The sequence below is a fragment of the Rossellomorea sp. DUT-2 genome (genome assembly GCF_052665285.1).
The window spans coordinates 918,936-1,004,573 of record NZ_JBQPEO010000002.1; the positions used below are offsets into that span (position 1 = coordinate 918,936).

The window sequence follows — 85,638 nt, forward strand, 5'->3', positions numbered from 1 at the left end:
ATGATATTTAGGCTAATGAACAATCCAGGGACATATCTTGCTTGGGAAAACTGGTCCAATCCTCGATCAAAATAGTGTTTCGCTTCGACTGCATCCCTTTTGTAGAGAGAGGCAATTCCTTTAATAACCATAAAACTTGCTTCCTCTCTTAAAAAAGGATATTGTTCAAGCTCTTTCTCAATTTCATTTAGTCTTACTGTTATCCGCTCATCATCTTTTTTTATAAACATCAAGTAAAGCTCTAAAAAGTTAAGTAGGGGTATAAACCCATCCACTTTCTTTTCATGCACCACTTTTTTCGATTTTGCTAAAAGAATTTCCGCTTCCTCCAGCTGCCCGGTGAATACAAGAAGGGGTAACCGATTTAACCATTCCAATTCAGTACGATGATCTACTGGAATGTTCGGATTGGCCATGGCTTTGGCGAAATACTCCAGACACTTCTTCTTGTCCCCTGCTATGTAGGAATATATGTGGAGTAAATAATAGCATCGATCCCAAAATGGAATATCATTCGATTCAGCTATCCATTTGAAATTCCCCTTCATGAATTGAAGATAAAGACGGTTCTGTATATCCAGTTCAAAGCCCAATACTGACTGATTTTCCTCCAGAAGCTTCAGGGCATCACCTTGACCATATAAGTGATATTTCCTAAAGAGCATTGCCATACTGGAAGATACCGCATCGTCCTTCAGTAAGACATTCTCCCTGACTATTTCCCTGATCTTCAGCTTATAACCCACTCCCCTTATAGTCTCAATATTCATAATGGAAGAAAGGGATTTCAATTTTTTCCTGACTCGATAGATATGATCATCGACCGTCCTGTCAGTTGGTTCTTCCCTTGTCCAAACTGCATCCAGCAACTCATCCCGAGTGAAAATACGGGATGGGCTCCGAAATAAACATTCAAATAACAGAAATTCCTTTCTCAAAAAATGAATTTCTTCTGAATGATATTTTAGTATATATTCATTGTGTAATAGCTTAATATTATCCATAGGTTCACCTACATCGTATATCCTTTTTCATGAAAACGCTCCATTAGTTTTTCATTTAAAACTAAATGCTTTTCTTCTGAATACAAGTAAGTACTATCTATCCAATGTTTTGGAGAATAATTCCACACTGGTTTTGTCACATACTCTTCCCTTTCCCATTCGTACCTGGGGAAAATGTGGTCGTGTAAGAAGGCATCTATGTTTCCGTAAATCGAATAATTGATTCGTTTCGGTTTACACACTTTCGTTATGACATCTCCATATGCTCATATCGAGTAAATAATCACTTCTCTGTTTCGCCTCCAGGTCGTTCAAGGAATTCACTTCAACGTACGGTAGCAAGACACAATACCCAGGTAAAAATTGTGTATCCCCCATTACGGAAAAACCGCTTTTCATCTTGGCCAGTACCATAGGATTCCGGCCAGCATGAGCAGACCCGATCCGATCTTTTTTCCATTGGTCATTGTTCATTGACATACAAGGAACCTCCAAAATTCACATTTATTTACCTCTTAATCACGAAAACAATACAATAAAAATTTAATAAAATCGAAACAGCGCTCCTATAAATACAGCACCTACAGCAGCCATCAATAGGTACCTGAATTTGAATAACCACTGGTGTTTATATTCATTAGGATACTTCCACTTCTGAATATCTTTTTTCAAAGTGTAAAAGAAAAGGAGGATCAGCGGTAAAACAATAAGTATGATAATCCCAAGAAAGAAAACCTGATTGTAATACATCATGGATGATTCCTTCAGAAAAACTTTCAAAACTTCACCCAGTGCAACAAAAAGCAAAATCAACAGCATGACATTGGATGTAAAAACGGCAGAGAGTTTTCCCTTTCTTAATGTCCCTTATTATTAAACAAGCACTGCCGATGCGTAAAAATATGTACTTCCAGACATGGGATCCCTTCTCTTTTCCTTAACTAACAAAAAACTGAGACATCCAGGCAATATAGTATGAGCCCGGGATAAAGATCAGTTGCGCGATCACTGTCCCGAACAATCTTGAAATGATCATCATGATGGAAAGACCTTTTAATTCTGTATAATTACCCTTCCCATTTGCCACATCATCAGCCAACACGGAAATCTTAGGATCAATGAACAGGGTAAGTAAAATAGTTGCGATACCATTGATTAATCCCGAAGCCATGGTCGCACTGTGTCCTCTATCAGGTACGATGATAGCTGCATATAGCGCAGATAGAACACCAATCGTGTAAACCGCTGTAATCATCATATTGATGAAAAACAACCTCTTTGGAATTGCCCTGAAATTGATACCCGTCAAATATCTTCTACCCGGTTTGGAGATATGATTGATCCCTCTTTTATAAAGGTCATTTTTAAACCCAAGCTTGATCAATCGGGGAACAGAACCTCCCTGCTCTGAAAGATGGATAATCCCCCTGGAGAACAAAGCAACGAATGTAGGCAATAATACAATTCCCAGGATTGTCCCTAAAGTCGAGGCACCAATCAACACCCTGAATTGCCCTTCTATCACTTCTAATTCTCTGCCCTCAGGTGCAGCATCGATGAGACCGCCTGTAAAAGGCTGCTGCATCATATTCGACATCCTTGAAACAATGACCATCATATTAAACAAAGATAAACCCGAAGCGATTAGCTTCACCCTTGCCCCGGATAACCGGACAGCATAAGCAAGGGTTTCAATGCTATGTATAATCAGAATAAATAGTGCAATCGATATAACAGGTAAAGAAACAAACTCCACGACGACAGCTCCCTTTTTTATCCAAAACATATTATAGCATTAAAAAAAGGAACATTCCGTATTTTTGAAATGTTCCTTGAATTCTGCTCTCCTTTATTTTCTATACGCCTCATACCAATGATAAGGTTGCACTTCTTTTAAAGTCTTAAATAGTAGATCACCTTCAGGATGAAAAATTCCAACCTTCACGCTCGCTCCCCAATAGAAAAGCCTCTCCTGACATATACCACAAGGTGTTAGAACTTTGTACTCGGCGTTTTCATCATCACGCATAACGCAAATGGAATGAGTCACTTCAGTATCCAGTTTATGCGCTTCCAGTATGGCTCCCGTTTCGATACATAACTCTGTGGAAGCATTGATGATTTCCGGGGAAACACTAGTAAGGATCTCTCCGCTTTTTGTATTCAACGCAGCAGCACCGCCCCAACCTGTCGGGTATCTTTTTTGGATTAAGGCTACTGCTTCTTCGAAAAGTTTTATTTCAATATTCATCTAATGGCCCCCTCTAAAAAGTAAATTTTAAACTTCCTATGTATTCTATACTACGTTGGTCATTTTCATTTTACCAGGCGAATGAAGGGCTGAAATCTTCCTATTCTAACTAGACATCTATTGAAATCAAATGAAATGTTCGTATTTTCCGCTTGAATAAGGGCTGTTTCGGAGTAAAACCTTCGATCAGTACTCTCTCCAACGGTTTATGATCCGGTTTGGACTCTTTATGATCCTCTTTTCGAAAATATAATCCGGTTTTGGGAACTTATGATCATGATTTTCGATATATGATCCTGATTATCATTTTATGAGCAGTTTGTCGAAAAATCCTCATTCAAGGGCTTTCTGCAAAATAGAAAAGCTCCTAGCATTTGATCAACTACCTGAGTTCTTAGGAGCAGTCGGAGAAACCATGTACCAATAAGCGCTTTCCTAGTCAAAAGAAAAGAAACTGGTTACACTAAAAATAATGATCTTATAGAAGTGGAGAGGATATGATGAAAGCACTCATATTTGAGAAATTTGGAGGACCGGATGTCTTGCATTACCGTGATATTGAAGATGCCGCCATAGGAGCGGATGAAATTTTATTAGATATGAAAGCAATCGGCCTGAATTTCGCGGACGTATATAGAAGAAAAGGAAACTATCATTTAGCAGGAAATCCTCCTTACATATGTGGGTATGAAGGAGCCGGTATCGTCAAGCGTGTCGGAAGCAACGTCTCAGGAATAGAAGTCGGGGACCGCATCGCTTTTGCCGATGTCCCTTATGCGAACGCTGAACTTGTGGCAGTACCTAAAGAAAAAGCCATTCCACTGCCTGACGATATATCGTACGAAACAGCTGCCTCCCTTTTATTACAAGGGCTCACTGCTCATTACTTAACGAAAGACAGCTATAGTATTAAAAATGGGGATACTGCTTTAATCCATGCGGCAGCAGGAGGAGTCGGACAGCTTTTAGTACAAATCATCAAGATTTTAGGTGGAAGCGTCATCGGTTTAACGTCCTCGGAAGAAAAGAGACAAGCGGCGTTGTCCACTGGAGCCGACCATATGTTTTTATACAGTGATGACTGGAAAAAGCAAGTTGATAATGTTACTGAAGGTAAAGGCGCGGACGTTGTATATGAATCCGTAGGTTCCACATTAATGGACAGCTTTGAGGTCACCCGCATAGGAGGGACGGTCGTATTCTTTGGTATGGCAGGAGGCGATCCTGTTTCCGTTGATCCCCGAATGCTGATGGACACCTCTAAAACTCTGACAGGAGGAGACCTATGGAATGTATTGACGTCTCACGAAGAACGGGTAACCCGCTCTCACGAATTATTCGGATGGATTCAGGAAGGAAAATTGAAGGTTTCTGAACCCACAGTCTTTTCTTTAAGCGAAGGAGCAAAGGCGCACGCATATTTGGAGAGTCGAAAGAGTACCGGCAAAATTTTATTGATTCCTTAAATCAGGAGCAGCAGATGCTGCTCTTTTTTCATGCAAACTTTCTCCCCCCACGCTCACTACAGTTTCAAATATAGAAACTCCCCTTCATAATTTGAAGCAAACTTCCCACACTATTACTATATAAACTGTGCAAAGGAGACAAGCATATGAGCCAATACGAAGTTTCAACCTTAAAGAAGGGATTACAAATTCTCGATGTTCTGATGACGAAAGGGGAAATGACCCTTACGGACGTCATGGATCATTTTCAATGGAATAAAACAACGACATTCCGTCTACTGTACACATTGGAGAAGATGGATTTCATCCAAAAGGGTGTTCATGGTTTTACACTTACCGGAAAGTCGTCCACACCTAAACAGCCACATGATCCGTTGGTCGACTGGGTATCAGTGCCGGCACTGTATGAACTGAGCAAGAAGCTCGGGGAAACGATGTACATCGGGATCTTGGATGGAACGGATGTGGTGACGACGCAGATTGTCGACGGCACTCACGCCATGCGGACCCACTCTACCATCGGGGACCGGGATCCTGCACATGGAAGTGCCCTTGGGAAAGCCATTCTTGCCTTTATGGAGCCTGATACCCAGGAGTCATTCTTGAGGTATCTTCAATATGCCAAAACGACGATTCATACCTTTGACGACCGGCAGCTATTCCTTTATCACCTGAAAGCCATTAAGGAACAAGGGTATGCCGTCGATGATGAGGAAACCGAAATCGGCGTACGGTGCATTGCGGTGCCGATATATGTGAACGGACGTGTCATGGCAAGCGTCGCGATCTCGGGACCTGTCTCCCGGCTATCCAAGAAATTGGACAAAACCATCAGCAAGGATTTGAAGGAATGCAGTAGGCGGATCTCTGAACAGTTAGAACGTAAATAAGGAGGTTATCATCTTGAAATCATTTACATCTAAAAGCCTGATTGCCCTTATTGCATTGGCGATCAGCGCATTTGCCATTGGTACGACTGAATTCGTCATTGTCGGTTTGCTCCAGACAGTGGCGTCGGACCTTTCCATTTCTGTCACGAAAGCCGGTACCCTTGTGTCTGGTTACGCAGCTGCCATCGCCATCGGGACACCGATCGTGACGGCGATGACCAGCAGACTGCCGAAGAAAGGACTGCTCCTTAGTCTATTGATCATCTTCATTGCAGGAAACACACTATCTGCTATTGCAGACACGTATAGCCTGTTGCTCTTATCACGCATCATCACGGCTGTCGCACACGGAGTCTTCTTTGCCATTGCAGCCACCGTGGCAGCGGATTTTGTTCCGAAAGACAAGCAGGCTCAGGCGATTTCGATCATGTTCACCGGATTGACGGTTGCAACGATCCTTGGAGTACCATTCGGCACATTAATCGGACAACATTTCGGCTGGAGGGCAACCTTTTTAGCCGTAGCCGTCCTTGGCGTGATTGCCCTTATCACGAATTGGGTGTCCATCGATAAGCCTGAAAGAAAAGAAGACAAGCTGACCATAAGAGATATCGGCAGACTGATCGGAAATCCGAGAATCATCCTGGCTCTTCTTATGACGTCATTAGGGTTTGGAGGAACGTTCGCCTTATTCACCTATTTAACACCGATATTGGAAAAGGTGAGCAGCATTTCCCCTGACCACATCTTTTGGATGCTCCTCCTTTACGGGGCAGCCACGGCAGTAGGAAATATCATCGGTGGTAAAATCACCAATCAGCATCCTGTCAAGGCGCTAAGGTGGGTGTTTCTATTTCAACTCACTGCCTTGCTATTGCAGATGATCCTCCTTCCAAACACCATGTTGAGCCATCTTTCTATCATTCTGCTTGGCCTATTTGCCTTCATGATGTCGCCAGGAGTTCAATCCTATATCGTCTCACTTGCTGAAAAGCTTGTCCCGAGTGCAAAAGATCTCGCCTCGGCACTGAATATTTCAGGATTCAATATCGGGATTGCAGCAGGCTCTGCGCTTGGTGGGTTCGCCATCAACTATCTGGACTACCTGGACACTGCATGGATCGGCGGTCTTATGGTACTCGCTGCCCTGATTCTGGCAGTCATCAATTACCGCTTGGATCAAAAACAAAAACTTTTTTAAAGGAGAATGCATGATGAACACAGAACAATTACTACAATTAGAGGATTCCTTAACGTTTACGAGCTTTTCAAACGAAGACGCCCTGCAGCTCGGCATGGAGCTTGTCAGCCTCGCTAAAGAAAACGGGGTCAACATCGCCGTTCACGTGGAACGAAACCGCGTCCCTTTATTTACTCATTTAATGGACGGGACTTCAGAAGAAAATGTTTACTGGCTGCATCGAAAGAAAAGAGTAGTAGATCACTATAATCATAGTACGCAATTCATTGCTGCACGGTTCGGAGAAAGCGGTCTTCAGCACGACGAGCACTCATTGCTGTCCCCCGCAGAATATCAGGCCATCGGCGGTTCCCTTCCCATCCGACTGAAAGGTGCCGGCGTCATCGGAAGCGTGACGGTAGCCGGTCTCACACCTGAATTGGATCACGAATATGTAGTGAAGGGTGTAGAACGTTTTTTGGATAAATAAGCAGATATGATCCAAGAGGCCCCAATCCTCATAAGGCTGGGGCCTCTCTCTTCTTTCTATAAATCCTGGGACAACCGGATCATATCACGACACTGGATGCCATTTTCAAATATTTCTTCCGGGTAATGCCTGATGAAAAAGTCCAAATCCACACCAACGATCCTGAATCCACACTTTTGATAAAGGGCCAATTGGCCAACGCCTGAATTCCCGGTCCCGACTTCAATGGTCTTGTAACCTTTCTCCCTAGCCACCTTTACGGCAGCCATCACCAGCTGTTTACCTATCCCTTTCCCATGCAGCTCTTCTGCAACCGCCACATTCACTAGCTCGACAGTTACGGGTCTTGTGGGAAGTAACACGTATACGCCTACGATTTTCTTTTCGAGCTCCGCTACAAAGCATTCTCCCCTATATATGTATTCTTTTACAATCTCTTCGGATGGATCTGCCAAGAGCAGCAATTCCATTGGAAGTTCTTCATCTTTCTTTCGTTTTCTGATGATCATTTCCTGCCTCCACTGAATGACTTAATCAAAACAGTTTTTGTTAAAATTTTCAATCTAAGCATAACTTATTCTGATCACACATTAAGAGAAAAAATATTCATCTAGGCATATCACCTTTACTAACCTGAAATCAATAGTATACTGAACATATTCTTCATCTTGAAGATAGTGATTTAAAGTAGGACCGTTTATTGTAAATCGAAAAATTCCTTATTTGTAGCAGCTTACCAGTGACACTGGTAAGCTTTTTTTTGCATGTAAATTATATCCGTCATTCTTCCATCAGGAAGATCAGAGCTTACATTTTCTGTTCAATCAGTCGTGCACATTCCTCCGGAGGTGTTGTAGTCGTATCAACTGTCACATCATAAATCATTCCTTCGTGCACAACAGTGGCCTGTGATACAGCCATCCCTTCAATCCGGTCCCCTCGCGATTTCTCACGAGCAGCAGCTACGATCGGGTCACATAAGACGCCAATCCAAAGTACCTGCAATCCTTCCAAAGTAGTTTCCCATCGTTTACGAGCTTTCACTCCACTAAGGAAAACATCGTCGATGATGATCCCGGCTCCTTTCCGTGCCATCTCTCCCATTCCGTGCATCCATGCCGATTCCAATTCTCGAAACTCTGTACCTGGACTGACCGATCCGTCTTCACAGAGCTTAATTCCGCTGTCTTTCTTTAGCATGGCATCAGGCATAGACTCGATTAGGTCATCAATGCTGAATCTCAGCCATGACTCTGTGAATGAATTCTGCAGACATTTCGCCAGCGTCGTTTTACCGGAGCTTGATCCGCCGTTTAGGATGATGATGTTTGTCATGGGTTTTACCTCACTTTCTTATAATAGGAATAGATTCACAAGTTAACCGTAAAAAAGCTTGGCCATAGCTATAGAATTATTTAGACTCAAACAATCCAGTTGACTTTGTAATATTTATAACTCCATTGTTAGCTTTTTTTTCAGATGCCAGGAATGATAGAAACTGTGATAACGTATCACCGTTCAAGGTCTTATTCAGGTCTGTATTAGAGGAAAGCAGATAATCCACTATTGCTTTTTCGTCTGTAATGTTCAACCCGCCTGGAAAATCTATATAAACGATTTCACTGAAAAAGCCCTGAAGTTGCTCATCCCCATTTTCCACTCCGAACTTCAAGGCATGTTCTCTAGCTGATGGAAAGTCTAAATTTGGATCAAAACTCTTTAACAACTCACCAAATTCTTTCAGATGATTACCCCCGATAGTTGAACAGTAAAATGTACCACCCGGTTTTAACACTCGCCTTACCTCTTTTAAAGCGTCCTTTCTATTCGGGACATGATACAACATATGGTTGGCGATCAATATATCAAAACGATTATCTTCAAAGGGAATATCCTCAATGTTAAATTGACAGTAATGGATATTAGGTATCCCCTCTAAATTCTTTTTAGCTGACTCAACCATACCCTCGGAATAATCAGAAAGAATCAAGTTCCAGCTACTATCAATCCGATCTCTATTTTTCAACCAAAAAGTACCGTCCCCGCATCCCATTTCAAGAATCCTACTATTAGGAGAGATGTTCATCTGTTCAAAAAGCCATAGATGCCAATCCTTTTTATTATCACTATATTTCTCGTGAATGTTTATCCGGGTATTTAGTTTCGTTGGATTACGATATTGTTCTTCTAATGAATTCAAGCTTTAATCCCTCCACACACTAAATTTTCTCTTTCAGTCGGACAGGAAAATTAATAAAGGTTCGTTTACTATCTTTCAATCTTTAATACATCCTCAGAAGGAGACAGATAGTCTTTTTCTCCAATTGAAAAAGAAGTTCTTTGACGATTTAGTTCAGCATACTGAACAACTTTATCCTCATTAAGAAAAACCATTAAATAGATATCATCTCTACTACGGATGTTGCTGGGATCTTCAAACTCAACCCCCAACTGCTTTTCAATATGCTCTTCTGGAGTATAAGGTTCAAACAAGTAAGCTTTATCCCACTTAAAATCCGCTAATGATTTAACCTTTATAACCTTATTATCTTGATCTTTAACCATTGAATAAACGGCCTTCTCAAAATCCTTATTATGCAGATCATCACTTTGGCTACAGCCAACGATCATGAATACTATAAGCAGGAAGGAAACCGTTATTATTCTCAAGGCAGACAGCTCACTTTCCTTATTTTGATTTGCCGCAGGTGGAGTCTACCCCCTGATACATGCACATTAATTATTTATTAGATTCTTCAAATACTCTATCTTCCCCATATCCTTATGATTATTTTGATCTGCCCGATAGCTGTCCTTGGATGAAGCCTCGTAAACACGTAAATATTGCTCGGGACTCAGCAGATAATATTTCACTTCTCCCTTTTGATGCATTTCCAGATCTTCTAATCGTACCCCCGCGAAGTCCGGCAACGTGTCGATTATTCCAAACTCAACGGATAATCCATCTTTCGAGAACTCATGTTCATGCAGATCAATCAGGGTATAACCCTTTGAATTCATTACCTTCACAATATCATTCCAGTTATGTATGGATGTTTCAGGGGGTACTTCCCATCCTCTTTTATCACCAGGCACATGTATGTCCAGATCCTGTGCGTCCCAGCTCTTTTCTGTGACTACTTCCAATCCCACAGAGCCTATCAGCAATGGAGTGATTCCAATCCCATTCAGCCTCCTGGCAACTTCAATAAACTCATTAAACTTTTGATGATACGCCTTCACCACTGAAAAACTCCTCCCTGAGAATACTCATCCGCAACCTGTCCACGAATTCCCCGTTTCTCAACCGGTCCTGCCTTAATAGACCTTCATCCACATATCCCATTCTTCTATAAGACTTGATTGCTTTTTCATTATCGACCTCGACTCTTAGCCAAATCTTGTTCAGCCCGAGTTCCTCAAATCCCCATTGAAGCATCTCTCGCATCGCAGCTAATCCGAATCCTCTTCCCCAATAGGTTTTATCTCCGATCGCCACTCCCAGTTCTGCATGTTTGTTTAAACGATCGATGTTTTTTAAATCGATCCAGCCGATGTGTGTGCCTTCTTTCGTCATAATCGCCTTTTGTTCATATCCATTCGTCCTCTTGATGCACATGTCAATCCAGGCAAGGGTTTCTTCCCGGCTGAATGGAGGATATTTCTCCGGCATGTTCAAGTGCTTCGTTACTTCTCTATCCAGACACCACTGGTATCGGTCTTCTGCATCATCCAGCGTCAATTCTCTTAAGGTAACGTTCGGCCATTGAATCGGTTTCATCGTAGTTCTCCTTTTCATAGTTGAGTGCTTTTGTAATGCTTTAATATTTCGATTAGAACCACTTTGTTGTATCCTGTTTTCCCTTGAATTCTTTCAGCCCATTCTTCCACCGTTTCAAGCTTCGGATCCTTCATCAGCCCTTCTGTCGTACTTAAAAAGCTCTCCCAGTTATAAAACTCCCAATGAGCGATTTCAGATTTGTACGGGATTCTGCATTCCAATAAAGGATGGTTCTTTATAAGATGTTGAGAATGCTCAGCAGCCTTCAGAAAGGTATCCATATCAATTCGTTCAGTCTGGAAAACTTGTTTCGATACTTTTCCATTCGGTCGATGATAGTGGATTTCGGTACCTGATGAATGATCCTGGACATGCACCCTTGCAGCGGGAAAGAACCCACTTAATTTTTCGTTGGTGTAATCTGTGCTCTTCGTATCTATTAAAATCGGACTCAACCATTGGTCCCCTAAATCACAAAGAAATCGTTCCCCTTTTTCATTCAGAGCAATGACGGCCGCATGAGCCTCTTCCGAACCCAAGTTATGACCAACGGGATACGCTTCTACACCATCCCTTTTAAATTCATCCAGTAACCAGAGTGCAAGATCGAAACAATTCCCGGACATCCCGAATTGTTCCCGATGCTCCCGCATAAGAGAAACATCCCGCTGTTTCTTCGCGCTTCCCCCGTTATAAAACCAAACTTTCGTTAACGTTTCCATTGGAAAATCGTTAAATTTATTCCACGTCTTTAAAATGCTTTCTGAAGATATCATTCTTGCACCTCGGATTCTTTCTTTAATTGATCTATGTATGGCTTGATATAGCTTTTATATTAGTCCGTTAAACCATCTGGCAGATTCAAACTAGATGAATATTACTCGTTTCTTCACTTTGTTCAAGATGCCCTTTAGCTAACTCGAGTCAATGCTTCCTTATATCATCAAAATGATTTTTCATTGCTGCTACTTAGTAATATATCTTTGATTTCCCTAATAGAAGACACAATTGAATATGGAATATGATCCGTTGGTTTTTCTCCCCCTCTGAAATTGACCCATATTGCATCCATTCCTGCTTCCATGGGGCCAAGAACATCATGTGTCCACGAATCACCTATGAATATTGTCTCTTCAGGTTTCTTATTAAAAGCTTCTAGAGCAATAGTATAGATTCTGGAATCAGGCTTTCTAATACCTAGTTGTTCAGCATGAAATATTTTATTGTGGCTGAATATATCTCCTAGTCCCATATTGACTATCTTTTGTTGAGGGTCATAAAGTCCGTTTGTTACAATTCCTACCTCATAATGCTTATTCAGTTCATTCATTAAATTTAATACATATTCGTTAACAGTAATGAATTTCATACTTGTGTTAGTGAAAAGAGATTCGAGCTGTTCAATTGCTTCCATGTTCACCTTCACGTCAAAGTAATCAAAAGCACTCTTCCATCTTTCTCTCTTAAATTCAAATGTATTTATTTCCCCACTTATAAGTTTGTTTATTAAAGATTTTGGAGGTTGTTTTATTTTCTTCAGAAATAGTTGTTCATCCATTCCCTTTGTCAATGGATGTTCCTTAAGAGACTGTACCAGTCCATTATCAAACCAAGACGAATTTTCAAGTAGCGTGTCATCCAAGTCAAATAAAAGAAGGCTATACTTTTTCATTGACGTATCAACCCTTTTAATAGTTTTATATACGACATCACTTGTATACTAAAGTTGTCTCTTCAGCACAACTTCCCCCCACATCATTTCACCCGTCTTCTCAAATCCCAGACTTTCATATAATCTGATGGCACTCACATTCTCGGGTTCCGCACTTGTGAACAATTCTATATTTCCATATGTATGTGTCAGTTTTTCTAAAAGTAGTTGCGTTGCCGTTTTCCCATAGCCTCTCCCTTGATATTTCTGATCGATCATTAACCGGCTCATCTCCATACGGTTTGTTTCAGGGTCGATCCCATACATGATGAACCCTACCATGCTATGTTGATGATAAATGGCCAATGGATATTGTTCTTCCATAAATTTTGATTGCAGCAATGAATAAGCGTTATCTGCTACAAACTCCTTTTGAAGCTCCGAGACAGATAAGGTTACACATTCCTCCCAATTTTCAGCATTGATCTCCTTTAATGCCAGATTCATATAAACCACCCTTTTTCGATATTATGGATGAAACCGTCCCATCACCACGGTATTGTAATAACGTCCGTCCGATAATAATTTATCCTTCTTCAGCACCCCTTCTACTTCAAAACCGTTGTTTTTATATAGAGTTATGGCTTTTTCATTGGTTTCAAGCACATTCAAGGTGATCTTCTTAATCTCGTTGGCATCTGCCCAGCGGATGGACTCTCTTAATAGATTTTTCCCAATGCCGTATCCCCAGAAGTCTTGTAATACACATACACCAAACTCCACTTTATGAGCGATCCGCTTTAAGGGTTTCCCCTCACACCTTGAGAAACCTGCAATCCTGTCGTTCACTTCACACACCAAAAAGAGATTTTGGGGACTCTCCGTATCTTCTTTAATGAGGTGTTTAAAGCCCGCCTCATCTATGTACGCTTCACCCTTTTCCCTATCCATGTTTTCTGTCTCTCCGTCTGCCTCCAAGCGCACTTCTGAGAGAATTTTTGCATCTTCTTCCCTTGCAGACCTAATGGTATAGGTTAGATTACGAATATGAAATTCTATTGGATGAATGATTATTTCGATCCACTCCTCGCATTGGGGGATCACCCCACCATCAAGCTATCATACAAAATATTATCCATTAATTTCTAATTTCTAACAACACTTTTCATCCAGACCCAGTAAGGAAATCCTTCCTATCCTTCAAAGCCGGATCAGTGATATGAGGGAACACATGTATATGGGGTTGAAGTCGTTGGGGAGGTTGAATGTCTTGGTGTTTTATTTAGAAGAGATGAATTATTTTTGTGACTGTCATGTTAGAGCTTATGATTAGTTACAGTCTGTATGGAAGATGTCAAAAATAGCTGATGATCATTCTAGTGACCTCCAGCTATTCCTCCAATCAACGATGTGACGGCCAAGAACCCTGCATTTTCCTCATTTGAATAATTTGACCCGTATGGTATGCCTCATGAAGCATGATGTCTAAGAGCTTTTCTTCCAGAGCATTCTGTTCAAGATCTTCAGTCGTAGTTCTACCAAGCGCTTCTCTTAAAAGACGGTGAGCGGTCTTAACACGTTCAACGACTGCACTCCAGGCCATGTCGTCATTTAGTTGTTCCGTAAGATAGAAGGTTTCAGTTCCATCGAGAATTTGATTCCATTCTCGGCCTTCTAATTGTGCTGTTAGTCTTTCTTTATAATAAGTAAGATGATTTACATTCTCCCATATGGTTTTGGTCGCCTCTCCATCCGGTCTCCAACTCGCCTGTGCTGCTGTGAGTCCTTCTATTGCAGGTTTGAGTGGCGCATACCAACTTTCCTGGTCGTAGGTAGTATCGAGCATTTTTAAGAGCAAGTCAGTTCGTTTCATGGGTATTTTCCTCCTTGGAATTGAAGTTTCATATTGATAGTACTTCAGCATAAAGTGAAGAACTCCTTCTTTTAAAAGGGTCGGTACAAAAAATAGGGCCCAGACCTCATCTTTCATTTCCACACTCTTTTTCACATAATGTAAGCCATCCTGGAAAATAGTAAGAGCATATGCGAAAAGGAGAATCACAATGAAAAAAGCTATCCTCTTTACCATCATCCTTGCTCTTATTTTCCCATCAACCCCCTCCGCATCCATAAAGAATCAAGCTAAAGCTGCTTTTATCAGGGAGGGAAATTTGTGGACCTTGATAGATGACCATGAAACACAAATAACGAATTCCGGAAACGTGCACTCTCAACCCAAATGGTCAACCGATGGCACATGGCTTGCCTATCAAGTAGAGACCACTTCTGAATCCGATAAAGGGGAAATGCAGTCAGAGCTGTGGACTTACAATCTTAAAACGGGGAAAAAGAAGAGAATTTCTTATAACGGTCATTCTCCGGAATGGGCTCCCCATAAAAATCATGTTGCTTATAATAATAGAGGAATTCTAGATATTTCAGACCTCAAGCGTTTCTACAACATTGCAACCGGGGTCAGTGACTTCACGTGGCTTCCAGATGGCAGTGGATTCCTTCTTTCTTCATCAGGAACCCTCACCCCGGATGGATGGTCAAGCGCCTCTTTGTTCACAAAAAAAGTCGGCGATAACTATGAAGACATTGTTCTTTTTGGAGGGGTCGAGCCTTTCTTCACACTCCCAAGGGAAATCGGGACAAGTGATCAAAACAAACTGATTGCGGTCTATGCCGAGCAGCTGACCTACTCACCGAGCGGCAAGTGGATTTCGTTTGTGGTGTCTCCAACCGCTTCCTGGTCCATGGACAGTAATATGGTTTGCATCATCGATAAGGAAGGAAAAAACTTCGAGGTATTAGACGAGATGATTCTACAAGTAGGCGAACCCAAGTGGTCACCGTCCTCAGATATGCTTGCCTATATCGCAGGCGGAGGGAGAATCGTGTTCGGCTTCAAAAATAAAGATCTAAAAGTAAAAGAAATGCCTGTTTCAGGAACTTACACCCCTGCCCAATTCGCTGACCTGGATTTTGACTGGATGACTGACCAATCACTGGTCGTTTCGAGAATCAAAGAACAGGAGTGGACCAATGACTTCAGTAAGCACCCGCTGCCTGCCCTTTATACTCTGAATATCGATTCGAATCACCAAATGAAAATTACGAGTCCTCCTAAAGGATATGGAGACTATGATCCTCAGTATATCGCGCCCATTTCAAAACTCGTTTGGTTAAGAGGGACATCTATAACAGATACGAAAAGGGATCTGTGGATAGGGAACAAGGATGGTACTGATGCTAAGCAATGGTTGCGGAATATTGAGGAAGTTGTGTTTTATTAAAGAAAAGGTTGAATCTTGCAGCCTTTCAGTCAGAAGGGAAAGGTTTTTCGACAAACGGATCACAAATGATTAATGTTGGATCAAATATAAAAATTCAGGATCATAAATCTGAATTCAGGATCATTTATCCTGAAAGCGGATCATAAATCTAAAATCCGGATCATAAGTAACGCAAACCGGATCATATCTCAATGTAGACTGAATTTGTTCAAGGTTTTTAGGTTCCAAATGGATCTTATAATTACGACTCGCAAAATCCCCCCCTCCATTTCCTAGTAAAAAGAAGAAAAAAACCAAAAAGCCGGGCATAACCCCGGCTAAACAATCATTCTAAAAAAATGACCTCCACTAATAACAAGTCACTGTTCAATCTCCAACACAACCACATCAAACAACTCCCCATCCGCATACAGGACAAACGCCCACTCACCACGTTCAGGAATGGTAACAGCCGATGGTGCATGAACATCCGCACCGTTATTCTCCCCGCCTAGTGGAATGCTCCAGCTCTCACCGTTATTCAATACAGGCTGGACGGTTTCGGACTCCCTGTGATAACCAACCACTGTTAGTTCTGAAGCCTCGGTGTCCCACAGATGCCACATCCATTTTTGTCCGGTCAGGCTTGGCATGTCCGCACCAATGATGCCTGATTTGTTCTCGTTCCCGATCATATTCCGTTCAAATATGGTTGCTTTCCGATCCCAGTTGATATTGTCAAAATCACTTTTTTGAACGTAGTCAGGGATGTCATCTGGTAACGTGATAGGGCTCTCTTCTATTTTTTCACCCACACTTACGACGACATCTCCGTATGCCTTACCGTCAAGGTAGACTTCATACCTCCATAGTCCACTGTACGGAACTTGAAAACTCGTGGAGAAGCGCTGCAGACTTGAGTACCCTGGTGAAGGTTCCTTTATTTTTTGTGGGGATAGTGCTTCGACTCGCTTTCCCGTTTCCTTGTGAACCGCTGAAATAGAAAGTTCTTTCCCTTTGAATGTGTCAAAAGGTTCTTTGAAACTGAAAATATAACCATTAGGCATATCCGCACGAAGTTCCGGGTCTGGAAAGATGCTGAAAATGAGCTTATTACTTTCCTTATAATCATGTGTTACTTTCCATGTGTTCGGGCTCCAGTTAGTCGTTCCATTTTTCTGGACCAATAATTCTGTTGAAACGAAGAATCCTATTAAACAGATGGCGACAGTGGTCATGATGAAAATGATGATTCTATTAGGGCCTTTTGTCTGGAAGGAACGGCTTGCATGAACGGCATTTCGGATTTTATGTTTTTGAAATTCCGAAAAGTGCCGGCCTTTGTGAGTCGTCGAATCCATCGCTTTCTTTAGCTCATTAAGCTTATTCTCCATCATTCCCCCACCTTTCCATCATTTTTCTCAGCTTAGCCCTGCCTCTGTTCAATCTTGTTTTGATCGTATTCCGGTTGAAGCCTAACAACCCTTTAATTTCATCTATCGAACAATCTTCATAATAATACAATGTAATGACTTCCCGATACTTTACGGGCAGGGCCAGGACACACCTTGAAAGAATCTCTTCCTCACTCCGCTTTAGTAAACTCATTTCTGGCAACGGGTCCTTTGATGTAAAAAGAGAAAAAAGACTTGAATTCATCACCACTCTCTTAAACCCTGAACTCTTCAGGACATCCTTCGATTGATTGATGACCAGTCGATAAATCCACGCTTTGAATGAAATAATCTCCTCTATTTCTTCATAATGTCTGAAGCATGTGACAAATACATCCTGAACGATGTCTTCGGCCTGACTCCAATCTTTCACATAATTGTAAGCTAGTTTCGTAAGCCGTTCGCCATACTCATCCATGATCGCTTCCAGCCAGGCATCCCGTTCTTCAAAATGGTTTTCATTCTTCACCTTTCTCACACGTCCCTCACCTCATTCCCCTTTAATGCTAAGACGAATCAATAAGGGTTTGGTTTCATTTTTTATAAAAAAAACTAACTCTAACAGCATTCAACACACATATGGATGTATCCTTTGATTAATCCAGAAAATAACATATACTTTTGATAGATTGGAAGTTTTTTAAGACAGGAGGAGAAGATACTTGGCTATTTACCATAAAGTAATAGGAGAAGGCTTTCCCGTTGTAATGGTGCATGGGTGGACGCTTGACCATCAGGCGATGATGCATGCAATGGAACCGAATTTCGAGAACAGAAGCGGTTGGAAAAGGATATACATAGATCTGCCGGGAATGGGGCTTTCCGAACCCCAATCGTCCATTAAGAACTCGGACGATATGTTAGAAGCCGTGGTTGAGCTATTGGACGAGCTGGTTCCTGATCAACCATTCATCGTGTGTGGATATTCATATGGGGGATATATGGCTAGGGGAATCGTTCAGGCCCGACACGACAGAGTTCATGGCTTAATGCTTCTGGCTCCCATGGTCATAGCTGAATCTGACAAAAGGGTACTTCCTCAGAAGACCGTTTTCAAAAGAGACCAAAATTTGCTATCAGGACTCTCTTCAGAAGAAGCGGATGCATTTGCCTCCATGGGGGTCGTTCTAGGTAAGGATGAATGGGAAAGGTTCCGGGATGATATTCTGATTCCTTCGGGCCAAACGAATGATGAATTCGTAAACAGGATCCGTGAAAATGGGTATGGCTTCACCTTCGAGCTCTCACAGAAACTTGACTATCCCACATTGATTGTAACGGGTCGGCAAGACAATATAGTAGGCTATCAGGATGCCTGGCGGCTAATAGAGAATTATCCACGGGCAACATTTGCTGTCCTGGATATGGCTGGTCATAATGTCCAGATCGAACAAGTCGATGTATTTAACACCTTGCTCCAAAGCTGGTTGGACAAACTTGAAACAGACATTTTGCCGCCATTGTAAGACAAGAGGGACGGACCTATGCTTCCCTAAGCTGAAGGTCCGTCCCTCAGGTTTCCTGCCCTTTACATCATTAACATCGACTCAAAAGAACAAATGAAAATAACGAGTCCGCCAAAAGGGTTTGGAGATTACGCTCCTCAGTTCATCCCATCCATCGAAAAGCTTGTTTGGCTAAGAGGATCCTCTATAACTGACTCAAAAAGAAATCTGTGGATAGGGAATACGGATGGAACTGAAGCAAGGGAATGGCTACGGGATATTGAGGAAATTGTATTTTATAAATAACCAAAAAGCATTCCTTAGATTAGATAAAGAAAACAATCCAATCAGGGAGCCTTCTGGTTTAAATATTTATCTTTCACGTCTGATATTTCTGTTTTCTCATCGTTAATGAGACCTATAGTAAAATCCTGTAATATTTTTGTATGTATCTATGTAAACCATCTCAAGATGGGCACCACAGTTGAAGTCTAAAGTAGAAAGAGGCAGGACATCATCGTCCAGAATTTATAACAGGAGCTATCCGGTCTATCCTATTCGTCCAAATCCCACCCTTATAACTCTCTGGTATACGCTCAAGGTCTGATTTCTCGTCAAATCCTTCAGACCAATTACCATCTCCTGCAACAAGAATCACCCTTGTATTGACATCTTCCATTCTATTTATGAACTTATTCGGAAATCCCCAAAGGTAAGGAGCATATTTTTCTGGTATATGAATTTGCGTATTTTTACAAGAACCGGGTATATAACCCGTCCAACTTAAAACTTCATAAGAAAGTAGACAGCTTTTTAGCGTCTCTTTTGACATGACACGCGTATCAGGCAAATTCTCCTTTAACGTTTCAATAGGTTCATCCCCGCCATAAACGGATAGATTTCCTATCCTTTCCTCTGAATACTTAGAAAGGTACTCGGCTAATTGTTTACCTTCAGCTGGATCGTTACTCTTAATGTGAATTAAAAATTCCTTATTTGGGAAGTGCGTTATAACTTCATTTAATGTAGGCATCTGCCCTAATCCTTTCCCCCGAAAAGGATACGTCTTTCCATTGTCGGCTGTATAACCATATCCTATATCTAATTTTCTGAGCTCTTCCATCGTTTGGTCTCTTGTCTTTCCAGAACCATCTGTTCTACAATCAAGGGTCCAATCATGGAAAATGGCAAATTCCCCATCCTTCGTAGGTTGGATATCAATTTCCACTATATCTGCTCCTGCTTCGAATGCTGCTTCCATTGAAGGAATCGTATTTTCCAAGTAAGGGTGTTCTGGTTCATAAATGATTGCTGCTGTGCACGTTTCGCCAGTGATACCTTCCATTGGAAAGGTTTGAGCTAAGCCCCGATGTGCCAAAAGGATCGGCTCTCTTGTTCTTTCCTCACTAAATATAGAACTATTATTCAAATAAACAAAAATCGTTAATATGAGGCTGACTACTATCGTTACTTTCAAGCCTTTTTTTACTTTTTTCATCTGCTTCCCATCCCTATCAAAATAACTGATTTAGCTTTATATTGGACAACACTAATCCATAATCAAACTTAATTTAAATAGCCAAATATTTTTTTGTTGGATTAATAATATTGTAGAAAGATGTTACATTTAAGAAGTAATATACCATAATAAAACGCTATAAACACTAAATGTAATCATAATCGGCAATGTGAAATTTACGTTGAGGAGTCTTGATAACAGTGGGGTATCCACTATATCGCATCATATTTAAATGCCAAATAAGAAGTATTGAAAAAAGACACTCGCAAAGGAGTGCCTTTAAATATACCTATAGAATTATCCAACGTTCTTTTTCTTTACTGGAATCCATATCTCACTTCTATACTTTGGATTTCCTGTGTCCTTACTCTCATTCCATACCATTTCAGGACCTTCAACTGCTTCATAGCCTGAAGCCGGAAACCACTCTGAGTATATCCTGCCCCACACATTTTGAAGTGTTTCCGGGAATGGTCCAATCGATTCGAATACGGCCCAGGTACTAGCTTTTATTTTCAATGCATCAAATTCTCCTGTTTCATCACTTGAAGTTGCCACCCCGATGTAATGATCCAGCTCTCCCTTTTCTTCCAGTCTTCCTTCAGAAAAATTAGTTGAAGCACTAATAATACCTGTTGGTTCTACGTTTGAAAGTGCTTTTAATTGATTAATAACCTCAGGTGTTAATCGCTCATACATTTTTGCAATCTCAGGATTTACTCCATCAAAGATTATAGGAACCCTCTTCTTAAAGCCCACTACCTTAAATGGTGCTTTTTCAACAATACGATAATTCATTTCGCATCCTCCTTGAATGGTTAGTTGAAAGGTCATTTTAGGATAGGCTTTTAATGGCGTATTTTCCCTTCTTGCTTCAGAAGGAAGAAAGCCATGCATAGAATGAAAAGCACGGGTGAATGAATCCGCTGAACTATATCCGTATTTGACCGCAATATCAATGATTCTCAAATCACTATCTTTCAGATCTAAGGCGGCCAGAGTCAGTCTTCTTCTTCGAATATATTCTGATAAGCTTATGCCTGATAAAAAAGAAAACATCCGTTTAAAATGATACTCTGAACAGTAAGCCATTTTTGATATTTTGCTATAATCAATATCCTCCGTCAGGTGCTCTTCAATGTAAGCCAATGCATCATTCATCCTTCTTAAAGAATCCATCAAATAACCTCCTTTCACCAACAATATTATTAAAGAATGCATGATTCCATCCGACAATCTGTGCACAATTTAGTCGACGCCCCTATAGGATGTCATAACTTTTGACGATAAGATTGTATCATTTCAAAGTATTGTGTATCTCCTAAGCCATAGTCTTTGAAATTTTCGATTAGAAGAGACACCAGTTCTTTTATCGGGACGTCCTGGTGCTGTTGAATATACAGCATAAGATCACTATCTTTCTTAAGGTAATTCAAATAAAGGTCAATACCCTTGTCTAAAGGGCCTGGATAAACTTGCTGAGGAGCCTTTTGATGAATCATTACTTGTTTGTAGAGTGAATCATATCCTTTTGCCTCTAGGCTGTAACAACTTACTGGTTGAAAATCATCTCCGACAAGATGGAGATCTATTGAACCTTTATAATCTGTTTGGTCTAACCAAGCGAGTATGGTAAGGAGGTTCATTTGACAAAACATATCCTCATCAAACCATAGGGTTATATGATCATTATCCTCACAAAAGAGAGGCTGCAATGGCTTTAGGGTGATTTCAGCATATTGAACAGGCGTTACATGGTGAACCTTCGCACGTATTTCTGTAAATTCATCGGAAAATAAATCATCGCAGGTGTCCCCATAACACATTGCTTCGTTAAAGGGAATCATCCTTTCGGCTTCAAGAAACTGTGTCTCTTTGAAATTCTTATACATTTCTGTTCCATTTAATATATGTACGGTTCCTGTTGGATCCACATTGACACCTCCTGCTCTGTTGACTTGATTCTGCAGCATTTCTCTATCCCGTATACTTCAAGCCATTCTCAAACTCCTCTCTTTTTAAGAAGGACCGTTTATTAAACATAATAAGAATAATGACACCCCATTATTTCTCCCATAGTTCAACCAGTCTACCTTCCGGATCTTTAATCCAAATAAACGAACCAAATTCACTAACCTCTTTTTCCTTCTCAAGAGGAATACCAACTTGTTCAAGATGCTCAATCGTCTCGTTTATGTTATAAGCTTGGAAATTTAGCATCACTTGCTGTTCTGTTGGGAAGTAAGGGTCATCTTCAGTAAAAAAAGAAAAAATGGTTTCATTTCCTGATTGGGGTTTAATAATGGTCCCATTCCAATCTTCCATTTCAATCTTCAACACTTCGCTGTACCACTTTTTTATAGCATCTGGACTTTTACTCCTCCAAAATATTCCCCCGAAACCTTTTATCATCATCATAAGCTCGCTCCCTTCTTTAATTTCTCCACTATATTAGAATTTCAAGAAATAAAAACAATTTCCTTCTTCGACCACTCGATAGTTGAAGAAGGCAACATTCGTTAAATATATCGTTTTCTTATATTTAATGGCTCTTTTGGTATAGTTTATTGCTATTGTAGATGAGAAAGTAATAGTTGATTTCCGCTACAGGATGCTCCAATCAACTTTCTGAGCCTGTATCCTCAATGGTAAACAATAAAAACAAGAATTTTAGCAAACAATCTCATTTAAGGTAAGTAGTTTAGGAAAAGTTTTGAAAGTAGATTAGAGGATATCTCCAGTCTTACTAGAACTTATGTATAGATAGTAAATAGAAAAGGGGAAGATAAGAAGTGATCGATCAACTAATTCCGGCTATTATTGCTTTTATATTAGTCTCCGTTTTATCCCCGCTATTCATTGAACTCTTACGGAAATTAAAGCTCCTGCAACCGATACGAAAAGAACTTCCTTCCAATCATCAAATCAAAAAAGGGACTCCGTTAATGTTTGGGATCATTCTTTTTATAGGTGTGATCGTATCGTTATGGTTTTCACCAACGCCACTGATGTATTTCCTGGCGATTACTTATATTCTATTCAGCTTTATTGGTTTCCTGGATGATTTTTGGAAAGCGTCACGTCAGGATCCTGGAGGGGTATCAAGTAGAACCAAGCTTATTTTCCAATTTCTCTTTACGGGGGCTTTGCTTTATTATTTGATGAACGAACTCAGAATAGACTCAACGATTGGTATTTATCAAAATCTCTCTTTGAATCTTCCAATAGTGGTATATTTCATTGTCATCACCTTATTTATTGTCGGTTCTGCAAATGCCATTAATTTTACAGATGGCTTGGACGGCCTTTTGGGGGTTGTCTCCATCCCTACCTACTTTTTCTTTTTTATGATTTCAGACAAAGCAGAGGTGCAGCTTTTTTGTTTAATCATGATCGGATGCTTACTCGGTTTTCTCATTTATAATATCTTTCCTGCAAGAGCTTTTATGGGGGATACAGGGTCATTAGCGATAGGGGGTTCCCTTTCATTTCTTACCATTATCGAGAAAGTTGAGATTCTCATTCCCGTTTTATTCTTTATCTATTTTGCTGAACAGCTATCGGTTATATTACAAGTTGCTTCATTTAAATCGACAGGGAAACGAATCTTCAGAATGACTCCGATTCATTATCACTACGGCTTAAAATATGGCTGGGGTGAAACGACCATTGTTACCGCCTTTGGGTTTGTTTCTTGGATTTGTACGTTTATCTGTTATGCTTATTGGAAGTTTTTTCTCTAGCCATAAGGTAAAAGGACAAAGAAACTTCATAGTTTGAAGTTTCTTTGTCCTTTTGATATATTCACTTCTATCCATTCAGACCAAATGAAAAGAGTCTTTCACCATCCCGCTGAATTTTTCTTGTTCTTCCAGATGCGGTGAATGGTTACTATTTTCAAAGATATAAAATGTTGAATTGGGAACAAGATTGAAAATCTCTTCCGAATACACGAATGGGCATTGAGAGTCATGTTTTCCACAAAAAACGATGGTCGGGGTTTTTATGTTCGAAATGTCTTCTCTGATATCAAACGTTGGCAATTCGTTATAAGCATAATACTCTAAACGTTTTTGAACCACTTTCCCACTGCTTGGCTTAGAAAAGTACTCATCATATCTGCTTGGGTCATTCAGAGACATTTTCGTCCATTCCCTACGTGCGTGCTTCCGTTCTTCTCTTGTTGCATCATCGGAATTCAGGATGGAAAATACCTCTTTAAATCGGTCGTTATAGGGATTTTCATCACAATAAATGCTCTCCTGATCGTCCATATATTCATTTGTAGCTGAGGCACCACCTACAATCAACCGCTTTAAAGAATCTGGATAATCAGCAGCATAAACCAGCCCTAACATCCCGCCTGTGGAATGTCCTGCAAAATTCCAGCTATCATAACCTAAAGCAGATCGGATAGCTTCTAAATCCTTGCTGGTTTCACTCATACTTAACTCATCTTCATCTTGAATCTCAGTGGAATTCCCCGATTCTTTCAAATTGACCAGGTACACTTTAAAGTCGTCCACAAACCGGTCAGCAAAGTGATATCCACGCTCGTTAAACTCGCTATATAGATGAGTCACACATAATGGTTCACCATTCCCGGCTTCAAATATTTCAAAATCCCCTCGATCTGTTTTAATTAGCTTTTGTTCCCACATGTTTTATCCCCCATTCACTCTTCACGGCCCGTTAACTGAAAATAAGAAAAGCCGTAGATGCGCTATAAATTTAACTGTTTTTTTCTAAATTGATTTTTTCCCGAAGAAGTAAGAAGTAAGATGATACTTTTCACCAAATTCTCTTTCTATGGGATTCCTGATCAACCAACTAGTACTTACTATCTATTAGACGTTTGTCAAAGAGTGAAAGTTTCGATTTTTTTCAATTCATTGAAAAATAAATAGGGCAATATTTGAAGATCATTTTGGTGATCTTCAGATATTGCCCCTTTACTTTTATTAAATATTTTTACCATTGAATAGGTGGAATTTCATTTATAGGCTTTTAAAAAAGATTTTTGTATATCCATTTATTAATCACATTACCCTAAAATCATCCATACTCTCTCCAAGTATATAGTGTGAAAACCACATCAAATTCTGCTTCATAATGGCCCGGTGTATTCCAGGTTTCCCAGAGCTGTATCCCATTCCATTAAATGTAACTAATTCTGTATCCACTCCCATATCCCGAAGTCCTTTATAGAGCTCATAAGCATTTGAAACTGGGACTCTTGCATCCTTTTCACCATGTTGAATCAAGGTGGGTGTACAGGCAGATTGAATATAGGTCATGGGTGAAGATTCAGCATAGATCTCTGGGTCATTCCATGGTGTATCTCCTACATGCATCCTGATAAATGATGGTAAATCCGTATTCACGTAATTGGTGACCCAATTACTAATTCCCCCTCCAACTGAGATCGCCTTAAATCGATCACTATAGGTAGAGCAGAATGCTGATATGAATCCACCTTGGCTCCATCCCATCACCCCTACTCGATCCTTATCTGCAATCCCCTGGTCTACGAGTGCATCCACTCCAGATATCACATCCTGGTAGTCACCGATTCCCAGGTTTCGATAGTTCGCCTTTAAGAATTCATACCCATACCCTGAGCTTCCTCTGTAGTTCGGTTCTAAAACAATAAAGCCCTTTTCAATAAACGATTCTACAGGGTACTTTTCATTGAAGCAGCTTGAATGGATGGGGAAAGAAGCCCAAGCTGGCCCCCCATGGATGAAGACCAATAAGGGATATTTTTTATTCCAATCAATGTCTATTGGGGTTGTTAATACCCCTTCTATTTCAAGATTATCACTGCTACTCCATGAGATGATCTCCCTGTTACTTTTCAGTTTCCCCTCAAACAGACCATTCTCGTTTGTTATTTTTTCATCATCTAAATAGACTTCGAAGGTTTCATTTGGTCCAGCCTTACGATAAGCTAGATGATTTCCATCCCCTGTTATAGAAGCCTCCATGATACAGCTCTCTGTTGTTTCGCTTAACATGTCCAGCGTTCCATCTTCGGATAGTAACCCGATAAGATAATTTGTTTGATCCTGCCACATCAGTAGAATCCCTTTAGCTGTCCAACGTATTGGAATAACCGTCCGGTCAAAATCTATCAATGGTTGAATCCGCTGTCCGCTCATAAGATCATAGGTTTCGAGTGTACTGTCCATGATATGTGTCTTATAGTACTCTTTCTCTCGTATGCTTGCTGAATAACATATTTTGTTACCATGAGGAGAAAAGCAGACGTTCCCTCCCAATAGCTTATCTCCACTCAGCTTCTGTAACTCTCCTGATTGACGATCGAGTATGTAGAGAGTTCCATTCTGATCATCTTCTCCATCGGGGCTTGGCTTAGCCATAAGCACCACTTTTTCCCCATTGTCTGAAACATTAAATTCGTGGATGTGAAAATCCCTGCCGTCCGTTAGTTGATGCGGACCAGTAGAATCTTTTAATTCCACATGCCATAAACAATCATTCTGGTATTCTCTGCCTACATGATGGAAACCTCCATAGTTCTCCCCGCGTTTCTTGATTTCCTCAGATTCCTTTGACTGTGCAACATAATAAAAGCCCTTGCCGGTAGGGTCCCAATTGAATTGACTTACCCCTTCTTTCTCATCCGTCACTTGAACCCTGCCATCACCATCGATCGACTCCACAAAGATCTGATTCTTCTTATCACCGTCACCCACTGAACGAAGGTAGGCAATATGTCTAGAGTCCGGAGACCATAATGGGCATGTACCTTCTAACCCGTTGGTGGTGAATGCGTAACATTCCCTCTTATTTTTTTCATATATCCATATGTTATTCCTATATGTATTGTCTTCCCAGTCAGCTGTGTTTTTGACAAATGCTACGTTATTGCCGTCCTCACTTATGTTTAAGCTTGATATGGTTGGTATTGAAAGAAGCTCTTCTATACTTAGATATGTTTTTTCATTAATATTCATTCATAGACACCTTCCGTGTAAACATCTAATACTGCCTATCCATTCAATGAGAAAGCAATTATTTAGTTTATTTGACCTGCAAGACAATGGATTAATCCCTCAGCTGTCTCTTTTTTACTACTATACTTTATTGGTGATTGAAATGTAGAAACAATAAAATGTTCTGATTCTTCACCATAGAGTGAACCTGTTTTATTAGCAACCATGAATTCCGCTTTGGAAGTCTCCATTCTAAGCTTTGCCCTTTCGAATAAGTACTTATGATCAACTGTATGTTCCAACTTAAAACCGACGAGTAAGATGTTTGGATTCCATCTTTTTATTTGAGATAATACTTTTGGGGCTTTCTTAAAATGAATGATTGGAGGTTCATCACTCGTCATTTTCCCTGTCTCCAAAATTGGATTTCCTTGTTGGTCTACTACTTTATCAACAACCCAATCAGATCCGGCAGCTGCCATGATCACAATATCAATGTGTTCAGATTGTACAAGCTTTTTGATTTTCCCACCTAAATCATCTATACCCTCAAATTGTATCAAGCGCATGTTTCGATGGTTTTCAGGGAGCTTTGCAAAATAGCCGTGTAAGTAAATGACCTCTGCTTCATGGTTCAACGCTTCTTCCGCTAAATAACACCCCATTGTCCCTTTTGCTAGATTAGTATGTCCCCTGACTGTATCCCACTTTTCCAGGGTACCTCCGCTTGTTATCAGGATCTTCTTTCCTTTTAATAGACTCATATATTCACCTACTACACTCTTCCTTATTGGTATTTAATCTTTCTATAGACTCCGACTCCCAGGTAATAAAGGAGGCCAATCCCCATAATAATCACGCCATAGACCATAAATCCTAATCCTTCAAATCCTCTGATAAAGACGATACCTATTACAAAAGATATATAACCTATAGCTGATATGGATATGGGAATAATAAACCCTCTTTTACTTTTCACCATGAAGAAATGAATCGAACTCAAAATCAATAATGCTGTCAGCACTGCCACTGCAATCACTGCATCCCCATAGTACTGCCACCACATGGAAACTACCCCTTTCGTATTACCTTTCTCCCTTTACCAAGAAAGGATTGGATCACATATATTCCTTTCAGTTAATGAAGAAGATCATTCAAACGGTACACTATACCAACTATAATTAAGCTTATTCCGTAACCCTATATTTTCTGCAACTGAAACAGAAGGTTCATTGATCTCCATACAATCCCAATACGGTAAAATCTTATTCTCTAAACAGTCTTGAACAAATGCATGTGCTCCCTTCTGTGCAAGCTTTTTCCCTTGATGATGTGGTAACGTCTCAATGTCAATGCCATGAACATTTCCAGCTACAACTCCTGAAAAACAAACGCTTACAATTTCTTTTTCAAAAACAACCATATACCCGACACCATGATTTAAGAACCTTTCAAACGATGGCCAAAACTCTAATAGTTTAGAATGCAAAAATCCAACGTTTTTATATGTTACTTGACCTTTGTTTTCCAACATACTTTTTGTAATTTTAACCGTTTCATATCCTTGTTCTAAAAGAGGTTCATTTTTCTGGATATAATGATCCTTTTGTAATTCATACACCCTTTGATTGTAACCCCTCAAATTTTCGCCAAATACGTTTTTAATCGTCTTATTCCATTTTGAATGGTCACCTATCGCTTCAAAACCTTTTAAACCCATTCTTCTGGCCTCGGGTTTGATTACTGTATTAAAAAAATGGTTCAGTTGACAATTAAAACCCTCATTCTCTTCGTTTCCAATAAAGATAAAACCATTATTGCTCCCCAGCCAAATAAATCCAGAGGTAGGAGCCTGAAGATCATCTACAAATATACGACCGGAATTCCAACCTTCAATAATGGCTTTTGATTCCAAGAGTCCCTCGTGAACTAATAATTCATTGCATTTATAAAATTCAGACTGTTCAAGCTCTGAAATCATCCGTTTTCATCCTTTCTCCTGACTATAACCACTAATCAATTATCTGGATGAGACGCTCGATTGAACTCCCATTATTGAAGAGTACTCAGATATCGATCCTTAATCAACCTTCGATGGTGAATTTCATGCCCGGCAATAATGTACGCAATCGCACGGGCCGTTACTTCGGAGCCGTTTGCGTTTCCACGCCGGCGCAACGCTTCTTCATCTATGCTGCTTAATAGAAGAATGGTGTGTTGACGGACAAGAGCTTGATGATGTAAAAGGTCCGATAATGAAAAGCGATTGAACTGCCCTCTTTTCACATACTCATCATCATTATATCCAGGAAGCATTTCCTGTTCTCCCCTGCCGATACTGAGAAGGCGGTAGCACATAATGCGCTCCGTATCGGTTATGTGGCCGATGACTTCCTTGATGGTCCATTTTCCCGGAGCATACTTAAATTCTGCCGTTTCCTCACTTAAGTCTTTCAACAGTTTCTTGGTTTCCTTTTGTTGATCATCAAGAATCTGGAGCAGATCTCCATCTAGGACATTGTTTACATATTCCTTATAATATGGGGGATATTCGTTTGTTTCTGGCTTCTTCAACATAGCTTCTACTCCTTTACACATGCTAAATGCATATCAATGATCGATTTACTTCTAAGAAACCCAAGATCTTCATAAAGTTTAATCGCTTCATTATCCTTAATGACAGATAAGCGGGTAGCCGGATACCCTGCACTCGAAGAATGGATCGAATGGGTTAACAAATATCGTCCAAGCCCCCTCTGTTGGTGATCAGGGTCCACGACTAAACTCATGATAAGTGGATAGTCTTCAAATTCCATGTGCAGACAGACACCCACAATGTTGTTAGTGCGATGATCGATCACAACTCTTGAACACTCATCCATGATTTTATTATGTTTATGTTGATTGATAAATTCGTTTACGTGGAGAAGATAATCCTCTTTCGTTCCGATTTGCTTATACGCCGGATTGGCTCTATAGGCTTTCATGAGTAAACATGCGATATCATTCCCATCTCCACGTGAAACAGCCCTTGAACTATACCCTTCAGGGAGAATGGCCTTCATTGGTTCCGTCGGACGAATCATCCATACATTCACCTCATGAATCTTGCATCCTTGTTGTTCATACGCTGCCACTTGGTCTTCTACCACTTCCCTTACAATGATTTTATCTTCAGTCGTCGATATTTTTTTTACATAGTTTAATAGCTTGTGGACCAACCCTTCATAGTCCTTATAGGGTGGCACTACAAATAAATCCGACATGAAATTAGGTTTTATAAATGCACCGCCAATAATGGTTTCGCCATCCATGATAAAATATCCGCAGTCAAAAATGGATGCGACTTCTATTAACGTCTCAGAGGACCTTCTAAAATAGGAATCTGCATTTTTTTGTCCATGATAAATGGAATAGTATCGTATGTATTCTTTGGGTTCTTGATAAACTAATCTTAATCCGTCTTCTAGTTTAATAAGTTGTTTCAAAGATTGACCTTGCTCACTCATGTTTTTCGCCCTTTCTCTTCAGCTCTACGCTGACCTTTAACTTAATACCAATTATTTCAAATTCACACGAGTTACTCAAGTAAATGGTCGAAAAAAAAGATGAAAGTTCCCTACCTAGATAACAAAAAGAACATTGGGGTTTTAAGCTCTTCCCAATGTTCTTTATCTTCAATTAACCCGCGTTATCGTATTTTCTAATTAAAGATTAAAGGAAAAGTAAATATTACGAAAGCTGCCCAAAGTCCGTAGACCGGTAAATACTTAGTAACGGAATCTTGGATAGTCGAGGGTCCGGATTTGTTTTGTAGAAAACGCATATAGGAGAACATAATCCAAATTAGATTTGCCCAGATAAGTATGTTTACACCTAATACAGCAAGTCTGTTTGGAGTAATCCCATATGAAGAAAGTCTGAACACGATGGCCGACAATGCCACACTGTCAATGATAAGGGCAAGAACAATCAGGGCAAAATTTATATAGTCTGAAATGGTTTTTTTCTCATCTGAGTCGCTTTCGGTAATGGAAAATATGGTAACGACCAATACACCAAGGAGGATTCCGTTGAAGGCTATCAGGAAATTACGGTCCATGAATGGATTTTTTCCGGTCCATATAACAGCAATAAGATAGACCAACAATGTGATCAGAACAAGAGGGCTAAAAATTTTAGCTAAATAGGGTGTAATATTTTTAGCAAGTTTAAGGTTCATTGATACCAGGTAGGCAGCCACAATAGCGAGAGAGGAAGCACCAAATAAAACGACATTGCTAAAATAAAATTCCTCTATATCCAAGCCGATAAAGCTGAATAACTGCATGGTTAATGCTGCCAGTACCATTCCACTCACAGCCATGCTGGCGTAGAGAATACCATATTCCAAATTAAATTTGATATAGGCTAATCTAGTACTTCCTTTTGAATACTCATTCCCTGTGAATGCAAGCCCTAGCACGATCCATAAGAATATAGGAATGTGTAAATAAGCAAGGATAGTACTGTCTTTATCATTTATAGGCAGCGTATTAAGATAAACCCAAGATATTAGGAACAATGCCGCAAGGGAATAAATAACACTTTTTTTCGGAGTATTTTTGTAAACAAAATAGGTAGCGATAAAAGGAACAATACCAAAGGCCAGGTTAATTGGAGCAATCACTTCCTGTTCGACAAAATGGAAAATGATCCTGGTAAATATCCCTGCCATAATGGCTAAAATGCCCATGAATATGAAATCTTTTTGAATCTTGGAAGATTTTTCTGTAATGGCTACCTCCTTGAAATGCAATCTTTCATACCAAACACCAAGGACCTGAGAATCAGGATTTTGTTCCCATGCCTGTAAGAAGGAATGTTTAAAAGCTTTTGGATCTTTTCTATAAATTCTCTCCAGTTCATGAGGGTCACCCATGTTTTCAATAATCGAATTGTTAGATCCCATCGTAATACCTCCTAATAATTGTTATTTTTCCTCCACAATGTTTAACGATCTTCGTCACTTTTGTATTCTAATATATCCCCAGGCTGACACTCTAAAGCCTTACAAATTGCCTCTAAGGTGGATAATCGAATCGCTTTCGCCTTTCCATTTTTCAATATAGAAAGGTTAGCCATCGTTATCCCAACCCTCCCCGAAAGCTCCGTTACGCTCATTTTCCTTTTTGCTAACATCACATCAATATTGATTATTATTGGCATTGTTATTCACCTCAGACCGTTAAATCATTTTCTGATTTAATATCAATTGCTTCTTTTAATAGTTTCTGGAGAACTGCCGCAAACACTGAGATAACCATCGAAGCAAAAGGAACAACCAATCCCACAAAGATAACTCCTGGTGCGTCGTCTACTTCCGCAAAGATATAGAAGAGCGGCAAAACTAGTACATGCAAAATACTGATTGTGATTGCACAATGTTTGATATTCTTTAACGCTTTTACAGATAAATCAGAGAAAGCTTTATGTTTGTCAATGTAGCGCAGGAGTTTAAAAGCCTGATACAAAGCAAAATAAAAAGGTATTGCTGATGCATAAAAAACGATGAAAACGAAATATTTTATAACCGCAAACTCTGGAAGTAATGTTGCTGAAAGGTCCGCCATCTCAGGCACCAAAAAGATGCACAGAGCAAGAACTGGGACACCTAAAAAAATTACAGCTATTTTCAAAAACAACGTTGTCACATTTTCCATAAAAGCACCTCATTTATTTATTCTGTTATTGATTTTAATATAAAATTTATTGATTTACAATAAATACTTATTAATTATTATAATAATTTTATTGTTGTTCACAATAATTATTCCTAAATCTTCTACACCCTTCGTTCCCGTATAATAATATTCTCTGAACCAATCTTCTACTTCATGGTCTTCTCTCATCACCCGAAACTAAAATACATTAGTGGCACTCCTGGGAAAAATAATAAGGGTAATGAAAAACTGGGGATTAGTACTTTTTAGATTTTTTTCAAAGCTAAGAACTTGTCGAAGAAGTTGAAGTTCTGGCAGGTCAAACTGGATTTTTGTCGAAACTTATACATGAGACATGAGACGTATGAAATTCATTAGATGGGGGGGAACATGATGGCAGAAGTTTTGTTGTTTCACCATGTTTTAGGCAGAACAAAGGGGATTGAAGCAATCGCCGATCAACTGAGAGATGCGGGGCATATTGTGCATGTGCCAGATTTATTTGAAGGCCGCAAATTTCCCTCACTGGAAGAAGGCTTAGGATTTGTAAAGGAAATCGGATTTGAAGAAGTAACGGCGCGTGGTGTTCGGGCAGCCGGTGACCTTCCACGCGATGTCGTCTATGCTGGTTTCTCACTCGGTGTCCCGGCAGCACAGCAGCTCTCTCAAACTCGTGAAGGCGCAAGAGGCGCACTGTTTTTTCATGCCTGCCTCCCGACCTCGGAGTTCGAATCTCAGTGGCCTGCCGACTTGCCTGTGCAAATTCACGCCATGAGTGCAGATCCTTTCTTCGTTGAAGACGGTGATATCAACGCGGCCCGTGAACTTGTTGCATCGGCCAATCACGCTGAACTTTTTCTATACGAGGGCAAGGAACATCTCTTTACCGACAGCAGTATACCTTCTTACGATGCTGACGCGACGAAGCTTGTGATTAAACGGGTTCTCGACTTTCTCGCATAGCTGTATCTTGGTCAATCACAGGGTTCATTTCAAGTATTTTCCAAGGTGGATTCACATCGATAAGGTTCAATCCCTTTGAAGCACGGAGACGGTTCTGTGCTTCCTTTTTGATTAAAAGGAAGCAACAAACCGTCCCCACTCTACCTTGTTCATCTATTAACTAGATTGCTACAAGAATTGTTTAGCCAAAATGAGAAATAGCAGGTCCAACTAATTTACATGTTGGCCTGCTATTTCTTCAGTCAATATTTTATTGGTCTATTTATTTTTTATATAGCACTTCAATTTTGTCCGTTTTTTACAAGTGCCGTCTCTTTTAATAAGGTATTCTAGAGTAAAAGCAATAAACAAGGAGGAACGAACAATGAAACCAAGAATTACCGTACTAACTCTCGGAGTAGATGATCTGGAAAAATCACTGGAATTTTATCAAAACGGTCTACATCTTCCAACTGAAGGGATAGTTGGGAAGGAATTTGAGAATGGCGCCGTGGCTTTCTTCGATCTGCAAAATGGAGTCAAACTCGCCATCTGGGAACGAAAAAGTTTAGCGAAAGAAGCCAATGTCCCCCTCTCTCCCAGGAGTCCTTCTGAATTCACAATCGGACATAATGTAAGCAGTAGAGCGGAAGTGGATCAGGTGATGCGGGAGGCTGAAACAGCCGGGGCAACAATCACTGATCCAGCGAAGGATACATTTTGGGGAGGATATTCTGGTCACTTCCTGGATTTAGACGGACATTTATGGGAAGTAGTGTGGAATCCACATTGGGAATTAGAGCAGTAAAGATGCTTGGTAAAACCAGCTCAATTTTATTGTGCTGGTTTTTGCCTCTTATTCTAACTAAATGGAGTCTGACATTTATCGCATTTTTGCAAGAATTAATCATATTAACAGTGCTTTCTTACTAAAAAATGTGAAACACTTTTCACCATGCTCCATCTTAATTCTAACTACAAAACGGCCTTTTATAGACTTAATACGAATTATTCCAAAATAAACCAGAATACTCAAGGGGAATTTCAGATAATAGGGACTTACCCTATTCTGGATAAGCCCCCTTCCCTCTATTGCTCTTTCAATATTGAATACTTTCGATAAGCCTTAAAATAACTCCCGGCCAATAAAACTACCATAAAGGCCGGAAACAACTTCAAAAGGACAAATGGAGTTTCAAATAAGAATGCTTTCCAAAATAATGCACTCTCCATACTCCAAAGACCTTCATGGTATAATCCCGGATCCCTGTAGTACCTAAAAGAATAAATCAGAAAAATCATACCAAACCAAAAGGAATAGCCCATGATTCGTTTATAATAATGACTCTTTGACTCTCGATCAGAGAAGATTTCATTCTGGTCATCACTTTCTTTTTGCCAATAGCGTATTCCACTCAGCCAGTACCCCTTCAGGTAGTTCCAACCGAAATCCTCATAGATTGCTTTATATTCCTCGAACTTTTTCTTAGATAAATAATCTTGATAATCAAGTCGCATAACATATCTCTTATCCGTTTTTTCGAAAGTGTATATTCCCAGCCCACTAATGTTTGTGCAGAGATAGCCTTTTTGTAATTGCTCATTCAGCCAATGCTCTTCTTTTTCAATACTTATGAAAAATTTAAACTTCTTCATTCGCTTCACTTCCTTCATACAAGGATAAAAGATGCAAGAGCCTTTCTTGCTCCATTTTCAAAATAGCGCTTCCTTCTGAAGTTATACTGTAAATTTTCCTCCGGCCTGAATGTCCAACAGGTTCAATCCACCCGTGTTTATTCAAGTTTTCAATCGCACCGTATAATGTCCCGGCCGCTAACAGAACCGTCCCATTACTCATTTCTTCAATCTTCTGCATCGCGGCATAGCCGTGGAGTGGCTCACGCAGAGCTAATAAAATATAATGCATGGTTTCAGACAACGGCAATAATTTATGTTTCATGTTCTCACCCTTTATTCAGTTCAACTATATAGTTCAGCTTAATAATAATTTATTACAGTTCAACTGAATAGTCAACCGTATTTTCAAATTCCAATCAAAAAAAGCCGATTTCCGCTACGTTCGGAAATCGACTTGCTGTATTCCATATTACCAGTGGGCTTGCAGCTTATTGCCATCTAGATCATAAAAGTGGAAAAAGGAATGACCGTTATCTTCTTTAATATCATCGACCATAACCTGATGATCCATTAAGTGTTGATGAAATTTAGCTAGCTCTGGACTTGTAAAGCCAATGCTGAATTCTTGTTCTTGGTTAATGGTAAAATGGGCAAAGGTTTCGTCTTCTGTTGGGATTAGGATCAGTAAGAAAGGTCCTTCATTTATTTTTATCACCGCAAGTTCCTCCGTTAAGTTTACTAACTGAAGACCTAATACATCTCTGTACCAATGTGCAGACCGTTCTAAATTCTTTACTGGAATTCTAATATAATGCACTTGTTCAATGAATGAATTACTCATATCCTTCTCTCCTTTTTACTGGTATATCAAGTAGTTCGCTTTCTATATACCTTCCTCTTCAAATTCCCAATTAAATTCCACAATACTAAGATTTACTGTGAATGCACTTCATTTCTCTCTACTACTAATGTCTTTGTCAACTGTTATCAGCTCTATCACTCTCTTCTTCCAGACCTATCACTTTACCGTCTAAAATATCGTCTACAGGGGTGTAATGATTATCAGGGAGTTTCTTTCTTCTAATAGCTTTAATAATAATAAACGCTGGTATGGCAATATAAACAACAAAAGCAAGTCCACTAGATAGTACCTCTTGTACGCTATTTATAATTTCCAACTGTTTACCCTTACCTCCCTTATAGAAAAATAGTTTTATACTATTAGAATGTGAACGGCTGGAAAAAGAAAAACCGATAATCTCATATGAATGATTTCAGACTGCCTTCCGAAAAATATTCATATTAAAACGGTCCCAATCTTCTTTTAAATCATTAAAATGCAAAATACTCCACGCATTAAAGAAGGTCTGTCCTCGTTTGTTAAAGAACAAATCATCGTCTATGCAGTAAGTTGCGTGTTGAATGATCCCGTCTGAATTTTCCCAAGTAACCACATCACCTGCTTCTATATCCTGAGATGTGATAACGTGATAATGTTCATTTTCTAAACTTTGAAGAAACGTTTGAGGATGTACCCATTCATATATGATCCATTCTTGTTGAGTGATGGCGAACAGTGTGGCTGATAAACAATTACTTCCTGCTGTGGAGGGAAAGGTGTTTGTAAACTTAATTAAGTGTGGAGGTGTTTTGATCGGATAATCGTAGCAAATCCAATCCTCCCATTGTTGTGCAATCTCTTTCATAAGTTCTTCCTTACTGTGATAAGAGAGTTCATCCCACATCGCTTTATGGAGGACTAGATACTCCTCACCCTTCACTTCTATCATATTTTCACTGAGGGATGATGTGTCTACAGAGAAGTCAGAGATTGGATGAATCAATCCCCTGCCCACTTCCGTTTGAATATGAAAAAGGTCTATTTTCTTTTCATCAGGAAGCCGATCACACCAGCCTGGAGGTGTCACAAGAACATAATTTACTTCCTTTGATATACTCCAATACTCATAACTGTTCGCAAATTGTATCTGTTTATAAGATGAATGGTTCATAAACTCTTCGTGAGGAATGACCAAGACATTACTTATATATTCTTTAAAACTAGCAAGTTTATCCTCAGGAAGGAAAAACAAGTCTTTATCCGGTACATAAGCCTTTATCCACTCTCTCATATTGTCAGATGTTGGCTGGATCTTTCTTATCAAATTAACTCACCTCTGTAGTTTGGAGTGATTTTCTAGAAGAGTTACATTAGCGTATCCTTTAGCGAAACAAGGGAGTGGTTGCCTTTAACAATCACCGCCTGATTCATTATCTTACTTATTATCGGTATCACCTTCAGTTGTTCCCAAGAGGTAATTATCTCTTACCTTTTCGTTCTAAAAGAATAGGTGCTATATTTAGTAAGATAGAAGCAATTGTCAAAAACCATAATGCCCTTTCCATACCAGGTACTACATCCCCTAAAGCTGCCCAATCTTCCACTTCTACCCACTCCCATACAAGACTGTATTCTGCACAAAGTGTTAATGCTGTAAATGATAATCCCATCGCCATAGCAAGCTTATAATCCTTTCCTGCTGTATACATATAAAGATTTATAAAAGTGACTACTATTGCCATAACCCCTAATATAACCCACATAACACTTCCTCCATATTTCTTTATTTATAACGTTCAAAAATACTCATGTGCTTCATTTCTATTCACCAAATTTACATTTTTCTTAATTATTTCAAATATATGTAAAAAATACAATCACTTATTTCATCAACTGGCCCTTTATGGGAATAAACATCCGCAGTTACAGGCTTTCCTTGCTTTGTTACTTCGCCAACAATAACTAAAAGAATAAAAAAACCGAGCCTAAAATCTTTATGATTTCAAACTCGATTTCCTATGGTGAATCTATTGTTTCCCCTAAATCACTTTATACTACTGGATATAAACAGGGAGGCATCCTGATTCATGAAAATACGTTCTCCATGATGGAAAGTCTTGATTTCCGTTGACTTAAATCCCGCTTCGGATAGCCTTTCTTTCAGTTCTTCATGGACAAAACCGTTGTGAACCTTCGGGTGGCTGATGTTATCGTTTTTGTCAAAATCAACAATAATGAGCTTGCCACCATCATTCAGAATGCTGCACAACTCATTTAGAATCTTTTTAGTATCGGGAATATGAAGAAGGACGAGTGACATTAACACGATGTCAGCCTTAAGATCTGGAGTTCCCTGGGTAAAATCTGAATAAAGTGCTTCCGAGTTGGTGATACCTTTTTGAGAGATCTTTGCATTCGCAACCTCTACCATTTGTTCAGATGAATCGATCAACAAAATGGATTCCACTAAATCCGTTAATTCCAGACTAATCAGACCGGTGCCACTCCCGTAGTCGATTAAAGATTTTGATTTACTATTTTGTAGTTCTTGTTTTACTTCCTTAACAATTACCTTTGCCAATTCTATTCGATCTTCTGTATCGTATCTTTTCGCCATCTCTTCAAAAACGTTATTTTCCATATTTCACTCTCCTATCCATAGCAATGGAGCTGCGTGGTAAACATTATATCAAATCATGAAGAGGCGATTCTATCAATCAAATCCTTTCATAAAGACCCAAGTGAACGCGAGGGAACAAGGAGAGCTTTATAACTCTATTTCCATCCGCCTCATTTTTGTCTTTAAATTCATTGATTCATAAAATTTTATAGCATTCTCGTTAAACTCCCACACGCCTAATTCTAATGAGTCCGCTTCTGTATTCTTTGCGTACTCTACTATTTTTTCAAAGAATATTCTCCCTAACCCTTTTCCTCTGTACTTATGATCAACACCAAAATCGTCCATATAGACCACTTTCTTTGGAATGAGAATGGGTCTTTCCTCTGTATGTCTGATCGTAAGGATTGAATAAGCGATTGGTTGGTCTTCTTCCAGTAAGAATACCTTTGTATTTTCTCCCTCTATCAAGTGGTTAAAATACTCTTTGTCTAACGTAGTATCAGCCATCTTATAATGGTCCGGTCTTTCCTTTGTATGCATTTCATGAACTTGTCTTTGTATTCCATGAACCACATCATAATCATCCTTGGTGGCTTCTCTAATATGTATATCCAATATACTTTCCCCCTGATGTTTGCTGTTAAAGTCACTTCTTAATGTAAACTACCGCTACTTAAAACAATATTAAATTAATTCTATTCAACCTTATCCTTCTTCCATTTATAAGGGACTTTCGACCAATTATATAACATCAAGAACAAGAACATAAAAAAACAGATCATAATATTATCTACCCACTGAACTTGTCGATCATCGATCCTTTGATAAACAGTGGATGATAAGAAATATATCAAGGTGAGCTTAATGCTTTCCTTAAACATTTTTATGCTACTCCCTTCTTTGTAAATTACTTTTACAAGTAGTTATTCATCAATCAAACTACTATTTCCCTTAATACCAATTATTTCAAAATCCAGTATTCTACTCAAGAAGATTTTTCACAAAAAAGAGGTATCCACTACTCCCCTCCTCACTTCAATAAAACGTTAACGTACTGAGGGTCAGACACCGAAATCCTTATCTATTTCAATAACTTGGTAACTATTCTAACAACCACACAATAAAAAACAGAAAAGAGCTATATAAAAAGCCAATTTACTGATAAACGCAGTAAATTGGCTTTTCGGTTGGTCTTTATTTACTCCTATAGATTACTTCAAAATGAGGATACCATCGGATACGGGGCGCTCACCAGTGTCGTCTGACGGTTTGTTTACAAGTTGGTCATTAACGTTCATCGCTGATGAACCTCCACCATCAAGGTTCATTCCTTTAATCGCCCCAAGCGATTGAAGGATTCGAGCACTTTCATAGAAGCTGACACCAATACTCTGTTCCGGGTTACGACCCTCTACAGTGATGAATAAAATATTTCCGTTTTCTTTAATGCCCGCAAAGGATCTTGGATGACGATATTGTGCAAAATGATAATAGAAGTCATTGCTCCATGCAAATCCCTCTTCTTTTGCCTGAATTTCTATCTTTCCATCATCAAGTAGTTGAGGTGCCCCGTTGATGATATCTAAACTAGGTTGAGTTTTTATCTGCTTTCCATCAGCTGTTACTGTTCTGGTGATCGACAACTTCTCTCCTGCTGAGACATTATCTTCTAGCCAGTCTGCCTGTTCTCCTGTGGCTGAAAGCACACTGCCGTTCGCAGGAATACTGTGACCTCGTTCGGAGTATGCGTTAACAATTTCCCCATTTTCATCCAGCACGACTTCGAAGCCGTCTCCTTTAGGAGTAACATCACCGAAATAGGAGTTATATTCGATGATTTCTTCCTCATCAGTACATGTCACATCATGCTTGGGTTCATTGGTTTCCTTGTCCGCAACCCCACCGCAGCTACGGATCAATCCAGGTTTCCGGTTGATACCATCAATGACCGAGCTTTCGCCATTTTCAGTTTCGACTTGTAATGAAGTTGAGGTATTTGTTATCTCTGCGTTGTTACCGGAAAGAAGGAGGCTTGTACGATCTCCAATCGCTTCGCTTACCAATTGTCCATTAACTACTGAGACCCCCGCCGGATCACCAGGAATTCCATCAGCTGAACCTACGACAAAGTAGCCTCCATTTATTCCAGCTAATGCTTGAGTCCGATTTACCATAGAAGATACGGTTTCGCGGCCTGTGACTTTATTCTTTGCCAGTGAATTCGTCAGTTCACCCTGAAATTCTTCAGGATCAATCTCAAGAACATCAATTTGCCATGGACCCGTTGATTTCGTTGTTCCATCATATTCCGAGAAAGTGGCTCTTGCTTTCTCAAATCCCTGAGCTTTCAGTTGATCTGCTAATTCATTTGCTGATTTCTCTTCTTTGAAATCCCCTGTACGAATCACATATCCAATTTTTTTCTCTTTTACATCTGTGAATGGCGAATGTTTATTCTCTACTTTATGAAGCTTTGCTTGGTATCCCTTTTCCTTCAGTTCTTGAATAAGGGTATCGGCTTTTTCCTTTGCATCAAAAAAAGCTACATCCACCGTATAATAGGCTTTATCTGAATAATAACCTCTAGTAATATCCGTGTATGTGACTCCTTTGGCTAATTGTTTTGTGATCCGTGATTCAGGTAAATTGTTCTTCCCGATTGAAAGATTCTCTTGAGGATTTGCAGCTTTGGCATCATGATCCTGCAGTCCAATTGAAAGAACAGTAGAAAGTGATAACGCAGATACAATAGCCGTTTTCAACAATGAACGGTACATGTCTTAAAACCTCCAAACATTTTTTGTTGCAACACCATACTAGCGGGAATTTAATAATAGACTGTTACATTAGTATAAATATTTGATGAACTTCCTTCAGATTTTATTAAATTTATATCAAGGTAAAGCAAAGAAAAGGATCTAGATCAATTCCTATATAACATCGTGAAACTATTGTAATTAAACAAAAAAAACGAGCATGAAATCACAAAAATTTTCATCCTCGATTTCCTGTGCTAATTCTATTTCTTCTCGGCGTACCATGGACAAAACCGTTATGAACCTTCGGGTGGCTGATATGATCGTTTTTGTCAAAATCAACAATCATGAGCTTGCCACCGTCATTCAGAATGTTGAACAACTCTTGTAAAATCTTTTTAGTATCGGGAATATGAAGAAGGACGAGTGACATTAACACGATGTCTGCCTTAAGGTCAGGAGTTCCTTTGGTGAAGTCTGAATAAAGTACTAATCCCCATTCATTATCCCTTAATTTATTATTATTCAATTAACCTGTCCATAAATTGAAGAAGGGCAATAGCTGGTGATCAATTACCTGATCTTCAGTTAATGCCCCCTTTAATAGAAGATGTCTTCTTAACCTTTTCACCTAAGAAAATAAACTGTATAGGAAATAATCATCGTGATGGCGACTAAAACAGATATTACTAGACCAATAACCCCTAGTATGCCAACCCATCCTACTGTATAGGTGATAAAATATAATTGATATCCGAAACCTAAAAGTATTATAGCTAAAGGAACATTAAAAGGAAATGTACGTTTCCAAACAAGTGCTAATACTACAGATAGGAAAAGCAATACTATTCCAAGGGTAGAATTTGCAGTGTCCCATCGGAATTCCATTCGAGATTGCCCCGCATCCTCAGCTTGTGGGTTGGACAGGTTTTTTACTCCTTCTGAAGCTTCGGAAATCAGAATAAGCCCCATCAGCACAATAATCCCGAATACAATCCAATTAATCTTTTGAAATTTCTTATTCCTCTTCAAAATTTGTTCTTTGGTCAAGCTCTCACCTCTCCGTTGTTAGAGAATGAAAAAAAGTTACTTAATTACTCAAAAGAAATTTCTTTAAGGGTTATTTCTTCTTCTGTTAACCTGCCCTTTACTTTAACAAGGGGGCTGCTTATTCAGCAAACACCTCCATTTATGGTTACAAAATTTCATTAATTGAAAATTAGCTTTAAATAATCTGCGTGACCTCTTATTAGTTCAATTTCTTCGTCAGTTGATACCCAAAAGAATTGAAAAGTAAGTCCTTTTTCTTCTCCTCCACCTGTAGGATTGTGCTCCCAGAATTCCAAAATTCCCCTCCAATAAAAAAAGGATCTGGAAGCTTACTTTCAGATCCTTTCCATATTGACGCTTTGAATTCCTTTATTTTCACATCAAACCCTTATGAATTTTTCAGTGGTAACTAATTATTAATTCGTTTGTTAACTTCAATCGTAATGAACTCCGGCAAATAATTGGGAGTACATCCTTTTGATACCATTTCATCTTTGTAAAGACCCGTTTTCTCACCAAGTTTCATACAACGTGCTCGATACTTTTCATCATAAACGCCTATCCAGCCTGCGGTAAAATTCATAGCCCATTGAACTTCCGGTTCTTCCTGCGTAATAGTAGCTTCAATTGCAGATAGTAAGTCTGCGGTGTTATCAGGCGGTGTTTGTCCAGTCCATCTCAATCTCGCTTGAAAATACCAGAAAGCTCGTCTTTGAAGAGCAGAAGGACTATTTTCCCATGACTCCATCAATGCAATGTTTTTCTTGTCTTTGGTGAACTGATTAGCCATTAACCAATCCATTAAGTTATTTCGCTCATCATATGTGTGAGTCTGCATATCCTGATCAAGCTTATTTAGTACATCTTGTGAAAGAAGTTTTTTGTCCATAATTAAGATTGCCAATAGTCTTGGCAAAAACTCTCCGGTTGACCAAAGTTCCATAGCTAGTTCGTGATCTTTTTTAATGTCCTTCGCGATTTTTCGTAAGTCGCCTAGCTTAGTTTTACTAGTGATCTGAGGTAGAATGTTTTCTGCTTTTGATGAGCGTTTTATTTCTGTGCTTTTATTAATATTCATTTGCCACAACTCCTTCTTAAAGCACTGTTAGTCCTTGGCAGGATATATCAATAAATAATTTTCATTATAAGTCTTATTGCATACAATTGTACCATAACAATGTAAAAGGAATGATTCATTTTGCCGTTATTTATGATACGGTTCCCCACTACCAGTGCTAAACTACATCTTCAACAATCTGGCCCTTTAACTGAATAACCATCAAAAAAACATCGCCTCATTTCATTCTGAAATGATATATCTCCGGTTAGAGAGGAACCTTCCCCGCTCTACTGTCAAAACAAAAAGGAGATGCAAATCCACTACAAACAGATTTACTCCCCTTATTCTCCTTACTCATGTTCAACTTAGCAAACTCCCTTTCATCCAAGCCCGCTCCCGAAAAGGTCCGATCGGTATTTGGATCAAGGTCGTTTGGCCCTTTGAATCTAGTTTGTAAATTCCATCCGTCAACGTTGTATCAAACCCAAGCAGCGGGTGTCCGCCAAACCCGCAGGCAGATGAAGACAAAAGCAGGCGCTGTACAAGCATTCCGGCTTCCATTTGCATGATTCTGTAGCCTCTGTAGCCCAGGGTGTCTTGATAGTAATCTTTGTTTCCTATGATATGAAGGCATAGGGGCACTTGAAGCAAATTGACGTTATCAAGTGACAGACCTGATTGAAGCTGAAGACGATAATCTCCTGAGCTGATTTCCTGCAATGAATGGCGGCCGATGTCATATGCGTATGCGCCATTCGGTACGCCTTCCACATTATAAAAACAGCCAAAAATAGAAACACCGGATTCACTACCGTAAGGAACTTCGTCGATGTCGCTACGGAACGAGTAGGACTGAGTGGCTTTTTTCAATATCGTCGCGAGTTTCTGCTGACTGACCTTACCCATGACAAAATCCATTTCAGGGGAATGGCGATTTTTGCATGCTTCAACAAAATCATACGTAAAGGACTCCACCTCTGGCAGAAGGATTTCGTTTTCCCCTGTTCTAAAAACCTGTTGTTTTCCTAGTTTCTGAAAATCGCCTGTTGAATCGATTTGGGAAGCCTCATTCACTGCCAGTAACATAGGAAACTCTCTAATCCTTTCCGACTTTTCGTAGAGTTCTGCAGAAATAGCCGGCAGCTCGCGGCATAATTCTTCTGCGCTGAGTGTCCGGAACACTCCCCTCCCAGTTCCAGCCCAATTCGTTGCAGCAACCGAAAGCGGGATGACGGAATAGACGCTTTCCTCCTCCTCTGTCAGCCCAAGCAAACGATTGATCGCTGAGTCCAGAAATTGAACATATACCCCTGACTCGAATCCGAACCGTTTGGCCGTTTCCAGCAGCTGTCCCTTGAGGACACCGGCATCCAGTCCCTGCAGCCGATAGGAAAAGTTATTGTATTTAAAGAAGTTTTTCCAAAATCGTGTGGAGACAAAGGCTGCGCCAAAACACGTTGAGATATCGCAGCGATTGCCGAGTGCCCGTTCTAAGTACGAATCGACATTCCCTTCCCGGAGCAGGACGAGGCGATGGTGGGCGACATCATAATGGTAGATTCCAGCGGGCAAATCATCCAACTTTAAATAGATATAGAGTTCATTTGGGTAAAGCGCCCCTCCTGATGGAGCAAACCGCCGATAGGAGTGGATGGGGTAAGACTCCTGATCCAGAGAATCATCCGGATCCACCGACTGGCTTACCCCGGTGATGCCATAGACATACCAGAGAAAGTGCCCGATTCTTTCTAAATCGGGTGTTGACGGCGGCTGGCTCTCGATCAGTGACACAGGTACTTCCAGAGACAATGGCACAGCCCGCAAATCCTGGTAAAGCTTGTAGGGAAGAGGGGCATCCTCCCAGTCCACTTCCCAGTTTGGCTGATTGGCCCGATTGATATTACATTGCAGATCTTGTAAAAATCCTTCCAGACTCATCCTCCTTACCTCCTAGTACCTTAAGGAAACGGATGCGGTTTTTGATTGAGCTGCTCATAGGTCAGCGGTCGGTCATAATATCCCAGTTCTGCAGGGACGTTAAGGACTCTATCCAACCCTGTCAGACGGGTGAGATGATGTCCGAATGTCATGGGAAGCATGCCGGGAATCAAGACTTTCACACAGTATAGTCCGTTCTTTTCAAGTTCTGGTGCGGTTTGATCAACGACAATGACATCAAGGTTCCGGTTTCGGAATCTTTCAAGAATATCCTTCAGGTCATCCGTAAGATCACTGTGATCGGAACTCCAATTGAATTCCTCCTTGAAACTTCGCGAAGGCCGGCTGTCATCCTGTAAAAATTTGAAACGTTCCTCGGCCTGGGGCAGTCCATACAGCATACCGTGATCATCCATCTGCCTTACGAGGGAATCATCGTCAAGCATTTTTTCGTAATTCCCCTTGTTCTTATCCAATTTTTCATCCAGATTCAGCATCATCCCGGCGAGCTCCTGAATCGCGCTTTTTGCCGCTCTCACTGGATCCAGATGGGCACCCGCCGCGAGGATCAGATTCAACCCTGTATCCTTCCTGTTCTTGGCCATCGCAAAGACGCTTGGAATTCCGTGCTCCATGGTAGAGTCATACAAATGTAGATCATACCCTGCGACCGCCCGCATCCGGTCAATCATTAACTGCAGTTCTTCGTCCTCTGCTGTAAGAGGGTCAAGACTCGGCAGGTTGAGCTCGGCATACCAGGTCAAAAGGAACGAATCCCGTTCGACCACCTCCATGATTCCGTAAAAAATCGCTTCCTCCCTGCTTCCTCCAAGTGCACAGCCATTGGACGTTTCATAGACAAAACCGGATGAGCTGCAGCCCAGACTGTAATAGGCAAGGAGCTCAGGGACAAGGAGCTGACGCTCATCGATGAGTGAATAACCCCACACCCAGTCCATTGCCCGATCAGGGTCAAACTTTTCAAATGGGAAACCCGGCATGGCGTACTGCTCGTCGGTGTGGACGCCGACCTTTAGGGGATTCAGTGCATGCTCCGCCAACTGTCGGTAGCTGTCATGGACGACTGTCCTTTTGCCCCGGGGCTGCAAACCGCAGTGACGTTCCAATCCTTCAAGAATGGCTGTCAGCTCGCTGTCTGAGTAGACTTGAGTCCGGCCGGCCGTCCCTTCATCCCCGGAGAACATCGGCATATTGACGCTCGCATCGGCAAATGGCGTCACCAGGTCATACATCTTGCTGTTGAAAAGTCCGGTCCGATTATCCAGATAGTCTTTGATCAGGACATTTTTCAGTTCATCCAGGGGAGTACAGCGGAAACTGCCGGCATGGATCTTCGGACTGGGTTTGAGGGAAACACGTGCTAACTCTGGTGAATCGTCTGATATCGGGCTGCAATTATGGCATAGTGAGTCGGGAACGAAAGAGTGCCAGGAGCTGTTCAATGTTTTCAAGTCGGTTAGACATACCCTTCCTTTGGAGTGTGGCTTTGCCCCTTCAAGGACCCGGCTAACTTCTGCTGCGATGATGTGAGCCATGTGCACTAAACCGGTATTCGAAGCCCATGGATCTTTTGTGATTCCACCCACTTCAGCGAGTTTTTCCTGTACCTCCCGCATTTCATTCCGTTCCTTTCCTCCAAGGAGACGTCTCAAATCGGCACATTGTGAGCATCCTGGTGTGTTCGGTAGAACCAATGGGCCGATGATTCCCTCTCCGAACGAAACGAAGCCTCTCATCCATGGGATAGACGACTCCCTCATCACTTCTTCTGCCATTTGATGCACAGCCGGATTCCATTTATCATCAAGTGTCAGCACCAGATCTGTCTGTGCCGGGAACTTTTTTTCAACGTTTTCTTGCCGGAAAACGGGATACCGCGCTGAAATTTGTGCACATACAAGGTCCGCAAGCAGCCCATCCCCCACAATCACCACGAAAGAATTCATCCGTTTTCCTCCTCTCGCAGCAGCACACCAAACACGCCTTCGAGCTCCTGTTTAAAAACGGACTCAATATTCAGTTCATATACCACTACCTGCTTCTGATTCCTTTTCAAGGTTTCGATTGCTTCTTTCAGGAGCTGGGTCCTGTCTTCACTAGCTGGAATGGTGATCCTCTCTGGCTTTCCTTGCTCTAACGCAACAACAACCGGTGTTGCGTCGAAAGCCTCCTTATCGTTCTGAGCTAGAAAGAGCGCTTGTTGCAGAGAGTTCCTCAGTGCCATGGTGATCGTTACATCGGTATTTCCATACCAGCCATTCCTTCCACGAACATAGACGACAGGAAATCCGGCCAATTCCTCCCCTAATCCGATTTCCGGCTGGCCTTGCATGGTGGTCAGTGCCTGTAGATAATAACGGCATGCCTCATCCTCAACCTTATCCAATTCAAGACGGGAAATCGTACTGCTTTGAACCGATTCTCTTTTCCTCAGCCCATCAGTCAAACACTTCCGAAGACCGCGGCCGAGGCATTCTGCAAACGTCGCTCCTGCGCAGGTGGCCATATACTCACCTGTCTCCCGAGGAACAATCAAACTGGCCAATCTTGAAGCGTATCTCTCTATCCCTCTTAACCCGGCTTCCCGGCGTGCTTCTACATGGGTCAAGCCGCTGCAGATCACCTCATCCAGCAGTTCCGCAGGACCCTCGGTCAGGACATCGACCGGCTGCACACGGCATTGAGCCAATGGCAGCTGCTTCGTATCTCCTTCTTCCCATACATGAAATATCCCCGTTTCTTTTGACGTTAGCAGAGTAAAGAGATATAGCACTTTCTCACGGTCAGATCTTTCTGAAACCTGTTCGATCCGTGACTCCACACTCTGAACCGCTTCAGCTGCTAAATGCCCTGTCTCCAGGGGATGGGATAAAAAAGAATGCCAGCTTCCTTCAAGCGTTTCTGTATCCATCAGAAAGATTCGATTTCTCTGATTGGATTTTGACACTCCCGTTAGCTCTTTGAATAGTTCAAAGACAATCATATTTGCAAGCATCGCTCCAGGGATCGCCGATTCCATCGAAAACTGATTTTCTTTTCGTAAGGCAGTAGAATGGACGCGCCTCCATGCAGATTCCCATCCAGCCTCGGAATCAGGGTGGATGATGGGTCCTGCGATTCCTGTCTGCCTGTTGCAAATCGCCGGAATCAACAGCTTCTTATCGGTCCGGCAAATGTCATGGAGGAGGTCCAATTCCTCAAGGTTTTCGTTTTGACTACCATATAAAATGGAATCAAAGGGCTTCAGGGTCTCCCGCCATCCGTCTTCACTGAATCCGACTTCCAGGAGGTCTACCTCCGGATCCGTTTTACGCGCATGTTCCACGAGTTCCTGCAGCCGCCCTCTATTCGTCGGTACCTCATCGGTCAAGAGCACCTGCAGCTTAGCCAATCCGGATTCAATCAGCGATGAAACGAGTGAAGTCAGAAATGGGCCAGATCCCACTGCCAGGACATTGGCCCCGCGGTAGGTTTCAAACCTTGAAGCGCCCGAACCTGCCAAACTGTCGACAAATTCGATCTGTGATGCGAATTTACTCACTGCATGTTGGGGCAGCTGGTGTGGCAGATCCTTGCTCACGTCCCGGACAAATCCGTTTTTATGCAAAACCTCCGCTATTTCCATGACCCTGTTTATATAAGGTTCAGGCAGTCCGTTCGTCAAATACTCAAGGGAGTACTCCCCATTAAACATCGGAAGCAGCTTCTCAACCCACTGATCGATTCCACGTCCCTCCATGCGGAAAGAGCATTGGTTATTCCTAAAGAAAACACCGCTGTTTGGTTCAGGGAGATAAAACGTATCCCTCTTTACTTTTAAACGCATAGAAGGGTCCAATTTTTCCATAGCGCTCCTCCTTACACCCGCTAATGTGACTATCATTATCATCGTATGTGTCTCACTTTGTCCCTTATGTATAAAAAAAGACCCCTGCACTGACTCGTACAGGGATCATGTTGAAAACGAAATTCTAAAAGCTGATTAACGGCCGCAGCGTCCACATCTGCCGCAACCGCCACACCGGCCACCTCCGCCGCATCTTCCGCACCCACCGCAACGGAAGCATCCACCACAGCCTCCACACCCAAAACAGCTAAAGAAGCATGAGAACCCAAAGCCAAAACAGCCGCCAAATCCAAGGAAGAGTCGTTCGTCATTAGGATCATACATGTTTTGATCCCATGAAACAGGTTGTGTTGCCTGGAAATCACCAACATTCAGATTTTGAATTTCATTGTGAAAATGATTCATCAATTTTATTACCTCCCAAGTAAGTTACCCATTGTCTCTCACAATTAAGGAACAAGAACAGTCGAGCTTTCCAAGAAAAAAATTCTGTCATTTAGGTAAATTCACTATATATGAACACTCCCAAACAATTTATGTCACCTTGCTGGGTATTGTGATTGATACAAAAGCCTATTTTACAGGGACATGAACAAAAAAATACTCCCGTCAATGGACCGGAGCTTGAACCTTTTTATCTAGTTCCGTCAGAACATGAAATAGAGGAGCCGGCATCTGCCGGCTCCTCTTAAGACTTATCTATGATTCCTGCACACTTCTCTTAAATCCTTCATCACTTCTTCTTTTTCTTCCCATGAATAAATCGAAGCCCCTGCTGCCAGTGGATGTCCTCCGCCGTTGTATTTTTTGGCGATGGTGTTGATGATTGGTCCTTTGGAACGGAGGCGGACCCTGATTTGATCACTTTCTTCAATGAAGAAAACCCATGCTTTGATGCCTTTTACGTTCCCCAATGTACTGACCAGTAAAGAAGCTTCTGAAGGAATGACCTGATGCTCTTCAAGAATTTCTTTCGTCATGATCATGCTTGCACAGCCATCCTGATCCATTTCGAAGTTTTGAAGGACATATCCGTGCAGCTTAATGACATTGGAATCAATCTCGTACATTTTATTGAATAGTTCATTACGGTCAAAATCAAAGCGAATCAATTCACCTGCGATATCGAACGTATTCTGGGTTGTACTTGGATAAAGGAATCTTCCCGTGTCCCCCACAATCCCGGCAAATAAAAGCCTTGCGCCCTCATCAGATAGCGTGAGTCCTTTATCCTTACCGAACAAGTAGAATTCATAGATCATTTCGCTTACTGAGCTTGCGGATGTATCGATCCATAAATAGTCTCCATATGCATCTTCATTGGGATGATGGTCGATTTTAACGAGCTTATCCCCTAATGTATAGCGTCTGTCACAGATCCGTTCTTCATTAGCCGTATCGCACACGATGATTAAAGCTCCTTCGAACACATGGTCTTCAATGACATCCAGGCGTTTTAAATAATGAAGACTTTCATCTTCTTGCCCGACGGCATAAACCTTTTTATCCGGGAAGGACGTTTTCAGCATTTCCACGAGGCCTCCCTGGGAGCCGTATGCGTCAGGATCCGGGCGAACATGTCTATGTACGATGATGGTTTCATATTGTTTGATGAGTTCCAGTATTTGTTCTTTCATGGGAATCTCCTTTGTAGTGGATTTTTTATTTGGCATTCTGTCCTGATATCTGTAAAATAGTAGCGAGAGAAGTCAACGATGGAGGACAAAACTATGTATTTTCTCGCACTACTGATTGTCGTAACATTCACGTTTTATGTCTTTTATAAAATCAGACAGGTTCGAACGAATCGACCAATGGAAAAGAAATGGTTATCGGCAAAGGCAAGCATTGCCCTTGGGCTATTTGTTGCCTTATTTGGTATAAACCAGCTGTTTTTATTCCCAGGAACGCTGACGTATTTTATCGGCGGTCTTTTTATCCTGATCGGGCTTGGAAGCTGCTGGGCAGGATATAAGCTGTACAAGCATGTGCTCCCGTATGCTCAGAGGGAAGCGAAAGAACTGGATAACCAATAAATGCGACAAAAGACTGGATGCTTATCCGGTCTTTTTTTTCTGATTTCTTAGTCAGTGGATTGATTTTTTCAGGTAAAAAAAGCATCCTTTTGTTCAATTATCGGGTGAAAGATGACCTTTTAAGTAGCCTATGGATGAAAAAGCGGTCATTCTTCAACTTTCCGAACCGATTTTGGCTACTTATGACCCTCTTCCCGGATTTATGAACCGGATTTCGTTACTTATGATCCTCTTTCCAGATTTATGATCCAGTTTCGGCAACTTATGAACCGGAAATTCATTTTATGAACCTTTTGTCGAACATTCTACAAGTGATTCCAGAAAATCTCACATCCATCATTTGCTTATTCAGAAACAAACTTAATGACGATCAATCAGCTGACAGATCATCAGGGATTTTCCGACCATTACACCTTCACAATATACTTCTACATCCACTTTACCAAATTTCCTTCCGACGTCGAGCACTTTCGGGTGAATTTCAAGCATACTCTCCATTTGAACAGGCTTGATGAAATAGATGGTCATATTTTCGATGACGATATCACCTTTTTTGTAGGGCTTCAATGAACGATTGGCCGCTTCTGTCATTAGTGTAGTGAATACGCCATACGAGATCGTACCAATTCCCGTGGTCATCTGAGGAGTCACCGCAAAAAGGTAGACTTCTTTATCGCCCTTCTTTTCACCCGCTGCTTCTACTCCGTTACTGATCAAATCATCAATCGTTTCCCCGACCTGTGGCTGCCTTTGGATCATTTGCAATGCCTTTAATACGTCCTGACGACTGATTATTCCCTGGAGCCTGTTTTGTTCATTCACTACGGGAAGTAATTCGATCCCTTCCCAGATCATGATATGGGCGGCAGAGGCTACGCTTGTATTCGGGCTGACGGTGATCGGTTGTTTGGTCATGATCTTATCGATCCCCGTATACTTTTCCTGCCCCATGACGTCTTTAGAGGTGACCATGCCATGTACTTTCAGGTTGTTATCCACTACCGGGAAACGGCTGTGGAACGTATACTGATTCTTTTCGTACCATTCCTCCAACGTATCATCTATATGCAAGTACGCTGTGTCATCTGCTTTTGTTAAAATATCTTCTACTAATACGATTTCTTTTTTGATGAGCTGATCATAGATGGCCCGGTTGATCATGGTCGCCACTGTAAAGGTGTCGTAGGAAGTAGAAATGATCGGGAGTTCGAGCTCATCTGCAAGCTTCTTGACATGATCCTCTGTATCGAATCCCCCGGTGATCAGGACGGCAGCACCGGCTCTCAGTGCGTGCTCATGGGCCTGGGTCCGGTTTCCGACGATCAATAGGTTCCCAGCTTCCGTGTATCTCATCATAGCCTCAAGCTTCATGGCTCCAATGACGAACTTATTGAGCATTTTATGTAATCCCGTTCTTCCACCCAATACTTGTCCATCAATGATATTGACCACTTCTGCATAGGTGAGCTTTTCGATGTTATCTTTCTTCTTTTGTTCGATCCGTATCGTCCCGACGCGCTCGATGGTGCTGACGTATCCTTTTGTTTCGGCATCCTTGATTGCTCTATATGCCGTTCCTTCGCTTACGGTCAATGCTTTTGCAATTTGGCGGACGGAGATTTTTTCACCGACTGGCAATGTATCTATGTAGTCTAATATTTGTTCGTGTTTAGTAGCCAAGCTTTTCACCCTTCTTTATAACGTCCTGCTTCATATGTTTATTATAATGTGAAAAGCGTGGTGTTTCAATTTTATCGGGGCTTTCGATAGTGAAAGCCCCACTTTAGATGAGAGAGTGCTGGTTGATTTTCGCTGCAGGGGCTAATCTAAAGTGGGGCGTGAGTTGAGCCTCCTCGGGCTAAAGCCCTGTGGGGTCTCAACTTTCCCGCTATTCCCGCAGGAGTCGAGCACCTTCCGCTCCAATCAACATCAGCGGTTCGGTTCTATCAAGTTCACGTAAAACAATACCCTATTAAATAAAAAACTCATCCAAATGATCTTGATCTGACTTTCCGCACCGGCTTGGATTTCAACTTCTTGCCCTTACTTGTTCCTTTAGGTGTGTAAAGAAGGGCTGCGAGGTTTCCGGCTACTACACAGGTGGCGAGTACGAGCCAGCCGATGGCGAAGATCCCTTCCTGGCCTTCTGCAAAGATGGACATGCGGGGGGCTCCGTAATAGATGAGGGCCCCTGTGAATAGTAGACAGAGAATGTATCGTTGTTTCATACGTTTTTCCTCCTCTCTAGGCTTGTATCATGTATATGCGAGAGAATGGAGGATATTGTGTAAACATGAGAAAAAGGGTGATGCAATTGCACCACCCATACCATTTAATATTCGATTACATCTCCAGCCTTCATGACCTGTCCTTCACAATCTTCAAGCAAGTCGATGAACTTCTGTGGGTCCTGCTTGATCGGCGGGAACGTGTCATAATGAATCGGCACGACTTTTTTCGCTTTTAAGAAGCTTGCTGCCGTCGCTGCATCCTCTGGTCCCATTGTGAAATTATCACCGATGGGTAGGAAGGCAAGGTCGATTGGATGACGTTCCCCGATCAGTTTCATGTCGGAGAATAGCCCCGTATCTCCTGCATGGAAAATGGTTTTTCCTTCAATCATTAAGAGAACGCCTGCTGGCATACCCATGTAGATGATTTCATTGCCGTCTGTGATCAGACCGGATCCGTGGAACGCCTGAGTTAGTTTCACTTTCCCGAAGTCAAACTCATAAGCTCCTCCGACATGCATCGGATGAGTTTTCACTAGTTGCCAGCTTAGGTAAGTAGCCAATTCGTGGTTAGCGATAACTAATGAATCGTTTTTCTTCGCCAACTCGACCGTGTCACCTACATGATCGTTGTGACCGTGTGTAAGGATGATCACATCGGGTTTCTCGTCATCCACTTTAAGATCTGTCAGTTCGTTTCCATTGATGAACGGATCGATAAGGATCGTTTTACCGTTTGTTTCGATTTTCACTACTGAATGTCCGTGATATGAAATCTTCATTTTGCATCTCCTCCAAATAAACTTATCTATTTTTCTTACTCTCGTATGCTATTTTATGTTATACCCCAATTTTATAAAAATAAGCGAGTAGTGGCAATTAAGTTGTTGTCTCTACTCATATAAAACAGTAAAAAAACCAAGGTTAACCCTTGGTTAGAAAGACTATCTATTTTACCGCTGATTGATCATCCGTTTCCTTTTCCAGTACATTCTCGATATAATCTTTGCCCCATTCATACATAGCCTCTAAGATTGGTAACAGTCTTTCCCCATGCTCGGTAAGTGAGTATTCAACTTTTGGTGGGACTACAGGATAAACTTCTCGGTGTACGATTAAATGATCTTCAAGTTCGCGTAGTTGGTTTACAAGCATTCTTTGGGTAATTCCCGGCATAAGGGACTTTAATTCACCAAATCGTTTCGTTCCTTCCTTGCCTAGATGCCATAAAATCAACATTTTCCATTTACCACCGATTACTGCGAGGGTTAATTCTTTTTCACAGTTAAAATTTTTCTCTCCTAAATTTGGCATTTACGTCAACTCCCCTTTATTTCATCCAATAGTATACTTTTTGTCACTATATGCGATAAATGTGCGTACTTTAAATTTATTTACATACTGATTATACTAAACAACATGCTAGTGAGTAAATACATTCTCATGACAACACTTAGCATAACCAATTAAAATTTATTATAAGGAGCGAATTTAAATGAAATTACAATTAGCATTAGATCTTGTGGATATTCCAGGAGCCATTGCATTAGTAAAAGAGGTAGAAGAGTATATTGATGTAGTAGAAATTGGTACACCTGTGGTGATCAATGAAGGCCTAAAAGCAGTGAAAGAAGTAAAAGCAGCATTCCCTGACTTAACCGTATTAGCGGACTTAAAAATTATGGATGCAGCCGGATATGAAGTAAGTCAAGCCTCTGCTGCAGGTGCTGACATCATTACGATTCTTGGAACGGCAGAAGACGAGTCAATCAAAGGCGCAGTAGAAGAAGCCCGAAAACAAGGTAAACAAATCCTTGTTGATATGATCGCCGTGAAAGACGTTGCAGCCCGTGCGAAGGAATTGGACGAACTTGGTGCCGATTATATCTGTGTACACACAGGTTATGATCTGCAAGCTGTAGGAAAAAATTCCTTTGAAGATCTACACACGATCAAAAGCGTTGTGAAAAATGCCAAAACGGCAATTGCCGGTGGAATCAAATTAGAAACACTACCTGAAGTTATTAAAGAACAGCCTGACCTCATCATTGTAGGTGGCGGGATTACAAGCAAAGAAGATAAACGAGCGACTGCACGTGAAATGCAGGAATTAATTCACCAAGGGTAATGAAACGATGAAGTCTACTCAATATTTAGCCAAAGTCGTGGAAGAATTAAGACAAACAGTGCACTTAATCTCTGATGAAGAGGCAGAGAAATTAGTAAACCTGATTTTAGAATCCAAGAAAATCTTTGTGGCTGGTGCTGGCAGATCTGGATTGATGGGGAAATCTTTTGTGATGCGAATGATGCACATGGGGATTGATGCCTATGTCGTTGGGGAAACAGTAACAGCTAACTTAGAAAAGGATGATCTATTAATCATTGGATCAGGTTCAGGAGAAACCAAAACGTTAGTGGCCATTGCTGAGAAAGCAAAAAGCTTGGGAGGTACCGTCGCAGCAATAACCATTTCTCCTGATTCAACCATTGGAGAATTAGCTGATTTGACCGTTACATTACCAGGAGTAACGAAAGACCAGTCCGAAGGTGATTACAAAACGATCCAACCAATGGGCTCTCTATTTGAGCAAACGATGTTGTTATTTTATGATGCCATCATCCTGCGATTTATGGAGAAAAAGGGATTGGATTCTACTAAAATGTATGGGAAACATGCAAATCTCGAATAGAGTAAAAAATACGGAAAAAGCCACATTTCAGGATGTGGCTTTTTCTGTATATTCCCATTTTGTTATGTAAAGTATTGCAGTCCAATCAACTTAAGGCATAATCTCTACTATATTTACATAAAAAAGCCGACTGAACATTCCCATGCAGTCGGCTTCGTGGTGTTATTGTTGCTCTAATTGTGTTCTTGTGTCTGAGTAGTCTACAGCGTGTGCTTCGGCTACGGCTTGGTATGTTACATATCCGTTCAATGTGTTGATACCTTTTAATAGCGCTTCGTTGTCTAAGCATGCTTTTTTGTAGCCTTTGTTTGCGATTTGAACCGCGTAAGGTACGGTTACGTTCGTCAACGCAATCGTAGACGTACGAGGTACGGCACCAGGCATGTTGGCAACGGCATAGTGTACAACGCCATGCTTCACGTAAGTTGGATCGTCATGAGTCGTGATGCGGTCCGTTGTTTCGAAGATTCCACCTTGGTCGATGGCGATATCAACGACAACTGAACCAGGCGTCATTGCTTTAATCATGTCTTCTGTTACCAATTTAGGTGCTTTCGCTCCTGGAATCAGAACAGCTCCGATGACAAGGTCAGCTTCTCTTACAGCTTGTTCGATATTTAATGGGTTGGACATAAGCGTTGTTACGTCGCTTCCGAAGATATCATCCAGCTGACGAAGGCGATCCGGGTTAAGGTCAAGGATTGTTACGTTGGCACCAAGTCCGACAGCCATTTTCGCTGCGTTCGTACCGGCAACCCCTCCACCGATGATCGTTACTTTACTGCGGCGAACCCCTGGTACACCTGAAAGTAATACACCTTTCCCACCGTGGATCTTCTCTAAGAACTGGGCACCGATTTGAGTCGCCATTCTTCCAGCCACTTCACTCATCGGAGTCAATAATGGAAGGGCACGATTCAGTTCAACCGTTTCGTACGCGATTCCGATCACTTTATTATCGATTAACGCTTTCGTTAATTCAGGTTCTGGAGCAAGATGTAAATATGTAAATAAGATAAGTCCCTCACGGAAATAAGAGTACTCACTTGGAAGTGGCTCTTTAACTTTCATGACCATGTCCATGGACCATGCTTCCGCTGCAGAATCAACGATGTGTCCACCTGCTGCTACGTAATCTTCGTCTGTGAATCCTGAGCCCAATCCAGCTCCTGATTCGATGTAAACCTCATGTCCATAAAGAACTAGATTCACAACACCTGCGGGAGTCATAGCCACCCGATTTTCATTATTTTTAATTTCCGTTGGTACACCAATACGCATACTAAGCCAACCTCCTAAATGCACTATTGCTCCTTGGAGCATTTACTTCCTAAATATAACACTATTCATATATAATAGCGAAGGGCAATTACTCACCCTGTAAGCACTTACATTCTAACAAATAAATAAGGAAATATCTCTATTTTTCTTTAAAAATTTTAATGATTATTTCTTCGCTTTTTTCCAAAAATTCTTTAAAATAGAAACAGTGCATCTTAGTATACCCAAAGGAGACTTTTTCATGAAACAACCCATGATCGAACGGCTCGGACTTGAAAAGGTCCCACCACAATTAAAATCAACCACATGGATCGAATATTTCATCATACAGCTCGCTTTCTCCGTGAACGCAGGAAACTTCCTCATCCCGGCTCTCGCCGTCCTTGAAGGAGGACTATCCTTCCAGGCAGCTTTCACAGCAACCGTACTCGGAGCAAGCGTCGCCTTCCTATTCGTATCATTCCTGTCTCTACCGGGCTCCCGCTACGGCCTGCCCGCCCAATATGTCCTACGGTCCATCATCGGAACCCGGCTGTCGATGCTCATCGCCTCCCCCATCCGGTCCCTGACGTCCCTCTACTGGTTCAGCGTACAGACCATCGGAGGAACCTTCGTCATCATCTCTATGGTGGAAAAAGTAACACCCTATACAATTCCATTCATTCCTGTCGCCATTGGACTGGCTATCATCATGACCCTTCTAGCCCTCATCGGCTTTGAAGCCGTCAAGAAAGCTACTAAACTATTCATTCCGATCCTCGTGATCGGTCAGGGAATCATCCTGTACCTGTTCCTGACAGAAGGTGCCGATTCCCTCCCAACACTAACACAAGGCCAGGAACCCTTCTCCATCGGAACGTTCCTATTCTACTCAAGCCTCGTCTTCGTCCAATACATCTCAGGCGTCAGCGCATCCTCCGACATCACCCGCTACAGCAAAAGCGACCGCCACGGATTCTGGGGGCTGTATGGAGGAAACGTTGTCGGATTCATGATGACCGCTCTGCTTGGAGGATTGAGTGCCAGTTTGTTCAAGGATCTGAATCCATTCGTGGCAGCGAGTCAGCTGACCGACTCCAGTCTGCTTCTTTTGGTAATCACGGCTTGTGCGATGGTGTCGATGATTTCGATTAATCTTAGTAATGCGTATACAGGGGGATATAGTTTGCTTAACGCACTACCGTCCCTATCGCGGATTCAAAGTGCCTTGCTATTTAGTGTTGCCGGAATCATTTTAAGTTCGTTTCCGCAGCTGGTTTATAATGCGCAGGAGTATATTTCTTATCTGGGGATCCTGATCATTCCGATATCGGCGATTGTGGTGGCTGATTATTTGGTTATTAGGAGAGGGAGGATTTCTGAGAGTGCGCTTGTACGGCTTGCGAGTGGGGAGTCTAATTTTAATCGTGAGGCGTTGGTTGTTTTAGTCATTGGGATGGTGTTTTATTTGGTGATTCCTGATTCGTTTTCGCCGGGGTTTAGTTGTTTTATTGTTACTTCTATTGTTTATATGTTTAGTAAGATACGAGGTAGGATGGAAAGACAGGTTCCTATTCATAAACATCAATAAAAAATGTGATCCAAGAAAAGACTTTCATTCTTTCAGGTAAATGAAAGCTAACAAGCGGGAATGATAATTTTCCTTTAGTCTTTTCTAAAAATAAAAAAATCGGGGGCAGGCCCCCAATGCATTAATACTTCACCGTGCCGAGGGTCTGTTCCATGAGTCAGAAAAATAGTAGATTTGATAGGAATTTATTTACACTTAACCTACAACTGTATCTTTACTTTGAAAGAGGTGATAAAATTCTTTTCTTAAATGAGGAATATCCTTGATAATCCAACGTTTAAATGCTGTAAAGGCCGAGGAATCCTTTAAATGACGATGTATTGATAGTTTAATACTATCGAGTTCATCATCATCTTCATCAAGAGCACTATACTTTACAAGGAGTTTTTGAAACTCAATAATCTCTTTTAATAAGTTTTTCCGTATATTTTCAGCTTCAACTGTTTTCAGAGGAGTAGATCCATTATATATTAGGTTTAATAGTTTAACAGTACTAATTGTCTTTTCATCATCATCTAATTCTTTTACTTCAACCTCTTTGAAAGGGTATGGATCCATTTTCAAATAAATACGTTCCTCTACTCTTTCTGAGTAATTTGTACAGTCAATTATATTGTCGAATTTATCAGACTTCAAATTATTACAATGCCCACATGCATAAAATAAATTTTCCCACTTAAACATCAGTTTACGATCATTTCTATGTGGAATAAAATGCTCCACATTTACTGTTGTAGGTGCCTTATACTCACATAAATAGCATTTATTCTTAAAATCAGTTCTTATTCTAGTTATTACATCTTCCAGTCTATAATTTGTTGAACTCGCCTTGTTTTTTTCTGTTATAAGGCTAGATGGGGCAGGCATCGATTTTTTAAAATAAATCATTCACTTCACTCTTTCGCATAAGTTCTAAATGATAAAACTTGGATTTTATTTCTGGAGCAATGGAGTCTGAAATATTGTTAAAATAATTTCTTAATTTATTAAGTTCTATGACTTCGTTTGAACTCAAAAGTTCTTCCTCTCTAACCAATCTTAGGTAAGTATCAAATTGATTCTTTATAATGTTAGAATACTGGTCTATATTAAAGTAGTCTTCAATTATACTTTCATAAGAATAGCTTGACATATCTTTTAATTGTTGTTTAGTTTCCATGTCGTATATAATTGCGTCATCAATTGAGCTTAATACAAAAGGAGAATGAGTAGAAACGATAAACTGAATGTTCGGAAAAAAGTTTGTCAAGAACCTTAAGACTTTTTTCTGTAAACTTACGTGGAGATGTGTTTCTATCTCATCAATTATTACTATTCCTTCTTCTTGGTGCCTTCTTTTATTTTTCATTCTCATAATAATTTCAGAAATAATATAAATTACAGAAGAGAATCCATCAGATAAATAGAGTAGGTTCATAGACTTTCCATTAAAATTAACATTAAAGGAAAGAGTCTTACGGTCAAACCGCAATTCTAATTTGTTAGTTTCAAATAATTCTTGCAAGTTTTCTTCAAATTTTTGGAACCATTTGTCAATACTCTCTACTTTAGCGTTGTTTCCCTCCTCATAAGCAAAAGCACGATCGGCTTTGAGATTAACAAGATACTGAACAAATTTAGAACTTGCTTGGTCCTTTATTGAATAGCGAGATGTAGCGGTAACAGTGATTCCCATTGGTTTTTCGAATGAATAGGCTCTTTTCGAATCAAAGAAGGCTACAATAAAACCACTTTTAAGTATTTTATGAATGTACTCTTCATCTTGAAATTCATTAAACTCTAGAGATACATACTTTCTTTGTTTGTTACTAACTCGCACTTCTTTTTCTAAATTTAATTTATATATTTCATTTAATAAGTAGTTGGTTTTTTCCACTTCTGTAAGACTAGATATAAGTTCTTCATTACTAATACTGAACAGATTATTAAAGTCTGTATAGTCGTTGTTTGGATTTTCATTCAAATTTTTCTTTTTATCGTATATTTTGTATGAATTTCTTTCAATAAGAATTAGTTGTTTTTTTAGTGCTTGTAACAAACTAGTTTTTCCGGAACCATTTTTACCGGTGATTATTAAGTGCTTTTTCTCATTAGAAGCTAAGTTAATATTATTGTTTTTATATCTAATACTTGTTAAAAAAGTCTCCATACTAGCACTCCCCATAATAAGATAATTATGTTTAATTACTTTTATTATAAATTGTAAAAAATGCTCTAAATTTATCCAAAACTTTTAAAAATCCACTAATAGTTTGAAAACATAGGGTTAGTCCCCTAGTACATTGATGCTTCACCGTGCCAAGGGTCTGACCCCAATATGCAGGTGGGTTTATCAACTTCCTATTTGCTTTATGAAATAACTACATTCCAGGAAAAATTATAAATCATACTGATCTTCGCAATTCTTGCAAAAACCCTGGCCACCCATAAATTCAAAAGCAACTTTTTTGCCACAGTTTGGGCAGATTTCTCCTTTTGAATTTGTCACCATACACCCTTCACATATAGGATGATCATTCATATCGAAGTATTTCCCGATTTCATTACCGCACTCTATGCAAAGTTCATCTTCAGTATAACTATAAACTTCTACAAGTTGCCCGCTAATAATTTCTACAATTCCATATGAATGGTCATTAATAAATTCTTCCAAATAAGATTCTATCCTACGAGTTACTTTTACACCTAATTCCCCTTCAAGTATATGTGTTGTAGAATCAGACAATATTATATCTTTTGTGTCATGATCTCTTCCCCAATATTGCTGAGATATAGCTTGGACCTTAATTTTCAACTTTAGATTATATTCTGCAACCCCATCATAGTACCCTTCAAATTCATACGATATTAATTCACTGTTAAGTAGTTCATCCTGAATTTCAAATTCACTTCCATCATAATTAGTTAATGTGGAGGTATCCACGAATCGATCTGTTGAATTTATTAGTGCTCCTATAATATCTCCTGTAATACCCCAACCCATAATATTTTCTATATAATTGTCTACGTCGTAACCTAATACCCATTCTACTGTAGTAGGAATTTCCATATTATTAATATCAGCTAACGCTGCAAATAATTCATTTGAAGTTACACCTAAGAGGTCCTTAGATGTCTGCATTTTAAACTCATTTATCAACTCTTGTCTAAAGCCAACGCGTTCTGAATTGTTTAATTCATACCAATCTTCTTTAACATCATCTGTAACAAATATTAAATTCAATTTCTTATCCCTACAGTAATTCATTGCTTCTCTCCAAATAAGCAAATCTCCATAAGCCTGTATTCCAGATTTGTCTTTTCCATCTTTATAACCTGGCGGCGTATTCTTTTTATAACGTTTTTCCCCTTCGGCACATAACAAATAAATTTCATCGAGAGAAAATGCTTGCAAAAGATTATTTTTATTGACTAATGAATCTATCAATCGTTTAATTTTATCATTATCTAGAAAACGGTTGTTTAATTCTTTTAAAGTATCTAATTCCGAAGCGTAATCTTTAAATGCATTTTCCACTTCTGTAATATGTTCTTCAATTTCGCCTTCTAATTTTTCAATATTAGGAAATTTGAATCCTTTTAAGATATCAAATTGCTTACTAATTTTATCCTTCATTTGGTCTAAGGGCTTATTTAAATATAGCAGTTACATTTTCAAATTTTCTTCTTTGCCGATGGAGGCAGGTACTATGGTTTCTGTCAAATTCTCTTTTAACTGTATCTGGAAGTATTAAATTATCAATAATCTTTTCAGACAATCCGACAAAAAAATCTGTTACTTCCGGTGAATATTCATATAAATTTAAATATATATTTGTATCAAAGACTATACAAAAATCATTCTCCTTAATAACCCTTTGAATTTCCTTTTTAATATCACTAAATTTTTTATCCATAACTCTTCTCCAATTATTAATATATTTTTAAAAATTTGGTCTGACCCCCAGCACAGGACGTTTCACATGCCGAGGGTTTTACCTTAAAAATGCTTTGGAGCAAATTCAGTATTAATAAAATCTGATGCAAGTTTTCATGATGTAGGTTTACCTACTAATATTGACAATTCCGGATAGACTTCCTTTACTTTCTCAGTGTGAAATAAATCGGTTAAGTATTTGTTCAAAGTGTTTACAGCATTCACACATTTCTCTGCTTCTTGGTAGTCAGGTAAGTGTCCCTCATGTACAACATCATTTCTTAATAGATATGTATTTTTCCACCATCCACCCACTGGAGAACTTGTATCTTTTATATCAAAATCTCCACCTAATTTTTTATGAAATTAATCTATTACCATACTTTTAAGGCGCAGTTTACTGCTTTTTGAATCTATTTCAGATTCTGAAAACCCATCATGCCTTAGTAAAAATTTATAGAGTGCAGTTAGAAATATTTCTCTACCGAAGTTTGAGAATCAATTACAGCTCTATTGTAATCTCCAGCATATAGATATCTTTTTGATAAATAGAACAATTCTGCTGCTTTATAAAAGGGATTATTCGGCAATATATCAATACCTTCCATGATTCTTTTGGTATCTGTATAAGAAAGATACTCACCACCTTGTTCAACCTTATTAAAGTTTAAATTGAACAAACCTTCTTTAACTAATTCAAACCTTTAAAGTCGATTATTGAATAGAAAATAATAAGGTCCAATAATTCTTTAGTAATTTTAGAAACATATGTATTTTTAGTAAGAACAATGATAGAAGAAATTAAATAGTTTAATTTCTCAATAAGTAGATCAAACTTTTGTGATAAAAAAGCTTCATTTTCGGCCAAGCTGAATTTATCTTTTGAAATATACACCATTTCAATTCTTGAACATTTTTTTGGAATACTCACTGGTTCCTCCCTATAAGTCAAAATAACTTCATCCATTGATTTTGCATTATAAGTCAATGTAACACCTGAAAGTCCACTTGAAATAGCTGGTGGGCTTTCATGATTAATATCTTTAGCGAGTTCCTCAAGAGATATAAGGCAATTCTTGTACCTTCATTTCTGAAAAAGATAATAAAAGGATTTTATTCAGTTCCTCGAATTGAGGTATCAAAACCGAGTTCTTAATAAAATTATGTGATTTTACAATATCCTTATTACCAAGAGTTATTAAATTTAATCTATTCATATTTTGTCCCCGCTCCTCTGGACTTCCATATTCTTCAACTACCAAATTTATTTGGCCTATATCCCTAAGATAAAGATAGAAAGGTTTGAGGAAAATTTCACAATTCAAGACTGGTTTTCTTTTTTCACCCTCTTTAGTTAAACTTATATAATTACTTCCATCTTGTAATGTAAATCCCTTCAAGCCATGTTTCTTTAAGCCCTGGTACTCTTCATTATTAGAAGTAACCTGATGCATTAAAAGGTCATAAACTACAAGCAATACTTGCTGCAGTTCTCTAGGTGTTAATTGATACCCTAAACTTTAATATCTTTTGTCGATAAAATCGGTAAGGGGATGGGGATAAACGGCCGACTGATTGATTTTATAAATACCAATACATATAATCTTTTCTATATGGTTTTATTTCTTTTTGATTTGACTTCTCTTACTACAGTTAGGGTACGTTTTTATTCTCAATCTTACAAATACCCCCTCAAAGAAACCTAGCTAAAAGATAGCTAGAATTCTTGAGGGGGTCCCTTTAATTTATTTATGTATAGTATTGTTAAATAATCCCTAATTGGTATAATTTAAAGTTATTATATTCTTTAAATTAATTACTGTAAATAGAAGTAATACCAATACTATAAATCAATAAATTGTTTAAAGTTTACATTTTTTGTTAAGTCCAATTGTTTAAGGAATATTGTGACAGTTTCTTTATTTTCAATACGCATTTCTCTTGAGTAGTATTCGAAGTTAAGACATTTGTACACTTTCTGGTTAAGTAAGTTCAAATCAATAGATTCCTTTATATTATTAAATATTTTTCCATCAAATCCTTTTAGGAAATCCAGAAAGTTTATTATGCTATTAAGATCAATTTGATCAAAGCTTGAAATGGCATTTGCTATTTCTTTAGACTTATTTATTAAAAAACTTTGTAAAAGCTTTCTATCACTATTATTAAGTATATATAAAATGACTTCAAGGGCCTGCCATTCAAGGCGATCTTTTGAATACGCACCCCGATACATAGGAATATATATATCGTTTGATAAATGATCATTAATTAATTTAGGAGATACAGCAAACTGAAAAGCATTCTTTTCCAATAATTTTTCCTTATTTTCAAAAATAAAATCATCAATGATTTTGATGTATTTCTGATCAATGAATAAAAAGAGAAACTCATTTATCTCACTGTGAAACTCTAGCCATACATTATTTGCATCAAATTTCTTGTTTATACGATCTAGGTCTAGAGATTTTATAAGTAAACCATACTTGTTGGGGTCAATTTTTTTAATAATATGATAGAAATGAGAGAGATTATGCCATTTTCGGAATGGCACTTTTATTAGATCTTCTGCTAATTGCTCTGGATTTATATAACTAACTATTCTTTCAGAAATCTTTTTCTGAGGTTTTTTTATATATTCTCTTTTTGATTTTAGGGAATTAAACCCCATTAAAAAGGCAGTAAATGTAAAGCCCAGAGAATTCCAAGCTTCTAATGGATCTTGTTTAAATGCAGCTTTAAAGCTTTCATCTTTCAAGTAAAAAAACTTATTAGCTAACTCTTTATCATATGAATAAATAGTCTCAATAAATTCTACTAAGCTCTCAAATTCCGGCTTACTGTTTTGCATAGAAAGTAACTGTTTTTCTATTTTCTTTTCATCTAACATTTGTCTAAACTTCCAAGCATTATCTCTATTAAATAGAAGACCTAACCTTGAAATAAATTTACTCCATTGAAAAAGATGATCTTTTTGAAGGGTAGATACTCTACCTGCTACTTTTTCTATATTTAATCTATTCCCAAGTTCTTTTGCCTCTTCATGGTGAGTATTATATAACTCATTGATAACTCTACTTAATGGATATGCTGTTTCGTTAGTAACATGTTCAATTTCAAATAAAATATGAGATGAATACTTATAAATATCAAAGGGCTCATACCCCCTAATAGACCTCTTTAGAACATCAATAAAATACATTGCATCCACATTAATTCTTTGGGCACTCGTCCTAATACTCTCATCGACTATATTATAAAATTCATTAACAGAAATTTTAGAAGCTATACAATGATTAATGCCACCAGAGAATGTTGCATTTAAAAACCAAACTTTCCCTAGTAATGAATTCTTACTCGATAACAACTCTTCTTTAATTACCTCTTCATATTTCGTTCTATTTTCTTTGTCGTTATTAAAAATATAATTCAACTGCTTCTTAGCAGCTTCGTAATGTATCATTCTTATATTTGAAGAATCAATTAACTTTTTTCTCCTCAACTGTTCTAATGTACGATTGACCCACTCTTCCTCTTCTGAAAAGTATGTTTTTGCAACTTTACTAAGCCAGTTTAAATCAACAACTTTATCCTTTGAAATTATTTGTTTCAAAGAAAGCAAAAAGATTATTCTTTGTGATGAATTTAATTCTTTTGCCTGGAAGTAGTTTGCCTCTGTGTCCTTCCAACCCCCTCTCAAAAAATAATTAAACATCCATAAATTCCCTTGTTGAGATGCCACACTTATTCTATCTTCAAAAGACTCTTGCATAAAGAAATCCCCTATATCATTATCGATACTAGAAATTACCTCTGTCACAGTCGCTTTATTTTTAAGATAAAATTCTCTTAAACCTTCTATATTCTCGACATTTACTATAGAGACTACAGCTGAATCAACTTCAATATCGTCAGTGACAGATAGGATGAATTTTTGATTCTCAGAACTTTTTTCTTGTAATTTTAATAATAGTGAATTAGGCAGAACTTGAGCATCATCAATAATATAAATGGCTCTTGGATTAAAAGGTATATTTAGATTAGTTACATCAGTAAAATTCTCCACCCTAAACCTAATAATTTCGTAACCCTCTTTTAAAAAGCTATAAGCAATTTGATAGCTAGAAATGGACTTTCCCGATCCTGGCTTTCCTTTTATTATTACATAGTTATTTAACTTTAAGATTCTTATAGCTCTCTCTACTTGAGGAAGTTTTGGGCATATTTCGACATCTTGTGGAGTTAATTTATAACCTAATATCGCCCTTCCTATACTCTTATTCTGATTTTGAAAATTTAAAAACTCCCAATCCTTATATTTTTCACTATCAATTGTTTCCTCTACTAGTCTTTCAAAAAACTCCCTTGCGGTATATTGAATAGAATCTTCACTTATGGAGAAAGGGGATACCCTATATACTTTCCACCTATTTTCAAAAGGGCTAATTAAATCCTTTACTATTTGTGTGTCATTTTCAGAATAACCTACAATAACAAGGGTTCTAGGTCTTTCCTTTGCTAACATATTAACATATTCTTTTTCATTTTCAGTAACTCTCCCTGGGGAATTGGGTAAAATCCAGCTTGTGGATAAATTTAAAACATCTCCATGGGGTTTAATCATGTTTTTCTTCCTAGCATTGATATGTGTACCATACAACTCAGACCATGATAACTCTAATAAACTATCCCAATTAAAAGAAACTACAAGTTCAAAAAAGTTTTCATGAATCAACCTGGCAATGTTTTTATGAATTTCTGGGGGGAGAATAATCTTGTCATTTAACTTTTTAAAAATACTCTTAAATTGGTGTAGAGCATCTTCATTTTGTTCAATATATCCAAAAGCTTCTTTTAACTTTTCACTTTCTTCCCCAATTCTATTTTTTGTACTTCCCGTTCCAATGAATTTATCATCAATATCCGGATAGCAACTCACAACTTCCCACACTATTGGAGCAAGTTGAGAATATAATGGCATACCGGGTTCAAATGAAACACCAGCCCCCACTATTACGACTGCATTGTTCACCTTTATATCGTTCAATAATGATTGAAATAACTTAGAAGACATATTTTCCCCCTACATAACTAGTATCTTTTAATACAAATTGAGTGTTTAAAGTGAATGAAAACCTCGAAAGTGGTATTATAACAATAATTAATGTAAAACTTTGTAATTAATTATATAAACTAATTAGTTGCTTTTCAAATTAACATGAACTTGAAAGGAAAAATTTATGGATGACATAAAAGAGGAAATTTTTGAACACTCCCGTAATATTTACAACACAATAGCTGATCTACTATTAACAGTTGATATGGAAGAAGTTATTACATCCAATGGGTATTTCAAAGACGCACATGAAACCACAAAGAAAGGATCATTTATATACTTATTATATGATTCACATGATAGATTGCTTTATGTAGGAGAAACTGGTACTTCAATAAAAAAGAGACTAATAAGTGATGGGAGTGGGGCACATCGTTCAACAAACCCTGAGTTGTACAAACAAATTAAGTATATTAAATACTTCAAATCTTCTGAAGATAACTTACTTAATTCTATGGAGAGAAAAATGATTGAACAAGCAACAACAATTTATCTAAAGCCCAAGTACTATAGCAAAAAGATTTGGTCTTACTAGATAAAGTCTTAAGGGAGTCACCACAGATAATTCATCTATTTCAACCACTTTAGTTTTGTCCTTAATAATCCTAGGTAACTTAGTAAATAAAATGACAATGCAAAGAACCCATAAAGCTTAGGGTTAGGGGTTCTTTTTAGATTGACAGTGGTTAGAGCCATGATTCTCTAAAGGACTTTAGAAAGAATTTCTCTTAATTAATAATTCATAATTTACTCTGCTCTTTAATTGATGCTTTTCTAATTCTTTTTCTAAATTTCCCTTCTTACAAACCCATCTTTGCAATAGGGTTTGTCGATTAAAATTTCTTATATCTTCTCTGTATGGACAATAAATATTTTCAAATTTCGCTACCTCTTCTCAATTATTCATCCAAACTTTTGGGTTTTCACTAGATGGTGTCCAACTAAACAATTTATTCCATAACCCACCAAAAAATTAATACCCAAAACTGTACCTATAAACAACTCAGATATATTTACATAAGGAATTTGAGAAGAATGATAATGCTGTTCATATTTGTAGTGAAAAATGGGGTCAGACCCCAATATCACAAAAACACTAAAAGGGACAAGGCGGCCGCCTTGTCCCTTTTTTAACACTATTCGAAGTGAACCTAACACACTCTCTCACCTTATATGCGCCAGTTCCCCCGCTGTTCTTATCTAAGCACGCAATAATGCTCCATTCGGCTCTTTTAACTCCTGCTCTACTATTTGATTCATCTTAGAGAAGTGGTCCAGAAATTGTTGTGCCAACTCTTGTTCCTCCGTGTCACTTTTCAATGAAACGATGTCGCGCAAAATCTGAGCCATCCAGGAATTATCAAAATATCGGTACTTGCCTGTATTCCATGTCGTTTGCTGAGGGGATTTTTCATTGACATAGTACTTCCAGAAAGGCATCTGTTTCGATTCCTCGTCTGTCAGTTGGAGTCTGTAATGGGAATGGGCAGGAATATTTCCATCTTCACAAAATTTACCGATGAAATGATCCTTCACCATATATACACCTAAGATCCGCCTGTCTTTTTCAGGCATGCCGGGATCGACTGCTGTCAGCAAGACCGCACTGTTTTGGTGTAAGCGACTGGGCTTGTTTGGCTTACCCTTATTAGTACCACTTTTTATTTCACCAGAGGAAACCGTCCAATCTGAAAAGGAGCTACTCTGTTCTTCTGTATCGCACCTGTAAACCATCTGCGATTCGGGATGAAGTTTATGATTTTTCATACTTTTTTCATGACCCACTCGAAGCTCCTGGTTTCTTCTTTGCCGTGCCTTTTCCTCTTCTTTCTGCATTTCTTCCTCTTTGAGTTCCATTTCCTGCTCGTGTAAAATTTTTTCAAGTGAATTGGCAGCACTTTTATCATGCAGTTTCAAGTGCTGTCCAAATACATCCGGGTAAACAAATTTTTTATTTTCCGAGGCGAAATGGATTTCAACTACCGTATCATTATGATTAACGATACTTCCAATACCAAACCGCTCATGTGTAACTTTCTTATTGATTAAATTCAATATATTAGTCCTCCTTGTATAAACACTCGGGTACTATTGCCTAAAAAGCTCACAAAAACTGTTTGAATTTCCCTTCGGAATAAATAAGATAGAAAACGAAACGTTCAATGTAAAAAATCACCAGATAATAATCATACCATTTTTTTGATAAAAATACAACTTTAGTATTGACAACCTATTTTATTGAGAGGTAAAATGAAGTTTTGTTTAAATCTTGATGATTGGTACAACCCTGCGTTTTAGGTTTTTCTCCGGTTAAATGGGGAAGGATCCCATTCGACTTTTTTCATTAATCTGGAAAAGCCCACTTTCAAACTAATGACCTTATCAGCCATTGATGATGTAGATTTGAATTCTCCTCTTCTCTTCCAAGTGCTCGAACCAGAACTCCTCCGTATGAACTACTCAAACATCATGATTACATCATCCTGACAATGAAATGCAAACCGGGGACGGTTCTTACTCTACTTTTTGGGTGAATTCCGGAGATGGTCGAAAGGAAAAGGTAGAGGCGGAACCGTCGCCACTCTACCCCAATTGTAATTGAGGAAAGTAATAGAGCACTTTGGTGGAATTTAGGCTCAATTGGCTCCATTATTGCTGTTATTATTTTCGGACTTATATTTATACTAATGCACCCAGGTACATTCGATTGCACAACTCTGGTTAGTCGTATAGTTTTTATCCCTACTTATCTACTTTGTTTTAAATCTCTCAGCTCTAAATCTCTCACTTCCTTCCCTACCCCTCTACCTCCTAACAGGCACAAAAGAACCATAAACACCAATAAACGTCATTTCCTTCCCCATAAACCGGGTTGTATGAACAGTAAAAAAAACATAATCATGATACTCTGAATTACTTTTAATCATTTTCTCCCCTAACGCCTTCAACGTTTTATTCTCTAAAGGTTGGTTCGCCCCAACTCTTTCACTGACAACACCTAGCAGCCACTCTGCGTACTTATCCTCTGTAGGCTTTGTCACATACATGCTGCTCAATAATACCACCATCACGGCAACACTAACGATGATCCACTTCTTCATCACGATCCCCCCTATAGGAACAGGCAGAATGCTCATCCTGCCTGTTAGTTAATACATATATGTTAGAAGAACACTGGAGATGTATTCAATCAAACCGACATCCCCTCTTAAAATGAAACATTCTGGTACTTTATCTAACTTATGTTTAAGATAACCTTCTCCATTTCCCTACTGCACTGTACAGAACGGGTATGAAGACAAGGGTGAGCAGTGTGCTGGTGGTCAGTCCGCCAATGACTGTGATGGCGAGTCCTTTTGATATCACACCTGAAGAGGATGTGGATAAAGCAAGTGGGACGAGTGCCAGGATTGTAGCAAGTGCCGTCATCAGGATGGGGCGGAAGCGCGTTGTACAGGCTTCGACCACTGCATGTTCTAAGGTCATTCCGCTGATGCGATTGGCTTCTACGCGGTCCAGCATGACCACCGCATTGGTGACGACGATCCCGATTAGCATCAGCATCCCGATCATTCCACTCATGGATAGGGTTTCACCTGTGATCAGGAGAGCCCCTAGAGAGCCGATTGGGACAAATATCAATGATGAAAGGATCACAAATGGGGTGATGACTCCTCCGTATGTGATGGTGAGCGTTAAGAACACCAGTCCTATGGCAATCATCATGGCCTGACCAAGGTCACGGAAGCCTTCTGTCATCATGTCTTGTCCGCCACCGACTTCCCATTCGACTTCTTCGGAGATGGGTAGTGAGGCCACATCTTTTTCTACTTGTTCAGTGACGGCACCAACTTCTTCACTAACACTTTCTGCTGATAATGTGTAGGCAAGTTTGCCGTCTTTATGCTGAATACTTGCTGGAATGAACTGTTCCTCAATCGTTGCGAGTTCGATTAAAGGTTTTGGTCCCTGCGGTGTGAGGATCTCCGTATTTTCCAGTTCTTCTTTGTCACGGATGAGCTCGTTGTATGTTACCACTACCTCAAGCTCTTTGCTGTCAACCTCCATGACACCCGCTGACAATTCATTCATTTTTTCCTTTAGCTGCTGGTGGATACTATATTGATTGACGCCTAGTTCAACGGCTTCATCTGTTAGTTCCAATTTGTATTTCGTTTGAAGCTTTTGTGCAGAGCTGGACACATCCGTTAATTGCTCATTTTCACGTAGTGCACCTTCCAGCTGATCGGCAGCATCGAGGAGAGCCTCTACATTCTCCCCGAAGAGGGTGATGTCAATCGTCTTTCCAGACGGAGGTCCTTCCTGCTGTACCTCTTGCGTTTGAACGGTGCTTTCTTTATATGATCCTGAGACCAGTTCTGTTATTTCTTCTTCCAGGGCTTTTCGTTCTGTTGTCACGGTGTACCCATCTTTTAATTGAATAAAGAAGGTGGCTTTATAATCAGCCGATGCTTTTTGCTTTAATTGATTCGTGTTATTGACGGATCCGACAGAGCCTTGAACGTACTCTACGGACGCTTCGTTCATTAGCGTGTCTTCTATTTCTTTTGCAAGCGTATTGGTTTCTTCAAGTGTTGCGGACACTGGAAGTTCAATGTCTGCCTCTACTGCACTTGCTGGGCCACTTGGCAGAAAGGACTTGCCGATTAAAGGGACCATGAAGAGGGCTCCGGCCAATAATATAACAGCACTTACCATGAACATCTTTTTATGGTTCAGTGAACCTTTTAATAACCGGTTGTATGCTTTTTGAATCCAACCCTGTTTCTGCTCATGTCGTCCTTCTTTTAAAAGGGCCAAAGCCAATACCGGGATGAGGATGAATGCCACAAGCAGGGAAAGAACAATGGATGTCACCACGGCAATCGAGAACGGTTTAAAGAACTCTCCTACAATTCCCCCTACAAAAGCCAAGGGCAGAAACACAACTACGGTGGCCACCGTAGACGACGTAACCGCTCCGATGACTTCTTTAGTAGCGTTCAGAATGAGCTCCCGTTTTGACAGCTCTTTTTTCTTATGCATCCATTGGAACATGTTCTCGATGACGACAATACTATCGTCGACAATCCGGCCGATGGCCACTGCCATCCCGCCAAGAGTCATGATGTTTAAGGAGTATCCCAAATAATCAAGAACGGCAATGGTCCCTAAGATCGAAATCGGTAATGATAATATGGCAATGAACGTGGCCCGAAAATTTCTTAAAAACAACAGGATGATCATGATTGTAAATAAGGCACCGAATCCGCCTTCCTTTAATAGGGAGTTGACGGATTTCTCTACCTCTTTCCCTTGATCAGTGATGGCATATACTTCATAGTCATATGAATCATTGAAGTCTTCCACCTCTTCTTTTAAAAGCTCAACCACCTCTGCCGTATTCGCATCCTGTGTTTTCGTTACATTTAACAAAAGTGCCGGTTTTCCATTATAGCGGGTGATGCTGTTCTGTTCGTCAACTTCTTTGATTTCAGCCACATCACTTAAGGAAATGAACGTTGACTGCTGAGGCTTGGAGGGAGTTGAAGCCTTTCCATTGGGCTGGTTCCCTTGTTGAGGGACAGGGATTTGGATCTTCTTCATCTCTTCAACGCTGGAAATGTCCTCTTCTATACTAACCGGGATCTGCCCTTCTTCATCCAGACTTCCAAGCGGCATCACGTGATTTTTCTCGTTCAACACATTGATGATGCTTGTCACGGTTACCCCTTTCTCAGCTGCTTTTTCTTCGTCTACTTCTACGACCAGCTTGGTTGTGGATGTTCCTGAGACTGTTACGTCACTCACACCTGCAATGGTTTGAAGCTGTGATACAAGGCTATCCGTTACATCATCTTGTAACGCTGTTAATTCATCATCTGCAAAGGCAATCTGATAGATAGGCTTTGCACTGGCTGATAACCGTTTATACGTAAGAGTGGCATCTTCAGGCAGCGAAAGCTTACTGATGGCTGATTGAATGTCACGTTCCCGTTCATCCATGTCTTCATCAAAGTCATAGCTTACTTGAATCATGGCACTGTTTGCCCCTGTTGTACTCGTTAATTCTTCATATGGGGCCAGTTGTTCAACCGCTTCCTCGATTGGCAGTGTGATATCCTGCTCCACTTCTTCGGAGGAATGGTTCGGATAACCCACCTGTATCATAAGGGTTGGAACCTCCACGTCAGGGTAGGTTTCCAACTTAATCGTATTTGTTGATAGTAAACCAGCTGCTACCACCAGGATCGTTAACACAAGGATGGCAACACTATTTTTCAAGCTGAAATCAATCCATTTTTTCATCTTCCGCATGTCTCCTTTCGATTATGATTTCACTATAAAAGAGAAATGTGCCCTGAATATGACCAAGAAACATAAAAAAAGGCAGACTCTATAGAAGAGTTTGCCGTTATTTCGGGAGAACGATATGAATAGAAGTTCCTGCTCCAACTTCACTTTCAATGGAGATTTCACCTTCATGAAGGTCAATGATTTTCTTGACAATGGCCAGCCCTAATCCACTGCCCTGTCCTGAAGGGACCCTTGCTTTGTCCACCTTGTAAAACCGGTCAAAAATAGACGGAAGATCCTTTTCAGGAATCCCCATTCCCGTGTCGGAAAAATCAACGTGGATGTTGTTTTCTATCTCCCTTACCGCTACTTTAATTTCGCCACAGGGATTGGAGTATTTGATACTGTTGGTGAGTAAGTTATGCCATACCTGCTCTAATTGCAATCGGTCTGCTGTGATCTCAGCTTTCTCCACCTTTTCTAAATCCAACTCAAGTTCTTTTTCAAGCCATTGGGGCTGATGGCTTAAGAAAACGTGCCTGATTTGTTGATCGAGGCGAAAGGTTTCTTTCTCCAGTAATGAATCCTTACTTTCCAACACGGAAAGTTTTAATAAGTTCTCACTCAGCTTTGCAAGTCGTTCACTTTCTTTTTGAATAATGGTTAAGTAATGATCCCGCTGTTCTTTTGAAAACTCATTTTCCTTTAACGCAACAGCAAATCCCCTGATCGATGTCAAAGGTGATTGTAAGTCATGTGAAACATTGGATATAAATTCTTTTCTCATCGTTTCGAGTTTCATCAGTTCCGTAGTCATTTTGTTAAAGCTTCTGACCAATTCGCCGATTTCATCTTTTTGCTTAATGGAGTTAATTTGCTTGAAGTCACCTTTTGCAATTTTGGTTGTCAACGCGGTAAGCTTTTTGATTGGATTGACTAATAGGTAAGCTGCCAGTAAATAAAGAAGGCTGCCAATCATCAACACATACATTAATACGGTAATCAGAGCCTCTTTAATAACATCAATGCGCTCCATGATTCTTGGCTTGAGAAAGAGCGCATATCTCGTTTCCTCCACTTGAAATGGCAAACCGATTGTCACTTTCTTTAACAATCTTTTTTCCGTGGATTTCACCCGATACACGCCTCCATTCAGCACTTTCTGGACGTCAGAAGAGGCTGCCAATGGTTCATCCGTATGTTTTCCAAACACCTTCACTTCTCCATCTTCTGAATAGAGGGCTATCGTCATGGCTGGTATACCCGCTAAATAGCTTTCAAGGTTCTCTTGTCCCGTCGTTTTCTGTAACTGAATGATCCCCTTTCCAGCCTGGATCATTTCTTCCTCCAACTCATTTAACACACGTTCTTGATAATAGCTGAAAGTGATAAAAAAAGCGGCTGTCAAACTTATTCCTACAACCAAAATGAATGTGACTACAACGCGAACATATAACGTGTTAAACAACCTTCAATACCTCTAAACGATAGCCCAGTCCCCTGATTGTCACGATATCAAAAGCCGTTTGTTGATTTAATTTTTTTCTTATTTTCTTAATATGTGAATCGACGGTTCGATCAAAGCCTTCAAAATCACTTCCCCAAACTTCTTCTATTAACTGGTCTCTCGAGAACACTTGACCAGGATGACTGGCAAGTTTGTACAGGAGTTGAAACTCTTTTAAAGGAAAAAGAACAGGCTCATGATTAACGGTCACTTCCATCCTGTTCGCATCGATGATGACATTTCCAATGGTTACTCTATCTGCCGTATTGATTTTGTATCTCCTCAACAGCGCTTTAATCCGCATCATTAACTCATGTGCATCAAATGGCTTGACAATATAATCATCCGTCCCTTGCTGAAAGCCTTTTACTTTATCTTCGCTCTCACCCTTAGCCGTAACCATTAAAATCGGCAGGTCATATAACTCCCTTATTTCCTTACAAAGCTCCCAGCCGTTTTTATTTGGCATCATCACATCAATGATACATAAATGAATGGTGCGCTCAGATAAAAGATTCGCAGCCTCTACACCATCGTTTGCTTCTACAACTGTAAATCCCTCTTTTTTCAAATAGATCCCGATCAGTTCCCTGATGAAATGATCATCATCTGCAACTAAAATGGTGGCCAAGATAACACCTCATTCTAAAAAAATATCTTTATGTACAACCAGGAGTAAGAATTATATCGATTGTCACCATTATAGTATAGGTGACGAGATAAAAATAATGTCACTGCATATTCTTCATTTGCTTTATTGCGCACTCAACACAATGTCTGATTCATCTGCATGAGGAACGTTTTCCTGAATACAATAGAAGTTTTTATTATTTTTATGGTACATCGGAAATGTGACGTGAGTATGACCCACTAGATCTAAATGAAGTTGTTTCATTGCGCAGGAAGATTCTACAATGACTGCTCAAAATCGTGTATCGAGGGTTTGACCCCAAAATCTTCAAATGATGAACTGCCACTGATATTTAATCGTCAGTATTGTCTGGTCGAATGTAAATGTATGAAACAGTCCAGTAATCATTCTGAGCGTAAATTTCTCCAGGCGTTTTCGTATGTATCATTAAAATCCCCTCCTCAAAAAGATTATTAATGCAATACCAGTTTTTCATTCGATCTGCATTATTATAGATTCATGAGTTGTTCATCTTTTTGCATCAAATCTAATAGATGAAATCTATTTGGTTGCGAACCTGATTACAATTAATGCCACGTACCAAGGGTCTAACTTCATTATCCAAAAGAAAAAGCCCCTTCCGCACAAACACACGAAAGGAGCTTCCCACCTAGTCTATTCTTCTGTTGCCTCTATATTCTCCTCCGTTACCAACTTCAACGGAACCGGAATCTTCTTGTCTACTTTCTTCCCTGACAACACATCAGCCCCAGCCTGAACGGCCAACTGACCGATCTTCTCAGGCTGCTGAGCGACAGTCGCAGACAGATTACCATTACGAATGCTAGTCATTGCATCTTCATTTCCATCAAATCCAACGACTAAAACGTCACGACCAGAACTCTGGATCGCCTGCAGTGCACCCAACGCCATTTCGTCATTATGAGCGAAAACGGCTTTGATATCTGGATTCCCCTGGATCAGGTTCTCCATCGTATTCAATCCTTCGGTACGATCGAAGTTTGCAGTCTGCTTGGCCACGACATTTAGCTTTTCATCGGCGATGTTGTGGAATCCTGCTCCCCGCTCACGAGTGGCGGATGCTCCAGGGACACCTTCAAGTTCAGCAACCTTCGATCCTTCACCAAGCTGTTCGACGAGATATTGGCCGGCCATTTCGCCGCCTTTTTCGTTATCCGAGCTGACTAGTGTTGCGACGTCTCCTTTTTCCGCTGAGCGGTCAAGGGTGACAACGGGAATACCCAGGCTGTTGGCGGATTGTACGGCTGTGGAGATGGCCGCTGAGTCCGTCGGGTTGATGAGTAAGACGTTGACGCCCTGCTGGATGAGGTCTTCTACGTCATTGATTTGCTTGGCGGCGTCATTCTGTGCATCAACGACGACGACTTCCATGCCTTGTTTCTTCGCTTCGTCTTCTACCCCGTTTTTCATGGAGACGAAGAATGGGTTATTCAGTGTTGAAACGGATAGTCCGATTTTGATGTCTTCAGGGTTCGAGCTTTTATTTGGCTTAGCCCATTCCGGCGGCTGCAGGGAGCAGGCGCCGAGGAATAGGAGTGACAAACTGATTAGTAGTAACCATGCTTTTTTCATAGTATCCCTCCTACGCTGCTTTCTTTCGGTCGATGAGAACCGCGATGATGATGACGACACCCTTTACGACCATTTGGAAGAAGGATGACACGCCGAGCAGGTTCAGACCGTTGTTTAACGTTCCGATGATGAGTGCACCGATCAGTGTTCCGACGATCAGTCCGCGTCCGCCTGACAGGCTTGTCCCGCCTAGAACGACAGCGGCGATGGCATCGAGTTCATAGGATGTACCCGCTGTCGGCTGGGCTGAATTCAGGCGTGACGTCAGGATAGCTCCTGCGAGTGCTGCCAGTAAACCGGCCAGAGAGTAGACCATCACTTTGATGCGTGGTACTTTGATACCTGAGATCAGGGCTGCTTTTTCATTTCCACCGATGGCATATGTTTTGCGGCCGAACGGGGTTTTGTGCAGGATCACCCACAGGATCGCGAACGTCAGGATCATCGTGACGGCCGGTACTGGGATTCCTAGGAAGTATCCTCTTCCAAACAGTTGGAAGGCATAGCTGTCGCCAAGTCCCGTGATTGGATTTCCGTCAGTATACACAAGCGTCAATCCGCGGAACATTGTCATGGTTGCAAGTGTCGCGATGAATGGCGCCATTTTTCCTTTTGTGATGAGTAGTCCGTTGACCATTCCCATTAACGCTCCAAGTAGGCATCCGATCAGGATCGCAAGGATTGGGTCGATTCCCGATACCATCATCCCTGCCATGAGGGCACTGGATAAGGCGAGGATCGAGCCGACGGATAAATCGATTCCTCCGGTCAAAATGACGAAGGTCATCCCGTAGGCAATCAGGGCGTTGATCGCGACCTGTCGTAGTAGATTCAATAAGTTCAAGGGTTCTAGAAAACTAGGGTTGATGATGGATACGGTCGCAATCAGCACAAACAGTCCGAGTAGAGGACCGAGCTTTTGCATCAGATTGCCGACGTGATTCGTTTTGAGTGCGTTATTCATGTGCGTGACCTCCTGTCGCCAATGTCATGATTTTTTCCTGTGTTGCGTCTTCCTTAGATAGCTCTCCTGCGATGGTCCCTTCATGGACGACGAGGATGCGGTCGCTCATTCCGAGTACCTCTGGCAGCTCGGATGATACCATCACGATCGCGACGCCGCGGTCGGTGAGCTCGTTCATCAGTTGATAGATTTCACGTTTCGCTCCGACATCGACTCCCCGTGTTGGTTCGTCGAGGATGAGCACTTTCGGACCGATTCCGATCCATTTGGCGATGACCACCTTTTGCTGATTCCCGCCGGAAAGGTTCCGTGCGTGAGTCCGGGCTGATTCGGTTTTGATCGTCAGCCGTTTGATGAGCATTTCCACAAAGTCCTGTTCGCTTTTATCATTGATCAAGCCTTTCTTCGTGAAGCTGTAGAGGCTTGGAAGGGCGATATTATCCTTTAGGGAAAAATCGAGGACGAGACCTTCATCCTTCCGATCCTCGGTGATGAATCCAAGACCGAGCTTCACTGCCTGATCAGGTGTTTTAATGGTGACCGGTTTCCCGTTCACAAGGATTTCTCCATCATATCGCCCATCTAGTCCAAAGATGGTGCGCATGATTTCCGTCCGGCCTGCCCCCATCAATCCTGACACGCCGACGATTTCTCCTGAACGTGCTTCGAAGCTTACTTTCTCAAACAGTCCCTTTTTGGTAAGGTTCCGTACTTCAAGCATCGTTTCTCCTGGTTTGGAATCCCGTGCCGGGAAGCGGTCCGTCAGTTCACGTCCAACCATTTTCTTCACGACCTCATCGAAGTTCGTCTCGGGGATCGGCGTCGTATCCACCGTGCGTCCGTCCCGCATGACCGTGATGGTGTCACAAATCGTAAAGATCTCTTCCATCCGGTGGGAGATGTAGACGATCGACACGCCGGCTTTCTTTAAGGAACGGATGACGGTGAAGAGCGTCTCGATTTCCCGGTCCGTCAAGGCCGCCGTTGGCTCGTCCATGATGATGACTTTTGCATCCGTCATAAGGGCTTTGGCGATTTCGATCATTTGCTGCTGCCCGACCGAGCACTGACCCGCTTCTTTTGTGAGAGGGATGGAAATGTTCAGTTTCTTAAACTGCTCATTCGCAACCGCTTTCATTTTCCTCGTATTGATGAGACCGAATTGTGTAACCGGTTCCTTATTGATGAAAAGATTCTCAAGGACGGTCAACTCAGGCCAGACGTTCATCTCCTGATGGATGAAGGCAATGCCGAATTCCTCGGCCTGCTTCGGATCTTCAAACGTCATTTCGTTCCCGTCGATGGTGATCGTTCCCTGATCCTTCTTGTGAAGACCAGTCAGGATGTTCATCAGGGTCGACTTTCCGGCACCGTTTTCTCCCATCAGGGCATGGACTTCACCTTCCCCGATCTCGATGTCCACGCCTTCTAGGACAGAATTTGTTCCAAATGCTTTATGGATATTCTTCATGCTGATCTGCATGCTACTACCCCCTTTGTTTTAAAAAATGACTCCCGCGTGAAGGATACAATTCGCGTACGGTGTGACTTCCCCCGTGCGGATGACGGCCTTCGCTTTATGGGTTTCTTTCTTGAACTCTTCATGGGATACATACTGGATCCCGTCAAACCAAGAGGTCATCTGTTCGTGAACCCCTGCATTCGTTTCGACTTCCTCTGCAAGTGTGACTGTTTCGATGACCATTTCTTCCTTTAACAGTTCTACCACGTCAAGGAAGGATGGCTCTCCCGGTTTCAATGCCAAGTCGATTTTGACGACGTCTGACGGAATTGGGAGACCGGCATCGGCAACGACGATTGTATCCGTGTGGCCGAGATCGGCTAGTATTTTTGCAATGTGACTGTTCAAGATGCCATGTCGTTTCATTCTGCCAGCTTCCTTTCCACTTCGTCTCTTGTCGGCATTCCGCCCTGTGCCCCGAAACCGGTCACGGAAAGGGATGCGGCGCGGTTTGCGAATCGAAGACTTTCTTCCATTGATTGTCCTTCAGCCACGGCCGTTCCAAATGCGGCATTGAAAGTATCGCCGGCTCCTGTCGTATCGACGACTTCGACTTTGAAGGAAGGAACGAGGATTTCTTTTGTTCCGTTATGATAGCGGACTCCCGCTGCTCCTTCGGTGATGATGACTTTGTCAGGATATTGTTTCAGCGCTTCTGACGGCTTCATTCCTTTAAAGAGCACATCTGCTTCATGTTCATTCGGTGTCAGGTAGCTGGCACCATCGATGACTTTTTGTGAAATCTTTCGTGCCGGAGCCGGATTGAGTAGCAGTGGGACTTCAATCTTGCTGCACAGGTCTGCCACGTACTCTACCGTTTCCTCAGGGATTTCCTGCTGAATCATGATGAGATCACATGTTTTGAGGAAATCGGCTGTCTTTTCTACGTACTCTGGTGTCACAAGATCATTGGCCCCTTTTACGACGACAATGCTGTTGTCCCCTTCAGCGAGGATGATATGGGCGGTTCCGGATTTTTCACCTGTAACCGGTTCCACATGGTCGGTGTGAACACCGTTATTCTTAAAGTTTTCTAAAATCTCTTGACCGTACGGATCATCGCCTATACATCCGATCATGTAAACATCTGCCCCAAGCCTTGCTGCGGCAACGGCCTGGTTGGCTCCTTTCCCGCCTGGTACCGTGTCAAAGCTGTCGCCCAGTACCGTTTCTCCTGCACCGGGTCGTTTGGCTGATGTGACCACCAAATCCATGGATGAACTGCCGATCACGGCAATTTTCGCTTTTTTCATCTTCCTTCATCCCTTTCGTGTTGTGCTTCGCTGTATGAGTTCAACCGGAAGCTGAACAGTTGTATCGATATCTTTTTCTTTTCGTATCATTTTAATCAGAAGTGCCGCGGCCTGTCTGCCCATTTCGTAAGCTGGCTGCCTGATAGTCGAGAGCGCCGGATAAGAAAGGCTGCTCTGGGGGATGTCATCGTAGCCGATGATCTGCAAGTCTTCAGGTATCTTCTTCCCGATCCTCAGGGCCTCATGGAGAATCGCGATCCCGACGATATCATTGCTCGCGATGACCCCGTCCGTATCAGGATAGGTGGCGAACAGTTCCTCTGCCCAGCCCTTTGCATCTTCAAAGGAGAACGAGGTCGTCGACATCACGGTGAAATCAACGTCGGTCCCGCTTAGGTACTCGACGGCACCACGGAATCGGTCCTGTGCCGGCTTGACGTGGACCGGTCCCTTCATGACGGTGATCCGCTTCGCCCCTTTTTCAACCAGGGTCTTTGCCGCCAGGCGTCCCCCTTTGCGTCCGTCCGCGTAAACAGCCGGATAATTGTCCGTGGTCCGGTCAAGGAGGACGAGTGGGAGATTCAATTCACTATACAGCTGATCATGCTCCACATGATTGGTCGCAGAAATCATGCCGACGACATTGTTTTGAACAAAGGTCTGGATATAATCCATTTCCTTCTGGATGTTCTCGTCGCTGTTACCGAGAAGGAGCCTGAATCCAGCCTCACTCACTTCATCCTCGACCCCTCTCGCCAGCTGCGGGAAGTACGGGTTTGTGATATCCGGAAGCAGCAGTCCGATCAGCCTTGACTCCCGTTTGTAGAGAGAGCGTGCGACCTCATTCGGGCTGTAATTCAGCTTCTCGATCGCCCCCATCACTTTCTTCCTCGTCTCGGCTCCTACATAGCCGTTATCATTCAGCACCCGGGAGACCGTCGCAACCGACACCCCCGCTTCACTCGCCACATCCTTGATTGTTGCCACGCTTGTCACTTCCTGTTCGTTTGGTTGGTTATTTGTGTAACCGGTTACACATAAAATAACACATAGTTGTAATCGTTTGCAATAGTTTCGTTTCTTTTTTAAGGGAAAGATGTTTTGATAAGAAATGAGTGTCAATTACTTGTCCGTTTTTTCATCAAAAAAAAACATATCATAAACTGACAGATCAGCGACATACCATGTGGTAAAATAAGGATATAAATGAAATAGGAATGTGGCACTAACTGAAAACCAGCTAAATGAACCGGCAGTACCCTCTTCAGTTATTGTGCAAGATAGCGAAGTAAGAAACTAAATTTAAGGGGAGAAAGAGATTGGAGAAGGATAGGTTAGAACTGATTAAGGTTGGAAGTTTAGTAGTTATTGCCATTAGTTTGGCTATTATTGCTTGGCGAATGGGTAAGGTAGTTAAATATCTATACGATATAGCTCTGAAGTAAAACTCTTTTCTTTAAGCGGCGTTTGTTAAACCACCAGCCGCCCTTTGTTCAAGTAACGGGCAGGTAGAATTGAGGAGAAATGGATGTCTCAGGATGGAATTGTATTAATAGCAAGTGTATCAATCCTTAGTAATGATAAAGTGTTAATGATAAAAGAGAATAAACCCACTGCTGTCCTTAAGTGGAACTTTCCCAGTGGTCATATAGAGTATGACATTCTTTATTCAGCTCAGAGGGAAGTAAAAGAGGAAACGGGGTTAGATGTAAAACTGATTGGTACGACTGGAGTATATAATTTTATCAGTAATACGAATAATCAAGTCATTTTGTTTCATTTTATTGGTGAGGTTACTGGGGGCACATTATATCTCGAAGAAGATGAAATAACTGATAGTAAATGGATAAAAATAAAAGACCTATTAGCATTTGAAAATGAGGAATTACGAGAACCGCATGTATTAAAACAAATACTTAATAACTTATTGGAAGAAAACATCTATTCAATCAGCGTCATTAATGAACAACTTTTTAAGGGGTTTAACTAAAGACCAGCTGATCCTGTTAAGGCTATCGCCTTTATAATTAACAGGCAGGTTACTTGAAGAAGGAATCCAAATAATCGGTATCGAATTATTTTATAAATTTCATAAGGAGATAACAAACGATGCAGTTCAATACCGTTCACACTGATAGATTATTTATGTAATGTACGAAAGGCTGGAATAAGTCATGGTAAAAAAAGAAGCACCGATAATTCAAACAGAACGAAATGAAATAGGAATGTGGCACTAACTGAAAACCAGCTAAATGAACCGGCAGTACCCTCTTCAGTTATTGTGCAAGATAGCGAAGTAAGAAACTAAATTTAAGGGGAGAAAGAGATTGGAGAAGGATAGGTTAGAACTGATTAAGGTTGGAAGTTTAGTAGTTATTGCCATTAGTTTGGCTATTATTGCTTGGCGAATGGGTAAGGTAGTTAAATATCTATACGATATAGCTCTGAAGTAAAACTCTTTTCTTTAAGCGGCGTTTGTTAAACCACCAGCCGCCCTTTGTTCAAGTAACGGGCAGGTAGAATTGAGGAGAAATGGATGTCTCAGGATGGAATTGTATTAATAGCAAGTGTATCAATCCTTAGTAATGATAAAGTGTTAATGATAAAAGAGAATAAACCCACTGCTGTCCTTAAGTGGAACTTTCCCAGTGGTCATATAGAGTATGACATTCTTTATTCAGCTCAGAGGGAAGTAAAAGAGGAAACGGGGTTAGATGTAAAACTGATTGGTACGACTGGAGTATATAATTTTATCAGTAATACGAATAATCAAGTCATTTTGTTTCATTTTATTGGTGAGGTTACTGGGGGCACATTATATCTCGAAGAAGATGAAATAACTGATAGTAAATGGATAAAAATAAAAGACCTATTAGCATTTGAAAATGAGGAATTACGAGAACCGCATGTATTAAAACAAATACTTAATAACTTATTGGAAGAAAACATCTATTCAATCAGCGTCATTAATGAACAACTTTTTAAGGGGTTTAACTAAAGACCAGCTGATCCTGTTAAGGCTATCGCCTTTATAATTAACAGGCAGGTTACTTGAAGAAGGAATCCAAATAATCGGTATCGAATTATTTTATAAATTTCATAAGGAGATAACAAACGATGCAGTTCAATACCGTTCACACTGATAGATTATTTATGTAATGTACGAAAGGCTGGAATAAGTCATGGTAAAAAAAGAAGCACCGATAATTCAAACAGAACGA

Annotated in this window: 87 protein-coding genes and 1 pseudogene (1 of these 88 cut by a window edge); 16 read left to right on the plus strand and 72 right to left on the minus strand. The window is 40.4% G+C overall.

The features are described 5' to 3' along the window. From ACOSV2_RS10390 to ACOSV2_RS10405, 4 genes are all read right to left on the minus strand, one after another. On the minus strand, positions 1-1,004 hold the 5' portion of the coding sequence (locus tag ACOSV2_RS10390) for a winged helix-turn-helix domain-containing protein (RefSeq protein WP_428974992.1). 139 nt of this gene lie to the left of the window's left edge; only the first 1,004 of its 1,143 coding nucleotides appear in the window; its start codon is at positions 1,002-1,004; its stop codon lies off the left edge, out of view. A gap of 234 nt (positions 1,005-1,238) precedes the next feature. Beyond that, positions 1,239-1,484 carry a hypothetical protein gene (locus tag ACOSV2_RS10395; protein WP_428974993.1) on the minus strand — a complete coding sequence of 82 codons (246 nt, stop codon included), beginning with the start codon at positions 1,482-1,484 and terminating at the stop codon, positions 1,239-1,241. Positions 1,485-1,941: 457 nt separating this feature from the next. Continuing rightward, positions 1,942-2,760 carry a lipid II flippase Amj family protein gene (locus ACOSV2_RS10400; protein WP_428974994.1) on the minus strand — a complete coding sequence of 273 codons (819 nt, stop codon included), beginning with the start codon at positions 2,758-2,760 and terminating at the stop codon, positions 1,942-1,944. 93 nt (positions 2,761-2,853) lie between these two features. After that, complete coding sequence (locus tag ACOSV2_RS10405) at positions 2,854-3,255, minus strand: cytidine deaminase (protein WP_428974995.1); 402 nt, start codon at positions 3,253-3,255, stop codon at positions 2,854-2,856. 500 nt (positions 3,256-3,755) lie between these two features. Here ACOSV2_RS10405 and ACOSV2_RS10410 point away from each other — a divergent pair, with 500 nt between their 5' ends. From ACOSV2_RS10410 to ACOSV2_RS10425, 4 genes are all read left to right on the plus strand, one after another. Further along, positions 3,756-4,721, plus strand: coding sequence for a quinone oxidoreductase family protein (locus ACOSV2_RS10410; RefSeq protein WP_428975102.1), 966 nt, complete (start codon positions 3,756-3,758; stop codon positions 4,719-4,721). A 146-nt stretch (positions 4,722-4,867) separates the two neighbouring features. Then, positions 4,868-5,611: an IclR family transcriptional regulator gene (locus ACOSV2_RS10415; protein ID WP_428974996.1), complete on the plus strand. Its 744-nt coding sequence runs from the start codon at positions 4,868-4,870 to the stop codon at positions 5,609-5,611. A 13-nt stretch (positions 5,612-5,624) separates the two neighbouring features. Beyond that, positions 5,625-6,812 carry an MFS transporter gene (locus tag ACOSV2_RS10420; protein ID WP_428974997.1) on the plus strand — a complete coding sequence of 396 codons (1,188 nt, stop codon included), beginning with the start codon at positions 5,625-5,627 and terminating at the stop codon, positions 6,810-6,812. Positions 6,813-6,825: 13 nt separating this feature from the next. Further along, entirely contained in the window at positions 6,826-7,281 is a 456-nt protein-coding gene (locus ACOSV2_RS10425; RefSeq protein WP_428974998.1) for a heme-binding protein, read from the plus strand. Between the two features lie 56 nt (positions 7,282-7,337). Here ACOSV2_RS10425 and ACOSV2_RS10430 read toward each other — a convergent pair whose 3' ends face one another. The 11 genes from ACOSV2_RS10430 to ACOSV2_RS10480 form a co-directional block, all read right to left on the minus strand. Then, positions 7,338-7,790, minus strand: coding sequence for a GNAT family N-acetyltransferase (locus tag ACOSV2_RS10430; protein WP_428974999.1), 453 nt, complete (start codon positions 7,788-7,790; stop codon positions 7,338-7,340). A gap of 298 nt (positions 7,791-8,088) precedes the next feature. Next, positions 8,089-8,616: a chloramphenicol phosphotransferase CPT family protein gene (locus ACOSV2_RS10435; protein ID WP_428975000.1), complete on the minus strand. Its 528-nt coding sequence runs from the start codon at positions 8,614-8,616 to the stop codon at positions 8,089-8,091. A 76-nt stretch (positions 8,617-8,692) separates the two neighbouring features. Then, positions 8,693-9,481 carry a class I SAM-dependent methyltransferase gene (locus tag ACOSV2_RS10440; protein WP_428975001.1) on the minus strand — a complete coding sequence of 263 codons (789 nt, stop codon included), beginning with the start codon at positions 9,479-9,481 and terminating at the stop codon, positions 8,693-8,695. 68 nt (positions 9,482-9,549) lie between these two features. Next, positions 9,550-9,846, minus strand: a complete 297-nt coding sequence (locus ACOSV2_RS10445; protein WP_428975002.1) for a hypothetical protein — start codon at positions 9,844-9,846, stop codon at positions 9,550-9,552. A 171-nt stretch (positions 9,847-10,017) separates the two neighbouring features. Then, positions 10,018-10,527 carry a phosphoribosylanthranilate isomerase gene (locus ACOSV2_RS10450; protein ID WP_428975003.1) on the minus strand — a complete coding sequence of 170 codons (510 nt, stop codon included), beginning with the start codon at positions 10,525-10,527 and terminating at the stop codon, positions 10,018-10,020. Next, positions 10,499-11,062: a GNAT family N-acetyltransferase gene (locus tag ACOSV2_RS10455; RefSeq protein ID WP_428975004.1), complete on the minus strand. Its 564-nt coding sequence runs from the start codon at positions 11,060-11,062 to the stop codon at positions 10,499-10,501. Before ACOSV2_RS10455 ends, ACOSV2_RS10450 begins: the two co-directional genes overlap by 29 nt. A 14-nt stretch (positions 11,063-11,076) precedes the next feature. Further along, a complete protein-coding gene (locus ACOSV2_RS10460; RefSeq protein ID WP_428975005.1) occupies positions 11,077-11,838 on the minus strand; it encodes a hypothetical protein in 762 nt (253 codons plus the stop codon). A gap of 167 nt (positions 11,839-12,005) precedes the next feature. Then, complete coding sequence (locus ACOSV2_RS10465) at positions 12,006-12,734, minus strand: HAD family hydrolase (RefSeq protein WP_428975006.1); 729 nt, start codon at positions 12,732-12,734, stop codon at positions 12,006-12,008. A 48-nt stretch (positions 12,735-12,782) separates the two neighbouring features. Then, the gene (locus tag ACOSV2_RS10470; protein WP_428975007.1) at positions 12,783-13,220 is read right to left on the minus strand and encodes a GNAT family N-acetyltransferase; all 438 of its coding nucleotides are present in this window, start codon (positions 13,218-13,220) and stop codon (positions 12,783-12,785) included. A 21-nt stretch (positions 13,221-13,241) separates the two neighbouring features. Continuing rightward, entirely contained in the window at positions 13,242-13,787 is a 546-nt protein-coding gene (locus ACOSV2_RS10475) for a GNAT family N-acetyltransferase (RefSeq protein WP_428975103.1), read from the minus strand. A gap of 328 nt (positions 13,788-14,115) precedes the next feature. Next, on the minus strand, positions 14,116-14,586 hold the full coding sequence (locus ACOSV2_RS10480; protein ID WP_428975008.1) for a DinB family protein: 471 nt from the start codon (positions 14,584-14,586) through the stop codon (positions 14,116-14,118). A 190-nt stretch (positions 14,587-14,776) separates the two neighbouring features. Between ACOSV2_RS10480 and ACOSV2_RS10485 the strand changes: the two genes are divergently transcribed. Next, positions 14,777-16,012 carry a TolB family protein gene (locus ACOSV2_RS10485; protein WP_428975009.1) on the plus strand — a complete coding sequence of 412 codons (1,236 nt, stop codon included), beginning with the start codon at positions 14,777-14,779 and terminating at the stop codon, positions 16,010-16,012. 359 nt (positions 16,013-16,371) lie between these two features. On the opposite strand, the gene ACOSV2_RS10490 is transcribed toward ACOSV2_RS10485, so the two are convergent. After that, positions 16,372-17,388 (minus strand): hypothetical protein, encoded by a 1,017-nt coding sequence (locus tag ACOSV2_RS10490; RefSeq protein WP_428975010.1) that lies wholly within the window; start codon positions 17,386-17,388, stop codon positions 16,372-16,374. Then, on the minus strand, positions 17,375-17,923 hold the full coding sequence (locus tag ACOSV2_RS10495) for a sigma-70 family RNA polymerase sigma factor (protein WP_428975011.1): 549 nt from the start codon (positions 17,921-17,923) through the stop codon (positions 17,375-17,377). The genes ACOSV2_RS10490 and ACOSV2_RS10495 overlap by 14 nt, the downstream gene beginning before the upstream one ends. 184 nt (positions 17,924-18,107) lie before the next feature. On the opposite strand from ACOSV2_RS10495, the gene ACOSV2_RS10500 reads away from it, so the two are divergent. Next, positions 18,108-18,911, plus strand: a complete 804-nt coding sequence (locus ACOSV2_RS10500) for an alpha/beta fold hydrolase (RefSeq protein WP_428975012.1) — start codon at positions 18,108-18,110, stop codon at positions 18,909-18,911. 493 nt (positions 18,912-19,404) lie between these two features. Here ACOSV2_RS10500 and ACOSV2_RS10505 read toward each other — a convergent pair whose 3' ends face one another. The 4 genes from ACOSV2_RS10505 to ACOSV2_RS10520 all read right to left on the minus strand — a co-directional run bounded on the left by ACOSV2_RS10505 (position 19,405) and on the right by ACOSV2_RS10520 (position 22,821). Then, positions 19,405-20,388: a glycerophosphodiester phosphodiesterase family protein gene (locus tag ACOSV2_RS10505; protein ID WP_428975013.1), complete on the minus strand. Its 984-nt coding sequence runs from the start codon at positions 20,386-20,388 to the stop codon at positions 19,405-19,407. Positions 20,389-20,706: 318 nt separating this feature from the next. Continuing rightward, entirely contained in the window at positions 20,707-21,588 is an 882-nt protein-coding gene (locus ACOSV2_RS10510; RefSeq protein WP_428975014.1) for an AraC family transcriptional regulator, read from the minus strand. 92 nt (positions 21,589-21,680) lie between these two features. Beyond that, positions 21,681-22,343: an AraC family transcriptional regulator gene (locus ACOSV2_RS10515; protein ID WP_428975015.1), complete on the minus strand. Its 663-nt coding sequence runs from the start codon at positions 22,341-22,343 to the stop codon at positions 21,681-21,683. Between the two features lie 130 nt (positions 22,344-22,473). Then, positions 22,474-22,821: a VOC family protein gene (locus ACOSV2_RS10520; RefSeq protein ID WP_428975104.1), complete on the minus strand. Its 348-nt coding sequence runs from the start codon at positions 22,819-22,821 to the stop codon at positions 22,474-22,476. Between the two features lie 380 nt (positions 22,822-23,201). Here ACOSV2_RS10520 and mraY point away from each other — a divergent pair, with 380 nt between their 5' ends. Continuing rightward, positions 23,202-24,152, plus strand: a complete 951-nt coding sequence (gene mraY / locus ACOSV2_RS10525; RefSeq protein WP_428975016.1) for a phospho-N-acetylmuramoyl-pentapeptide-transferase — start codon at positions 23,202-23,204, stop codon at positions 24,150-24,152. 75 nt (positions 24,153-24,227) lie between these two features. On the opposite strand, the gene ACOSV2_RS10530 is transcribed toward mraY, so the two are convergent. From ACOSV2_RS10530 to ACOSV2_RS10575, 10 genes are all read right to left on the minus strand, one after another. Next, positions 24,228-25,070, minus strand: coding sequence for an alpha/beta fold hydrolase (locus ACOSV2_RS10530; RefSeq protein ID WP_428975017.1), 843 nt, complete (start codon positions 25,068-25,070; stop codon positions 24,228-24,230). Positions 25,071-25,448: 378 nt separating this feature from the next. After that, positions 25,449-27,389 (minus strand): S9 family peptidase, encoded by a 1,941-nt coding sequence (locus ACOSV2_RS10535; RefSeq protein WP_428975018.1) that lies wholly within the window; start codon positions 27,387-27,389, stop codon positions 25,449-25,451. 62 nt (positions 27,390-27,451) lie between these two features. Further along, positions 27,452-28,132, minus strand: a complete 681-nt coding sequence (locus ACOSV2_RS10540; protein WP_428975019.1) for a phosphopantothenoylcysteine decarboxylase domain-containing protein — start codon at positions 28,130-28,132, stop codon at positions 27,452-27,454. A 23-nt stretch (positions 28,133-28,155) separates the two neighbouring features. Further along, entirely contained in the window at positions 28,156-28,434 is a 279-nt protein-coding gene (locus tag ACOSV2_RS10545; protein ID WP_428975020.1) for a hypothetical protein, read from the minus strand. Between the two features lie 84 nt (positions 28,435-28,518). Then, positions 28,519-29,349, minus strand: a complete 831-nt coding sequence (locus ACOSV2_RS10550) for a GNAT family N-acetyltransferase (protein ID WP_428975021.1) — start codon at positions 29,347-29,349, stop codon at positions 28,519-28,521. A 71-nt stretch (positions 29,350-29,420) separates the two neighbouring features. Next, complete coding sequence (locus tag ACOSV2_RS10555) at positions 29,421-29,945, minus strand: DinB family protein (protein ID WP_428975022.1); 525 nt, start codon at positions 29,943-29,945, stop codon at positions 29,421-29,423. A gap of 5 nt (positions 29,946-29,950) precedes the next feature. Continuing rightward, a complete protein-coding gene (locus ACOSV2_RS10560; protein ID WP_428975023.1) occupies positions 29,951-30,877 on the minus strand; it encodes a GNAT family N-acetyltransferase in 927 nt (308 codons plus the stop codon). A gap of 194 nt (positions 30,878-31,071) precedes the next feature. Next, a complete protein-coding gene (locus tag ACOSV2_RS10565) occupies positions 31,072-32,319 on the minus strand; it encodes a DUF4153 domain-containing protein (RefSeq protein ID WP_428975024.1) in 1,248 nt (415 codons plus the stop codon). Between the two features lie 41 nt (positions 32,320-32,360). After that, complete coding sequence (locus ACOSV2_RS10570; RefSeq protein ID WP_428975025.1) at positions 32,361-32,576, minus strand: helix-turn-helix domain-containing protein; 216 nt, start codon at positions 32,574-32,576, stop codon at positions 32,361-32,363. Between the two features lie 11 nt (positions 32,577-32,587). Next, entirely contained in the window at positions 32,588-33,070 is a 483-nt protein-coding gene (locus ACOSV2_RS10575; protein WP_428975026.1) for a DUF2975 domain-containing protein, read from the minus strand. Between the two features lie 390 nt (positions 33,071-33,460). Here ACOSV2_RS10575 and ACOSV2_RS10580 point away from each other — a divergent pair, with 390 nt between their 5' ends. Together ACOSV2_RS10580 and ACOSV2_RS10585 are read left to right on the plus strand one after the other, a co-directional pair. Further along, complete coding sequence (locus ACOSV2_RS10580; protein ID WP_428975027.1) at positions 33,461-34,033, plus strand: dienelactone hydrolase family protein; 573 nt, start codon at positions 33,461-33,463, stop codon at positions 34,031-34,033. A gap of 364 nt (positions 34,034-34,397) precedes the next feature. Further along, positions 34,398-34,820, plus strand: a complete 423-nt coding sequence (locus ACOSV2_RS10585; RefSeq protein WP_113969637.1) for a VOC family protein — start codon at positions 34,398-34,400, stop codon at positions 34,818-34,820. Between the two features lie 281 nt (positions 34,821-35,101). On the opposite strand, the gene ACOSV2_RS10590 is transcribed toward ACOSV2_RS10585, so the two are convergent. From ACOSV2_RS10590 to ACOSV2_RS10675, 18 genes and pseudogenes are all read right to left on the minus strand, one after another. Beyond that, positions 35,102-35,668, minus strand: coding sequence for a DUF2812 domain-containing protein (locus ACOSV2_RS10590; protein WP_428975028.1), 567 nt, complete (start codon positions 35,666-35,668; stop codon positions 35,102-35,104). Beyond that, entirely contained in the window at positions 35,655-35,972 is a 318-nt protein-coding gene (locus tag ACOSV2_RS10595) for a PadR family transcriptional regulator (protein ID WP_113969640.1), read from the minus strand. The genes ACOSV2_RS10590 and ACOSV2_RS10595 overlap by 14 nt, the downstream gene beginning before the upstream one ends. 147 nt (positions 35,973-36,119) lie before the next feature. Then, entirely contained in the window at positions 36,120-36,491 is a 372-nt protein-coding gene (locus tag ACOSV2_RS10600) for a VOC family protein (protein ID WP_428975029.1), read from the minus strand. Between the two features lie 136 nt (positions 36,492-36,627). Continuing rightward, on the minus strand, positions 36,628-36,828 hold the full coding sequence (locus ACOSV2_RS10605; RefSeq protein ID WP_428975030.1) for a hypothetical protein: 201 nt from the start codon (positions 36,826-36,828) through the stop codon (positions 36,628-36,630). A 96-nt stretch (positions 36,829-36,924) separates the two neighbouring features. Beyond that, positions 36,925-37,815, minus strand: coding sequence for a hypothetical protein (locus ACOSV2_RS10610; RefSeq protein WP_428975031.1), 891 nt, complete (start codon positions 37,813-37,815; stop codon positions 36,925-36,927). A 154-nt stretch (positions 37,816-37,969) separates the two neighbouring features. After that, complete coding sequence (locus ACOSV2_RS10615; protein WP_428975032.1) at positions 37,970-38,254, minus strand: hypothetical protein; 285 nt, start codon at positions 38,252-38,254, stop codon at positions 37,970-37,972. A 281-nt stretch (positions 38,255-38,535) separates the two neighbouring features. Next, a complete protein-coding gene (locus tag ACOSV2_RS10620; RefSeq protein WP_428975033.1) occupies positions 38,536-39,132 on the minus strand; it encodes a class I SAM-dependent methyltransferase in 597 nt (198 codons plus the stop codon). Positions 39,133-39,258: 126 nt separating this feature from the next. Next, a complete protein-coding gene (locus tag ACOSV2_RS10625; RefSeq protein ID WP_428975034.1) occupies positions 39,259-39,729 on the minus strand; it encodes a GNAT family N-acetyltransferase in 471 nt (156 codons plus the stop codon). Between the two features lie 596 nt (positions 39,730-40,325). After that, positions 40,326-41,891: a phosphodiester glycosidase family protein gene (locus tag ACOSV2_RS10630; RefSeq protein ID WP_428975035.1), complete on the minus strand. Its 1,566-nt coding sequence runs from the start codon at positions 41,889-41,891 to the stop codon at positions 40,326-40,328. A gap of 262 nt (positions 41,892-42,153) precedes the next feature. Next, positions 42,154-42,357, minus strand: a pseudogene (locus ACOSV2_RS10635) (class I SAM-dependent methyltransferase); the annotation flags it as partial. Positions 42,358-42,497: 140 nt separating this feature from the next. Beyond that, positions 42,498-42,920 (minus strand): RND transporter, encoded by a 423-nt coding sequence (locus ACOSV2_RS10640; protein ID WP_428975036.1) that lies wholly within the window; start codon positions 42,918-42,920, stop codon positions 42,498-42,500. Between the two features lie 158 nt (positions 42,921-43,078). Then, positions 43,079-43,216, minus strand: coding sequence for a hypothetical protein (locus ACOSV2_RS10645; protein ID WP_428975037.1), 138 nt, complete (start codon positions 43,214-43,216; stop codon positions 43,079-43,081). Positions 43,217-43,329: 113 nt separating this feature from the next. Beyond that, positions 43,330-43,998, minus strand: a complete 669-nt coding sequence (locus ACOSV2_RS10650) for a DNA alkylation repair protein (RefSeq protein ID WP_428975038.1) — start codon at positions 43,996-43,998, stop codon at positions 43,330-43,332. 342 nt (positions 43,999-44,340) lie between these two features. Further along, a complete protein-coding gene (locus tag ACOSV2_RS10655; RefSeq protein WP_428975039.1) occupies positions 44,341-45,918 on the minus strand; it encodes a SagB family peptide dehydrogenase in 1,578 nt (525 codons plus the stop codon). Between the two features lie 20 nt (positions 45,919-45,938). Then, on the minus strand, positions 45,939-47,885 hold the full coding sequence (locus ACOSV2_RS10660; RefSeq protein WP_428975040.1) for a TOMM precursor leader peptide-binding protein: 1,947 nt from the start codon (positions 47,883-47,885) through the stop codon (positions 45,939-45,941). Beyond that, positions 47,882-49,786: a putative thiazole-containing bacteriocin maturation protein gene (locus tag ACOSV2_RS10665; RefSeq protein ID WP_428975041.1), complete on the minus strand. Its 1,905-nt coding sequence runs from the start codon at positions 49,784-49,786 to the stop codon at positions 47,882-47,884. The genes ACOSV2_RS10660 and ACOSV2_RS10665 overlap by 4 nt, the downstream gene beginning before the upstream one ends. Before the next feature lie 135 nt (positions 49,787-49,921). Next, entirely contained in the window at positions 49,922-50,191 is a 270-nt protein-coding gene (locus ACOSV2_RS10670; protein WP_428975042.1) for a heterocycloanthracin/sonorensin family bacteriocin, read from the minus strand. A 290-nt stretch (positions 50,192-50,481) separates the two neighbouring features. Next, a complete protein-coding gene (locus ACOSV2_RS10675) occupies positions 50,482-51,423 on the minus strand; it encodes a DHH family phosphoesterase (protein WP_428975043.1) in 942 nt (313 codons plus the stop codon). 93 nt (positions 51,424-51,516) lie between these two features. On the opposite strand from ACOSV2_RS10675, the gene ACOSV2_RS10680 reads away from it, so the two are divergent. After that, the gene (locus tag ACOSV2_RS10680) at positions 51,517-51,822 is read left to right on the plus strand and encodes a YtpI family protein (RefSeq protein ID WP_148970857.1); all 306 of its coding nucleotides are present in this window, start codon (positions 51,517-51,519) and stop codon (positions 51,820-51,822) included. Between the two features lie 360 nt (positions 51,823-52,182). Here ACOSV2_RS10680 and ACOSV2_RS10685 read toward each other — a convergent pair whose 3' ends face one another. The 4 genes from ACOSV2_RS10685 to ACOSV2_RS10700 form a co-directional block, all read right to left on the minus strand. Further along, on the minus strand, positions 52,183-53,502 hold the full coding sequence (locus tag ACOSV2_RS10685) for a DRTGG domain-containing protein (RefSeq protein ID WP_428975044.1): 1,320 nt from the start codon (positions 53,500-53,502) through the stop codon (positions 52,183-52,185). 305 nt (positions 53,503-53,807) lie between these two features. After that, a complete protein-coding gene (locus ACOSV2_RS10690; protein ID WP_428975045.1) occupies positions 53,808-54,050 on the minus strand; it encodes a hypothetical protein in 243 nt (80 codons plus the stop codon). Positions 54,051-54,154: 104 nt separating this feature from the next. Further along, the gene (locus tag ACOSV2_RS10695) at positions 54,155-54,835 is read right to left on the minus strand and encodes a metal-dependent hydrolase (RefSeq protein ID WP_428975046.1); all 681 of its coding nucleotides are present in this window, start codon (positions 54,833-54,835) and stop codon (positions 54,155-54,157) included. A 166-nt stretch (positions 54,836-55,001) separates the two neighbouring features. Beyond that, positions 55,002-55,367, minus strand: a complete 366-nt coding sequence (locus tag ACOSV2_RS10700; protein WP_219166601.1) for a winged helix-turn-helix transcriptional regulator — start codon at positions 55,365-55,367, stop codon at positions 55,002-55,004. Positions 55,368-55,548: 181 nt separating this feature from the next. Between ACOSV2_RS10700 and hxlA the strand changes: the two genes are divergently transcribed. Both hxlA and hxlB read left to right on the plus strand, forming a co-directional pair. Then, positions 55,549-56,181, plus strand: coding sequence for a 3-hexulose-6-phosphate synthase (gene hxlA, locus ACOSV2_RS10705; RefSeq protein WP_044339358.1), 633 nt, complete (start codon positions 55,549-55,551; stop codon positions 56,179-56,181). Positions 56,182-56,188: 7 nt separating this feature from the next. Then, entirely contained in the window at positions 56,189-56,746 is a 558-nt protein-coding gene (gene hxlB / locus ACOSV2_RS10710) for a 6-phospho-3-hexuloisomerase (protein WP_341356776.1), read from the plus strand. 162 nt (positions 56,747-56,908) lie between these two features. Here hxlB and ald read toward each other — a convergent pair whose 3' ends face one another. Beyond that, complete coding sequence (gene ald / locus ACOSV2_RS10715; RefSeq protein ID WP_428975047.1) at positions 56,909-58,027, minus strand: alanine dehydrogenase; 1,119 nt, start codon at positions 58,025-58,027, stop codon at positions 56,909-56,911. A gap of 241 nt (positions 58,028-58,268) precedes the next feature. On the opposite strand from ald, the gene ACOSV2_RS10720 reads away from it, so the two are divergent. Then, positions 58,269-59,597, plus strand: coding sequence for a purine-cytosine permease family protein (locus tag ACOSV2_RS10720; protein WP_428975048.1), 1,329 nt, complete (start codon positions 58,269-58,271; stop codon positions 59,595-59,597). Between the two features lie 195 nt (positions 59,598-59,792). On the opposite strand, the gene ACOSV2_RS10725 is transcribed toward ACOSV2_RS10720, so the two are convergent. From ACOSV2_RS10725 to ACOSV2_RS10755, 7 genes are all read right to left on the minus strand, one after another. Next, a complete protein-coding gene (locus tag ACOSV2_RS10725; RefSeq protein WP_428975049.1) occupies positions 59,793-60,485 on the minus strand; it encodes an HNH endonuclease in 693 nt (230 codons plus the stop codon). Continuing rightward, entirely contained in the window at positions 60,472-61,746 is a 1,275-nt protein-coding gene (locus ACOSV2_RS10730; protein WP_428975050.1) for an AAA family ATPase, read from the minus strand. Before ACOSV2_RS10730 ends, ACOSV2_RS10725 begins: the two co-directional genes overlap by 14 nt. 228 nt (positions 61,747-61,974) lie before the next feature. Next, entirely contained in the window at positions 61,975-63,213 is a 1,239-nt protein-coding gene (locus ACOSV2_RS10735; RefSeq protein ID WP_428975051.1) for a PIN-like domain-containing protein, read from the minus strand. Between the two features lie 13 nt (positions 63,214-63,226). Continuing rightward, entirely contained in the window at positions 63,227-63,493 is a 267-nt protein-coding gene (locus ACOSV2_RS10740) for a PIN-like domain-containing protein (RefSeq protein WP_428975052.1), read from the minus strand. 711 nt (positions 63,494-64,204) lie between these two features. Beyond that, complete coding sequence (locus ACOSV2_RS10745) at positions 64,205-64,444, minus strand: hypothetical protein (protein WP_428975053.1); 240 nt, start codon at positions 64,442-64,444, stop codon at positions 64,205-64,207. A gap of 124 nt (positions 64,445-64,568) precedes the next feature. After that, positions 64,569-64,991 carry a hypothetical protein gene (locus ACOSV2_RS10750; RefSeq protein ID WP_428975054.1) on the minus strand — a complete coding sequence of 141 codons (423 nt, stop codon included), beginning with the start codon at positions 64,989-64,991 and terminating at the stop codon, positions 64,569-64,571. 365 nt (positions 64,992-65,356) lie between these two features. Further along, positions 65,357-68,587, minus strand: a complete 3,231-nt coding sequence (locus tag ACOSV2_RS10755; protein ID WP_428975055.1) for an nSTAND3 domain-containing NTPase — start codon at positions 68,585-68,587, stop codon at positions 65,357-65,359. Positions 68,588-68,753: 166 nt separating this feature from the next. Between ACOSV2_RS10755 and ACOSV2_RS10760 the strand changes: the two genes are divergently transcribed. Beyond that, on the plus strand, positions 68,754-69,164 hold the full coding sequence (locus ACOSV2_RS10760; RefSeq protein WP_428975056.1) for a GIY-YIG nuclease family protein: 411 nt from the start codon (positions 68,754-68,756) through the stop codon (positions 69,162-69,164). A 665-nt stretch (positions 69,165-69,829) separates the two neighbouring features. Here ACOSV2_RS10760 and ACOSV2_RS10765 read toward each other — a convergent pair. The 11 genes from ACOSV2_RS10765 to ACOSV2_RS10815 form a co-directional block, all read right to left on the minus strand. Further along, positions 69,830-70,684 (minus strand): malate synthase, encoded by an 855-nt coding sequence (locus tag ACOSV2_RS10765; protein ID WP_428975057.1) that lies wholly within the window; start codon positions 70,682-70,684, stop codon positions 69,830-69,832. A 749-nt stretch (positions 70,685-71,433) separates the two neighbouring features. Beyond that, positions 71,434-71,730 carry a hypothetical protein gene (locus tag ACOSV2_RS10770; protein WP_428975058.1) on the minus strand — a complete coding sequence of 99 codons (297 nt, stop codon included), beginning with the start codon at positions 71,728-71,730 and terminating at the stop codon, positions 71,434-71,436. 145 nt (positions 71,731-71,875) lie between these two features. Beyond that, entirely contained in the window at positions 71,876-74,938 is a 3,063-nt protein-coding gene (locus ACOSV2_RS10775) for an efflux RND transporter permease subunit (RefSeq protein ID WP_428975059.1), read from the minus strand. A gap of 106 nt (positions 74,939-75,044) precedes the next feature. Continuing rightward, a complete protein-coding gene (locus ACOSV2_RS10780) occupies positions 75,045-76,394 on the minus strand; it encodes a sensor histidine kinase (RefSeq protein ID WP_428975060.1) in 1,350 nt (449 codons plus the stop codon). Continuing rightward, the gene (locus ACOSV2_RS10785; RefSeq protein ID WP_428975061.1) at positions 76,387-77,064 is read right to left on the minus strand and encodes a response regulator transcription factor; all 678 of its coding nucleotides are present in this window, start codon (positions 77,062-77,064) and stop codon (positions 76,387-76,389) included. The genes ACOSV2_RS10780 and ACOSV2_RS10785 overlap by 8 nt, the downstream gene beginning before the upstream one ends. 675 nt (positions 77,065-77,739) lie before the next feature. Then, complete coding sequence (gene rbsB, locus ACOSV2_RS10790; protein WP_428975062.1) at positions 77,740-78,678, minus strand: ribose ABC transporter substrate-binding protein RbsB; 939 nt, start codon at positions 78,676-78,678, stop codon at positions 77,740-77,742. Between the two features lie 10 nt (positions 78,679-78,688). After that, positions 78,689-79,642 carry a ribose ABC transporter permease RbsC gene (rbsC, locus tag ACOSV2_RS10795; protein WP_428975063.1) on the minus strand — a complete coding sequence of 318 codons (954 nt, stop codon included), beginning with the start codon at positions 79,640-79,642 and terminating at the stop codon, positions 78,689-78,691. Further along, positions 79,635-81,125 carry a sugar ABC transporter ATP-binding protein gene (locus ACOSV2_RS10800; protein WP_428975064.1) on the minus strand — a complete coding sequence of 497 codons (1,491 nt, stop codon included), beginning with the start codon at positions 81,123-81,125 and terminating at the stop codon, positions 79,635-79,637. Before ACOSV2_RS10800 ends, rbsC begins: the two co-directional genes overlap by 8 nt. Positions 81,126-81,143: 18 nt before the next feature. After that, positions 81,144-81,530, minus strand: coding sequence for a D-ribose pyranase (gene rbsD / locus ACOSV2_RS10805; protein WP_428975065.1), 387 nt, complete (start codon positions 81,528-81,530; stop codon positions 81,144-81,146). Continuing rightward, entirely contained in the window at positions 81,527-82,417 is an 891-nt protein-coding gene (gene rbsK, locus ACOSV2_RS10810) for a ribokinase (RefSeq protein ID WP_428975066.1), read from the minus strand. The genes rbsD and rbsK overlap by 4 nt, the downstream gene beginning before the upstream one ends. Before the next feature lie 6 nt (positions 82,418-82,423). Beyond that, positions 82,424-83,404, minus strand: a complete 981-nt coding sequence (locus ACOSV2_RS10815) for a LacI family DNA-binding transcriptional regulator (protein WP_428975105.1) — start codon at positions 83,402-83,404, stop codon at positions 82,424-82,426. 541 nt (positions 83,405-83,945) lie between these two features. Between ACOSV2_RS10815 and ACOSV2_RS10820 the strand changes: the two genes are divergently transcribed. Both ACOSV2_RS10820 and ACOSV2_RS10825 read left to right on the plus strand, forming a co-directional pair. Next, entirely contained in the window at positions 83,946-84,407 is a 462-nt protein-coding gene (locus tag ACOSV2_RS10820) for an NUDIX hydrolase (protein WP_428975067.1), read from the plus strand. A gap of 546 nt (positions 84,408-84,953) precedes the next feature. Further along, positions 84,954-85,415: an NUDIX hydrolase gene (locus ACOSV2_RS10825; protein ID WP_428975067.1), complete on the plus strand. Its 462-nt coding sequence runs from the start codon at positions 84,954-84,956 to the stop codon at positions 85,413-85,415. Positions 85,416-85,638 lie beyond the last annotated feature (223 nt).

What these genes read in the sequence shown, in the direction of transcription:
- ACOSV2_RS10470 (WP_428975007.1), bottom strand. Translation starts at nt 13,220, where the DNA reads ATGAATCTGGCATTAAAGGAGATCAATGCTGAAAATTGGGAGGAATGT.
- ACOSV2_RS10595 (WP_113969640.1), bottom strand. Translation starts at nt 35,972, where the DNA reads ATGAAACATAAATTATTGCCGTTGTCTGAAACCATGCATTATATTTTA.
- ACOSV2_RS10590 (WP_428975028.1), bottom strand. Translation starts at nt 35,668, where the DNA reads ATGAAGAAGTTTAAATTTTTCATAAGTATTGAAAAAGAAGAGCATTGG.
- ACOSV2_RS10675 (WP_428975043.1), bottom strand. Translation starts at nt 51,423, where the DNA reads ATGAAAGAACAAATACTGGAACTCATCAAACAATATGAAACCATCATC.
- ACOSV2_RS10530 (WP_428975017.1), bottom strand. Translation starts at nt 25,070, where the DNA reads ATGTGGGAACAAAAGCTAATTAAAACAGATCGAGGGGATTTTGAAATA.
- ACOSV2_RS10600 (WP_428975029.1), bottom strand. Translation starts at nt 36,491, where the DNA reads ATGAGTAATTCATTCATTGAACAAGTGCATTATATTAGAATTCCAGTA.
- ACOSV2_RS10825 (WP_428975067.1), top strand. Translation starts at nt 84,954, where the DNA reads ATGTCTCAGGATGGAATTGTATTAATAGCAAGTGTATCAATCCTTAGT.
- ACOSV2_RS10770 (WP_428975058.1), bottom strand. Translation starts at nt 71,730, where the DNA reads ATGAAGAAGTGGATCATCGTTAGTGTTGCCGTGATGGTGGTATTATTG.
- ACOSV2_RS10425 (WP_428974998.1), top strand. Translation starts at nt 6,826, where the DNA reads ATGAACACAGAACAATTACTACAATTAGAGGATTCCTTAACGTTTACG.
- ACOSV2_RS10560 (WP_428975023.1), bottom strand. Translation starts at nt 30,877, where the DNA reads ATGAGTGAGCAAGGTCAATCTTTGAAACAACTTATTAAACTAGAAGAC.
- ACOSV2_RS10680 (WP_148970857.1), top strand. Translation starts at nt 51,517, where the DNA reads ATGTATTTTCTCGCACTACTGATTGTCGTAACATTCACGTTTTATGTC.
- ald (WP_428975047.1), bottom strand. Translation starts at nt 58,027, where the DNA reads ATGCGTATTGGTGTACCAACGGAAATTAAAAATAATGAAAATCGGGTG.
- rbsD (WP_428975065.1), bottom strand. Translation starts at nt 81,530, where the DNA reads ATGAAACGACATGGCATCTTGAACAGTCACATTGCAAAAATACTAGCC.
- rbsK (WP_428975066.1), bottom strand. Translation starts at nt 82,417, where the DNA reads ATGAAAAAAGCGAAAATTGCCGTGATCGGCAGTTCATCCATGGATTTG.
- ACOSV2_RS10820 (WP_428975067.1), top strand. Translation starts at nt 83,946, where the DNA reads ATGTCTCAGGATGGAATTGTATTAATAGCAAGTGTATCAATCCTTAGT.
- ACOSV2_RS10510 (WP_428975014.1), bottom strand. Translation starts at nt 21,588, where the DNA reads ATGGATTCTTTAAGAAGGATGAATGATGCATTGGCTTACATTGAAGAG.
- ACOSV2_RS10695 (WP_428975046.1), bottom strand. Translation starts at nt 54,835, where the DNA reads ATGAAGATTTCATATCACGGACATTCAGTAGTGAAAATCGAAACAAAC.
- ACOSV2_RS10725 (WP_428975049.1), bottom strand. Translation starts at nt 60,485, where the DNA reads ATGATTTATTTTAAAAAATCGATGCCTGCCCCATCTAGCCTTATAACA.
- ACOSV2_RS10415 (WP_428974996.1), top strand. Translation starts at nt 4,868, where the DNA reads ATGAGCCAATACGAAGTTTCAACCTTAAAGAAGGGATTACAAATTCTC.
- ACOSV2_RS10555 (WP_428975022.1), bottom strand. Translation starts at nt 29,945, where the DNA reads ATGTTGAAGAAGCCAGAAACAAACGAATATCCCCCATATTATAAGGAA.
- ACOSV2_RS10545 (WP_428975020.1), bottom strand. Translation starts at nt 28,434, where the DNA reads ATGTGGTGGCAGTACTATGGGGATGCAGTGATTGCAGTGGCAGTGCTG.
- ACOSV2_RS10480 (WP_428975008.1), bottom strand. Translation starts at nt 14,586, where the DNA reads ATGAAACGAACTGACTTGCTCTTAAAAATGCTCGATACTACCTACGAC.
- ACOSV2_RS10505 (WP_428975013.1), bottom strand. Translation starts at nt 20,388, where the DNA reads ATGAAAAAAGTAAAAAAAGGCTTGAAAGTAACGATAGTAGTCAGCCTC.
- rbsB (WP_428975062.1), bottom strand. Translation starts at nt 78,678, where the DNA reads ATGAAAAAAGCATGGTTACTACTAATCAGTTTGTCACTCCTATTCCTC.
- ACOSV2_RS10650 (WP_428975038.1), bottom strand. Translation starts at nt 43,998, where the DNA reads ATGAATATTAATAAAAGCACAGAAATAAAACGCTCATCAAAAGCAGAA.
- ACOSV2_RS10455 (WP_428975004.1), bottom strand. Translation starts at nt 11,062, where the DNA reads ATGAAACCGATTCAATGGCCGAACGTTACCTTAAGAGAATTGACGCTG.
- ACOSV2_RS10580 (WP_428975027.1), top strand. Translation starts at nt 33,461, where the DNA reads ATGATGGCAGAAGTTTTGTTGTTTCACCATGTTTTAGGCAGAACAAAG.
- ACOSV2_RS10800 (WP_428975064.1), bottom strand. Translation starts at nt 81,125, where the DNA reads ATGCAGATCAGCATGAAGAATATCCATAAAGCATTTGGAACAAATTCT.
- ACOSV2_RS10665 (WP_428975041.1), bottom strand. Translation starts at nt 49,786, where the DNA reads ATGGAAAAATTGGACCCTTCTATGCGTTTAAAAGTAAAGAGGGATACG.
- ACOSV2_RS10550 (WP_428975021.1), bottom strand. Translation starts at nt 29,349, where the DNA reads ATGATTTCAGAGCTTGAACAGTCTGAATTTTATAAATGCAATGAATTA.
- ACOSV2_RS10700 (WP_219166601.1), bottom strand. Translation starts at nt 55,367, where the DNA reads ATGCCAAATTTAGGAGAGAAAAATTTTAACTGTGAAAAAGAATTAACC.
- ACOSV2_RS10435 (WP_428975000.1), bottom strand. Translation starts at nt 8,616, where the DNA reads ATGACAAACATCATCATCCTAAACGGCGGATCAAGCTCCGGTAAAACG.
- ACOSV2_RS10735 (WP_428975051.1), bottom strand. Translation starts at nt 63,213, where the DNA reads ATGAAGGATAAAATTAGTAAGCAATTTGATATCTTAAAAGGATTCAAA.
- ACOSV2_RS10740 (WP_428975052.1), bottom strand. Translation starts at nt 63,493, where the DNA reads ATGGATAAAAAATTTAGTGATATTAAAAAGGAAATTCAAAGGGTTATT.
- ACOSV2_RS10620 (WP_428975033.1), bottom strand. Translation starts at nt 39,132, where the DNA reads ATGGAAAATAACGTTTTTGAAGAGATGGCGAAAAGATACGATACAGAA.
- hxlB (WP_341356776.1), top strand. Translation starts at nt 56,189, where the DNA reads ATGAAGTCTACTCAATATTTAGCCAAAGTCGTGGAAGAATTAAGACAA.
- ACOSV2_RS10485 (WP_428975009.1), top strand. Translation starts at nt 14,777, where the DNA reads ATGAAAAAAGCTATCCTCTTTACCATCATCCTTGCTCTTATTTTCCCA.
- ACOSV2_RS10395 (WP_428974993.1), bottom strand. Translation starts at nt 1,484, where the DNA reads ATGTCAATGAACAATGACCAATGGAAAAAAGATCGGATCGGGTCTGCT.
- ACOSV2_RS10540 (WP_428975019.1), bottom strand. Translation starts at nt 28,132, where the DNA reads ATGAGTCTATTAAAAGGAAAGAAGATCCTGATAACAAGCGGAGGTACC.
- ACOSV2_RS10520 (WP_428975104.1), bottom strand. Translation starts at nt 22,821, where the DNA reads ATGATAAAAGGTTTCGGGGGAATATTTTGGAGGAGTAAAAGTCCAGAT.
- ACOSV2_RS10535 (WP_428975018.1), bottom strand. Translation starts at nt 27,389, where the DNA reads ATGAATATTAATGAAAAAACATATCTAAGTATAGAAGAGCTTCTTTCA.
- ACOSV2_RS10575 (WP_428975026.1), bottom strand. Translation starts at nt 33,070, where the DNA reads ATGGAAAATGTGACAACGTTGTTTTTGAAAATAGCTGTAATTTTTTTA.
- ACOSV2_RS10445 (WP_428975002.1), bottom strand. Translation starts at nt 9,846, where the DNA reads ATGGTTAAAGATCAAGATAATAAGGTTATAAAGGTTAAATCATTAGCG.
- ACOSV2_RS10720 (WP_428975048.1), top strand. Translation starts at nt 58,269, where the DNA reads ATGAAACAACCCATGATCGAACGGCTCGGACTTGAAAAGGTCCCACCA.
- ACOSV2_RS10670 (WP_428975042.1), bottom strand. Translation starts at nt 50,191, where the DNA reads ATGAATCATTTTCACAATGAAATTCAAAATCTGAATGTTGGTGATTTC.
- ACOSV2_RS10585 (WP_113969637.1), top strand. Translation starts at nt 34,398, where the DNA reads ATGAAACCAAGAATTACCGTACTAACTCTCGGAGTAGATGATCTGGAA.
- ACOSV2_RS10465 (WP_428975006.1), bottom strand. Translation starts at nt 12,734, where the DNA reads ATGAAAAAGTATAGCCTTCTTTTATTTGACTTGGATGACACGCTACTT.
- rbsC (WP_428975063.1), bottom strand. Translation starts at nt 79,642, where the DNA reads ATGAATAACGCACTCAAAACGAATCACGTCGGCAATCTGATGCAAAAG.
- ACOSV2_RS10490 (WP_428975010.1), bottom strand. Translation starts at nt 17,388, where the DNA reads ATGATGGAGAATAAGCTTAATGAGCTAAAGAAAGCGATGGATTCGACG.
- hxlA (WP_044339358.1), top strand. Translation starts at nt 55,549, where the DNA reads ATGAAATTACAATTAGCATTAGATCTTGTGGATATTCCAGGAGCCATT.
- ACOSV2_RS10410 (WP_428975102.1), top strand. Translation starts at nt 3,756, where the DNA reads ATGAAAGCACTCATATTTGAGAAATTTGGAGGACCGGATGTCTTGCAT.
- ACOSV2_RS10570 (WP_428975025.1), bottom strand. Translation starts at nt 32,576, where the DNA reads ATGCCAATAATAATCAATATTGATGTGATGTTAGCAAAAAGGAAAATG.
- ACOSV2_RS10775 (WP_428975059.1), bottom strand. Translation starts at nt 74,938, where the DNA reads ATGAAAAAATGGATTGATTTCAGCTTGAAAAATAGTGTTGCCATCCTT.
- ACOSV2_RS10430 (WP_428974999.1), bottom strand. Translation starts at nt 7,790, where the DNA reads ATGATCATCAGAAAACGAAAGAAAGATGAAGAACTTCCAATGGAATTG.
- ACOSV2_RS10755 (WP_428975055.1), bottom strand. Translation starts at nt 68,587, where the DNA reads ATGTCTTCTAAGTTATTTCAATCATTATTGAACGATATAAAGGTGAAC.
- ACOSV2_RS10460 (WP_428975005.1), bottom strand. Translation starts at nt 11,838, where the DNA reads ATGATATCTTCAGAAAGCATTTTAAAGACGTGGAATAAATTTAACGAT.
- ACOSV2_RS10565 (WP_428975024.1), bottom strand. Translation starts at nt 32,319, where the DNA reads ATGGGATCTAACAATTCGATTATTGAAAACATGGGTGACCCTCATGAA.
- ACOSV2_RS10655 (WP_428975039.1), bottom strand. Translation starts at nt 45,918, where the DNA reads ATGAGTCTGGAAGGATTTTTACAAGATCTGCAATGTAATATCAATCGG.
- ACOSV2_RS10730 (WP_428975050.1), bottom strand. Translation starts at nt 61,746, where the DNA reads ATGGAGACTTTTTTAACAAGTATTAGATATAAAAACAATAATATTAAC.
- ACOSV2_RS10660 (WP_428975040.1), bottom strand. Translation starts at nt 47,885, where the DNA reads ATGAATTCTTTCGTGGTGATTGTGGGGGATGGGCTGCTTGCGGACCTT.
- ACOSV2_RS10630 (WP_428975035.1), bottom strand. Translation starts at nt 41,891, where the DNA reads ATGTACCGTTCATTGTTGAAAACGGCTATTGTATCTGCGTTATCACTT.
- ACOSV2_RS10405 (WP_428974995.1), bottom strand. Translation starts at nt 3,255, where the DNA reads ATGAATATTGAAATAAAACTTTTCGAAGAAGCAGTAGCCTTAATCCAA.
- ACOSV2_RS10615 (WP_428975032.1), bottom strand. Translation starts at nt 38,254, where the DNA reads ATGTGGGTTATATTAGGGGTTATGGCAATAGTAGTCACTTTTATAAAT.
- ACOSV2_RS10690 (WP_428975045.1), bottom strand. Translation starts at nt 54,050, where the DNA reads ATGAAACAACGATACATTCTCTGTCTACTATTCACAGGGGCCCTCATC.
- ACOSV2_RS10760 (WP_428975056.1), top strand. Translation starts at nt 68,754, where the DNA reads ATGGATGACATAAAAGAGGAAATTTTTGAACACTCCCGTAATATTTAC.